Source organism: Methyloversatilis discipulorum, from assembly GCF_000385375.1.
Classification (GTDB): domain Bacteria; phylum Pseudomonadota; class Gammaproteobacteria; order Burkholderiales; family Rhodocyclaceae; genus Methyloversatilis; species Methyloversatilis discipulorum_A.
On record NZ_ARVV01000001.1, the window covers coordinates 2,465,934 to 2,579,388 of the forward strand.

The 113,455-nt window shown below is 66.0% G+C and carries 105 protein-coding genes, 4 tRNA genes and 1 riboswitch (2 of these 110 only partly in view); of the genes, 42 read left to right on the plus strand and 67 right to left on the minus strand.

All coding sequences use genetic code 11. The annotated features are described in order from the left end of the window. Window positions 1-4, plus strand: the final stretch of a protein-coding gene (locus METRZ18153_RS0111625; RefSeq protein ID WP_020164898.1) for an arylesterase. 620 nt of this gene lie to the left of the window's left edge; 4 of the gene's 624 nt are visible here — the last part of the coding sequence; the start codon falls outside the window, past its left edge; the stop codon is at window positions 2-4. Between the two features lie 43 nt (window positions 5-47). Further along, entirely contained in the window at window positions 48-1,166 is a 1,119-nt protein-coding gene (gene mnmH, locus METRZ18153_RS0111630) for a tRNA 2-selenouridine(34) synthase MnmH (RefSeq protein ID WP_020164899.1), read from the plus strand. Here mnmH and METRZ18153_RS0111635 read toward each other — a convergent pair. Next, window positions 1,118-1,645 carry a class I SAM-dependent methyltransferase gene (locus METRZ18153_RS0111635; RefSeq protein ID WP_020164900.1) on the minus strand — a complete coding sequence of 176 codons (528 nt, stop codon included), beginning with the start codon at window positions 1,643-1,645 and terminating at the stop codon, window positions 1,118-1,120. The genes mnmH and METRZ18153_RS0111635 overlap by 49 nt on opposite strands. Window positions 1,646-1,738: 93 nt before the next feature. Between METRZ18153_RS0111635 and METRZ18153_RS20420 the strand changes: the two genes are divergently transcribed. The 3 genes from METRZ18153_RS20420 to METRZ18153_RS0111650 all read left to right on the plus strand — a co-directional run bounded on the left by METRZ18153_RS20420 (window position 1,739) and on the right by METRZ18153_RS0111650 (window position 6,902). Next, window positions 1,739-3,445 (plus strand): sensor histidine kinase, encoded by a 1,707-nt coding sequence (locus METRZ18153_RS20420; RefSeq protein WP_029143714.1) that lies wholly within the window; start codon window positions 1,739-1,741, stop codon window positions 3,443-3,445. 185 nt (window positions 3,446-3,630) lie between these two features. Next, window positions 3,631-6,321, plus strand: coding sequence for a bifunctional acetate--CoA ligase family protein/GNAT family N-acetyltransferase (locus tag METRZ18153_RS0111645; RefSeq protein ID WP_029143715.1), 2,691 nt, complete (start codon window positions 3,631-3,633; stop codon window positions 6,319-6,321). After that, entirely contained in the window at window positions 6,318-6,902 is a 585-nt protein-coding gene (locus METRZ18153_RS0111650) for a DNA-3-methyladenine glycosylase I (protein WP_020164903.1), read from the plus strand. Before METRZ18153_RS0111645 ends, METRZ18153_RS0111650 begins: the two co-directional genes overlap by 4 nt. Before the next feature lie 15 nt (window positions 6,903-6,917). Here the strand turns inward: METRZ18153_RS0111650 and METRZ18153_RS0111655 are convergent, their stop codons facing one another. Next, entirely contained in the window at window positions 6,918-9,332 is a 2,415-nt protein-coding gene (locus METRZ18153_RS0111655; RefSeq protein ID WP_020164904.1) for a putative bifunctional diguanylate cyclase/phosphodiesterase, read from the minus strand. Between the two features lie 300 nt (window positions 9,333-9,632). On the opposite strand from METRZ18153_RS0111655, the gene METRZ18153_RS0111660 reads away from it, so the two are divergent. After that, window positions 9,633-11,174 carry a bifunctional ADP-dependent NAD(P)H-hydrate dehydratase/NAD(P)H-hydrate epimerase gene (locus tag METRZ18153_RS0111660; protein WP_020164905.1) on the plus strand — a complete coding sequence of 514 codons (1,542 nt, stop codon included), beginning with the start codon at window positions 9,633-9,635 and terminating at the stop codon, window positions 11,172-11,174. Next, window positions 11,137-12,033 carry a DMT family transporter gene (locus METRZ18153_RS0111665; RefSeq protein WP_020164906.1) on the plus strand — a complete coding sequence of 299 codons (897 nt, stop codon included), beginning with the start codon at window positions 11,137-11,139 and terminating at the stop codon, window positions 12,031-12,033. Before METRZ18153_RS0111660 ends, METRZ18153_RS0111665 begins: the two co-directional genes overlap by 38 nt. A gap of 3 nt (window positions 12,034-12,036) precedes the next feature. Here METRZ18153_RS0111665 and METRZ18153_RS0111670 read toward each other — a convergent pair whose 3' ends face one another. Further along, window positions 12,037-14,190 (minus strand): putative bifunctional diguanylate cyclase/phosphodiesterase, encoded by a 2,154-nt coding sequence (locus METRZ18153_RS0111670; RefSeq protein WP_020164907.1) that lies wholly within the window; start codon window positions 14,188-14,190, stop codon window positions 12,037-12,039. Between the two features lie 302 nt (window positions 14,191-14,492). On the opposite strand from METRZ18153_RS0111670, the gene nadC reads away from it, so the two are divergent. From nadC to METRZ18153_RS0111695, 5 genes are all read left to right on the plus strand, one after another. Continuing rightward, a complete protein-coding gene (gene nadC / locus METRZ18153_RS0111675) occupies window positions 14,493-15,341 on the plus strand; it encodes a carboxylating nicotinate-nucleotide diphosphorylase (RefSeq protein WP_020164908.1) in 849 nt (282 codons plus the stop codon). A gap of 49 nt (window positions 15,342-15,390) precedes the next feature. After that, window positions 15,391-15,528 (plus strand): hypothetical protein, encoded by a 138-nt coding sequence (locus METRZ18153_RS20995; protein ID WP_008059032.1) that lies wholly within the window; start codon window positions 15,391-15,393, stop codon window positions 15,526-15,528. 310 nt (window positions 15,529-15,838) lie between these two features. After that, on the plus strand, window positions 15,839-18,085 hold the full coding sequence (locus METRZ18153_RS0111685; RefSeq protein ID WP_020164909.1) for a TonB-dependent receptor: 2,247 nt from the start codon (window positions 15,839-15,841) through the stop codon (window positions 18,083-18,085). Next, entirely contained in the window at window positions 18,085-18,768 is a 684-nt protein-coding gene (locus tag METRZ18153_RS0111690; protein WP_020164910.1) for a Fe2+-dependent dioxygenase, read from the plus strand. The genes METRZ18153_RS0111685 and METRZ18153_RS0111690 overlap by 1 nt, the downstream gene beginning before the upstream one ends. A 71-nt stretch (window positions 18,769-18,839) precedes the next feature. Next, window positions 18,840-19,811 carry an alpha-hydroxy acid oxidase gene (locus METRZ18153_RS0111695; protein WP_232416113.1) on the plus strand — a complete coding sequence of 324 codons (972 nt, stop codon included), beginning with the start codon at window positions 18,840-18,842 and terminating at the stop codon, window positions 19,809-19,811. Here METRZ18153_RS0111695 and METRZ18153_RS0111700 read toward each other — a convergent pair. The 4 genes from METRZ18153_RS0111700 to METRZ18153_RS0111715 all read right to left on the minus strand — a co-directional run bounded on the left by METRZ18153_RS0111700 (window position 19,789) and on the right by METRZ18153_RS0111715 (window position 21,695). Continuing rightward, window positions 19,789-20,331 (minus strand): hydrolase, encoded by a 543-nt coding sequence (locus METRZ18153_RS0111700; RefSeq protein WP_020164912.1) that lies wholly within the window; start codon window positions 20,329-20,331, stop codon window positions 19,789-19,791. The two genes, METRZ18153_RS0111695 and METRZ18153_RS0111700, sit on opposite strands and share 23 nt — an antisense overlap. Before the next feature lie 69 nt (window positions 20,332-20,400). Next, on the minus strand, window positions 20,401-20,667 hold the full coding sequence (locus tag METRZ18153_RS0111705; protein ID WP_020164913.1) for a hypothetical protein: 267 nt from the start codon (window positions 20,665-20,667) through the stop codon (window positions 20,401-20,403). Continuing rightward, window positions 20,660-21,259, minus strand: coding sequence for an RNA polymerase sigma factor (locus METRZ18153_RS0111710; RefSeq protein WP_020164914.1), 600 nt, complete (start codon window positions 21,257-21,259; stop codon window positions 20,660-20,662). Before METRZ18153_RS0111710 ends, METRZ18153_RS0111705 begins: the two co-directional genes overlap by 8 nt. Beyond that, window positions 21,243-21,695, minus strand: a complete 453-nt coding sequence (locus tag METRZ18153_RS0111715) for a DUF3106 domain-containing protein (protein WP_232416031.1) — start codon at window positions 21,693-21,695, stop codon at window positions 21,243-21,245. The genes METRZ18153_RS0111710 and METRZ18153_RS0111715 overlap by 17 nt, the downstream gene beginning before the upstream one ends. A 150-nt stretch (window positions 21,696-21,845) precedes the next feature. Here METRZ18153_RS0111715 and METRZ18153_RS0111720 point away from each other — a divergent pair, with 150 nt between their 5' ends. Next, entirely contained in the window at window positions 21,846-22,178 is a 333-nt protein-coding gene (locus tag METRZ18153_RS0111720) for a hypothetical protein (protein ID WP_020164916.1), read from the plus strand. A gap of 23 nt (window positions 22,179-22,201) precedes the next feature. On the opposite strand, the gene METRZ18153_RS0111725 is transcribed toward METRZ18153_RS0111720, so the two are convergent. The 3 genes from METRZ18153_RS0111725 to thrC all read right to left on the minus strand — a co-directional run bounded on the left by METRZ18153_RS0111725 (window position 22,202) and on the right by thrC (window position 27,179). Next, on the minus strand, window positions 22,202-24,550 hold the full coding sequence (locus METRZ18153_RS0111725; protein ID WP_232416032.1) for a DUF1631 family protein: 2,349 nt from the start codon (window positions 24,548-24,550) through the stop codon (window positions 22,202-22,204). An 87-nt stretch (window positions 24,551-24,637) separates the two neighbouring features. After that, window positions 24,638-24,726, minus strand: a riboswitch (cyclic di-GMP riboswitch). A 72-nt stretch (window positions 24,727-24,798) separates the two neighbouring features. Further along, window positions 24,799-25,644, minus strand: coding sequence for an HDOD domain-containing protein (locus METRZ18153_RS0111730; protein WP_232416033.1), 846 nt, complete (start codon window positions 25,642-25,644; stop codon window positions 24,799-24,801). 101 nt (window positions 25,645-25,745) lie between these two features. Further along, window positions 25,746-27,179 (minus strand): threonine synthase, encoded by a 1,434-nt coding sequence (gene thrC, locus METRZ18153_RS0111735; protein WP_198291250.1) that lies wholly within the window; start codon window positions 27,177-27,179, stop codon window positions 25,746-25,748. A 175-nt stretch (window positions 27,180-27,354) separates the two neighbouring features. Between thrC and METRZ18153_RS0111740 the strand changes: the two genes are divergently transcribed. Further along, complete coding sequence (locus tag METRZ18153_RS0111740; RefSeq protein WP_020164920.1) at window positions 27,355-28,542, plus strand: HPP family protein; 1,188 nt, start codon at window positions 27,355-27,357, stop codon at window positions 28,540-28,542. 21 nt (window positions 28,543-28,563) lie between these two features. On the opposite strand, the gene METRZ18153_RS0111745 is transcribed toward METRZ18153_RS0111740, so the two are convergent. From METRZ18153_RS0111745 to METRZ18153_RS0111755, 3 genes are read right to left on the minus strand one after another with little or no spacing between them, the layout of a single operon-like run. Beyond that, complete coding sequence (locus METRZ18153_RS0111745) at window positions 28,564-29,877, minus strand: homoserine dehydrogenase (RefSeq protein ID WP_020164921.1); 1,314 nt, start codon at window positions 29,875-29,877, stop codon at window positions 28,564-28,566. 36 nt (window positions 29,878-29,913) lie between these two features. Continuing rightward, entirely contained in the window at window positions 29,914-30,372 is a 459-nt protein-coding gene (locus METRZ18153_RS0111750; protein ID WP_020164922.1) for a GNAT family N-acetyltransferase, read from the minus strand. After that, on the minus strand, window positions 30,362-31,633 hold the full coding sequence (locus tag METRZ18153_RS0111755) for a pyridoxal phosphate-dependent aminotransferase (RefSeq protein WP_020164923.1): 1,272 nt from the start codon (window positions 31,631-31,633) through the stop codon (window positions 30,362-30,364). The genes METRZ18153_RS0111750 and METRZ18153_RS0111755 overlap by 11 nt, the downstream gene beginning before the upstream one ends. Window positions 31,634-31,765: 132 nt before the next feature. Here METRZ18153_RS0111755 and METRZ18153_RS0111760 point away from each other — a divergent pair, with 132 nt between their 5' ends. Genes METRZ18153_RS0111760 through METRZ18153_RS0111775 form a run of 4 tightly spaced genes read left to right on the plus strand, consistent with a single transcriptional unit; the run spans window position 31,766 to window position 34,657 of the window. Beyond that, the gene (locus METRZ18153_RS0111760; RefSeq protein ID WP_232416034.1) at window positions 31,766-32,182 is read left to right on the plus strand and encodes an Mth938-like domain-containing protein; all 417 of its coding nucleotides are present in this window, start codon (window positions 31,766-31,768) and stop codon (window positions 32,180-32,182) included. Window positions 32,183-32,218: 36 nt separating this feature from the next. Next, window positions 32,219-32,671, plus strand: coding sequence for a peroxiredoxin (locus tag METRZ18153_RS0111765; protein ID WP_020164925.1), 453 nt, complete (start codon window positions 32,219-32,221; stop codon window positions 32,669-32,671). Between the two features lie 48 nt (window positions 32,672-32,719). Further along, entirely contained in the window at window positions 32,720-34,174 is a 1,455-nt protein-coding gene (locus METRZ18153_RS0111770) for a PhoH family protein (RefSeq protein WP_020164926.1), read from the plus strand. Between the two features lie 21 nt (window positions 34,175-34,195). Then, window positions 34,196-34,657, plus strand: a complete 462-nt coding sequence (locus METRZ18153_RS0111775) for a MarR family winged helix-turn-helix transcriptional regulator (protein ID WP_019917998.1) — start codon at window positions 34,196-34,198, stop codon at window positions 34,655-34,657. A gap of 35 nt (window positions 34,658-34,692) precedes the next feature. On the opposite strand, the gene METRZ18153_RS0111780 is transcribed toward METRZ18153_RS0111775, so the two are convergent. The 8 genes from METRZ18153_RS0111780 to rnr form a co-directional block, all read right to left on the minus strand. Further along, complete coding sequence (locus METRZ18153_RS0111780; protein WP_020164927.1) at window positions 34,693-35,787, minus strand: DUF748 domain-containing protein; 1,095 nt, start codon at window positions 35,785-35,787, stop codon at window positions 34,693-34,695. Window positions 35,788-35,794: 7 nt separating this feature from the next. After that, window positions 35,795-37,210 carry a replicative DNA helicase gene (gene dnaB, locus METRZ18153_RS0111785; RefSeq protein ID WP_020164928.1) on the minus strand — a complete coding sequence of 472 codons (1,416 nt, stop codon included), beginning with the start codon at window positions 37,208-37,210 and terminating at the stop codon, window positions 35,795-35,797. A gap of 189 nt (window positions 37,211-37,399) precedes the next feature. Beyond that, window positions 37,400-37,849, minus strand: a complete 450-nt coding sequence (rplI, locus tag METRZ18153_RS0111790) for a 50S ribosomal protein L9 (RefSeq protein ID WP_029143718.1) — start codon at window positions 37,847-37,849, stop codon at window positions 37,400-37,402. A gap of 15 nt (window positions 37,850-37,864) precedes the next feature. Next, window positions 37,865-38,137, minus strand: a complete 273-nt coding sequence (rpsR, locus tag METRZ18153_RS0111795; protein WP_008058994.1) for a 30S ribosomal protein S18 — start codon at window positions 38,135-38,137, stop codon at window positions 37,865-37,867. A gap of 32 nt (window positions 38,138-38,169) precedes the next feature. Next, window positions 38,170-38,505, minus strand: coding sequence for a primosomal replication protein N (gene priB, locus METRZ18153_RS0111800; protein ID WP_020164930.1), 336 nt, complete (start codon window positions 38,503-38,505; stop codon window positions 38,170-38,172). Then, the gene (gene rpsF, locus METRZ18153_RS0111805; RefSeq protein ID WP_008058992.1) at window positions 38,502-38,888 is read right to left on the minus strand and encodes a 30S ribosomal protein S6; all 387 of its coding nucleotides are present in this window, start codon (window positions 38,886-38,888) and stop codon (window positions 38,502-38,504) included. The genes priB and rpsF overlap by 4 nt, the downstream gene beginning before the upstream one ends. Window positions 38,889-39,007: 119 nt before the next feature. Further along, on the minus strand, window positions 39,008-39,760 hold the full coding sequence (gene rlmB, locus METRZ18153_RS0111810) for a 23S rRNA (guanosine(2251)-2'-O)-methyltransferase RlmB (protein WP_020164931.1): 753 nt from the start codon (window positions 39,758-39,760) through the stop codon (window positions 39,008-39,010). Then, a complete protein-coding gene (gene rnr / locus METRZ18153_RS0111815) occupies window positions 39,757-42,360 on the minus strand; it encodes a ribonuclease R (RefSeq protein ID WP_020164932.1) in 2,604 nt (867 codons plus the stop codon). Before rnr ends, rlmB begins: the two co-directional genes overlap by 4 nt. A gap of 57 nt (window positions 42,361-42,417) precedes the next feature. On the opposite strand from rnr, the gene METRZ18153_RS0111820 reads away from it, so the two are divergent. After that, a tRNA-Leu gene (locus METRZ18153_RS0111820) sits at window positions 42,418-42,502 on the plus strand. A 115-nt stretch (window positions 42,503-42,617) separates the two neighbouring features. Here METRZ18153_RS0111820 and METRZ18153_RS0111825 read toward each other — a convergent pair. The 16 genes from METRZ18153_RS0111825 to ndk all read right to left on the minus strand — a co-directional run bounded on the left by METRZ18153_RS0111825 (window position 42,618) and on the right by ndk (window position 58,137). Continuing rightward, the gene (locus METRZ18153_RS0111825) at window positions 42,618-43,922 is read right to left on the minus strand and encodes an adenylosuccinate synthase (RefSeq protein ID WP_020164933.1); all 1,305 of its coding nucleotides are present in this window, start codon (window positions 43,920-43,922) and stop codon (window positions 42,618-42,620) included. A gap of 2 nt (window positions 43,923-43,924) precedes the next feature. After that, the gene (locus METRZ18153_RS0111830; RefSeq protein WP_020164934.1) at window positions 43,925-45,097 is read right to left on the minus strand and encodes an ATP phosphoribosyltransferase regulatory subunit; all 1,173 of its coding nucleotides are present in this window, start codon (window positions 45,095-45,097) and stop codon (window positions 43,925-43,927) included. Further along, window positions 45,097-45,282, minus strand: coding sequence for a DUF2065 domain-containing protein (locus tag METRZ18153_RS0111835; RefSeq protein WP_019917986.1), 186 nt, complete (start codon window positions 45,280-45,282; stop codon window positions 45,097-45,099). Before METRZ18153_RS0111835 ends, METRZ18153_RS0111830 begins: the two co-directional genes overlap by 1 nt. Before the next feature lie 107 nt (window positions 45,283-45,389). Further along, complete coding sequence (gene hflC, locus METRZ18153_RS0111840; RefSeq protein ID WP_019917985.1) at window positions 45,390-46,271, minus strand: protease modulator HflC; 882 nt, start codon at window positions 46,269-46,271, stop codon at window positions 45,390-45,392. Next, window positions 46,271-47,482: an FtsH protease activity modulator HflK gene (gene hflK / locus METRZ18153_RS0111845; RefSeq protein WP_020164935.1), complete on the minus strand. Its 1,212-nt coding sequence runs from the start codon at window positions 47,480-47,482 to the stop codon at window positions 46,271-46,273. Before hflK ends, hflC begins: the two co-directional genes overlap by 1 nt. Window positions 47,483-47,502: 20 nt before the next feature. Next, window positions 47,503-48,768 carry a GTPase HflX gene (hflX, locus tag METRZ18153_RS0111850; RefSeq protein WP_020164936.1) on the minus strand — a complete coding sequence of 422 codons (1,266 nt, stop codon included), beginning with the start codon at window positions 48,766-48,768 and terminating at the stop codon, window positions 47,503-47,505. A 36-nt stretch (window positions 48,769-48,804) separates the two neighbouring features. Continuing rightward, complete coding sequence (gene hfq / locus METRZ18153_RS0111855) at window positions 48,805-49,044, minus strand: RNA chaperone Hfq (protein ID WP_019917982.1); 240 nt, start codon at window positions 49,042-49,044, stop codon at window positions 48,805-48,807. Window positions 49,045-49,144: 100 nt separating this feature from the next. Further along, window positions 49,145-50,473 carry a ribosome biogenesis GTPase Der gene (der, locus tag METRZ18153_RS0111860; protein WP_019917980.1) on the minus strand — a complete coding sequence of 443 codons (1,329 nt, stop codon included), beginning with the start codon at window positions 50,471-50,473 and terminating at the stop codon, window positions 49,145-49,147. A 9-nt stretch (window positions 50,474-50,482) separates the two neighbouring features. Then, window positions 50,483-51,625 carry an outer membrane protein assembly factor BamB gene (gene bamB, locus METRZ18153_RS0111865; protein WP_020164937.1) on the minus strand — a complete coding sequence of 381 codons (1,143 nt, stop codon included), beginning with the start codon at window positions 51,623-51,625 and terminating at the stop codon, window positions 50,483-50,485. Continuing rightward, window positions 51,622-52,296: a YfgM family protein gene (locus METRZ18153_RS0111870; RefSeq protein ID WP_020164938.1), complete on the minus strand. Its 675-nt coding sequence runs from the start codon at window positions 52,294-52,296 to the stop codon at window positions 51,622-51,624. Before METRZ18153_RS0111870 ends, bamB begins: the two co-directional genes overlap by 4 nt. A gap of 41 nt (window positions 52,297-52,337) precedes the next feature. Next, window positions 52,338-53,636, minus strand: coding sequence for a histidine--tRNA ligase (gene hisS, locus METRZ18153_RS0111875; protein WP_020164939.1), 1,299 nt, complete (start codon window positions 53,634-53,636; stop codon window positions 52,338-52,340). Window positions 53,637-53,646: 10 nt separating this feature from the next. Beyond that, window positions 53,647-54,900, minus strand: a complete 1,254-nt coding sequence (gene ispG, locus METRZ18153_RS0111880) for a flavodoxin-dependent (E)-4-hydroxy-3-methylbut-2-enyl-diphosphate synthase (RefSeq protein ID WP_020164940.1) — start codon at window positions 54,898-54,900, stop codon at window positions 53,647-53,649. Next, entirely contained in the window at window positions 54,900-55,763 is an 864-nt protein-coding gene (locus tag METRZ18153_RS0111885; RefSeq protein WP_029143720.1) for a RodZ domain-containing protein, read from the minus strand. Before METRZ18153_RS0111885 ends, ispG begins: the two co-directional genes overlap by 1 nt. After that, window positions 55,763-56,593 carry a type IV pilus biogenesis/stability protein PilW gene (gene pilW, locus METRZ18153_RS0111890; RefSeq protein ID WP_029143721.1) on the minus strand — a complete coding sequence of 277 codons (831 nt, stop codon included), beginning with the start codon at window positions 56,591-56,593 and terminating at the stop codon, window positions 55,763-55,765. The genes METRZ18153_RS0111885 and pilW overlap by 1 nt, the downstream gene beginning before the upstream one ends. Further along, window positions 56,590-57,699, minus strand: a complete 1,110-nt coding sequence (gene rlmN, locus METRZ18153_RS0111895) for a dual-specificity RNA methyltransferase RlmN (protein WP_020164943.1) — start codon at window positions 57,697-57,699, stop codon at window positions 56,590-56,592. The genes pilW and rlmN overlap by 4 nt, the downstream gene beginning before the upstream one ends. A 12-nt stretch (window positions 57,700-57,711) precedes the next feature. Further along, on the minus strand, window positions 57,712-58,137 hold the full coding sequence (gene ndk, locus METRZ18153_RS0111900) for a nucleoside-diphosphate kinase (protein ID WP_008058959.1): 426 nt from the start codon (window positions 58,135-58,137) through the stop codon (window positions 57,712-57,714). 253 nt (window positions 58,138-58,390) lie between these two features. Between ndk and METRZ18153_RS0111905 the strand changes: the two genes are divergently transcribed. Genes METRZ18153_RS0111905 through METRZ18153_RS0111915 form a run of 3 tightly spaced genes read left to right on the plus strand, consistent with a single transcriptional unit; the run spans window position 58,391 to window position 61,341 of the window. Then, window positions 58,391-58,954, plus strand: coding sequence for a GbsR/MarR family transcriptional regulator (locus tag METRZ18153_RS0111905; RefSeq protein WP_232416035.1), 564 nt, complete (start codon window positions 58,391-58,393; stop codon window positions 58,952-58,954). A 9-nt stretch (window positions 58,955-58,963) separates the two neighbouring features. Further along, on the plus strand, window positions 58,964-60,349 hold the full coding sequence (locus METRZ18153_RS0111910; RefSeq protein ID WP_020164945.1) for a cytochrome ubiquinol oxidase subunit I: 1,386 nt from the start codon (window positions 58,964-58,966) through the stop codon (window positions 60,347-60,349). Further along, window positions 60,346-61,341 (plus strand): cytochrome d ubiquinol oxidase subunit II, encoded by a 996-nt coding sequence (locus METRZ18153_RS0111915; RefSeq protein WP_020164946.1) that lies wholly within the window; start codon window positions 60,346-60,348, stop codon window positions 61,339-61,341. The genes METRZ18153_RS0111910 and METRZ18153_RS0111915 overlap by 4 nt, the downstream gene beginning before the upstream one ends. A 47-nt stretch (window positions 61,342-61,388) precedes the next feature. Here METRZ18153_RS0111915 and METRZ18153_RS0111920 read toward each other — a convergent pair whose 3' ends face one another. From METRZ18153_RS0111920 to METRZ18153_RS0111935, 4 genes are all read right to left on the minus strand, one after another. Then, complete coding sequence (locus METRZ18153_RS0111920; RefSeq protein ID WP_157257241.1) at window positions 61,389-61,733, minus strand: hypothetical protein; 345 nt, start codon at window positions 61,731-61,733, stop codon at window positions 61,389-61,391. A 233-nt stretch (window positions 61,734-61,966) separates the two neighbouring features. Continuing rightward, a tRNA-Arg gene (locus METRZ18153_RS0111925) sits at window positions 61,967-62,043 on the minus strand. A gap of 68 nt (window positions 62,044-62,111) precedes the next feature. Then, a tRNA-Ser gene (locus METRZ18153_RS0111930) sits at window positions 62,112-62,205 on the minus strand. 75 nt (window positions 62,206-62,280) lie between these two features. Next, the gene (locus tag METRZ18153_RS0111935; protein WP_019917963.1) at window positions 62,281-63,519 is read right to left on the minus strand and encodes an aspartate kinase; all 1,239 of its coding nucleotides are present in this window, start codon (window positions 63,517-63,519) and stop codon (window positions 62,281-62,283) included. Between the two features lie 330 nt (window positions 63,520-63,849). Here METRZ18153_RS0111935 and METRZ18153_RS0111940 point away from each other — a divergent pair, with 330 nt between their 5' ends. Next, a complete protein-coding gene (locus tag METRZ18153_RS0111940) occupies window positions 63,850-64,143 on the plus strand; it encodes a helix-turn-helix domain-containing protein (protein WP_019917961.1) in 294 nt (97 codons plus the stop codon). 96 nt (window positions 64,144-64,239) lie between these two features. On the opposite strand, the gene METRZ18153_RS0111945 is transcribed toward METRZ18153_RS0111940, so the two are convergent. Genes METRZ18153_RS0111945 through gspG form a run of 8 tightly spaced genes read right to left on the minus strand, consistent with a single transcriptional unit; the run spans window position 64,240 to window position 72,084 of the window. Continuing rightward, complete coding sequence (locus METRZ18153_RS0111945) at window positions 64,240-66,561, minus strand: secretin N-terminal domain-containing protein (protein ID WP_020164948.1); 2,322 nt, start codon at window positions 66,559-66,561, stop codon at window positions 64,240-64,242. Continuing rightward, window positions 66,558-67,061, minus strand: a complete 504-nt coding sequence (locus METRZ18153_RS0111950; RefSeq protein ID WP_020164949.1) for a hypothetical protein — start codon at window positions 67,059-67,061, stop codon at window positions 66,558-66,560. Before METRZ18153_RS0111950 ends, METRZ18153_RS0111945 begins: the two co-directional genes overlap by 4 nt. Continuing rightward, window positions 67,058-67,594, minus strand: a complete 537-nt coding sequence (pilO, locus tag METRZ18153_RS0111955; protein ID WP_020164950.1) for a type 4a pilus biogenesis protein PilO — start codon at window positions 67,592-67,594, stop codon at window positions 67,058-67,060. Before pilO ends, METRZ18153_RS0111950 begins: the two co-directional genes overlap by 4 nt. After that, complete coding sequence (locus METRZ18153_RS0111960; protein ID WP_020164951.1) at window positions 67,591-68,139, minus strand: hypothetical protein; 549 nt, start codon at window positions 68,137-68,139, stop codon at window positions 67,591-67,593. Before METRZ18153_RS0111960 ends, pilO begins: the two co-directional genes overlap by 4 nt. Beyond that, window positions 68,136-68,828 (minus strand): hypothetical protein, encoded by a 693-nt coding sequence (locus METRZ18153_RS0111965; protein WP_232416036.1) that lies wholly within the window; start codon window positions 68,826-68,828, stop codon window positions 68,136-68,138. The genes METRZ18153_RS0111960 and METRZ18153_RS0111965 overlap by 4 nt, the downstream gene beginning before the upstream one ends. Further along, complete coding sequence (locus METRZ18153_RS0111970; protein ID WP_020164953.1) at window positions 68,809-70,494, minus strand: GspE/PulE family protein; 1,686 nt, start codon at window positions 70,492-70,494, stop codon at window positions 68,809-68,811. Before METRZ18153_RS0111970 ends, METRZ18153_RS0111965 begins: the two co-directional genes overlap by 20 nt. Then, on the minus strand, window positions 70,491-71,669 hold the full coding sequence (locus tag METRZ18153_RS0111975; RefSeq protein ID WP_020164954.1) for a type II secretion system F family protein: 1,179 nt from the start codon (window positions 71,667-71,669) through the stop codon (window positions 70,491-70,493). Before METRZ18153_RS0111975 ends, METRZ18153_RS0111970 begins: the two co-directional genes overlap by 4 nt. Before the next feature lies 1 nt (window position 71,670). Then, on the minus strand, window positions 71,671-72,084 hold the full coding sequence (gspG, locus tag METRZ18153_RS0111980; RefSeq protein WP_020164955.1) for a type II secretion system major pseudopilin GspG: 414 nt from the start codon (window positions 72,082-72,084) through the stop codon (window positions 71,671-71,673). 163 nt (window positions 72,085-72,247) lie between these two features. On the opposite strand from gspG, the gene METRZ18153_RS0111985 reads away from it, so the two are divergent. Further along, window positions 72,248-72,841: a lytic transglycosylase domain-containing protein gene (locus METRZ18153_RS0111985; protein WP_020164956.1), complete on the plus strand. Its 594-nt coding sequence runs from the start codon at window positions 72,248-72,250 to the stop codon at window positions 72,839-72,841. A gap of 67 nt (window positions 72,842-72,908) precedes the next feature. Here the strand turns inward: METRZ18153_RS0111985 and METRZ18153_RS0111990 are convergent, their stop codons facing one another. Further along, window positions 72,909-73,907: a PEP-CTERM sorting domain-containing protein gene (locus METRZ18153_RS0111990; protein WP_232416037.1), complete on the minus strand. Its 999-nt coding sequence runs from the start codon at window positions 73,905-73,907 to the stop codon at window positions 72,909-72,911. Between the two features lie 415 nt (window positions 73,908-74,322). On the opposite strand from METRZ18153_RS0111990, the gene METRZ18153_RS0111995 reads away from it, so the two are divergent. The 5 genes from METRZ18153_RS0111995 (at window position 74,323) to METRZ18153_RS0112015 (ending at window position 81,346) form a co-directional block, all read left to right on the plus strand. Next, complete coding sequence (locus tag METRZ18153_RS0111995; RefSeq protein WP_020164958.1) at window positions 74,323-77,232, plus strand: TonB-dependent receptor; 2,910 nt, start codon at window positions 74,323-74,325, stop codon at window positions 77,230-77,232. 295 nt (window positions 77,233-77,527) lie between these two features. Beyond that, on the plus strand, window positions 77,528-78,283 hold the full coding sequence (locus METRZ18153_RS0112000; protein ID WP_232416038.1) for a hypothetical protein: 756 nt from the start codon (window positions 77,528-77,530) through the stop codon (window positions 78,281-78,283). Between the two features lie 110 nt (window positions 78,284-78,393). Beyond that, a complete protein-coding gene (locus METRZ18153_RS0112005; RefSeq protein ID WP_020164960.1) occupies window positions 78,394-79,215 on the plus strand; it encodes an FxDxF family PEP-CTERM protein in 822 nt (273 codons plus the stop codon). A 91-nt stretch (window positions 79,216-79,306) separates the two neighbouring features. Further along, window positions 79,307-80,098 carry a trypsin-like serine protease gene (locus tag METRZ18153_RS0112010; RefSeq protein ID WP_020164961.1) on the plus strand — a complete coding sequence of 264 codons (792 nt, stop codon included), beginning with the start codon at window positions 79,307-79,309 and terminating at the stop codon, window positions 80,096-80,098. Window positions 80,099-80,335: 237 nt separating this feature from the next. Beyond that, window positions 80,336-81,346: a PEP-CTERM sorting domain-containing protein gene (locus tag METRZ18153_RS0112015; RefSeq protein ID WP_020164962.1), complete on the plus strand. Its 1,011-nt coding sequence runs from the start codon at window positions 80,336-80,338 to the stop codon at window positions 81,344-81,346. 72 nt (window positions 81,347-81,418) lie between these two features. On the opposite strand, the gene METRZ18153_RS0112020 is transcribed toward METRZ18153_RS0112015, so the two are convergent. The 7 genes from METRZ18153_RS0112020 to acs form a co-directional block, all read right to left on the minus strand. Further along, window positions 81,419-82,870, minus strand: coding sequence for a sigma-54-dependent transcriptional regulator (locus METRZ18153_RS0112020; RefSeq protein WP_020164963.1), 1,452 nt, complete (start codon window positions 82,868-82,870; stop codon window positions 81,419-81,421). Beyond that, window positions 82,845-84,347 (minus strand): sensor histidine kinase, encoded by a 1,503-nt coding sequence (locus METRZ18153_RS0112025; protein ID WP_232416039.1) that lies wholly within the window; start codon window positions 84,345-84,347, stop codon window positions 82,845-82,847. The genes METRZ18153_RS0112020 and METRZ18153_RS0112025 overlap by 26 nt, the downstream gene beginning before the upstream one ends. 509 nt (window positions 84,348-84,856) lie before the next feature. Further along, a tRNA-Ser gene (locus tag METRZ18153_RS0112030) sits at window positions 84,857-84,946 on the minus strand. 171 nt (window positions 84,947-85,117) lie between these two features. Continuing rightward, window positions 85,118-87,187, minus strand: a complete 2,070-nt coding sequence (locus METRZ18153_RS0112035; protein WP_020164965.1) for a VC_2705 family sodium/solute symporter — start codon at window positions 87,185-87,187, stop codon at window positions 85,118-85,120. Window positions 87,188-87,189: 2 nt separating this feature from the next. Further along, on the minus strand, window positions 87,190-87,450 hold the full coding sequence (locus METRZ18153_RS0112040) for a DUF4212 domain-containing protein (RefSeq protein ID WP_019917939.1): 261 nt from the start codon (window positions 87,448-87,450) through the stop codon (window positions 87,190-87,192). Between the two features lie 172 nt (window positions 87,451-87,622). Continuing rightward, a complete protein-coding gene (locus METRZ18153_RS0112045; protein WP_081629101.1) occupies window positions 87,623-89,101 on the minus strand; it encodes a DUF294 nucleotidyltransferase-like domain-containing protein in 1,479 nt (492 codons plus the stop codon). A gap of 57 nt (window positions 89,102-89,158) precedes the next feature. Continuing rightward, window positions 89,159-91,129, minus strand: coding sequence for an acetate--CoA ligase (gene acs, locus METRZ18153_RS0112050; RefSeq protein WP_029143723.1), 1,971 nt, complete (start codon window positions 91,127-91,129; stop codon window positions 89,159-89,161). A gap of 218 nt (window positions 91,130-91,347) precedes the next feature. Between acs and METRZ18153_RS0112055 the strand changes: the two genes are divergently transcribed. From METRZ18153_RS0112055 to METRZ18153_RS0112075, 5 genes are all read left to right on the plus strand, one after another. Next, window positions 91,348-91,872: a TIGR00645 family protein gene (locus METRZ18153_RS0112055; RefSeq protein WP_029143724.1), complete on the plus strand. Its 525-nt coding sequence runs from the start codon at window positions 91,348-91,350 to the stop codon at window positions 91,870-91,872. Window positions 91,873-91,924: 52 nt separating this feature from the next. After that, window positions 91,925-93,460, plus strand: a complete 1,536-nt coding sequence (locus METRZ18153_RS0112060) for a fumarate hydratase (RefSeq protein ID WP_020164969.1) — start codon at window positions 91,925-91,927, stop codon at window positions 93,458-93,460. A 189-nt stretch (window positions 93,461-93,649) separates the two neighbouring features. Continuing rightward, window positions 93,650-94,843, plus strand: a complete 1,194-nt coding sequence (locus METRZ18153_RS0112065; RefSeq protein ID WP_020164970.1) for a cation:proton antiporter — start codon at window positions 93,650-93,652, stop codon at window positions 94,841-94,843. After that, window positions 94,843-95,961 carry a YbdK family carboxylate-amine ligase gene (locus METRZ18153_RS0112070; RefSeq protein ID WP_019917933.1) on the plus strand — a complete coding sequence of 373 codons (1,119 nt, stop codon included), beginning with the start codon at window positions 94,843-94,845 and terminating at the stop codon, window positions 95,959-95,961. The genes METRZ18153_RS0112065 and METRZ18153_RS0112070 overlap by 1 nt, the downstream gene beginning before the upstream one ends. 5 nt (window positions 95,962-95,966) lie before the next feature. Further along, entirely contained in the window at window positions 95,967-96,446 is a 480-nt protein-coding gene (locus METRZ18153_RS0112075) for a DUF456 domain-containing protein (RefSeq protein ID WP_020164971.1), read from the plus strand. Window positions 96,447-96,454: 8 nt separating this feature from the next. Here METRZ18153_RS0112075 and METRZ18153_RS0112080 read toward each other — a convergent pair whose 3' ends face one another. The 7 genes from METRZ18153_RS0112080 to METRZ18153_RS0112110 form a co-directional block, all read right to left on the minus strand. After that, window positions 96,455-97,177, minus strand: a complete 723-nt coding sequence (locus METRZ18153_RS0112080) for a hypothetical protein (protein ID WP_020164972.1) — start codon at window positions 97,175-97,177, stop codon at window positions 96,455-96,457. 4 nt (window positions 97,178-97,181) lie between these two features. Next, window positions 97,182-97,568 (minus strand): type II secretion system protein, encoded by a 387-nt coding sequence (locus METRZ18153_RS0112085; protein WP_020164973.1) that lies wholly within the window; start codon window positions 97,566-97,568, stop codon window positions 97,182-97,184. Next, window positions 97,568-98,053 (minus strand): type II secretion system protein, encoded by a 486-nt coding sequence (locus METRZ18153_RS0112090; protein WP_020164974.1) that lies wholly within the window; start codon window positions 98,051-98,053, stop codon window positions 97,568-97,570. Before METRZ18153_RS0112090 ends, METRZ18153_RS0112085 begins: the two co-directional genes overlap by 1 nt. 161 nt (window positions 98,054-98,214) lie before the next feature. Beyond that, on the minus strand, window positions 98,215-98,457 hold the full coding sequence (locus tag METRZ18153_RS0112095; RefSeq protein ID WP_020164975.1) for a hypothetical protein: 243 nt from the start codon (window positions 98,455-98,457) through the stop codon (window positions 98,215-98,217). A 114-nt stretch (window positions 98,458-98,571) separates the two neighbouring features. Then, window positions 98,572-99,588 carry a UDP-glucose 4-epimerase GalE gene (gene galE, locus METRZ18153_RS0112100; RefSeq protein ID WP_020164976.1) on the minus strand — a complete coding sequence of 339 codons (1,017 nt, stop codon included), beginning with the start codon at window positions 99,586-99,588 and terminating at the stop codon, window positions 98,572-98,574. A gap of 87 nt (window positions 99,589-99,675) precedes the next feature. Further along, complete coding sequence (locus METRZ18153_RS0112105; protein ID WP_019917925.1) at window positions 99,676-100,155, minus strand: FKBP-type peptidyl-prolyl cis-trans isomerase; 480 nt, start codon at window positions 100,153-100,155, stop codon at window positions 99,676-99,678. After that, a complete protein-coding gene (locus tag METRZ18153_RS0112110) occupies window positions 100,121-100,636 on the minus strand; it encodes a peroxiredoxin (RefSeq protein ID WP_019917924.1) in 516 nt (171 codons plus the stop codon). Before METRZ18153_RS0112110 ends, METRZ18153_RS0112105 begins: the two co-directional genes overlap by 35 nt. Before the next feature lie 415 nt (window positions 100,637-101,051). Between METRZ18153_RS0112110 and METRZ18153_RS0112115 the strand changes: the two genes are divergently transcribed. From METRZ18153_RS0112115 to METRZ18153_RS0112140, 6 genes are all read left to right on the plus strand, one after another. Continuing rightward, the gene (locus METRZ18153_RS0112115) at window positions 101,052-101,546 is read left to right on the plus strand and encodes an FxDxF family PEP-CTERM protein (RefSeq protein ID WP_019917923.1); all 495 of its coding nucleotides are present in this window, start codon (window positions 101,052-101,054) and stop codon (window positions 101,544-101,546) included. 344 nt (window positions 101,547-101,890) lie between these two features. Beyond that, a complete protein-coding gene (gene lexA, locus METRZ18153_RS0112120) occupies window positions 101,891-102,499 on the plus strand; it encodes a transcriptional repressor LexA (protein WP_029143725.1) in 609 nt (202 codons plus the stop codon). Window positions 102,500-102,503: 4 nt separating this feature from the next. Then, window positions 102,504-103,190 carry a translesion DNA synthesis-associated protein ImuA gene (gene imuA / locus METRZ18153_RS0112125; RefSeq protein ID WP_020164977.1) on the plus strand — a complete coding sequence of 229 codons (687 nt, stop codon included), beginning with the start codon at window positions 102,504-102,506 and terminating at the stop codon, window positions 103,188-103,190. Between the two features lie 29 nt (window positions 103,191-103,219). Next, window positions 103,220-104,674: a Y-family DNA polymerase gene (locus METRZ18153_RS0112130; RefSeq protein WP_020164978.1), complete on the plus strand. Its 1,455-nt coding sequence runs from the start codon at window positions 103,220-103,222 to the stop codon at window positions 104,672-104,674. A gap of 44 nt (window positions 104,675-104,718) precedes the next feature. Continuing rightward, window positions 104,719-105,201 carry an MOSC domain-containing protein gene (locus tag METRZ18153_RS0112135; protein WP_020164979.1) on the plus strand — a complete coding sequence of 161 codons (483 nt, stop codon included), beginning with the start codon at window positions 104,719-104,721 and terminating at the stop codon, window positions 105,199-105,201. A 58-nt stretch (window positions 105,202-105,259) separates the two neighbouring features. After that, window positions 105,260-105,922, plus strand: a complete 663-nt coding sequence (locus METRZ18153_RS0112140) for a FecR family protein (protein ID WP_020164980.1) — start codon at window positions 105,260-105,262, stop codon at window positions 105,920-105,922. A gap of 14 nt (window positions 105,923-105,936) precedes the next feature. Here METRZ18153_RS0112140 and tfpB read toward each other — a convergent pair whose 3' ends face one another. After that, entirely contained in the window at window positions 105,937-107,727 is a 1,791-nt protein-coding gene (tfpB, locus tag METRZ18153_RS0112145; protein ID WP_020164981.1) for a type IV pilus assembly ATPase TfpB, read from the minus strand. Between the two features lie 538 nt (window positions 107,728-108,265). On the opposite strand from tfpB, the gene METRZ18153_RS0112155 reads away from it, so the two are divergent. Further along, window positions 108,266-109,183, plus strand: a complete 918-nt coding sequence (locus METRZ18153_RS0112155; RefSeq protein WP_020164982.1) for a crotonase/enoyl-CoA hydratase family protein — start codon at window positions 108,266-108,268, stop codon at window positions 109,181-109,183. Between the two features lie 54 nt (window positions 109,184-109,237). Here the strand turns inward: METRZ18153_RS0112155 and METRZ18153_RS0112160 are convergent, their stop codons facing one another. After that, window positions 109,238-109,849 carry a thioredoxin family protein gene (locus tag METRZ18153_RS0112160; RefSeq protein ID WP_020164983.1) on the minus strand — a complete coding sequence of 204 codons (612 nt, stop codon included), beginning with the start codon at window positions 109,847-109,849 and terminating at the stop codon, window positions 109,238-109,240. A gap of 13 nt (window positions 109,850-109,862) precedes the next feature. Continuing rightward, a complete protein-coding gene (locus tag METRZ18153_RS0112165) occupies window positions 109,863-111,959 on the minus strand; it encodes a protein-disulfide reductase DsbD family protein (protein ID WP_020164984.1) in 2,097 nt (698 codons plus the stop codon). A gap of 295 nt (window positions 111,960-112,254) precedes the next feature. Here METRZ18153_RS0112165 and METRZ18153_RS0112170 point away from each other — a divergent pair, with 295 nt between their 5' ends. After that, window positions 112,255-113,455, plus strand: the start of a protein-coding gene (locus METRZ18153_RS0112170) for a chemotaxis protein CheW (RefSeq protein ID WP_020164985.1). The gene runs 1,451 nt beyond the window's last position; 1,201 of the gene's 2,652 nt are visible here — the first part of the coding sequence; it begins with the start codon at window positions 112,255-112,257; the stop codon falls past the right edge of the window.

A 113,455-nucleotide genomic window follows, 5' to 3' on the forward strand; every position in this document is an offset into this window, starting at 1 on the left:
CTGAGCGCGCCGCCGCGCACACCACGAACAGACAGGACATCCGCTGCATGAACGCCCCTTCCGGCCAGCGCCGCCCGGCCGGCATCGCCCAGGTCGACCAGCTGTACGGCTTCGACGCCATCATCGACACCCGTTCGCCCGCCGAATTCGCACTCGACCATGTACCGGGCGCCATCAACTGCCCGGCGCTCGACAACGAACAGCGGGCGGAGATCGGCACGCTCTACAAGCAGGTGTCGCCCTTTGTCGCGAGGCGTCGCGGCGCGGCGCTGGTGGCGATCAACATCGGCCGTCACCTGCTCGAACGCTTCCAGGACAAGGGGCCGGACTGGCGGCCGCTGATCTACTGCTGGCGCGGCGGCAAGCGCAGCGGCGCCTTCGTCACCATATTCCGTCAGGTCGGCTGGGACGCCCACCAGCTCGACGGCGGCTACAAGGCCTACCGGCGCGAAGTGCTGGCACGGCTGGCGGCACTGCCGGCCGCCTTCGACTTCCGCGTCGTCAGCGGCCCGACCGGCAGCGCGAAGAGCCGCGTGCTCGAACGCCTTGCCGCACGCGGCGAACAGGTGCTGGATCTGGAAGCGCTGGCGGCGCACAAGGGCTCGGTGCTCGGTCGCCAGCCCGGCGTCGACCAGCCACCGCAGAAACTGTTCGAGTCGCGCCTGCTGCACGCGCTGTCGGCGCTCGACCCGGCGCGCCCGGTGTTCGCCGAGGCGGAAAGCCGCCGCATCGGTCTGGTCACTGTGCCGGACGCGCTGATCGAGCGGTTACGCGCCGCACCCTGCATCCGCATCGACGTGCCGGCTACGGCGCGCACCGAATTCCTGCTGCGCGACTACGACTACATGACGCAGGACGCCGAGTCGCTGATCGAGCGGCTGGAGCGCCTGACCGAGCTGCGCGGCCGCGACACCGTGGCGGCGTGGTCCGCACTCGCGCGTTCGGGGCAGTGGGCCGAGCTGGTTGCGAGCCTGCTCGGACAGCACTACGACCCGCTGTACCGCCGCTCGCAGTCGAACAACTTCAGCCGCCACACCGATGCCCCGACCGTCGCCGCCGAGCGGCTGGACGATGCCGGCATCGATAGTCTGGCCGGGCAGATCGCAGTCGCCTCGGGTCAGTTCAGCACCGGCAGCACGTCCGAGCGCACCGCGCAGATGCGCTGAATCATCGCCGGCGCCGGACGGGCGATCTCGCCCTGTTCGAAAGCGATCACGCTGCCCCAGCTGCGCACCCAGTCCAGCAGCTCATGCGGCCGCAGCAGGAAATCCGGGTTCGACGGCTTGCCGAAACGCGCGTTGCCGTCCATGAAAGTTTCGTAGATCAGCAGGCCGCCCGGCTTGAGCAGCGCGGCGACACGATCCAGCCGCGGCCGGAACAGGTAGCGGGTCACCACCACCGCATCGAAGCAGGCTTCGCCCCAGGGCCAGTCGCCGCCCTCAAGGTCGGCGCACAGCGTGCGGATGCTCGGCTGCCCGTCCAGCGTTGCCAGCGCCGCGGCGTCACGGTCGGCCGCCAGCACGTTCAGGTCGCGTCCCGCCAGCCAGCGCGCGTGGCGACCACCGCCGCAGGCAAGATCGAGCACGTCGGCGCCGCGCGGGATCAGTGCGCCGAAACGCACCACCCAGTCCGACGCGTCCTGCATTGAAAAATGAGGATGAGATGCCATCTGCGGGCCCTTATTCGGGTTTTCGTGTCGAGGGGTCGCATTATCATCCCGGGGATACCAAGGACAATAATGTTCCGCTCTCCGGACCTTCCGCCGCCCACCCGTGGCGCGCGGACATTCTTTCTGTGGCGCGCATTGCCGCTCGCCCTGCTCGCCGCAGCGCTCGCCGCCACCGAGTCGCTGCCGGTCGGGCTCGCGGTGCTGGCCGCCAGCCTCGGCATCGGCGTGCTCGCGCTGCGCGAACAGGACCGGCTGGCGCGGGAGGTCGAACAGCACCGGCTCGACGCCGCCCGCCTGCGCGACTACACCGACCTTGCCACCGACTGGCACTGGGAAACCGATGCCGCACTCCGGCTGCAGTACTCGCGCGCCGAAGGTCACCTGGCCAGCGCACTCGACCAGCGCGCCGTGCGCAACCGTCGCCTGTGGGAGATCAACGCCCTGTCGCCGGTGCACGGCGACTGGGAGGAATGTCATCGCCAGTTCCAGAGCGGCAAATCGCTGCAGCTTCATCTGGTGCTGCACCGGCCGGACGGCGTAGTGCGCCACATCGAGCTGCGCGGGCGCCCGATCACCGACGGCAGCGGCCAGCTGTGCGGCTATCGCGGCACCGGCCGCGACGAGACCGCCTTCGTGCAGTCGACCCGGGCACTGCGCGAGGTCGAGACGCGACACCGCGAAATGGTGAATCACCTGCGCGAAGTCATCTTCCGCATCGACGCACGCGGCCGCTTCACCTACCTTAACCGCGCCTGGGAAACCTTGACCGGCCAGCCGGTGAATCAGGCCATCGGCCAGCGCATCCTGCGCTGGCTCAGCAAGGACGAGGCGCGCTATCTGCTCGCGCGGCTGGAGCCCATGCTCGACGGCCGCCGCGACTCGATGCAGATCGAGGTGCGTACCGGTACCGGCAGCGCGTCGGCGCGCTGGCTGGAAATCGCCATCGGTGCCCGTTTCGACGGCAATGGCAAGCTCGAAAGCCTGTCCGGCAGCATCGAGGACATCACCCAGCGCAAACAGGCCGAAGCGACGCTGTACGACATGAATGCGGAGCTGGAGCGCCGCGTGAAGCGCCGAACCGCCGAGCTGGAGGCGTCCAACCGCGAACTGGAGGCCTTCTCGTACTCGGTGTCGCACGACCTGCGCAACCCGCTGCGCGCCATCGACGGCTTTTCACAGATCATCATGGAAGACTATGGCGACCAGCTGGATGCGCAGGCGCACAGCCATCTCGCGCGCATCCGCGCCGCCTCGCAGAAGCTGTCGACGCTGATCGACGACCTGCTCGAACTGGGCCGGCTCACGCGCACGCCGATCAGCCGCGCCGAGGTCGACCTGTCGGCGCTGGCGCGCGCCATCATGCGCGACCTGCGTGCGGAATCGCCGGAACGCGAGGGCAAGCTGGCCATCGGCATGCACCTGATGGCGCGCGTCGACCCGATGCTGGCGCGCGTGCTGCTGGAACACCTGCTGCGCAACGCCTGGACCTTCACCGCCGGCCGCGAAACCGCGGAAATCGAGTTCGACGCCCGCCTGCGCAACCGTGAAGTGGTGTTCCACATCCGCGACAACGGCATCGGCTTCGACATGGCGCACGCGGCACAGCTGTTCAAGCCTTTCAACCGGCTGCACGACCAATCGGACCGCAGCGGCACCGGCATCGGTCTGGCCACCGTGCAGCGCATCGTCAACCGCCACGGCGGCCGCATCTGGGCCGAAGGCGCCCCGGACAAGGGCGCCTGCTTCTACTTCACGCTGCCCGATCCGACACACTGACGGCTGCCGGCGCAAGGATGTAGGCTGCGCACCACACTCGCCGCGAAGTGTGGATTTCCACAAGCGGCATTTATGTTGCAATGCAATATACTGGGGTCCAACGTGCACGGGCGCACTGCTCACGGAAGCGCACAAGGCGGACACCCCACACTGCCTGAAAGCCTTCCCAGACACGGGAGTTCATGATGCAGTACGAGCACTATCTCAAATCCATGTTCGAGCCGCAGTCGGTGGCCATCATCGGCGCCAGCGAGCGGCCGGACTCGATCGGCGCGGTCATCGTCCGCAACATGCTGGACGCGCAGTTCAGTGGCGAACTGCATGCCATCAATCCGAAACACAAGGCGGTCTTCGGCGTGCCCTGCGTGGCGCGCATCGACGACCTGCGCAAGCGGCCCGACCTCGTCATCATCTGCACGCCGGCGCGCACGGTGCCCGGCCTGATCGACGAATGCGGTCGCGCCGGCATCAAGGCGGCCATCGTTATCAGCGCCGGTTTCGCCGAAACCGGCCCGGCCGGCGCCGAACTGGTGCGCCGCACCCGCTCCGCCGCCAAGCGCAACGGCGTGCGCATCATCGGGCCCAACTGCTTGGGCCTGATGCGCCCGTCTCTGGGTCTCAACGCCACTTTTGCGCGCTCGCCCGGCAAGGCGGGCAGCATCGGCCTCATTTCGCAGTCGGGCGCCGTGTGCACCGCACTGCTCGACTGGGCGCAATCGAACGGCGTCGGCTTCTCGACCGTCGTGTCGCTGGGCGCCTCGATCGACCTCGATTTCGGTGAAATCCTCGACTACATGATTGCCGACCCGAAGACGGAAAGCATCTTCATGTACATCGAGGGCATACGCGACGCGCGCCGCTTCATGAGCGCGGTGCGCGCGGCCGCCCGCGTCAAGCCGGTGCTGGCGATCAAGGTCGGCCGTCATCCGGCCGGCACCAAGGCGGTCGCTTCGCACACGGGCGCCATGGTGGGCGCCGACGACGTGTTCGACGCCGCGCTGCGCCGCGCCGGCGTCGTGCGGCTGTCCACGCTGGGCCAGATGTTCTCGGCCGCCAATGCGCTGTTCACCGGCTTCAAGCCGGCCGGCAAGCGGCTGGCGGTCGTCACCAACGGCGGCGGGCCGGGCGTGATGGCCGCCGACCGTGCAGCCGACCTCGGCATTCCGCTCGCCCAGCTGGCGCCGGAAACGCTGGAAGTGCTCAACCGTACGCTGCCGCCGACCTGGTCGCACGCCAACCCGATCGACCTGATCGGCGACGCCGACGATGCGCGCTACCGCGCGGCGCTCGAAGCGGTTCTGGCCGACCCCGGCGTCGATGGCGTGCTGACGCTGCTGACGCCGCAGGCGATGACGCATCCGACCGCGGTGGCGGAAGCGGTGATCGACATCGCCAAGACCGCCAACAAGCCGCTGATGACCTGCTGGATGGGTTGCGACCAGGTACGCGCCGCGCGCTCGCTGTTCGAGGCCGCACACATTCCGACCTTCCGCTCGCCGGAGCCGGCGGTCGAGCTGTTCCATCACATCTCCTCCTACTACCGCAACCAGCAGCTGCTGCGCCACGCGCCGGCGTCGCTGGCGCAGGACCTCGATCCGCCGTCGGTGGAATCGGCCCGGCTGGTGATCGAAACCGCGCTGTCCGAGCGGCGCACCGTGCTGACCGAGATGGAATCGAAGGCGCTGCTCGCCGCCTTCCGGATACCGATCGCGCAAACCGTGGTTGCGCGGAGCGCCACCGAGGCCATGGTGTACGCCGAAGAGATGGGGCTGCCGGTGGCGATGAAGATCGATTCGCCGGACATCACGCACAAGAGCGACGTCGGCGGCGTGCGCCTGCATGTCGACAACCTGCGTTCGGTACGCGACTGCTGGCAGGAACTGATGGCCGAAGTCGGCCGCCGCAAGCCGGACGCCCGCCTGCGCGGCGTGTCGATCGAGCCGATGGTGAACAAGCGCAATGCGCGCGAGCTGTTCGTCGGCGTGGTGCACGACGACGTGTTCGGCCCGGTGATCAGCTTCGGGCATGGCGGTACGCGGGTCGAGGTGCTGCGCGACCGTGCGGTCACTTTGCCGCCGATCAACGTCGAACTGGCGCGCGACGCCATCCAGCGCACCCGCGTGTCGGCCATGCTGGGCGAGTTCCGCGGCATGCCCGCGATCGACATGGAAGCGCTCGAACGGGTGCTGATCCGCGTGTCGGAAATGGTGTGCGAGCTGCCGTGGATACGCGAGATGGACATCAATCCGCTGCTGGTCGACGAAAGCGGCTGCGTGGCGGTGGACGCCCGCATCATCCTCGCCGACGTGCAGCCGACGGCCACGCCCTACTCGCACATGGCCATCCACCCGTACCCGGCACGGCTGGAGCACGTGGTGAACCTGCCCAACGGCACGCGCGCCATCATCCGCCCGATCCGGCCGGAAGACGCCGACCGTGAAGCCAAGTTCGTACGCGAGCTGTCGGCGGAAACCCGCTACCTGCGCTTCATGAGCACGATCAAGGAACTGCCGCCGCAGTTGCTGGCGCGTCTGACGCAGATCGACTACGACCGCGAAATGGCGCTGGTCGCGGTCAGCGAGGGCGAAACCGAGGAACAGCTGGGGGTCTGTCGCTACGTGGTGAATCCCGATGGCGAAACCTGCGAATTCGCCATCGTGATCGCCGACGCCTGGCAGCGTCAGGGCCTGGCCCGCATCATGATGAATCTGCTGATCGAAGCGGCGCGCGAGCGCGGCCTCAAGGTGATGGAAGGCGTCTTCCTCGCCAACAACGAACGCATGCTGCGTTTCGTGCAGAGCCTGGGCTTCCACATCAACCGCGATCCCGAGGACAGTTCGCTGGTGAATGGCGAACTGCTGCTGCGCCCGGCATGAGTGCGGCGCCCGCCCGTTGCACGTGGTGCGGGCAGGATCCGCTCTACGTCGAGTACCACGACAGCGAGTGGGGCGTGCCGGTGCGCGACGAACGCGAGCTGTTCGAGCGCCTGATACTGGAAGGTGCGCAGGCCGGACTGGCCTGGATCACGATACTGCGCAAGCGCGACGGCTACCGCCGCGCCTTCGCCGGCTTCGACGCACAGCGCATCGCCCGCTATGACGAAGACGACCGCGCGCGGCTGATGGCTGACGCCGGCATCGTGCGCAACCGGCTCAAGATCGACGCCACCATAGGCAATGCGCGCGCGCTGCTCGCGCTGCACGAGCGCGGCGGATCGCTGAGCGATCTGCTGTGGGACGCCGTCGGCGGACAACCGATGGTGAATCACTGGCGGCGCCTCGGCGACTGCCCGTCGAGCACACCGCTGTCCGACCAGCTGTCGAAGGAACTGGCGCGGCTGGGCTTCCGCTTCGTCGGCAGCACCATCGTCTATGCCTGGATGCAATCGGTGGGCGTCGTGAACGACCACCTGGTCGACTGCTTCCGCCATCGCGAACTGATCCGTCCGCTGGACTGAAACCGCCGGCGGTGTTCAGCCGACCGCGCGCAGCGGCCGGCTCTCCTCCCCCTGGACGGCGTCCAGCCCGCGCCAGCCATCGATGAAGGCGGCAATCTGCGGTTCCGGCAGCGGTCGCGACATCAGATAGCCCTGCGCATAGGTGCACTCCTTGCCGGCCAGCGCCGCCCACTCGGCTGCGGTTTCGACCCCTTCGGCCGTGGTATCCAGACGCAAGGCGTCGGCGAGATTGATGATGGCGCGCACGATGGCGCCACCGCCCTCCTCGCTGTTCAGGCTGGTGACGAAGGAGCGGTCTATCTTCAGCTTGGTCATCGGGAAGCTGCGCAGATAGGCGAGCGATGAATAACCGGTGCCGAAATCGTCGAGCGCGATACCGATGCCCAGTGCGCGCAGCGTGCTCAGCGTGTCGCGCGCCGCGGCGCTGTCGTGGATCAGCAGCGACTCGGTCACCTCGATCTCCAGCCGGTCGGGCGCCAGGCCGCTGTGTGCCAGCGCGTCGCGCACCACATCGACCACCGCGCCGCGCGCGAACTGGACGGCGGACACGTTTACTGCCACGTGCATGTCGTCCGGCCAGCGCGCTGCTGCCAGGCAAGCCTGTTCCAGCGCCCAGCGGCCGATCGGCACGATGAGGCCTGTTTCCTCGGCCAGCGGGATGAATTCGCCCGGCGACACCAGACCGCGCTGCGGATGGCGCCAGCGGATCAGCGCCTCGAAGCCGGCGACGCGGCCGCTGCGCATGTGGATCTGCGGCTGGTAGTGCAGTTCGAACTCGTCGCGGTCCAGTGCGCCGAGCAGGTCGCTGTGCATGCTCAGCCGACGGCGCGCGCGCTCGTCCATGTCCTGCTCGAAGAAGCGCCAGGTATTGCGCCCGGCGGCCTTGGCCGCATACAGCGCCATGTCGGCGTTCTTCAGCAGCGCGTCCGGATCGCTGCCGTGCTGCGGCGCCAGCGCGATGCCTATGCTGCTGCCGATCTGCACGCTGACGCCGTCAATCAACACCGGCGACGCGAAGGTGTCGAGCAGGCGCTGGGCAAGCTCGGCTGCGCCTTCCGGCGTGCGGCAGCCCCAGCAGATCAGTGCGAACTCGTCGCCGCCCAGCCGCGACAGCACGTCGCCCGCGCGGATGCGCTCCTGCAGACGCTGCGACACGAGCTGCAGCACACGATCGCCAGCCGCGTGGCCGAGCGAATCGTTCACGTTCTTGAAGTCGTCGAGGTCGAAGAAATACAGCGCGCATGGCCGCGCCTCGTCCGACCCGGCCGGACGGATGGCCGCCAGCTGATTGCGGAAGTGGTGCCGGTTGGCCAGCCCGGTCAGCGAATCGAAATTCGCCAGCGTCGACATTTCCAGTGCTGCGCGTCGGCTGTCCGTGATGTCCGAACACACGCCGCGCCAGCCGGCGTGGTGACCGCCCTCGTCGAACAGCGGCTTGGCGGTGAGCGCCCACCAGCGCCGTTCGCCATCCACCACCAGCGCCACCTGCACGTCGCGGAAAGGCACCGGCTGCATCAGGTGCGCCGCCAGCGTGCTCAACGCATCACGCTCGGCCTCGTTCATGTCGCGGCCGCCCTGGGCGAACAGCTCGATGAAGGGCTGCGCGCGCAGTTCGTCCAGCGAGCGACCGAAGGTTTCGGCCAGCCGCGCCGACACGTGCTGCAGGAAGCCGTTGCGGTCGGTGTCCCACAGCCAGTCACTCGAATGCGCCTCGAAATCGTGCAACAGCAGGCCGACCAGCTGCTTCTGCCGCTCCGCCTCCGCTTCGGCCAGCAGACGGGCGCCGAAGGTGCGCGCGCTGGCAATGGCGCAGGCCAGCGCCAGCGCAGCATAGAAATTCATCAGCACCACGAGATCCAGGTTGCGCACCGGGTGGTCGATGACGAAGGCGAGTGAACTGGAGGCGCACAGCAGCAGCACATAGAGCACGGCTGCGCGCGGAATGTTGGCCAGTACGAAGCTGCCGGCGCACATCATGCCGCCCGAAATCAGCGTGACCAGCAGTGCGCTGTCGGGCTCGGCGCGGGTGAAGAACAGCAGCGACGGCACCGACCACAGCAGGGCCAGCACGCCGGCATGCAGCGCGGCACGGCGTATGGCGCGCTCGGACGCCCGCGCGGGCGGCGAGGCCTGATCGCGGCGCCAGGCGCGCAGCGTCGAGCGCATCGCGGCGGTCAGTGCGGCCAGCCACAGCAGCAGTACCCAGGGCGGCTCGCTGTCCCAGAACACGACCACGATGAGCAGCGCATTGAACAGATTCGCGGTCAGTGTGAGCGGTGCAAACCGGAGGACCGAGCGCAGTTGCTGCGCTCGGATGCGGGCGGCCAGATGCGCATCGGCATTGCGTGTGCCGATGACGTCGTCCAGCCAGCGGTTCAGCCGCGAGGCGATTCCCGCGGAGCTCGGCGAGGCGGTTCCGGTTGTGCGCATGATCTGCAGACTCTTCTTTCCGGGACATGGCCGGCTGCGGCCCATCCCTGCTTGAACATCGATCCGACGCGTTGCTTCGCTCATATCGGCGCGGTGGCGCGCAGACTTGAACGCGCCGCTACACGCATCGCTGCTGCAGCGCAACAGATCGATGGTCGTTGCGACTGAGTCGGGCCGGGCAGCGCGCACGCCAAGCCTGCGCTTGAAGTGCCGCATTCCTCGGCACGATGACGCCGCCGGGCATAGAATGCGCGCCTGTGCTCGCCGGACCCGTCGGTCCGGCGACAGTCCGGTCCGAGCATGCCCACCCCGCGAACCCTAAACACCTCATCGCTGACGGCGCTGTACGACGCCGAGGCGCTGCGACGCATCGAGCGCCATTACGCGCCCGCCAGTTCGCCGCGCCTGATGGAGCGCGCCGGTGCCACCGGTGCGGCCAAGGTGATGCAGATCCTCGGCGGGCGCCACGGTCGCGTGCTGGTCATGTGCGGCCCCGGCAACAACGGCGGCGACGGCTTCGTGCTGGCGCGCCAGCTGCGGCAGACCGGCTTCGACGTCGTCGTCGCCTACCAGGGCGACGAGCACCCGCAGGCCAGCGACGCGGTGTCGGCCTGGGCGTCGTGGCGCGCCACCGGCGGCGTCACCGTGCCGCGTCTGCCACGCGGCGACTTTTCCATCGTCGTCGATGCGCTGTACGGCATCGGCCTGACGCGCCCGATCGAGGGCGAACACGCGGCCTGGATAGACGCGGTCAACGACATGGACTGCCCGGTACTCGCGATCGACGTACCCAGCGGCCTCAATGCCGACACCGGCACCGTGCTCGGCCGCGCGATTCGTGCCTCGCACACCGCGACGATGATTGCGCTCAAGCCCGGGCTGCTGACGCTGGACGGCCCCGACCATTGCGGTGAACTGTCGGTGCACGACCTCGGGCTCGACTGCGCCGCCGTGGTGCAGCCCTCCGGCTGGCAGGTCGGTCGCGGCCTGTTCGACCACCTGCTGCGGCCACGTGCGCGCAACAGCCACAAGGGGACGAACGGCAATGCGGTACTGGTCGGCGGCGCGCGCGGCATGGCCGGCGCCGCGCTGCTGGCCGGTCGCGCCGCACTGAAGGTGGGGGCCGGACGCGTCTATGTCGGCATGCTCGACCACGCCGCACTGCCGCTCGACCCGGAACAGCCGGAACTGATGATACGCACGCCGGCCGAAGTGCTGGCGGGCGATCTGGCCACCTGCGTGGCCATCGGCCCCGGCCTGGGTCAGAGCCCGGCCGCTCTTGACCTGATGCGCGACGCGGTGCTGTCGCCGGCCACGCTGGTGCTCGACGCCGACGCACTGAACCTGCTGTCGCAGCACGCCGACCTGGAGAAGGCGCTGGTCGACCGCGGCGCCGCCACGCTACTGACGCCGCATCCGATGGAAGCCGCCCGCCTGCTCGGCAGCACGACGGCCAAGGTGCAGCACGACCGCATCGCCGCCGCGCGCGAGATGGCACGCCGCTTCCGCGCCTCGGTCGTGCTGAAGGGCTGCGGCAGCGTGCTGGCGCTGCCGGACGGACGCTGGTTCATCAACACCACCGGCAATCCGGGCATGGCCTCAGCCGGCATGGGCGACGTGCTGACCGGCCTGATCGCCGGCCTGCTGGCCCAGGGCTGGCCGGCCGACCTCGCGCTGATCGGCGGCGTGCACCTGCACGGACTGGCCGGCGACCGCCTGGTCGCACTGGGCAAGGGTCCGAACGGCCTGACCGCCGGCGAGGTGATCGAATCGGCGCGAGCCGCCTTCAACGCACTGATCGCCGGTGCCGATCTGCAGGAAGTCGGCCATATCCACCTCTGAACGCGGGCATCCGCTGATCGGCGTGGCCTTCATGCTGGCCGCGCTGTTCTGTTTCGCCGTGCTGGACACCACCGGCAAGTACCTGTCGCAGCGCTACCCGGTCGGCGTGCTGGTGTGGGCGCGCTATCTGGTGCCGGCCATCGTGCTCGGCGCGGTGCTGTGGCCGCGCATGCGGCGCAACCTGCTGGTGACGCCGCGCTGGCGGCTGCAGATACTGCGGGCCGCACTGCTGGCCGGCGTGTCCTTCCTGATCATGGGCGGGCTGAAGACGATACCGATGGCCGAGGGCACCTCGCTGTTCTTCGTCACGCCGCTGATCGTGACGCTGCTCGCAGGGCCGGTGCTGGGCGAACGGGTGACGGTCGCCAACTGGCTGCTGGCACTGTTCGGCTTCTCCGGCGTGCTGCTGATCGCTCGCCCGGACGGACATCTGCCGCTGCTGCCGGTATTGATGCTGCTCGGCGGCTCGCTGCTGTATGCCCTGTACCAGCTGGCCACGCGCAAGCTGGCGCCGACCGAGCGGCCGCTGACCACGCTCTACTACACCGCACTGGTCGGCGCGGCGCTGTCCACGCTGGCGCTGCCGGCGGCCGCGCACAGCGAATTGCCGGGGCCGGTCGACGCGCTGCTGGTGGTGTCGCTGGGCGTGTCCGGCATGGCCGGCCACTTCCTGCTGATACGCGCGATGGCCTTCGCACCGGCATCGGTGCTCAGCCCGCTCATATACGTGCAGCTGGTGTGGGCGACGCTGATGGGCTGGCTGGTGTTCGGCGACCTGCCGGGTGCCAGCGCTGTCGGCGGCGCCGGCCTCATCGTCGTCTGCGGGCTGGCCAGCGCCTGGCTGGCCCACCGGCGCTGAAACTCAACCGGCGGCCAGTTCGAGTGGCTGCGGCGTGTTGGCCGCGTCGGCCTGCAAGCCCTCGCCGAGGCTGCGTGCCCGGTTCGACAGGTCGCCCAGCTGCCGGCTGTGCAGCAGGGCCTCGATCTCGCCCGCCGGTACCGGTCGCGAGAAGTAATAGCCCTGTATCAGATCGCAGCCGAGCGCACGCAATGCAACCACCTGTTCCGAACGCTCGACGCCTTCGGCCACCACCTCCATGCGCAGCGAGTGCGCGAGACGGATGACGGCCTCGACCACGTGGCGCGCCTCGGTGACGTGGTCCATGTCGATGACGAAGGTGCGGTCGATCTTGAGCTGGCGCGCCGGCAGCCGGCACAGATAGGCAAGGCAGGAATAGCCGGTACCGAAGTCGTCGATCGACAGCGTGACGCCCATCGCCTTCAGCTCTTCGAGTACGCGACGCACGCTGGTCGAGCTTTCCATCACCACCGACTCGGTGATCTCCAGCGCCAGCAGGCCAGGATCGATGTCGAACTCGTCGATGCAGGCGCGCACGCGCTCGACCAGATCAGGTTGGCGGAACTGCTGCGGCGACAGATTCACTGCCACCGGTATGCGCCGGCCGGCGTGCATCCAGCTGCGGATCTGACCGCAGGCCTCGCGCAACGTCCAGAAGCCGATCGCGTTGATCAGCCCGAAGCGCTCGGCCACCGGGATGAACTCGACCGGCGGCACCATGCCGCGCTCCGGGTCCTGCCAGCGGATCAGCGCCTCGACGCCGCGCAATTCGCCATCGACCGCACTCACCTTGGGCTGGTAGTGCAGCACGAATTCGTCGTTGTCGAGCGCACGGCGGATCGCCCGCTGCATGCCGAGAATGTCGGCGCCGCCGCCGTCCATGTCCTCGCAGTACAGGCGCCAGGTGTTGCGCCCCGCATGCTTGGCGGCGTACATCGCGGTATCGGCGCAGACGAGCACGCGATTCTCGTCGCCGTCGTCCGGAAACAGCGCGACACCGACCGACGCCGACACCTGAATCTCGTGAGTGCCGATCAGCATCGGCTGGCTGGCGGCATCGACCAGGCGCTGCGCCAGCCGGCCGGCACCTTCAGCATCGATCGCACCTTCGGACAGCATGACGAACTCGTCGCCGCCAATGCGGGCCACCATATCGCCCTCGCGCAGACCGTTGCGCAACCGGCGCGCCACGCACTTGAGCACCTCGTCGCCGACGTGGTGACCGAGCACGTCGTTGACCGGCTTGAAGCCATCGAGATCGACGAACAGCACCGCCAGCCGCGCCCCTCGCCCCTGCACGCGCTCGGCGGCCTCGGCCAGCGCAGCATCGAAATTGACGCGGTTCGGCAGATCGGTCAGCGGGTCGTGCAGCGCCGCATGCATCAGTTCGCTGTTGGCCGCCTTCAGACGCATCGCGAGTTGTCGCGTGCGGTGTTCCATGCGGGCATCGAACAGCGCGGCAACGCTGCCTATCCAGGTGAAGCCGATGGCCGCGACGGCGATGGTCAGCCCCAGCCAGGTCGGATCGATCTCGTGCTTGGCCAGGCTGACCGCATTCGCGTCGAAGCGGGCGGCCGCCATGCAGAGGTAGTGCACGGCGCACAGCACGAGCCCCATCGCCATCGAGGCCAGCACCTTGAACAGATAGAGCGGGCGGCCATCGAGTGCGCGCATCCTGAGCAGCGCGCGGGCAGTCGCCACCGCCAGCGCCCAGGCGAGCAGCACTGCCAGCGCCAGCAGGCCCGGGCTGTATCCGACCGCCGGTTCGATGCGCATCGCCGACAACGCAAGATGGAACACCATGACGACACCCGCGCCGACGACCAGGGCCAGCGGCGCGCGCAGCCGCTCAGCTGGTGCAAGCCGACTGGCGCACAGCAGCGCGAGCAGCGATACGCCGACCGATGTCAGCCATGACTGCACGGTGATGATCAGGTCAAAGCCGGTCTGCATCGGCAGCGCATAGGCGAGCATGCCGACGAAGTTCACCGACCAGATGCCGGTTCCGAGCACCAGTGCACCGGAAAAGAGCCAGATGCGCGCGGCGCGCCTGTCGGTGCTCTGGATGCGTTGCGACAGATCGAGTGCTGACCAGGCGGCCATCACCGCCACCAGCAGTGACAGCGCGACCAGAAGCGGGTGGTATTGCCCCGTCATGACAGCAGCGCCCCGCATCGACAGAGCGATGCCGGGCCGCGCGCCAGCGGCGCGTCCACGTGGATGAACATTTCCTTCTCCCCAAAAGGACGATGCGAGCGGAGCCTGTTCGAGTCGGCTCTCGTATTGATCCCCCTGCTACGGCAGCGGGCAGCGCAACTTTAAGCACGGCGGCGCACGCGTGAAGCGGATTCGTGACGAACTTGGGAGGAAGGCCGGATTGCCTGTGCCAGCCTTGCGGCTCGCATGGGCCGGGGCAGGCCGATGCTAGAATGCGCCGCGACAAATACAGAAGACGAGCCATGCGGGAAAACGATCAGCTGTCCATCGAAATACAACGCAATGTGTCGCAGGCGCTGGCCGAGGATGTCGGCACCGGCGACCTGACCGCACGGCTGATCCCGGCCGGACGCGCCGCCACCGGCATGGTGACGGCGCGCGAGGAAGCGGTGCTGTGCGGCCGCGACTGGTTCGAAGCCTGCCTGCGTGCGCTCGACCCGAAAGCGACCGTCGCCTGGCATGTGGCCGAAGGCGAGTGGGTCGAGCCGGACCAGCGGCTGTGCGAAATCCTGTCGGAAACCCGCGCCCTGCTGACCGCCGAGCGTGCGGCGCTGAATTTCGTCCAGCTGCTGTCGGCCACCGCTACCATCACGCGTCGCTTCGTCGACGCCATCGCCGGCACCTCGGCACGCATCGTCGACACCCGCAAGACCCTGCCCGGCCTGCGCCTGGCGCAGAAGTACGCGGTCACCGTCGGCGGCGGCCTGAATCACCGCATGGGTCTGTACGACGGCATCCTGATCAAGGAAAACCACATCATGGCCGCCGGCGGCATCCGTCCGGTACTGGCGCGCGCGCGCGGCATCGCGCCGTCGAATGCCTTCATCCAGATCGAGGTCGAGACGCTGGCCCAGCTGGGCGAGGCGCTCGACGCCGGCGCCACCATGGTGCTGCTCGACAACATGTCGATCGAACAGATGCGCGAGGCGGTCGCCATCAACGCCGGCCGTGCCGAACTCGAAGCGTCCGGCGGCGTGAACCTCGACCGCGTGCGGGCCATCGCCGAAACCGGCGTCGACCGCATCTCCATCGGCGTCCTGACCAAGAACGTCCGCGCCATCGACCTTTCACTTCGCCACGTCGAACGCTGAGCGCCCGGCGCCAGCCTCGTCCAGCCCCTATCCGCGGAGATTCCGTCTGATGTGGTTCATCCTGTACTACGTTGTGGCGATCACGGTGCTCATCCTGCACTTCACTGGCTTTCTCGCCCGCAACAACCTCGAATGGCTGGTGTTCGTGCTGGCCGTCACCGTCTTCCCGGCCGTGCTCTATCTCTGAGCGACACCAGCCCCTCCCTCGCCTGAACCGGGCGCGCGACGCTGCGCGCCCTCCCCCGCTTCCGTCTCAAGCAGCCTGCTCGCCCCGGGCGGCGTAGCGCCCGCACGTCCGACGGCCGCCCCGCCGTCAGCGCCCCGTCCGCCACGGATCCGTCACCGCCTTCATTCTTGTTGCGAAACATTCTTTTAAGCATTTGAGAAATATTTGCATTTCGTTTACATTGCGCGCGAATTGATTCCGGGCCGGTGCGCGCTGCGCCACAGGAGCCCGACACAACAACGGCAAGACGTCACCACGGAGAGGAAACCCGATGTCCGCACACGTTCGCACCCAGCGCTTCCGCAGTTCGGCATCTCGCCGCAGCATCGATCGCACACTGCTGCCTCTGGGCGCCGCCCTGATGGCCGCCAGCTTTGGCACCAGCGCACAGGCGGAGGAAGCGAACGTCGTCACGCTGCCCGCCGTGCAGGTCGAAGGCCAGGCACCTGCGCCTTACAAGGCCGAGGCGCTGAGTTCGCCGAAGCGGCCGCAGGCCATCCAGGACATTCCGCAGACGGTGCACGTGGTGACCGAACAACTGCTCGAAGAACAGGGCACGAAAACGCTGCGCGACGCGCTGCGCAACGTGACCGGCATCAGCTTCCAGGCCGGTGAGGGCAATCCGCCCTCCGGCGACCAGCTGAAGATTCGCGGATTTTCGGCGCGTGACGACATCCTGGTCGATGGCGTGCGCGACGCCGGTGTCTTCTTCCGCGATCCGTTCAACACTGAGCGCATCGAAGTCACCAAGGGCCCGGCTTCGGCCTTCGCCGGCCGCGGCTCGACCGGCGGCACGATCAATCAGGTGTCCAAGCTGCCGTCGCTGAAGCAGAAACGCGAAGTCGAGGCAGGCATCGGCACCGACAGCCTCTACCGCGTCACCGCCGACATCAATCAGCCAATCGAAGGCCTGAACGGCGCCGCCTTCCGCCTCAACCTGATGTCGCACCAGAACGACCAGCCCGGGCGCGATCACGTCGAGAACAAGCGCTTCGGCATCGCACCGTCGCTGTCCTTCGGTCTGGGCACGCCGACCCGTGTCACGCTCAGCTATCTGTACACGCGCCAGGACAATCGCCCCGATTCCGGCCTGCCGAATGCACGCAACTTCAGCCTGCGCGATTCCGGCTTCGGCGGTGGCGTCGCCCCGGTCAAGTACTCGAACTTCTACGGTCACTCGACCGACTATCAGGACCTCGAAGCGCATCAGGCCAGCTTCCGCTTCGAGCACGACTTCAACGACAAGGTGAGCATCCGTAACCAGCTGCGCTACGGTTATACCCACAACGATTCCATCTTCTCGTCGCCGCGCTTCTCGCCCGGCAACATCACGACCATCACCGGCGCGACCAATGTCGTCGGCAACCAGAAGCCGCGCGACCAGAAGACCGATCTGCTGATCAACCAGACGGACCTCATCTTCAAGTTCGCCACCGGCAGCATCAAGCACCACCTGGTGACCGGTCTCGAACTGGCGCGCGAGGACAACGAAAACAAGCGCCGCCTCGACGCCAACGGCCCGGTGACCAATCTGCTCGATCCGCAATTGCGCCCGGCCTCGCCCATCCAGTACAACGGCACCCGCGCACAGCTCGACCTCGAAACGACGGCGATCTATGTCAGCGACATCATTTCACTGACCCCGCAGTGGGACATCAACGCCGGCCTGCGCTGGGATCACGTGAAGACGACGGTGCGCGCCTTGAACGACGGCACGGTGCCGGCCTACAGCCAGCACCTGTCCCGTACCGACAAGGAAATGTCCGGCAACCTCGGTCTGATCTATCGCCCGGTTCCGACGCTCAGCCTCTACGCCGGCTACGGCAGTTCCTTCGATCCTAGCGGCCGCGCCGACATCGTCCAGCTGGCGGGCGGCAACAACAACCTGCCGGTCACGCCCGAAACCTTCAACCTGAAGCCGGAACGCACCCGCAGTTACGAAGTGGGCGCCAAGTGGAACGCTCTCGGCGACGCGCTGCTGATCCAGACGGCTCTGTTCCGCACCGAAAAGTTCAACGGACGCACGCCGGGTCTGCCGGGCGAACCGCCGGTGGTGCTGCAGGGCGTGCAGGAGGTGCAGGGTTTCGAGCTGTCGGCCAGCGGCCGCGTGACCAATCGCCTTAACCTGTTCGCGGGCTACACCTTCCAGGACAGCCAGGTGCGCAAGTCGAATAACACGATCGAGGAAGGCCAGACGCTGGACAACACGCCGCGCCACAGCTTCAGCGGCTGGGCAACCTACCAGCTCACCGAGGCACTGAGCGTAGGCGGCGGCGCGCAGTACGTCGATACGCGCAATGCCATCATCCGCAGCAGCCTGACCGGCGATCTGGTCACCACGGTGGACGACTACTGGGTGTTCGATGCGGTTGCGCTGTATCAAGTCAGCAAGGATCTCAAGCTGCGCCTGAACGTGTATAACCTGCTGGACAAGAAGTACATCTTCGAACTTGCCAGCGGCCAGAGCATCCCGGGTGCAAGCCGCGCGGCCGTACTGTCCGCCATATATTCCTTCTGATGCTGCTGACGATTGACGACCTGCTTTCCGGCGACGAAGTCGCCGCCCTTCGCGACCTGCTCGACCGCTCCGAGTGGGCCAGCGGTGCCCTGACCGCCGGATCGCAGGCGACGGTCGTGAAGAACAACCAGCAGGTGCCGGAAGGCGCCCCCACGCTGCCGGAGCTGAGGCAACGGGTGCTTGCCGCGCTGAACCGCGAGCCACTGTTCTTCAGCGCCGCACTGCCGGCGAAGATACTGCCGCCCTTCTTCAACCGCTACGCGGGCGGCAGCAACCGTTACGGCCAGCACATCGACAACGCGATGCGCGCGATGCCGGACGGCAGCGGCTATGTGCGCGCCGACCTGTCGGCTACCCTCTTCCTCGCCGATCCGGACGAGTATGACGGCGGCGAACTGGTGATCGACGACACCTTCGGCCGGCACAGCGTCAAGCTGCCGGCCGGCAGCCTGGTGCTCTACCCGTCGTCGTCGGTGCACGAGGTGACGCCGGTGACGCGCGGCGCGCGCATCGCCTGCTTCATGTTCATCCAGAGCATGGTGCGCGACGCCGAGCAGCGCCGTCTGCTGTTCGACCTCGACATGGAACTGGTGACGCTGCGCCAGCAACTGGGCGAAACGCCGTCCATGGTCAAGCTCACCGGCATCTATCACAACCTGCTGCGCCGCTGGGGTTCGGCCTGAACGCGCCGCTGAACCTGCCGCAGTCGATCGCCGGCTACCGCGAACGGGCGCGCGAGCTGCTGCATCCGGACATCTGGACCTACCTCGACGGCGGCCGCGATACTGTATGCGGTCGCGCCAACCGCGCTGCGCTCGACGCCATGCCGCTGCGACCGCGACCACTGACCGACGTTCGCGGCGGCCACACGCGGATCGAACTGTTCGGCGAAACACTGGGCCACCCGCTGCTGCTGGCGCCGATCGCCTACCAGTGCCTGCAGCATCCGGACGGCGAATGCGCCAGCGCGATGGCGGCCGCGGCGCAGGACGGGCAGATGATCGTCAGCACGCTCGCCAGCCAGCCGCTCGAACAGATTGCCGGAGCCGCCGAGAAGCCGCTGTGGTTCCAGCTCTACTGGCAGGGCGACCGCGAGCGCACGGCACGTCTGCTCGATCGCGCGCTCGCCGCCGGCTATCGCTGCGTGGTGTTCACCGTCGACGCACCGATCAAGCTTGCCGCCTCACCGCTGCCCGCCGACGTGCGCGCGGTCAATATCGAGCCGCCAGGCGGGCGTCAGTTGCGGCCGGGACAGAGCGAAGTGTTCGACGGCTGGATGGCCGACGCACCCGGCTGGGACGACCTCGCCTGGCTGCGCGCGCGCGCACCGGTTCCATTGCTGATCAAGGGTGTGCTGAACGCGCCGGACGCCGTGCGCGCCGTCGATCTGGGTTGCGACGGGGTCGTCGTATCGAACCACGGTGGACGTGTGCTGGACTGCGCGCCACCTGCGCTGACATGCCTGACGGAGGTGATCGCCGCGGTCGGCGACGACGTGCCGGTACTGTTCGACAGCGGCATCGACAGCGGCAGCGACGCGCTGCGCGCGCTGATGCTGGGCGCCCGCGCGGTGCTGGTCGGACGCCCTTATCTGTGGGGCCTTGCCATCGGCGGCGCGCTCGGTGTCGCGCACGTGATCCGGCTGCTGCGCGACGAACTGGAAATGAGCATGGCGCTGTGCGGCTGCGCCACGCTGGCCGACGTCAGCGCAGATAGGTGCGGCTGATCTCGCGGAATTCTTCGGACCCCGCCGCACCCAGCCATTCGAAGGCGACCATTTCACGCGACACGATGACCACGCCGTGCTGGCGCAGACGCTCCAGCGCGAGACCGCGGTTGGACGGGTCACGCGAAGCGACGCAGTCGGCAACGACGAACACCTGACGGCCACTCGACTGAAGATCCATCGAAGTCTGCAGCACGCAGATGTGCGACTCGATGCCGCACACGATGACCTGCGGCCGTGATTCGTCCAGCAGGGGCTTCAGGCAGCCGTCGGATACGCAGGAAAAATGCATCTTGGGCACGATGGATTCCGCCGGGATCAGATCGCGCAAGGTCTGCACCGTCGGCCCCAGGCCCTTCGGATACTGCTCGCTGACCAGCACCGGCACCGACAGCCGCTGCGCGATCTTCACCATCCACACCACGTTGTCGAGCAGGCGGTCGGCGTCGTCCATCGCCGGCAGCAGGCGCTCCTGCATGTCGATCAGCAGCAGCGAGGAACGTTGGCGGTCAATCAGCATTTGATGCACTCCATCGGCAAGGCAGCGGCGCAGCGTAGCAGGCCGGCCCGACGGTGAAAACCCGTTGCGTCAAAGAACCAGCATGGTGGTGATCGACAGCTCGTCGAGCTGCGCCAGCTCTTCGGTTTCCTGCCACGCACGGTACTCGAACACGCCGGCCGCCACGGCGAGCACCAGCGCGGCGAGCGCAACGCCGGTCACCCAGCGCGGGCGGTGCGACACGGGACGACGCGGCCCGCCGTCCCGCACGCGCGCCGCCAGTGCTGCAGGCACCGGCGGTGGCGGCAGCGAACGCAGTGCGCTGCGCAGCGCCTCATCGGAAAATCGTTCAGTCATCGTCAGTCTCCCCGGCAAGCAGGACCTTCAGACGCGTGCGCGCCCGGAACAGCAGCTGATGCGCTGCATTGTCGGCAATGCCAAGTTCGCGCGCGATCGCCGCCACATCGTACTCCTGCCAGGCCCACATCATCAGCGCCGCACGCTGGCGCTCTGGCAGGCGCACCAGGGCGGCACGCAGTGCGCCGCTGCGCGCCGCCGCCTGCCACTGCTCGTCCGGCGTGGGCTGCGGGTCGGCCAGCGATTCGAGCTCCGCCTCGTCCGCTCGTGGCCGGCTGCGCCTGAAACGGTCCATGCACAGATTGCGCACGATGCTCAGGAACCACGTGGACAGCTGCGCCCTTCCCTCGAATCGCCCGGCGTGCTGCCACAGGCGGCAGAACGCCTCCTGCACGACGTCGTCGCATTCGGCCGCGTCGCCGGTCAGTTTCCAGGCCAGCGCATGGGCCGGCGGCAGCAGGCGCTTAACCAGTTCGTCACTGGCCGCGCGCTCACCCGCCCTCGCCTGCTGCAGCAACAGCGCGTCGCTGCGCCAGCCGGTCGGCAGCAGCACACCGAAGCCGGACAGCGCCCCCTCAGCGTTCAAGTTCACGTTTGAGCCGCCGGCGTTCTTCGGGCGTCATCCGTTCGAGCATTTCGCGGCGCTCGCGCAACAGCGCACGCCGCTCATCCGGCGACAGCGACTGAATGTAGGCGCGCCGTTCGGCGCGCAGGCGCTCGCGCTCGGTTTCGCTCATGGATTTCCAGTCCTCGCGCAGCCGCTCGCTCATTTCCCGACGCTGCTCCGGCGGCAGGGAAGACAGTCGCTCGCGCAGGCGGGCGCGAAACTCGCGCCGCTCTTCGGGTGTCGCGGCCTTCAGCTTCTGCCGCAGCTCATGCGCCTGCGCTTCCCGACGGTCGGCGGGCAAGGCACTCCAGGCACCCGGGTCCGGCACCGCCGGCACTTCGGCCTGCACGACACCTGCCCACAGCAGGCCACACAGCAGGGTCAGACGGAAAATCATCATCGCAGGCAGAAAGATGGACACGACAGTTTGACGTCGCAGCGCGGCGTGTCTTACGCAGGTGGCCGGACATTACATCCGCTTACAGCGGCGGCGCGTAAGGGCCGGCCGGGGCGACGCGTCTCACGGTCACAGCGGACGCATCCCGCCGACGCTGAACCTGCGGAGAACACGATGAAACTCATTCCCGGCCTGCTCGCCATCACCACGCTGCTCGTCGCCGGCGGCGCGCTCGCGCAGACGCCCTCAGACCACATGGAGCAGCGCATCGACACGCGACAGGCACGACAGGAACAGCGCATCGACCACGGCGTCGAAAGTGGCAAGCTCACCCAGCGCGAGGCAACGCGGCTCGAACACCAGCAGGCGCACATCGATCACGCCGAAAACCGGGCACTGGCCGACGGCTCGCTGAACAGGAAGGAGGCGCTGCGCATGGAAAAGATGCAGGACCGCGCCAAGCGCAGCATCCGCCACCAGAAGCACGATCGCCAGCACGCGCGCTGAATGCGCTGCCGCGCGCGGGACACTCAGCCGGCGGCAACCTCGTCGCGCGGCTGTGCCAGCGCCTGACTGACCGCGCGTTCGAACATCGGCGCGGCATCGACGATACGCGCTTCGCCCCGCGCCAGTTGCAACGCCAGCGCGTCGGGCGCAATCGAGGTGGCGCGCGGCGAACCCGGATTGGTGAACAGATAGATGCCGCGCTGCGGACTGACCCAGTTCAGGCGCATGCGCGAAAAACTGCCGTCGGGCTGCTTGAACTCGACCCAGTCGCCACGCTTCAGCTCGGCCACCCGACCTTCGTCGGCAATGTCGAGGTGCGCCGGCAGATTGAGCGAAATGTCCTCGTACTCGAGGCCATCCTGCTCGACATGCTCGGTCACCACCTCGGGCGCAGGTACCGCATCGTTCGCCGAGCCCTCGCCCGGCACCCACTGCTTCACCGGCGGCGGCGCGCCGGGCGTCGCACCCGGCTTGATCCACTGCGCGTGCAGATCGAACAGGCCGTTGAGCAGCAGCAACTTGTCGGCCGGGTGCGCTTCGGCCGTGTCGAAACCCTGATTCAGCCTGCGCAGCAGGCCGGGCAACGCCTGCACCAGCTTGCGCCGCTCTTCCGGATCGCTCTTCGGCTGCACGCTCCAGATCAGTTCGTCCGCGGTTACCAGTGCCTGCCGATAATCGACCTCGGTATCGGCGCCGCGCTCGGCCAACGTGCGCAGCAGGCGACGCCAGACGCCGTCCAACAGGTTCTGCACCACCGCAGGCAGCGGCGTGCGCAGACGGTCGTCGACGGCGTCGTCGGCGGCGCGACGCGCATCGTCGCGGCGCAGACGTTCCTGTTCGCGCTCTTCGGCCAGACGGGCGGCCGTTTCGGCACGCTGCGACTCCTCGGACTCGAGCGCCTCGATGAAGCTTTCGAGGTCGCTGTTGCAGGCCTCGAACAGGCTCATGTCGCGTTCGAAGTCGCGCAGGATGCGATCGACGATTTCCGCCAGCTTCACATACAGCGGATCGTCGTGGCCGACATCGCGGCCCCAGCGCAGCATGGCCTGAGAAATGAGATCGAGCAGGCGGCGCGCCGGGTGGGCCTTGCTGGAAAAGAAGCTGCGATCCAGCATGGCCACCTTGACCAGCGGGATCTGCAGCCGGCCGACCAGCGCCTTGATCGGATCGGCGATGTTCGCGTCGTCGAAGATGAGGTCGAACAGCATCGCGACGATGTCGACCGTGATCGCGTCAAACTGCCCCAGATGCCGGCCGAGATCGGAACTGCGGAAATCGCGCAGTACATTCACCGGAACGGGAAGGCCGACACCCGGGCTCACCGGCAGATGATCGGCCTCGGCCTGCAGCGCGCTCAGCGCCTCGAACACGAAGGGCGAGGCCGGCGTGAAGCCGGCGGCGGGCCCGGAGCCGCCGGCAGCAGGCACCGGAATGCCCTGGGCGGCCATCTGCCCCTGTACCAGCTGGGCCAGCATCGCATAGATGTCGCCCTCGCCATCGAAACCGCCGACGCCGGACATCGACGGATCGCCGAAGCCCTGATGCATCGATGTGGTGCCAAAACCCTGCGTCATCGAGGCGCTGCCGAAGCCCTGTACCGATGACACGGTGCCGAAGTCCGGCCGCGGCATCGCCGCCTGTTCGCCACCCGCTGCCGCCCCGGCGCCGCGCGGCCGCGTCCCGGCCATCGGTGCGCGCCGGAACCCGCGGCGCAGCCCGGGCAGCACGTTCTGGCGCACCAGCCGGGTATTCAGTTCCTGATAGAGACGGGCCAGTTCGTTGGAAATCTGCTGCTCGAGCGATTGCAGCAGCACCAGACGCATCTGCACGCCCGGATCGACCTCCTCCGACGCCGCGCGCAGCGCGTTGGCAATGGCTTCGGTACCGATCGGATTGTCAGCATCGGTCGGATCCTGCTTGCCGAGCAGACTGCCCAGGCGCTGTTCGACCGCGTACAGATCCTCGTCGCAGTGTTCCTTCAGCTTGCGGGTGATTTCGCTGACCGCCAGATCCTGGGTCAGCACGTCCTCCTCGACCAGGCTCAGCTCGTCGAGCGATTTCGGCGCGGCGTCGGCCGAAGCCTTCAGCGGCTCACCGCGCACGCGGGCATCGAAATAGCGCGAAAGATTGTCGATGAAGGCCTGCTCGATACCGGCCCAGTTCTCGCGGGCCTTACCGCAGGTGAACATGTAGAGGTTGCGCTGGTCGCGGTCGAGCTCGGCTTCTGCACGCGCAACCAGATCTTCCTCGATCTTGGTCAGCATGCCGTGCAGCGATTCGCGCAGACGACGCAGCGTGAAATCGCGGCAGTCGTTGATCACGCGTCCGCGTTCGGGCGGCAGATTGGGAGGCATCGGTGAAGCGGCGCTCATTGTTTACCTTTGCGGTCGCTCAAAGCGACCTGAAAAGGCCGAAACCCGGGCAAGGTTCAGGTCGGAGCGCAACCTGTGGCGCAGTATAGCGGCGGCCCCGCTGTCATGGGGTGTCGTCACCCTGTAGACCGGAAACTTTGCGTCGCCGTCTTTCGACGGGTTTGCCCTGGTTCAGCTGTTATCAGATTTCACCGAAATTAACGGTCCGCGGGGCGCGGACTTGAGGGTCTCCCCGGCGGTCGAGCCGATCACACCTGCAGCGTCGCGATGATGGAGTCGATTTCCTCCTGCGATTCGGCCACCACCGCGTCGAGCGTTTCGTTGTCGATGTCGGCGGTGACGGTCTCGGCGATCGCCGCGTCGTGCACTGCCGTCGCACTGCAGAACGGGTTGGGGAAGGCCGCCATGCTCTCGGCCAGGAAAAGCACGTCGGCCAGCGAACGCGGCGGCACGACCGGGCCGGTGATCGACGGATCGTCGACCGCATCGATGATCTGGGTCGGCACCTTCAGCGATTCGAGCACTGCCCGGCCGACACTGCGGCTGAAACTGAACATCAGGCCGCTCAATTCTTCCTCGCGCTGCAGCAGCGCCGGGAAGGCGGAGGCGCGGGCCAACAGGTAGAACTGGCCGATCTCGTGCACCACACCGGCGAACATGGCCGCATCGGCGTTCAGTCGCGACAGCCTGCGCGCGATCACATAGCTCAGCGCCGACACGTGGATGGTGTGCTGCCACAGATCGTGCGTCATCACGCGCAGTCGCTCGTCGGCACGCGCATCGACCATCTGGCGGACGATGAGCGACATCGTGAGCATGCGGATCGGCTCGGTGCCGACCCGGTTGACCGCGGTGCGCACGTCGGTGATTTCGTTGCCGCTGCGGTTGTAGGCGACCGAGTTGGCCAGACGCAGCGCCTTCGCGCTGAGCACCGGTTCGGCGCCGACCAGGCGCGCGACCTCGTTGATGTTGATGTCCGGGTTTTCGAGCGCCTGGCGGATGCGCAGCGAAACGTCGATGCTGGTCGGGAACACGATGTCCCCCGATTCCAGTTCGGCCGAAAGTCGTTGCAGTGCTTCAAGCGATGCGTTCACCGGCTCACCCATGAGTTGTCCCCGTACATACACAGTTCGATGTACGGGTCTACGGCAGGCCGGCGAATGTCTTGAATCCGTGGGGCGAGCGCCCCCTGCGCTCAGCCGGCGTGGCGCGCGATGTAATTCTTCATGGCCGCCACGTCGGCATCCATCACCTCGAAGCGCTGCGGCAGCGATTCCAGGTTTTCCATGCCGGCCGGGCGTACCGGTTCGCGGCCCAGCGCCTCGACCACGGTTTCCGAGAACTTTGCCGGCAACGCGGTTTCCAGCACGATCATCGGCACGCCGGCTTCGCGCAGCTCCAGCGCGACCTTGAGGCCGTCAGCCGTGTGCGTATCGATGGCGCGCCCCCAGCGTTCGCTGGCCAGCCGCATCGTGGCGACGCGGTGCGCGTGATTGCTCGCGCCGGACTGGAATCCGTATTCGGAAGCCACCTTGCCGAACAGCGACGACGCCGACAGATCGAACGGACGGCCGCGATCGACCTCGCCCCACATCGCCCGAACCTGGGCGGCGTCGTGGCCGACCAGGTCGTAGATGAAGCGCTCGAAATTGCTGGCCTTGGAAATGTCCATCGACGGGCTGGTCGTGTGCAGCGTTTCGGCGGTGGCGCGCGGACGATAGACGCCGGTACGGAAGAACTCGTCGAGCACGTCGTTCTCGTTGGTCGCCACGACCAGGTGACGGATGGGCAGGCCCATCATGCGAGCGATGTGGCCGGCGCATACATTGCCGAAGTTGCCGGACGGCACGGTGAAGCTCACCTGTTCGCCGTTGTGCTTGGTCGCCGCGAAATAGCCCTTGAAGTAGTACACGACCTGGGCCGACACGCGCGCCCAGTTGATCGAATTGACCGTGCCGATGCAGTACTTCGACTTGAAGTCGAGATCGTTGGACACCGCCTTGACCATGTCCTGGCAATCGTCGAACACGCCGCGGACCGCGATGTTGAAAATGTTCGGATCCTGCAGGCTGAACATCTGCGCCGTCTGGAAACGGCTCATCTTGCCGTGCGGGCTCAGCATGAACACGCGCACGCCGTGCTTGCCGCGCATCGCGTATTCGGCGCTGGAGCCGGTGTCGCCCGACGTGGCACCGAAGATGTTCAGCTGCTGGCCGCTCTTCTCCAGCGCGTACTCGAACAGATTGCCGAGCAGCTGCATCGCCATGTCCTTGAATGCCAGCGTCGGGCCGTTGGACAGTTCGAGCAGGTGCAGGCCGGGCTCCAGCGTGTACAGCGGCGTGATGTCGCGCGCATCCGAGCCGGACACCGTGTTGCGATACACCTCCGGCGTATAGGTGCGGTCGATCAGCGCCTTCAGGTCGGCGGCCGGAATGTCGTCGGCGAAGCGCGACAGGATGGCGAAGGCGAGCTGGCGGTAATCCATGCCGCGCATCGCTTCGAGATCGGTCGCCGTGAACCGCGGGTACTGCACGGGCATGGCGAGACCGCCATCTTCCATCAGGCCGCCCAGCAGGATTTCGGTGAAGCGCTTCTGCGGCGCCTGGCCGCGGGTGGATACGTAGTACATCGCGTCGTGCATCGGATTCGTGGTCGAAAAGCGGCGCGCGGAGCGCGCGCAAGGGGCATTAATCTAGCACAGCGTACCGCCAGCCCCCGGCCGGCGTTCGCCGTAGTTATGGGCACATGTTCGCACCACAATGGGGCGTACAGGTAGACTGCCGGGTTTTGTCCGGACCGTATCGATGACCGGCCTGACCGAACTGCTGCGGCGCCACCTGGTGTCCGACGCACCGCCGCTGTCCCGCGCGGAACGCTGGCGCAGCACGCTCGCCGGCTTCTTCGGCCTGCTGCTGTTCGAGGGCGTGCTCTTCGTGCTGCCGCTCGGTGCGGCGGAAAAACGCATCCTGGCGCCGCTGGGCGCGACCTCCGTCATCCTTTTCGCGCTGCCGCACAGCCCGCTGGCCCAGCCGTGGTCAGTGATCGGCGGCCTGCTGCTGTCTGCACCACTGGGCTACGCCTGTGGTCACTGGCTGCCGGCCGGACCGTGGGTGATGGCGGTCGCGCTGGCGGCGTCGATCTGGCTCACCGCATGGGCGCGCTGCATCCACCCGCCCGCTGGCGCGATGGCGCTGACCATGGCCATGGCCGCCGCCCAGGGCGCGACCATCGAGCCTGCCTTGATGGCGACGGCGGCAAACACGATCGCCATCATGGTGGCGGTGGTGGTGGTGAACAACCTCGTTCCCGGCCGCCATTACCCGCAGGGCACGCCGCCTGCCGCCCAGCAGCAGATGCATCAGGCGCCGCCCGTCATCGCCCACCGCGATCTGGAGGCAGCGCTGAGCGAGATCGACAGCTTCCTCGACATTCGCGAGGACGATCTGGTCGATCTCTACGAGCGCACGTTGCGGCATGCCTTCAAGCGCGTGCATCGCATGCGCTGCGGCGATCTGATCGATGGCGCCGTCACGGCGCCCGCCGTCGAATTCGCGACGCCGCTGGCGGACGCCTGGCTGCTGATGCGCAAGCTGCGGGTCGATACGCTACCGGTGGTCGACCGCAGCCGACGGGTGATCGGCCTGCTGTCGCTGGAGGACTTCCTGCGCGAGGTGTCGCCCGAGGCGAACCGATCGATGGGCGAAGCCGTGCGCCATCTGCTGGCGCGCTCGCCGCACACGCATTCGGACAAGGCGGAAGTGGTCGGACAGATGATGCGCGAGGTGCGCGACGGCGTGCTGGTGCTGCGCCAGAACGACAGCGTGGCCGACGCGGCGGAGGCGCTGGCCTCCGGTCGTCAGCCGGCGGTACCGGTGATCAATGGCGCCGACCGCCTGGTCGGCATGCTGGATCGCACCGACATGGTGGCGGCGCTGTATCACCGGATCGAACTGGCCGACGCGATGAGCGCCGAGCCGGCGCCGGCCGGCTGAGCGCCGGCCCGCCCTGCCCGCTCAGCCGTTCAGTTCTTCCAGACGCAGGCGCGTCACCGCGCCCACTGTGCTGTCCAGCGCCTCGATGCGGACGATGGCCGCGTCGACCTGCTTCTCGCGGGTGACGTGGGTAAGCATGATGATGTTGGCCTGCTGCTCGCCCTCCGACGGCTCCTTCTGCAGCATCGCGTCGATGCTGATGCCCTGGTCGGCGAGGATGCGGGTGATGTCGGCCAGCACACCGGGTTTGTCCTGCACCCGGAGACGCAAGTAGTAGGCGCTCTCGACCTCGCTGATCGGCAGGATCGGGGTATCGGACAGCTGATCGGCGCGGAAGGCGAGGTGAGGCACGCGGTGTTCCGGGTCGGCGGTGTGCAGACGGGTCACGTCGACCAGATCGGCGATGACTGCGCTGGCCGTCGGTTCGGCGCCGGCGCCGCGGCCGTAGTACAGCGTCGCGCCCACCGCGTCGCCCTTCACCACGACGGCGTTCATCACGCCTTCGACGTTGGCGATCAGGCGCTTGGCCGGAATCAACGTCGGATGCACGCGCAGCTCGAAGCCGTCGGCCTTGCGCTTGGTGATGCCCAGCAGCTTGATGCGGTAGCCCAGTTCTTCGGCGTAGCGGATGTCGTCGGCGGTCAGCTTGGTGATGCCCTCGATGTGGGCGCGCTCGAACTGCACCGGGATGCCGAAGGCCAGCGCCGACAGCAGCGTGATCTTGTGGGCGGCATCGACGCCTTCGATGTCGAAGGTCGGGTCGGCTTCGGCATAGCCCAGGCGCTGCGCGTCGGCCAGCGCGTCGGCAAAGGTAAGGCCCTTGTCGCGCATCTCCGACAGGATGTAATTGGTGGTGCCGTTGATGATGCCGGCGATCCAGTCGATGCGGTTGGCGGTCAGGCCTTCGCGTACCGCCTTGATGATGGGAATGCCGCCCGCCACGGCCGCCTCGAACGCCACCATGACGCCCTTGGCCTGTGCCGCGGCGAAGATTTCCTGGCCGTGCACGGCGAGCAGCGCCTTGTTGGCGGTCACCACGTGCTTGCCGTTGGCGATCGCCTCCAGTACCAGCTGCTTGGCCACGGTGTAGCCGCCGATCAGCTCGACCACGATATCGATGCTGGGGTCACGCACCACCTCGAAGGCGTCGCCGGTCACGCGGGCGGCACCACCGGTCATCGACTTCGCGCGCTCGACGTCGCGATCGGCGACGGCGGTGATCTGGATCGGGCGACCGGCGCGACGGGTGATTTCTTCCTGGTTGCGCGTAAGCACCGTCCAGGTGCCGCCGCCGACGGTGCCGATGCCGAGCAGGCCTACGTTGATGGGTTTCATGCTGTCCCTCGTCTTGTAATGGGTGCCGCGGACCGGTCAGGCCAGGTCACGCGAAAAATGAAAACAGGCGATGTGCATGCCTTCGCGATGGTAGAAGCGGTGCGCATCGACGCGATGGGTGCCGGAATCCAGCCGCAGCCGGGTCGCGCCGCGCGACTTCGCCTCGGCCGCCAGCCAGTCGAGCAGCCGCTTGCCGACACCGCGCGAGCGCGCCGCCGGATCGGTCACCAGATCATCGACGTAGAAGAACACACCGCAGGACGTGTTGCGATAGCTGCGGAAGACCGTGACACCGACGACCTCACCGTCAGCGACGGCAACCGCGATCTCGCCGCCGTCGGCCACGATGCCCTGCATCGTGCCGGCGTAGTCAGCCGGCAGATCCGGCCGCAGCGCGCGATGCACGGTTTCGGCCCTGGCGAGCCAGCCCGGTTCCGTTACCGCGCGAGCAACAGCCACGCGCACCACGTCGAGCGCCGGCGACTCAGGTGCCATGACGTTTGCGGTAGCCGTCGAGGAAGCGTGCGATGCGGCCGATGGCGTCGCGCAGGTCGTCCTCGTGCGGCAGGAAGACGACGCGGAAGTGGTCAGGGCGCGGCCAGTTGAAGCCAGTGCCCTGCACCAGCAGCACGCGCTGCTCCTCCAGCAGTTCGAGGATGAAGCGCTGGTCGTCCTCGATCGGGTAGATCTTCGGATCGAGCTTCGGAAAGAGGTAGAGCGAAGCGCGCGGCTTGACGCAGCTCACGCCCGGTATGTCGGTCAGCAGTTCCCACGCCACGTCGCGCTGACGCGCCAGACGGCCGCCCGGCTTGATCAGGTCATTGATGCTCTGGTAGCCGCCAAGCGCGGTCTGGATTGCGAACTGGCCCGGCACGTTCGAACACAGGCGCATCGACGCCAGCATGTTCAGGCCGTCGATGTAATCGCGCGCGTGGCGCTTGTCGCCGGACACCACCATCCAGCCGGCGCGGTAGCCGCAGGCGCGGTAGTTTTTCGACAGACCGTTGAAGGTGACGAACAGCAGATCGTCGGCCAGCGAGGCGATCGAGGTGTGGGTGGCGCCGTCGTACAGCGTCTTGTCGTAGATCTCGTCGGCGAACACGATGAGCTTGTGCTCGCGCGCGATCTGCACCAGGTCGCGCAGCAGATCATCGGAATACAGTGCGCCGGTCGGGTTGTTCGGGTTGATGATGACGATGGCGCGAGTGCTCGACGTGATCTTCGAACGGATGTCGTTGAGGTCGGGCATCCAGTCGGCGCCCTCGTCGCAGATGTAATGGCGGGCAGTACCGCCGGCCAGCGTCACTGCGGCGGTCCACAGCGGATAGTCGGGCGCCGGTACCAGCACCTCGTCACCGGTGTTGAGCAGGCCCTGCATCGCCATCACGATCAGTTCGGACGCGCCGTTGCCGATGAAGATGTCGTCCACGCCGACGCCGGGAATCCTCTTCTCCTGGCAGTACTGCATGATGGCCTTGCGCGGCGCGAACAGGCCGCGCGAGTCGGTGTAGCCGGCGGCATCGGGCAGATTGCGGATTACGTCCTGGACGATCTCTTCCGGCGCATCGAAGCCAAACGGTGCGAGGTTCCCGATGTTGAGCTTGATGATGCGGTGGCCGTCCTCCTCCATCTGGCGGGCACGGGCGAGGACGGGGCCGCGGATGTCGTAACAGACGTTGGCGAGCTTGGACGACTTAGTGACCGGCGGATGCACGATGGCGGACTCGGATGACTCTTTGGGCGTATGGCGGGACATGTGGATTACCTATGCGGCGGCGCGCGCGCACTTGCCGCTGCCCTGGCAACATTGCCGACAGGCGAAAAAGGTATGATTGTAAGCGACCGCCGAAAGCAGGGCAAAACCGTTCTGGCGGCCACGACGATACAGTTGCGAACCACCCCGGACATCACCCCACGCGACGTGAAGCTGCACCAGACTCCCCGCCCCACCATTCCGCTGGTCACCGGCTTCGGCGACGGCTATCTGCAGATCGGCGAACGCCGGGTCACGCGCACCATCCTGATCGCGCCGGAGCAGTTGCGCGAAGACTGGGGCGCCGACGACCTCGACCGTCTGAAGCCGGAAGACTTCACCGAACTCGCGGCCCTGCCGGTGCAGATCCTGCTGCTCGGCACCGGCCCGACCCAGCGCTTCCCGCATCCTTCGCTGCTGCGGCCGATGATCGAGGCCGGCATCGGTGTCGAGGTGATGGACACCCTCGCCGCCGCCCGCACCTACAACATTCTCGTGGCCGAAGGGCGAGCGGTGGCCGCCGCGCTGCTGCTGCCCGACGCGACATCCTGACCCCATCTTTCTGCAAGCACTGGAGACCGAGACACGATGAGCGAAATCCGGGCTGACGACTTCACCCTGCCCTCCACCTCCGGCGCCGACTTCCTGCTGTCCGCTGCCGGCAAGCCGCTGGTGATCTACTTCTACCCGAAGGACAGCACGCCGGGCTGCACCACGGAAAGTGCGGACTTCCGCGACCGCTACGGCGATTTCAAGGCGCTCGGCGCCGACGTGGTCGGCATTTCGCGCGACAGCATCAAGTCGCACCAGAACTTCAAGGCCAAGCTCGAACTGCCTTTCGAACTGCTGTCCGACCCGGACGAGACGGCATGCACGCTGTTCGGCGTGATGAAGATGAAGAACATGTACGGAAAACAGGTGCGCGGTGTGGAACGCAGCACTTTCGTCATCGGTCCGGACAACCTTATCCTGCGCGAGTGGCGCGGTGTGAAGGTGCCGGGCCACGCGGAAGAGGTGCTCGCCTTCGTCCGCTCGCTCTGAAACGCCGCACCCACGACACCACCCGAGACTTCACGCCCACAGGATCACATGGCCACCCGACGCCCCGCAGCAGCCCCTGCCCGCCGTTCCCGCAAGTCGCCCCCGGCCACCAAGCTCTTCGTTCTCGACACCAATGTGCTGATGCACGATCCGACGTCGCTGTTCCGCTTCGAGGAACACGACATATTCGTGCCCATCATGACGCTCGAAGAACTGGACAACAACAAGAAGGGCATGACCGAAGTGGCGCGCAACGCGCGCCAGGTGAGCCGTCTGCTCGACGAGATCGTCAGCGGTGCCGAGGACAAGATCGCCGAAGGCATACCGCTGGCGGCCGCATCGAGTGAGCTCGCCAGCGGTCATCTGCTGCTGCAGACCGAAGCAATCAACGGCGTGCTGCCGACCGCGCTGCCCACCGCCAAGGCGGACAACCAGATCATCGCGGTGGTGATGCACCTGTCCGAACGTCACCCGGGTCGTCAGGTCATCCTGGTGTCGAAGGACATCAATATGCGCATCAAGGCCCGCGCGCTCGGGCTGCATGCGCAGGATTACTTCAACGACAAGGTGCTCGAAGACACCGACATGCTCTACACCGGCACGCGCGAGCTGCCGGAGAAGTTCTGGGACGAGCACGGCGGCAACCTCGAGTCGTGGAAAGAAAACGGCCGCACGATGTACCGGGTCAAGGGCCCGCTGTGCCCGGATCTGCTGATCAACGAATTCGTCTACAAGGAAGCCGGCGCCAAGCAGGACAAGCCCTTCCATGCGCTGGTGCGGGAACGCGCCGGCAAGACGGCGGTGCTGGAAACGCTGGTCGACTACAGCCATCACAAGAATTCGGTCTGGGGCATCCTGGCGCGCAACCGCGAACAGAATTTCGCGCTGAACCTGCTGATGAACCCCGAGGTGGACTTCATCACGCTGCTCGGTCAGGCCGGCACCGGCAAGACACTGCTCACACTGGCGGCCGGACTCACCCAGGTTCTTGAAACCAAGCTTTACAGCGAAATCATCATGACCCGGGTTACCGTGCCGGTCGGCGAGGACATCGGCTTCCTGCCCGGTACCGAGGAAGAGAAGATGACGCCGTGGATGGGCGCGCTCGAAGACAATCTGGACGTGCTGAACAAGACGGACGATCCGAATGGCTCAGGCGAATGGGGCCGTGCCGCGACGATGGATCTGATCCGCAGCCGCATCAAGGTGAAGTCGCTGAACTTCATGCGCGGGCGCACCTTCCTGAACAAATTCCTCATCATCGACGAAGCGCAGAACCTGACGCCGAAGCAGATGAAGACGCTGATCACGCGCGCGGGCCCCGGCACCAAGGTCGTATGCCTGGGCAACATCGCGCAGATCGACACCCCCTACCTGACTGAAGGCAGCTCCGGCCTGACCTATGTCGTCGACCGCTTCAAGGGCTGGCCGCACAGCGGCCACGTCACCTTGCAGCGCGGCGAGCGTTCGCGTCTGGCCGACCACGCTGCCGAAGTGCTCTGATCCCTCACGGAGGACATCGCCATGACCTTCATCGACCCGATGCTGCTGGACCAGCAGCTGTGTTTCGCCCTGTACGCCGCCGCCCACGCGATCACGCGCTGTTACACGCCGGGTCTTAAGGCGCTCGGGCTGACCTATCCGCAGTATCTGGTGATGCTGGTGCTGTGGCAGGAAGATGCACTGACGCTGAAGGCACTGGCCGAACGGCTGGATCTCGATTCGCCGACGCTGACGCCGCTGCTCAAGCGGCTCGAAGCCAACGGCTACCTCACGCGCGCGCGCAATCGCACCGACGAACGGGCACTCGAGATACGACTGACCGAGGCCGGCCACGCGCTGCGGGAAAGAGCGGAGGAGGTACACGCAGAGGTCGCCCGTCAGTCCGGCCTGCCGCCGGACGCGATGGCGCGCATGCGGGCCGAACTGCAGCGCCTCAGCGCACAGCTCAAGGGCGCGGAACAGGCGCGGACACAGGCGGGCTGATCCACGCCCGGCAAGCGTGGCGGATCGGGCAGCAATCAGTCGCCGAACAGCTTGCCGACGGCCTCGCCCACACCCTTCACCACCGAACTGCCCGCATTGCCGACGCCGCGCACCAGGCCCCCAAGACTGACGCCGAGCGACTCGGCCATGGCGCTGGTGACGCGCGTTGCGAAGCCTTCGTTCAGCGAGAATTTCGGATCGTCGATGCGACCTTCCAGCGTGAAATCGACGCTGATGCGCTCGTTCCTGTCCTTCATCAGCCCGACCACCGCCGCCCGCGGCATGCCCATGAAGGTGTTGCCGGACGCCAGTTCGAGACCGGTCAACGTGAGCGTGCCCGGCGCCTTCAGGCGCTTGTCGGCGACGACAGGACGGATGTCCAGATCCATCGTGCCGCGCTTGACGCCGGTTTCCGCGGCCTGGATCAGATAGGGCTGGAAGGCGACCAGATCGACGCCGCGCAGCGAGAACTCCAGCTTCGCGTCGCGCGTGGCCAGCACGACCTCGCCATTCAGCGCCAGCCGACCGTCCTGTCGTGGCCCCTTGACGGTCCCGTCGACGGCCAGCGTGGTCGCGCTGTCGAGCGCTGGCAGGTCGATCGGGCCGATGTCCGCATTGAGCGCCGTCAGCGCCAGCCGGTGTGGCGTGCGTCGCACGCTGGCGTCGAAGAAATCGAGTGCGCCGTCGCGCAGTTCGATGCGCGCGACATGTACCGGCGGCATGCTGCCGTCCGTGTCGGCAGCCGAGCCCGTTTCGAGCAGGGCGGGCAGCACGCGCAGGCCACCTTGCCGGGTACGCAGCATGGACAGATAGGCGCCCTCGACGGTAATCCGAGCGATGCGTACGCGTGCCGACAGCAGGTCGCGCAGTTGCGGCACCACCTCGACGCGCTGCGCGCGCAGTTCGTCGTCGGCCGGCCATGGTGCATCGCCGTCCCGCTGCGCGCGGATGCGCACCTCGTGAAGCACCACCGCATCCAGCCGGACCTCGACGCTGGCCACCTCACCACGCGGCCCCAGCGCTGCCTCGACCTGGCTGCGCAACATGTGCAGCGCGAGCTGGAAGGCGCCGACACCGAGCACCGCCAGAACGACGATGACGATGGCGAGGCGACGCAGCCAGACCGTCACGCGCGCCTCAGTAGGAACCGGGCCGCGCGGCGTTGACGAACTTCGTGTGCTCGCCCTGGAAGCCGAGCACGACGGTACCGGTCGGGCCGTTACGGTGCTTGCCGATGATGATTTCTGCCAGCCCCTTGTCCTGGGTATCGGGGTTGTAGACCTCGTCCCGATAGATGAACATGATGATGTCGGCGTCCTGTTCGATGGCGCCGGATTCGCGCAGATCGCTCATCACCGGTCGCTTGTTCGGACGCTGTTCCAGCGCGCGGTTCAGCTGCGACAGCGCGATGATGGGCACGTGCAGCTCCTTGGCCAGCGACTTGATCGCGCGTGAGATTTCCGAAATCTCGGCCGTGCGGTTCTCGCCGTCGCGGGTGCCGGACATCAGCTGCAGGTAGTCGATTACGATCAGGCCGAGCTTGCCGCACTGGCGATAGAGCCGGCGCGCGCGGGCCCGCAGGTCGGTCGGGTTGATGCCGCCTGTCTCGTCGATATGGATGGGCGCCTCGTGCAGCTTGCCCAGCGCCATCGTCAGCCGACCCCAGTCATCGTCGGTCAGGCGGCCGGTGCGCAGACGCCCCTGGTCGATCTTCGCTACCGACGAAACGAAACGCATGGCCAGTTGGGTGCCCGGCATTTCGAGCGAGAAGATGGCAACCGGCAGGCCGAGCTCGACCGCGACGTGTTCGCAGATGTTGAGCGCGAAGGTGGTCTTGCCCATGGCCGGACGGCCGGCGACGATGATCATGTCTCCGGGCTGCAGGCCGGCGGTCTTGTCGTCGAGATCGACGTAGCCGGTCGGCACCCCCGTCACTTCCGACGGATCGTCGCGGTCGTACAGTTCCTGGATGCGATTGACCACCTGCACCAGGATGGGCTGAATGGCGACGAATCCCGTACTGGCCGAAGCGCCCGCCTCGGCGATCTCGAATATCTTCGATTCCGCCTCGTCGAGCAGCGTCTTGGCATCGCGTCCGCGCGGCGTCAGCGCATTGGCGGCGATCTCATCGCCGACGCTGACCAGCTTGCGCAGGATGGCGCGCTCACGGACGATTTCCGCATAGCGGCGGATATTGGCGGCCGACGGCGTGTTGTTGGCGATTTCGCCCAGATAGGCCAGCCCGCCGGTCTGCTGCGCCTCGTCGCCCTTCTCGATCGATTCATAGACGGTCACGACATCGGCCGGCTTGCCCTGCTCGATCAGCTTGGCGATGTGGCGGAAGATGCGGCGGTGATCGTCGCGGTAGAAGTCGGATTCGTTGACCTGGTCGCCAACACGGTCCCAGGTACTGTTGTCCAGCAGCAGACCACCGATCAGCGACTGCTCGGCCTCGATCGAATGCGGCGGCAGCTTCAGCGCCGCCACCTGTCTGTCCTGCGCGGCCTGGGCCGCCTGGGCGTCCGGACCGGGTGCGTTGCGCACGCTGCTCATGATGTCTTTTTCATTCTGGAGAACTTGCCGGGGCAATCCTGCAATCTAGCCGCGCAGCGTCTGCACGACAACTGCACAAGCTGTGGAAAAGCTGTGGGCTTTGCTGTGGATGACATGTCGGTTCGTCTGCGCGTCAACGAAAAAGGCCACCCGCAGGTGGCCTTTCCGTCGCAGCCCGAAGGCCGGCGATCAATGCTCGCCGAGCACCGACACCGTCACGGTGGCGATCACGTCCGAGTGCAGCGCGATCTCGAACTGAGCATCGCCCACAGCCTTCAGCGGGCCGTCCGGCATGCGCACCATCGACTTGTCCACCGGGAAGGACTGAGCAGCCAGCGCTTCGGCGATGTCGGCCGTCGACACCGAGCCGAACAGGCGGCCGTCGACACCGGCCTTGCGGGTGATCTGCACCATGAAGCCTTCGAGCTTCTCGGCGACAGCCTTGGCAGCGGCCAGACGTTCGGCAGCGGCCTTTTCCAGTTCGGCACGGCGGGCTTCGAAAGCAGCCAGGTTTTCCGGCGTCACGCGCTTGGCGCGGCCGGTCGGGATCAGGAAGTTGCGGGCGTAACCGTCACGCACCTTCACCACATCGCCCAGATCGCCGAGCTTGGCGACCTTGTCCATCAGGATTACTTGCATGGTCGTCTCCCTCGATTACTGGTGCAGGTCGGTGTAAGGCATCAGCGCCAGGAAGCGTGCGCGCTTGATGGCGGTCGACAGCTGGCGCTGGTAGCCAGCGCGGGTGCCGGTCAGGCGTGCCGGCATGATCTTGCCGTTCTCGGAGATGAAGTCCTTCAGGATTTCAACGTCCTTGTAATCGATCTCTTCGATCTTCTCTGCACTGAAGCGGCAGAACTTGCGGCGCTTGAACATGCTGCGCGAGCCGCGATCGTCCTTCTTCTTGCCGTTCTTCGGTCTGAAAGCCATGGTGGTTTCCTTCCACTGTTGCGACGCCGGGCTCAGTTGCCCGAGGTCACGAATTCGATACGGGTTATGTGCATGACGCCCTGCCTGCTTTTAGCACTGCGGGCTGCCATGAATCCTTCTGCGATCAACGACGTTCCGAGCGGGGCTTGAGCGAGCATCCTTGCCAGGTCTCCCAGCAGCACGAAATCGGTTTCAAACCTGACTTCGCGTGGCGCACCGTTTTCGATCTGCTGCGAGAAGTGCTCAAGGCATCCACGCAGGATCGGCACGCCGGCCGGGGTCTGTCTCAGTGCATCGCGTTCGATCAGCGTGGCGGACAAGGTGAAGCTGTTTGCCGCCGGGCCGACCGCGCCCTGCCCTTCGGTCAAGCCGCCGGCTGTTCCGCAGCCGGGGCAGCGGCTTCAGCAGCCGGTGCCAGCAGCGAACGCGACTTCTCTTCCTTCATCATCGGCGACGGCGTGACGACAGCCTTGCGCATCTTGATGGTGAGGTGGCGGAGAACGGCGTCGTTGAACTTGAAGGCGTGCTCGAGTTCGGCCAGCGTTTCGCCGTCGCACTCGATGTTCATCAGCACGTAGTGAGCCTTGTGCACCTTCTGGATCGGGTAGGCCAGCTGGCGGCGACCCCAGTCTTCCAGGCGGTGGATGCTGCCGTTGCGGCCGGTGACCAGCGTACGGTAGCGCTCGACCATGGCGGGCACCTGCTCGCTCTGGTCCGGATGGACGATGAAAACCACTTCGTAATGTCGCATGTAATCTCCTTGCGGTTCAGTGCCGGGCAAACACGAGCCTGTCCGGCGGTTACACCTCCCGGCATGCGAATCCGGTGAGGCAAGGTAAGCCCGCGAGTATAGCGCGCGGGCCGTGATTCTTACAAGCTGCCCTTTGCCGTGCGCTGGCGCCGCGCCTCGAACAGGCACACGCCGCTGGCCACCGACACATTCAGGCTTTCGACCGTGCCGTGCATCGGAATCGACGCCAGCACGTCGACGGTTTCGCGGGTGAGCCGGCGCATGCCGTCGCCCTCGGCGCCGAGCACCCACGCCACCGCGCCCGACTGGTCGACCGCGTACATCGACTTGTCGGCCTCACCGGCCGCACCGATGGTCAGGATGTCGCGCTCCTTCATCTCGCGCAGGCTGCGCGCCAGATTGGTCACCGTCACGTACGGCACGGTGTCGGCCGCACCACTGGCCACCTTGATCGCCGTTGCGTTCAGGCCGACCGCCCGGTCGCGCGGGGCGACCACGGCGTGCGCACCGGCCGCGTCCGCCACGCGCAGGCAGGCACCGAGGTTGTGCGGGTCCTGGATGCCGTCGAGCACCAGCAGCAGCGGCGGCTCGGACAGCGTATCGAGCACGTCGTCGAGCGAGCGGTAGGGAATCTGCGCCAGCACACGCGCCACCACGCCTTGATGACGCGCGGCGCCTCCGGCCAGGCCGTCGAGGCGTGCCGGCTCCATCTGTACCCACTTGACGCCTGACGCCTCTGCGGCACGGATCAGATCGCGCATGCGACCGTCCTGACGCGCGGTGGATACGAACAGCTCCTTCACCGCATCCGGGGCGTGGCGGATCTTCGCGGTGACCGCGTGGAAACCGAAGATGTAGCGGGTATCGCTCATTCGCGCACCCTCCGCTTCGGCACAGCCGACTTTGGCGCGCGGGAACCGCTCTTCTTGGCGGTGGACGGCTTCTTCGCCGGGGTTTTGCTCACTGCGCTCTTCTTTCCTGTCGTTTTCTTCGTTGCGCTCTTCGCCGTCTTCTTCGCTGCCGGCTTCGGTGCTGCAGCCTTGCCAGTCTTGGGCTTGGCCGTCCGCGTGGGCGGTTCAGTGCGCGGCGCGGGCGCTGCCGTTTCCGGTGCGGCAGGCTTCGCCTTCGCTTTTTCCTTCGCCTTGGCGTGCGATGCCTGCTTCGCCTCCTGCGCGGACGCATCGCCCTCGACACGCCGGCGCGACGCGGCACCGGTCGGCCCCGGCTTGGGCGTCAGCTTCGCCTGCTGCGGCACACGACCGAAGTCCCGCTCGGCACCGCCGGCAAGTCGGAAATCGATACGCGTGTTATCGAGATCGACCCGCACGACCTGGATGCGCACGCGATCGGCCAGGCGATAGATGCGGCCGCTGCGCTCGCCGACCAGGCGATGCTTACCTTCGTCGTAATGGAAGTAGTCGGCACCCAAGTCGGAAATGTGCACCAGACCCTCGATGAACACGTCGTCGAGCGCGACGAACAGGCCGAACGGCACGACCGCCGACACGCTGCCCTCGAACTCCTCGCCGACGCGGTCCTGCATGAAGTAGCACTTGAGCCAGTTGGTCACGTCGCGGCTGGCTTCGTCGGCGCGCCGCTCGGTGGTCGAGCAGTGCAGACCGATGTCGGACCAGTCGCCCGGCGCGTATTTCTTCTTCGCCAGCGCGGCCTTGATCGCACGATGCACGAGCAGATCGGGATAGCGGCGGATCGGCGAGGTGAAGTGGGTATAGGCCTCGTAGGCCAGACCGAAGTGGCCGACATTGTCCGGGCTGTAGATGGCCTGGCGCAGCGAGCGCAGCATCACCGTCTGCAGCAGCTGGCGGTCGGGGCGGTCGCCGATGCGTTCGAGCAGCGCGGCGTAGTCCTTCGCGTGCGGCTTGTCTCCGCCACCCAACTGGAAGCCGAACTCACCGAGGAAGGCGCGCAGCTTCTGCAGGCGGTCTTCGCTCGGACCTTCATGCACGCGGTACAGCGTGTCCTGCCCGCTCTCTTCGAGGAAACGCGAGGCGCAGACGTTGGCCGCCAGCATGCATTCCTCGATCAGCCGGTGCGCGTCGTTGCGCGCGTACGGCACGATGCGCTCGATCTTGCCAGCATCGTTGAACAGCATCTGCGTCTCGACCGTTTCGAAGTCGATGGCGCCGCGCTTCGCACGCGCCTTGCCAAAGACACGGAACACCGCGTCCAGCGCTTCGAGGCGCGGCAGCAGCGGCTTGAGCCGCTTGCGGGCGTCGGCATCCTTGTCGTACAGCGCGGCCGCAACCTCGGTGTAGGTCAGGCGTGCCTTGGAATTCATCACTGCGGCGTAGAAGCGGAAACGCTGGATCGCGCCGGCGGCCGACACATCCATGTCGCACACCATGCACAGGCGGTCCACCTGCGGATTGAGCGAGCACAGCCCGTTGGACAGCTTCTCCGGCAGCATCGGAATGACCCGGCGCGGGAAGTAGACCGAATTGCCGCGCTCGAACGCTTCGGCATCGAGCGCCGTGCCCGGCTTCACGTAATGACTCACGTCGGCGATTGCCACGACGAGGCGAAAGCCCCGCCCCTGCTTCTCGCAATACACGGCGTCGTCGAAGTCCTTCGCCGTTTCACCGTCGATGGTGACCAGCTCCAGGTCTCGCAGATCAACCCGGCCGGCGCAGTCCTTCTCGCGCACCTCGTCCGGCAGACGCTTGGTTGCTGCCAGTACCTTGGCTGAGAACTCGTGCGGCATGTCGTGCTTGCGCAGCGCGATCTCGATCTCCATGCCGGAGTCGCCGTAGTTGCCCAGCACCTCGACCACGCGACCGATGGGCGGCGTGTAGCGCGTCGGCTGTTCGATCAGTTCGACCTCGACCACGGCACCGGCCGCGGCCTTCAGCGCGCGCTTGCCCTTCTCGGGGGCGGCCAGCACGATCTGCTGACGGATGCGGCGGTTCTCGGCGATGCAGAACTGCACGCCGTGCTCCTCGACCACACGGGCGATCAGGCGCGAATTCGCGCGCTCGGTCACCTCGACCACCTTGCCCTCGGGCCGACCGCGACGGTCGGTGCCGCTGATGCGTACCAGCACGCGGTCACCGTGCAGCACGCTGCGCATTTCCTGCGCGCTCAGGAAGATGTCCTTGCGTTCCGCCTTGGCCCCGGGCGGCGTCTTGTCGTCGCCGACGATGACGAAGCCGAAACCATCGGGATGCCCCTCCACGCGACCGGCGATCAGATCGGCCTTGTCGGGGATGATGTAGGCGTCGCGACGATTGCGCATCAGCTGCGCCTCGCGCTCCATCGCGCCGAGGCGACGCACGAAGTAATCGCGCTCGTGCGGCTGTATGTCGAGTGCCTGGACCAGTTCGTCGGCACTCATCGGAACCGCTGCCTGCTCAAGCACTTGAACGATGTACTCGCGGCTCGGCAACGGGTTTTCGTAGCGAGCGGTTTCACGCTCGAAGAAGGGATCCGCGCGGCGGATCTTGCTCAGTTTCACTTTTTTCTCTTTTTCTCTTGACAACGTAGATGCCTAGTATAAAATGCGCAGCCTCTTGCCCAGGTGGCGAAATTGGTAGACGCGCTAGTTTCAGGTACTAGTGCCGCAAGGTGTGGAGGTTCGAGTCCTCTCCTGGGCACCAAACAAGCCAGCAGAAAAGCCGACAGAAATGTCGGCTTTTTTGTTTTCTGCTGCCGCCAAAAACAAAAAACCCGCACACCCCTTCCGGAGCATGCGGTTCGTCGCACCCGTCACCCTCACTCGAAGGGATGACGCAGCACGATGGTCTCTTCACGATCGGGGCCGGTCGAAATCATGTCGACCGGCACGTCGCACAAGGCCTCGATGCGCGCGATGTAGGCGCGTGCGTTGGCTGGTAGATCTTCCACCCGTTTCGCCCCCACCGTCGTCCCATCCCAGCCGGGCAACGTTTCGTAGATGGGCTCGCAAGCACCGACGCGCTCCGACCCCAGAGGCAGCAGGTCGGACACCTCACCGTTGACGCGATAGCCGGTACAGACCTGCAGTTCCTCGATGCCGTCGAGCACGTCGAGCTTGGTCAGACACAGGCCGGTCACGCCATTGATCTGGATCGAGCGGCGCAGCGCAGCGGCATCGAACCAGCCGCAGCGGCGCACGCGGCCGGTCACCGTGCCACGCTCGTGACCGATGGTCGACAGGTGATGGCCCACGGTGCCCTCTTCCTCGATTGGCAGTTCGCTCGGGAAGGGGCCGGAACCGACGCGGGTGGTGTAGGCCTTGGTGATGCCCAGCACGTAATGAAGCATGCCCGGACCGACACCGGCGCCGGCGCTGGCCGCACCGGCCACGCAATTGCTCGACGTGACGTAGGGATAGGTGCCGTGATCGACATCCAGCAGCGTACCTTGCGCGCCTTCGAACAGCAGGTTGTCGCCGCGCTTGTGCGCCGCGTGCAGCAGCGCCGACACGTCAGCCACCATGGGCAGGAGCCTCGGCGCGAGCGCCAGAACGTCATCGAGCGTCTGCTGATAATCAACCGGCTTGGCGCCCAGCTGCTTTTCCAGCAGGAAGTTGTGGAATTCCATCACCTCGCGCAGCTTCTCGGCGAAGCGCTCGGGATTGAACAGATCAAGCACGCGCAACGCGCGGCGCGCGACCTTGTCTTCGTAGGCCGGGCCGATGCCCTTGCCGGTGGTACCGATCTTGGCACCGCCACGCGCGTCTTCACGCGCGATATCGACCGCGCTGTGGAAAGGCAGGATGAGCGGGCAGGCCTCGCTCACCTTCAGGCGCGAACGCACCTCGATGCCACCCGCTTCCAGCTTGTCGATTTCCGACAGCAGATGGGAAGCCGACAGCACGACGCCATTGCCGATGTAGCAGGCGACACCGTCGCGCATGATGCCGGACGGGATCAGGTTCAGCGCGTACTTCTGCCCCTTGATGACCAGCGTGTGGCCCGCGTTGTGGCCGCCCTGGAAGCGCACGACGCCCTGCGCGTGATCGGTCAGCCAATCGACGACCTTGCCTTTGCCCTCGTCGCCCCACTGGCTGCCGATGACCACTACGTTCTTTGCCATGCTCAAACCTTTCTTTCGAGCGGCTTCACCTGCCACTCACCTTCAACAAATACCAGCTGGCGAGTGCACGCCAGTTCCTGCACATCGTCGTCGTGACCGGGCAGTGCCGCAATCACCGTTTCACCTTGAGCCCGCAGCGTACTCACACGGGCACGCAGCGCGGCGTCAGAGACGGCCGGCGCAAGAATGGCTGACTTCGCCTCGACCGTCGGCGCAAGCTGTGCCAACTGACGCAGATCGAGGCTGAACCCGCTTGCCGGCCGCGACCGGCCGAAGGCCTTGCCCACTTCATCGTAGCGCCCGCCCAGCGCGATTGCCTGCGCCTGACCGGCGCAATAGACCGCGAAGCTCACTCCGCTGTGATAGTGGTAGCCGCGCAGATCGGCAAGATCCACACCCGCTACGGCCGGATCGATCGCCGCCGCAAGCTGCGCCAGCGAGTCCAGCGCCTGGCCGATGTCCGGCCAGTCCGGCAGTTCCGCACGTGCCCTCGTCAGTACATCGATCTTGCCGTACAGCCCGGGCAGCGCCATGAAGGCGTCGCGCACCTGGGCCGGTTCGTCGACGAGCAACTGGCGCAGCGCCGGCAGATCCTTGCACTGCAGCGCGGCGAACAGCTCCTGCTCGCCGTCCTCGCTCCGCAGCGCGGTGGATTGCAGGCGCGAAGCCAGTGCCCGGAACACGCCGACGTGGCCGAGATCGACGCGCGCCGGCTGCACACCCGCCACCTCGAGCGCACGCAGCAGCAGGCCGATCAGCTCAACGTCGGCCTCGATACCTGCGTGGCCGTAAAGCTCGGCGCCGAGCTGTATCGGCTCACGCGTCGCATTGAAGCCTGACGGCAGCGCATGCACGACCGGGCCGCAGTAGCACAGACGCACGACACCGTTTCGATTGAGCAGGTGCGAGTCGATGCGCGCCACCTGCGGCGTGATGTCGGCACGCAATCCCATGGTGCGGCCCGACAGCTGATCGACCAGCTTGAAGGTGCGCAGATCCATGTCGCGGCCACTGCCGGTCAGCAGTGACTCGATGTACTCGATCAGCGGGGGGGAAACCAGCTCATAGCCGTGCAGCGCGAATTCGTCGAGCAATCCGCGGCGCAGACGCTCGACCTGCCGTGCTTCATCAGGGAGCAGGTCTTCTATGGATTCAGGAAGCAGCCAGCGACGCATCACTTGAACAGCGCGATCAGCGCGATACCGATAATCATTGAAGTCAGGCCGACGAAGCGCAACTGGCCGTCTGCCAGTTCGGTCGCCCGTCGGAAGGTGTCGCGCCACAGACGGGGCGCGACAAAGGGGAGCACACCCTCGATGACGAGCATGAGCCCCACAGCGATCAACAGGATTGATTCCATCAGCAAAAAAGGCACAGCCCGCAATGCGGGCTGTCGCCTTCGATCCGGTTCCCTCTTGGAACAACCCGTGGACTATACAGCACGCCCACCGGCTTCAACCGCTGTGTTTACTTCCCGGGCGCCTTCGAACCATTCTTCAGATAGCGGAAGAAATCCGAATTCGGCTCGATCACCAGCACGTCGCTCTTGCTGCGGAAACTCTTCTGGTAAGCGTCCATGCTGCGGTAGAAGGCGTAGAACTCGGGATTGGAGCCGAACGCACTGCCGTAGATCGCGGCCGCCTGGGCATCGCCCTCGCCTTTGATCTTCTGCGCTTCGCGGTAGGCCTCGGCGACGATGATTTCACGCTGGCGATCGGCATCGGCGCGGATCTTCTCGGCCTCGGCTGAACCACGCGAACGCAGTTCGTTGGCCACCCGCTTGCGCTCTGCTTCCATCCGGCGATAGACCGATTCCGACACCTCGCTCGGCAGGTCGACGCGCTTGAGACGCACATCGACGATTTCGACGCCGATCTTGACCGCATCGACGTTGGCCTTGCTGCGCATGTCTTCCATGATCTTGTCGCGCTCGCCGGACACGACCTCGTGCACGGTGCGGCGACCGAACTCCTCGCGCAGGCCGGCATTCACCGTCTGCAGCAGGCGCGTTTCCGCCAGGCGCTCGTTGCCGCCCACCGAAATGTAGTACTGCTTTACATCGGTGATGCGCCACTTCACGAACAGGTCCACCAGCACGTTCTTCTTCTCGGACGTGATGAAGCGCTCGGGATCGGCACTGTCCAGCGTCAGGATGCGACGGTCGAAGACGCGTACGTTCTGCACCAGCGGCCACTTGAAATGCAGGCCCGGCTGTTCGATCACGTTACGGACTTCACCGAGCTGGAAGACGATCGCGTACTGACGCTGATCCACCGTGAACAGCGAGGTCGACGCGAGCACGATGGCGAGGATGATGCTGCCCAGCAGCAGCGGAAGCTTTTCCTTCATCAACGCTCTCCCCGCTCACGCGAACGCAGCGCCTCGCGGTTGCGCGCGTCGTTCGCCGTCTGATCGCTCATCAGCGGCGGCAAGGTCATCGGCTCGGCCGGACGGGCGGTGCCATCGGCCGACGCGCCGGACTGCTGCATCAGCTTGTCCAGTGGCAGATACAGCAGGTTGCCACTGCCCTTGGCATCAATCATCAGCTTGCTGGTATTGGTCATTATCTGCTGCATGGTGTCGATGTACATGCGCTGGCGCGTCACTTCAGGCGCCTTCACGTACTCGGAAAGAACCTGCTTGAAGCGACTGGCGTCACCTTCGGCGGTGGCGATGATGCGCTGCTTGTAGCCGTTGGCTTCTTCCATCAGGCGCGAAGCGGTACCGCGCGCCTTCGGAATCACGTCGTTCGCGTAGGCCTGACCCTCGTTCTTCTGCCGTTCGAGATCCTGACCCGCCTTCACCGCGTCGTCGAACGCGGCCTGAACCTGCTCGGGCGGCTGGGCGTTCTGCAGCGTCAGCTTGCTGATCTGGATGCCGGTCTGATAGCGGTCGAGGATCTGCTGCATGATGCGCTGTGCATCGACGGCGATCTGCTCGCGACCTTCGTACAGCACGAAATCCATCTTGCTCTTGCCGACGATCTCGCGCATCGCGGTCTCGGCCGCATGCACCACCGTGTCTTCCGGCAGGCGGTTCTGGAACAGATAGGCGACCGGATCCTTCAGGATGTACTGCACCGCGAACTGAATGTTGATGATGTTCTCGTCGTCGGTGAGCATCAGTGCTTCGTTCAGCACCTTGTTGCGCTCGCTGCCGCGGTAGCCGATTTCGACCGTGCGCACGCCGGTCAGATTGACCAGCTCGTGCGAATCGATCGGGAAGGGCAGGCGCCACTGCAGGCCCGGCTCGGTCGTTTCGTGCAGCTTGCCGAAGCGCAGCACGACGCCGCGCTGGCTGGCGTCCACGATGTACAGACCGCTGGCCAGCCAGACGATGAGCACCAGGCCGAGAATGATGCCGATGCCGCCGCCGAACTGGCGCGGGCCGACCGGCGGGCGCGCCTCGTTGCCACCATCGCCCGAGGACTTGCCGCCGAACATGCCGGACAGTCGACGATTGAAGTCACGCCAGAGATCTTCCAGATCGGGCGGTCCCTGGTTGCCGCCCTTGTTGCCGTTGCCGCCCTGATTGCCCCAGCGGGGGTCATTGAGCGACATCAAGATCGCATTGAGCACGTTCAGACTGGATAAGTAAGGATGGATGAGTCGGGTGACGCGTTCGCTCCGTCGGCTGACGAAGCTTCATCACCCGCCGACGGTGAGATGACTGGGAGTGCAGACCTCGACGAGGGTTCCAGATTCAGCCCACGCGGATCGTCATTCGGTGACTTCCGGTTGGCGGCAGCTATTCGTTCGTCAATCAGGCGCTGCGTAACCGCCGCCCTCAGGTCGGCGAGTCCGGCGCCCGTGCGAGCGCTTACACGCGCCGTTTGAATGGTATCACAGCCCCCCGAATCGGCTCCGGGCGCCAGAGCCGGCACCAGATCGATCTTGTTCAGCACGCGGATCTGCGGTACCGCATCGGCACCGATTTCCGCCAGCACCTTGTCCACTGCCGCGATCTGCGCGTCACGATCGGGGGCCGACGCATCGATCACGTGCAACAGCAGATCGGCGCCCGCGGTCTCCTCCAGCGTTGCATGGAAGGCAGCGACCAGCGTATGAGGCAGATCGCGAATGAAACCCACGGTATCGGAAAGCACCACCTGGCCGAAGTCGCCGAGGTAAAGCTGGCGCGACGTCGTGTCCAGCGTCGCGAACAACTGGTCCGCGGCATAGGTGCCGGCTTTGGTCAGGGCATTGAACAGCGTGGACTTGCCGGCGTTGGTGTAGCCGACCAGCGCGACGACCGGGGTTTCACGGCGCTCGCGCGACTTGCGCCGCACGCCACGCTGGCGCTCGACGCGCTCAAGCTTCTCTTTCAGCGCCTTGACGCGCTCCCCAAGCAGACGGCGGTCGGTTTCGAGCTGGGTTTCACCCGGGCCGCGCAGGCCGATACCGCCCTTCTGCCGTTCCAGGTGAGTCCAGCCGCGCACTAGGCGGGTGGCCAGATGTTCGAGCTGTGCCAGTTCGACCTGCAGCTTGCCCTCGTGACTGCGCGCACGCAGCGCGAAAATGTCGAGGATGAGCGCATTGCGGTCGACCACACGGCGCGACAGCGCGCGCTCGAGGTTGCGCTGTTGCCCCGGCGACAGTTCGTGGTTGAACAGGACGATGTCGGCCTCGTTGGCGTTGGCCAGATCGAGGATTTCAGCGACCTTGCCCTTGCCGGCGAAGGTGGCCGGGTCCGGCGACTGCCGGCGCCCGCCGACGCGAGCGACCGGCTCGGCACCGGCACTGCGCACCAGCAGAGTGAATTCGTCGAGACGGTCTTCGTAGTCCCTCGCACCCAGATCGAGCTGGACAATGACCGCACGCTCCCCACCTGACGGACGATCAAACATCCGCGCAGGCTTTCATGGAAGAGATCTGGAACGGAATCAACTGCCCTCGCCCTGGTCGTGCTGGATATTGACCGGACGGGCCGGCACGACGGTGGAAATCGCGTGCTTGTAAACCATCTGGGTGACCGTGTTCTTCAGCAGCACGACGTACTGGTCGAAAGATTCGATCTGGCCCTGCAGCTTGATGCCATTGACCAGGTAAATCGCGACCGGAACGTGCTCACGGCGCAGGGTGTTGAGGAAGGGGTCTTGTAGCATTTGCCCTTTGTTGCTCATGGGAACACCTCTTGTATATTTGAAATTCAACTGTACTGGATTTTTTGATGCACCGCAGCCTTGGACGCGGCGTCAGCCGATTTGATCCCGGAGCGGCCGATCATTTTTCCCGTGCGGCAAAAGGGTTGTGCGCAGTGCGGAACTGAACCCGCAACGGTGTGCCCTGAAGCTTGAAGGTTTCGAGGAAACTGCGTTCGAGGAAACGCCGGTAGCTGTCGGCAATGTGTTCGAGCGCACTGCCGTGAATCACGATGACCGGCGGATTCATGCCGCCCTGGTGCGCGTAACGCATTTTCGGGCGGAAAAGGCCGTGCTTGGGCGGCGCCTGTTTTTCGACCGCGGCCTGCAGCGCCCGCGTCAGGCGCGGCGTTGGCAGCTTGATCATCGCCGCGGCGTAAGCGGCGTCCACGGCGCCGAAAATGCCGCTGACGCCCTGCCCCTCCAGCGCCGAAATATAGAGCTGGCGCGCGAAGCCGAGGAAACCCAGCTTGCGCGCGATCTCCCGCTTGAAGATTTCGCGGCGGTAGCTGTCCACCGCATCCCACTTGTTAACCACCAGCACCAGCGCACGACCGCTCTCGACGATGAAGCCACCGATGTGGGCATCCTGATCAGACACTTCCTGGGTCGCGTCGAGCACCAGCACGCATACGTTTGACTGCTCGATCGCCTGCACCGTCTTGATCACCGAGAACTTCTCGATCGACTCGAACACCCGGCCCTTGCGCCGCAGGCCCGCCGTGTCGATCAGCGTGTACTCCTTGCCACCACGCTGGAACGGAATGCTGATCGCGTCGCGCGTCGTGCCGGCCTGATCGAAGGCGATCACGCGTTCCTCGCCGAGCAGCGCATTGATCAGCGTCGACTTGCCCACGTTCGGACGGCCGGCCACGGCAATCTTCGGGCCGCGGACATCGTCTTCGTCCTGCGGATCCTGCGGGAAAGGTTCGAGGCAATGATCGACCAGATTGCGCACGCCCTCGCCATGAGCCGACGAAATGACGTGAATGTCGCCCAGACCCAGTTCGTGGAACTCGGCCGCGACGATCTCGCGTCGCATGCCCTCGGCCTTGTTCACGGCCAGCACCAGCGGTTTGCCGACCCGGCGCAGCCGGGCCGCGATCTCACGGTCGTGCGCGGTCAGCCCGGCACGGCCATCGACGATGAACACCAGCACGTCGGCTTCGGCGATCGCCTGTTCGGCCTGCTGCGCCATCTCGACCATGATGCCGTCGCGCGCGGTCGGCTCGAAGCCGCCGGTGTCGACCACCAGAAAGGGGCGGTCGCCCATGCGGCCGTTGCCATAGTGGCGATCGCGGGTCAGCCCGGGAAAATCGGCGACCAGCGCATCACGCGTCTTGGTGAGGCGGTTGAACAGTGTCGACTTGCCCACATTGGGGCGGCCGACCAGTACCAGTACGGGTTTCAAATCAATTCCTCAGCGTGCCGACAGCGCGCGCACGCTGCCGGCGCGGCTCTGGGCGATGAATGCGCGTCCGTAGGGCTGCATCGCCGCGTTGATGGCACTGCCGTCACCGTTCAGGCGGGCAGCAAAGGCACCGTTCTCGCGCTGCAGCAGGTGCACGATACCTTCGACATCGCTGACCGCAACAAATCCCTCCAGAGCAAGCGGCTTGCCCGGGAAGCGGCCGGCCAGCTTGTCCTGCTTCCACAGGCTGGCGCCGGTGGCGCGATCGAGCGCATGCACCGCGCCCTTGTCGTCGCTGATGTAGAGATTCTGCGTATCGATGTCGATACCGGCGCTGCTCGAAATATCCCGCGTCCAGACGGCATTGCCGCTGCTCAGTTCGAAGCAGGCGACGCGCCCCTGGAAGGCGGCAGCACAGACCTCGCGACCGGCGATCACCGGCGGGCTCGTCACGTCAGCGATTCGCTCCAGCTCGGTCGAGCCCTTGGGCAGCGCAACGTTGGATTCCCACACCGCGGAACCGTTGGTGCGATTGATCGCCACCAGCTTGCCGCCGGGGAATCCGGCCAGCACCAGCGACGGCGTCGTGATCAGCCCGGCGTGCGTGCGCAGTGTCAGGGCCGGGTTGGCGCGCTGGTAGTTCCACTTGCGGGCACCGTCGGCGGCGGCAAAAGCCTGGATGCGGCTGTCGGCGCTGCGCACGAACACCATGTCATCCGACACTTCAGGCGCGCTGAGCACTTCCGACGTGACGCTGCCTTGCCACATCGGCTTGCCGTCGGTGGAAAACGCGAGCACTTCGCCCTTTTCCGTACCGACCACCAGCATGCGCTCATTGGCGCCGACACCACCCGACAGCTTCTTTCCGGCGTCGATCTTCCAGATCTGGCGTCCGTCGTCGATGCGTGCGACCGAACCTTCACGCGAGGCGACATAGACGGTACCGCCGATCACCGCCGGTTCGAATACGAAATTGTCCGACTTGCCGGCGCCGAAACGCCACACCTCGGCCAGCTGCGCCGTCGGCTGGATCACGCCCAGCGGCGGGACCTTGGGTTTGGACGGGCCGCTGAACGGATTCAGGCTGTCCAGCGACAGCGACGAACACCCGGTCAGCGCCGCGACGAGCAGCAGGGCCGAAGCACGTTTCACTGCTTGCCTCCCACGGCGTCCAGCTTGATTTCGATCACGTTGCGATAGCCCTGCTGGGCGAGCGACGCCGCCTCACCTTCAGCCTTGATCATGTCGTCCAGCTTGGTCAGCGCCGACTGATAGGCGGCACGCGCCTCGTCACGCTGGTCGCGCATCAGGTGCAGATCGCCACGCGCTTCGAGGAAGCGGGCCTCCAGCGACGCCTCGGCCTTGCCGTCGAGCAGCTTCGCGGCGTCGTCGAACGCCTGCTCCTCGATCATGACGTAGGCCAGACGCAGGCGGGCCAGGTCGCGCAGAACGTCCTCCGATGCCTTGTCCTTCACCCATTCGAGCTGCGCGCGGGCCGTCTTGGTGTCGCTGTTCTCGACATGCACCTTGGCCGACAGCAGTGCGCCCAGCGCCGCATACGGGCTGCTGGCGTAGTGTTCGGTCAGTTCTCCCGCCGCCTCGCGGGTCTTCTTCAGGTCACCGGCCAGGGCCGCTTCCTGCAGCGTGTCGAACACGGCGCTCGCCTTGACCGACTGGTCGCGGTTGTACCAGCCCCACGCCTGCTGGCCGATGATGGCGGCCGAAATGGCGATCACCACCCAGGTGATCGCGTTGCCCCACTGGTTCCACCACGCCTTGATGGCGGAGAGCTGTTCCTGTTCTTCCAGATCGAGTGCTGCCATGGTGTCGGCTCCTGCCCGGTAATCCGGTTATTGAAAGTTCGTTATTGGAAAATGTCGTCGCGGTCGCTGACGAAGTCGTCCAGCAGCATGGCGGCCAGATGCTCGCCAACGTCGTCGAGACTGACGCGCATCTGCTCGCCACCGCGCAGCGGCTTGAAGGTCACTTCGCCGGCCGCGACCTCGTCCTCGCCGAGGATGAGCGCCACCATGGCACCGGACGCATCGGCGCGCTTCATCTGCGACTTGAAGCTGCCACCGCCGCAGTGCATCAGCGTCGCGAAACCGCCGTCGCGCAGACGCTCGGCCAGCGTGAAGGCGGCCGCCTGGGTGCCGGCGCCGGAATGCACGATGTACACCTCGACCCGGTCGACCAGCGCGTCGGCCTGCTTCGCGTCCCACAGCGCCATCAGGCGCTCGATGCCCATGGCGAAACCGGCGGCCGGCGCCGGCTTGCCACCTAGCTGGGCGATCAGTCCGTCGTAACGACCGCCTGCACACACCGTGCCCTGGGCACCGAGCTGATCGGTCACCCACTCGAACACGGTGAGGTTGTAGTAATCCAGCCCGCGCACCAGACGCGGGTTGATGCGGAACGGGATGTTGGCCGCGCGCAGCGTGTCCTGGATCGCGGTGAAATGCGCCAGCGATTCCTCACCGAGATAATCGGACAGCTTGGGCGCCGCTTCGACCAGCGCCTGCATGGCCGGGTTCTTGGTATCGAGGATGCGCAGCGGATTACTGTGCAGCCGGCGCTTCGCGTCTTCGTCGAGCTGGGCCTGGTGCGTCTCGAAGTAGGCGATCAGTTCGGCGCGGTGCTTCAGGCGCTCTTCCGGCGAACCGAGCGAGTTGATTTCGAGCTTGATGCCCATCAGGTCCAGGTCGTCCCAAAGGCGCTGGCACATGATGATCAGTTCGGCGTCGATGTCCGGCCCGGCGTAGCCCAGCGCCTCGACACCGACCTGATGGAACTGGCGGTAGCGCCCCTTCTGCGGACGCTCGTGGCGGAACATCGGGCCCATGTACCAGAGCTTGCGCGGGCTGTCGTACAGCAGGTTGTGCTCGGTCACCGCGCGCACGCAGGAAGCGGTGCCTTCCGGGCGCAGCGTCAGGTTCTCGCCATTGAGCGCGTCCTCGAAGGAATACATTTCCTTCTCGACGATATCGGTCACTTCACCGATGGCGCGCTTGAACAGCGGCGTGTGCTCGAGCAGCGGCATGCGGATAGGCCGGTAGCCGTAGCCGCGCAGCCAGTCGCGCACGATGGTTTCGAATGCTTCCCAGCGTTCCGCCTCGTCCGGCAGGATGTCGTTCATGCCGCGAACGGCTTGCAGTTTGCTCATTGTTCTTCGTTCAGGCGCCGGTGCTGCCGGCGATTTTCTTGGTGTAGGTGCGAGCGACGTAGGCGTCGACGATGCCGCGGAATTCAGCGGCGATGTTGTCGCCCTTCAGCGTGACGGTCTTCTCTCCGTCCTCGAACACGGGTGCCACCGGCGTTTCCCCTGTGCCCGGCAGCGAAATGCCGATGTTGGCGTGCTTGCTCTCGCCCGGGCCGTTCACGACACAGCCCATGACGGCCAGCGTCATGCGTTCGACGCCGTCGTACTGCGTCTTCCATTCCGGCATCTTGTCGCGCACATAGGTCTGGATGTCGGCGGCCAGTTCCTGGAAGAAGGTCGAGGTCGTGCGACCGCAGCCGGGACAGGCCGCGACCATGGGCGTGAAGGCACGCAGCCCCATGGTCTGCAGCATTTCCTGGGCAACGATCACTTCCTTCGTGCGGTCGCCGTTCGGCTCCGGCGTCAGCGACACGCGTATGGTGTCGCCGATGCCCTGCTGCAGCAGCACCGACATCGCCGCGGTCGACGCGACAATGCCCTTGGAACCCATGCCGGCTTCGGTCAGGCCCAGGTGCAGCGGGTAGTCGCAGCGCTTGGCCAGTTCGGAATAGATGGCGATCAGGTCCTGCACACCGCTCACCTTGCAGGACAGGATGATCTTCTCCGGCGACAGCCCCCACTCGACCGCCTGCGCCGCACTTTCGAGCGCCGACGTGACCATGGCTTCGCGCATCACCTCGACCGCATCCTTGGGCTGAGGGCGCCGCGCGTTCTCGTCCATCACGCGGGCGAGCAGCGCCTGATCCAGGCTGCCCCAGTTCACGCCGATGCGCACCGGCTTGTCGTAGCGGCAGGCGATGTCGATCAGTGCGGCATACTGCTCGTCGCGCTTGCTGCCCTTGCCGACATTGCCGGGGTTGATGCGCAGCTTGTCGAGCACCTCGGCGCAGGCCGGGTGTTCGCGCAGCAGCTTGTGGCCGTTGAAGTGAAAGTCGCCGACCAGCGGGACGTCGACATTCATCTTCAACAGCTGCTCGCGCACCTTGGGCACAGCGGCAGCGGCTTCCATCGTGTTCACGGTGATGCGCACGATTTCCGAGCCGGCGCGCGCCAGTTGAGCGACCTGGATCGCGGTCGAGATGTGATCTTCGGTATCGGTGTTGGTCATCGACTGCACCACCACCGGCGCAGCCGATCCGATCACGACACCGCCGACGCGCACGGTGCGCGTAGCACGACGGGAAATGGCAGAGGACAGATCACTCATCATTCGAGCCTCAGACGGGCGACATCGACCTTGGTCGCCGGGGCCAGATCATGCGGCGTGCCGTCGATGCTCAGACGGACCGACTTCGCATTGCCGATCACCAGCGACACCGGGAACACGGCGCCAACGCTGCGCGCGCTGCCGGCGCGATTGAGTTCGGACAGGATGATGCGGTCCTGCGCGTCGCGGATTTCTACCCAGGAATCGGCCGCGAAGGTGAATGCAAGCTGCCGCTGCCCGGTCACCGGCGGCGCACTGGCGGTTTCGGCCGTCGACGGCGGCGAGGCCTCGGGCAACGCTGCCGCGAGCGTCGCTTCTGTCGCGACCGCATCGGCCACCTGCGCATCCACGCTCGGCGTCGCCGGTTCGGTCTCGGGCTCGGCCACAGCGTCCGGCGGCGGCATCACCGCCTCCTGCTCCACCTGCACCGACTCACCGGGCGGAGCGGTCCAGAACTCGGACCACACATAGAGCGCGATGGCGACGACGACCGGCACACTGAGCGCGAGCAGCGGCAACAACCACTTGCGGCGGGACGACTGCACCGGCATCGCGACGCCGACGTCGGCCTGCTCGACCAGTTGCGGCGTTGCACGCACCTGCTGTTGATCCAATTGCGCCAGCAATGCCTTCGGATCGAGACCGATCAGGGCGGCGTAGTTGCGGATGAAGCCACGGGCGTAGGTCGGATTCATCAGCTCTGCATAGGCGTCGGCTTCGATGGCCTCAACCTGGCGCGCAGCCAGCTTGATGGCGGCGCCGACCCCTTCGACCGTCATGCCGCGCGCTTCGCGCGCACGGCGCAGTTGCGCACCGACCGATTGCTGCAACGATGACTCCTGTACTGCGTTATCGACCGTCATCAGTCGTAGTTCCCCTGCATCAGCGCCTGGTGCTGCGGCGTACCGGCAAAGCGGCGACGCAACTGACCTGCAAAACCCGATTCCGAAGCCTTGTCGCCGAGCTTGCGCTCGATGCGCACGGCCAGCCACAGACTTTCCGCCACCGGGTCGGTCTTGGCGTGGAAGTCGCTCAGATACTTGCGCGCCTCGTAGTAGTTCGCCCGGCGATAGAACAGGGCAGCGAGGTTGTAGAGGGCTTGCAGGTTGTCCGGATCGGCGTTGATCGCGCGCAGGAAATTCACCTCGGCCCCGGCCAGATCGCCCGCCTCCATCGCACACAGGCCGGCATTGGTGTAGGGGCGGGTCGGATGTGCGTAAAGCGGGTTCTTGATCGCCGTATTGAACAGCTCCATCGCACGCGCGTGCTCACCGCTCTGGCAAAGGAACCAGCCGAAATTGTTGTTGATGTCCGGGTCGCTCGGCGACAGGCGCAGTGCCTTCTCAAAATTCTCGCGCGCCTGCTGACGTTCCTGCAGGTACATGTGGGCGAGACCCATCAGATTGTAGGCAGGCCCGTAAGACGAATCGTCGCGCAGGGCCTGGCGGCCTTCGTCGAGCGCCACCGCGACATTGCCCGCCTCCAGATAGGCCAGACCGAGCTCGGTGTGCGATTTGGCGCGGGTGCGGGCGGCGCCGGTAACAATGTTCTCGACCGGCCGGTAGTCGGAAGCCGGCGTAGACGGGGCGTTCGATGCGGCAGTGCCCGGGCGGCCGGTCTGGCCGCCGGCGCATCCCGCCAACAGCCATGCCGCGGACAGCGCGGCGGCCGCGCCTGCAATCAATCTTTTCACCGTGCGGGAACCTCCTGGATCGGAATGGTCTTGCGGGTGCGCCGGGTGCGGTCGAGCACCTGGCCGGCGAGCTGGCCGCAGGCGGCATCGACGTCGTCGCCGCGCGTCTTGCGCGTCGTCGTGACGATGCCTTCGGCCATCAGGATTTCGGAGAAGCGGCGAATGCGCTCCTTCGACGAACGCCCGAAAGGCGCCTGCGGGAAGGGGTTGAACGGAATCAGGTTGTACTTGCACGGCACCTGGCGGGCAATATCGACCAGTTGTCGCGCATGCTCGTCGCTGTCGTTCACGCCGTCGAGCATGACGTACTCGAAGGTGATGAAGTCGCGCGGCGCACGATCGAGGTAGCGCACGCAGGCAGCCAGCAGCTCGCGCAGCGGGTACTTCTTGTTGATCGGCACCAGCTCGTCGCGCAGCGCGTCGTTCGGCGCGTGCAGCGACACCGCCAGCGCGACCGGGCAGGCGTCGCGCAGGCGATCCATCGCCGGCACGATGCCCGAGGTCGACACCGTCACCCGACGGCGTGACAGACCGTATGCGTTGTCGTCCAGCATCAGCTTGAGCGCGGCCACCGTGGCGTCGAAATTGGCCAGCGGCTCGCCCATGCCCATCATGACGACGTTGGAAATCACGCGCTCGCCGTCATTCTCGCCACCACGCACCGCGCCGAGCGCACGGTTGGCAAGCCAGAGCTGACCGATGATTTCCGATACTTCGAGATTGCGGTTGAAACCCTGCTTGCCGGTCGAGCAGAAGGCGCAGTCCAGCGCACAGCCCGCCTGCGTCGAAATGCACAGCGTGCCGCGACGCTCTTCCGGAATGAACACGGTTTCCACCGCATTGCCGGCACCGACGTCGATCAGCCATTTGCGCGTGCCGTCGGTACTGGTGCTGTCTCGCACCGGCACCGGGGCCTCGACGCAGGCGATGTCCGCCAGCTTGGCACGCAAGGACTTGGCGACGTCGCTCATCGCGTCGAAATCGCCTTCGCCATTGCGGTGTATCCACCGCATCACCTGCCGCGCGCGGAAGGGCTTCTCGCCCAGACTCGTAAAGAAGTCGGCGAAGCCCTCGGCGTCGAATTGCAGCAGGTTGGTGCGGGTCACGCGTTTACTCTCTCAGCGCGAATAGACGTTCAGCGCCGGGAAGAAATAGGCGATCTCGACGGCGGCGGTTTCCGGCGCGTCCGAACCGTGGACGGCGTTAGCGTCGATCGAGTCGGCGAAATCGGCGCGGATGGTACCCGGCGCAGCCTTCTTCGGATCGGTGGCGCCCATCAGGTCGCGGTTCTTCAGGATGGCGCCCTCGCCTTCCAGCACCTGGATCATGACCGGGCCGGAAATCATGAAATCGACCAGATCCTTGAAGAAGGGACGCTCGCGATGCACGGCGTAGAAGCCTTCGGCTTCGGCGCGCGACAGCTGGGTCATGCGGGAAGCGACGATCTTCAGGCCGGCGTCTTCGAAACGCTGGTAGATCTTGCCGATCACGTTCTTGGCGACGGCGTCGGGCTTGATGATCGAAAGGGTACGTTCTGCGGCCATGGGTATCTCCGGTAAAGGCGGCTAGGGAAACGGAAGGACAACCTGAGATTGTACCAATACCGACGCGCCCCGTCTGCCTGCATGCTGCACCGCAACGCCGACGCGCGGGCGGAGCCGATACCGCCCACGATCACGGATCGACACGAGCAGCCTCCACGCGCGACGGGTCCGTGGTCAGAGTCACGATCAGATCTTTCCGAAATTTCAGTATTTTCTGAAATTTGATTTATATTAACGACCATTCAGATAGCGCTTGAAAAGTCCGAAGATCATGACACCGCTGGTACATAGCTTCGTTGCGCACTTCGGCGAAATGGGCAGCCGCTGGGGCATCAACCGCACGGTTGGCCAGATCTACGCGCTCATCTTCGTGTCACCGAAGCCGCTCTGCGCCGACGAGATCGCCGAGACGCTGTCGTACTCGCGCTCCAACGTCAGCATGGGGTTGAAGGAGCTGCAGTCGTGGCGCCTGGTGAAACTGAGGCACGTGGCAGGCGACCGTCGCGAGTATTTCGAAGCACCGAGCGACGCCTGGGAAATCTTCCGCACGCTGGCGGAAGAGCGCCGCCGGCGCGAGATGGAACCGACCCTGTCGATGCTGCGCAGCGCATTGCTCGAAACACCGAGCTGCGACGAGGACAAGGTCGCCCAGGAGCGCATGAAAGGCATGCACGACCTGATCGAACTGATGAGCAACTGGTTCGACGACGTACAGAGACTCGACGCCCAGACATTGGCCAAGCTGATGCGCATGGGCGCAAGAGTCCAGAAACTGCTGGAACTGACCGGCCAGCTCAAATCCGGCAGCAAGGAGTGAGATACACCGATGGATCTTGATCCCGTCCTGCTGGCGCGCATCCAGTTTGCCGCCAACATCACCTTCCACATCCTATTCCCGACCATTTCGATCTCGCTCGGGTGGATGCTGCTGTTCATGCGCTGGCGCTGGCTGAAGACCAGCCACCGGCCCTGGCTGACCGCCTACCGCTTCTGGACCAAGGTGTTCGCGCTTACCTTCGCGCTCGGCGTGGTCAGCGGCATCACGATGAGTTTCCAGTTCGGCACCAACTGGCCCGGCTTCATGGAGAAGGTGGGCAACATCGCCGGACCACTGCTCGGCTTCGAGGTGCTGACAGCCTTCTTCCTCGAAGCCACCTTCCTCGGCGTGATGCTGTTCGGTCACGGCCGGGTGAGCGAGCGAGTGCACCTGCTTGCCACCTTCCTGGTCGCCTTCGGCACGACGATGAGCGCGTTCTGGATCCTCGTACTCAATTCCTGGATGCAGACGCCGGTCGGCTACGAAATCATCAACGGTGAATTCCACGTCACGAGCTGGATGGAAATCATCTTCAATCCGTCCTTCCCCTACCGCTTCTCCCACATGCTGCTGGCCTCCTTCCTGACCATGGCTTTCCTGGTCGCCGGCGTGTCGGCATGGCAGGTGCTGCGCGGCAAGGCCAACGCATCGACACCGCTGGCGCTGCGCGCCGCGATCACGCTGGCGGCGGTACTGATTCCGGTACAAATCCTGGTCGGAGACATGCACGGCCTGAACACGCTGCACCATCAGCCGCAGAAGATCGCCGCAATTGAAGGCGTATGGGAGACCGAGAAGGGCGCACCGCTGCTGCTGTTCGCGCTGCCCAACGAGACCGAGCGACGCAATGACATGGCCATCGGGATTCCGAAGATGGCGTCCTTCATCCTGACCCATGAATGGGATGGCGAACTGAAGGGTCTGAACGAATTCGAGGCACATCCGCCGGTAAAGCCGCTGTTCTTCGGCTTCCGCGTCATGGTCGCCGTGGGCACGTTGATGCTGCTGGTGAGTTGGGCAGGCTGGTGGCTGCTGCGACGTCGAGGCTGGCAGCCCGAAAACGCGCCGCGATGGCTCATGGTCGGCATCGCCGCGATGACCTTTTCCGGCTGGATCGCCACGGTCGCCGGCTGGTATGTGACCGAAATCGGTCGCCAACCCTGGATCGTGCAAGGTCTGATCAGGACAGCCGACGTCGCTTCGACGACGCCGGCGCCGCACATCGCGATCACGCTGGCCGGCTACCTGATCACCTACATCCTGCTGATCGCTGCATATATAAGTGTGCTGCGCTACATGGCCGAGAAACCGTCCGACAGCTATGACCCTGCGCCCACCGGCGGCGCGGCGACACTGCTCGGCACCCAACCCGCAAAGAAGGAAGGTGGCGCATGAGCTGGGCCGAAATCCTGCCGGTGATCTTCATGGGCCTGATGGGCCTGGCGATGTTCCTCTACGTCGTGCTCGACGGCTTCGATCTGGGCGTCGGCATGCTGCTGCATCGCGCCGACGACGGTCAGAAGGACATGATGATCGCGTCCATCGGCCCTTTCTGGGACGCCAACGAAACCTGGCTGGTGCTGGGCGTAGGCATCCTGCTGATCGCCTTCCCGAAAGCGCACGGCGTCGTCATGACCGCGCTCTACCTGCCGATCGCACTGATGCTGCTGGGCCTCATCCTGCGCGGCGTGGCCTTCGACTTCCGGGTCAAGGCGCAGGACAAGCACAAGCCGCTGTGGAATTTTGTCTTCTTCGCCGGCTCGACCGTCACCTCGGTCGCACAGGGCTGGATGCTCGGCCGCTTCATCACCGGCTTTGCCGACGGCGGTGCCTACGACCTGTTCGCTCTGGCGATCGCCATCGCGCTGCCCTGCGCCTATGTGCTGATGGGCGCCACTTGGCTGGTGCTTAAGACTGAAGGCGAACTTCAATCACGGGCAGCACACTGGGGACGGCTTGCGTTGATACCGGTCGTCGTGGGCATGGGCCTCATTTCGCTTGCCACACCCTGGGTCAGCGATACGGTCAGCGCGCGCTGGTTCAGTCTGCCGCAATTCATCGGCCTGCTGCCGATACCGTTCGCCACCTTCGCCTGCTTCGTCGCACTGTGGTGGACACTGAACGGCAAACGCTCATTGGGCACGCTTTGCTGGCTGCCCTTCGTCCTGACCGTCGGGGTATTCCTGATGGGGGGCCTGGGCCTCGCCTACAGCCTCTACCCCTTCGTCGTGATGGATCGCATCACGATCTGGCAGGCGGCGAGCTCCACCGCTGCGCTCAATCTCATACTCGCCGGCTGCGCCATCACGGTGCCAGCCATCCTCGCCTACACCTTCTTTGCACACCGTGTGTTCTGGGGCAAGGCAACGGAACTGCGCTACGGATGAACAAAGCGGTCCCGCCCCACGGGCGGGACCGCTGCCACGCCGACGGACTAGCGCGCCGGAAACACCCAGATTTCCTCGCCATAGTCGAAGTACAGCACGACGCCGCTGCCCGCACAGCGTTCAGACGCATCGACCGCTTCGCGCCAGCCGACGAACTTCCGCGCCTGCTCGACCGAGGGGGTCCAGCCCCAGTCCGAGGGCGCACCGGCGGGATCACAGACGGCGAGGAAGAGCGCCCCACCCTCCTTCTGCACGCCGAAACCAAGATACGTCGCATGCTCGGGCACACCGAGCTTCGCCTTCAGCCAGGCCACCGGCGTGACCCGCTCCTCCTCGAACCCCGCACTCTTTTTTCTTATGACCACCCGCTTCCCCTCCCTGAACGAAGTCATGAAACGACTTTGTCATATTACCAAGGTCACTTGGCGCCGCCGCTGCGAAGAACACCGACGGAATGTGACGAATGGATACACGGTGGTCGATGTCGCCCACGTCGCACGCATACGGCGAAGTGAGGAATGAAGAACGGAAGCCAGTCGCCGCAGAATGCGGCCACGGAGGGGAAGGACAAAAGAAAAAGGCCAGTCAATCGACTGGCCTATCTCTTTTTTTCTCTGCGGTAAAGTGGCGCGCCCGGAGCGATTCGAACGCCCGACCCCTTGGTTCGTAGCCAAGTACTCTATCCAGCTGAGCTACGGGCGCGCTGCAGAGAGGCAGAACTATAGCACATCTTTTCAATACTGCAACCATTTCATGAATCAATGGTTGCTTGGCGGAGAGGGAGGGATTCGAACCCTCGATACAGGTTTTGGCCCGTATGCTCCCTTAGCAGGGGAGTGCCTTCGACCTCTCGGCCACCTCTCCGGTACTGCAAAAGCGCGCGAATCATACCGGTAAGACCTGCTCCGGTCAAACCTGCGCGCGATTTATTCCGGCTGATTACTGCGCCGGCTGATCGAGTTCGAACGCGCGGTGCAGAACGCGCACGGCGAGTTCGAGGTACTTCTCGTCGAGCACCACCGACACCTTGATTTCGGACGTCGAAATCATCTGGATGTTGATGCCCTCTTCCGCCAGCGTGCGGAACATCTTGCTGGCCACACCCGGGTGCGAGCGCATGCCGACGCCGACGGCCGACACCTTGCAGATCTTGTTGTCGCCCTTGATCTCGCGAGCACCGATGTGCTGGCGAACGCTCTCAAGAATTTCCATCGCCCGCGCGAACTCGCCGCGATTCACCGTAAACGAGAAATCGGTCGAGCCGTCGTGGCCGACGTTCTGGATGATCATGTCGACGTCGATGTTGGCGTCGGCGATCGGGCCCAGGATCTGATAGGCGATGCCCGGACGGTCCGGCACGCCGAGCACGGTCAGTTTGGCCTCGTCGCGGTTGAAGGCGATGCCGGAGATGATGGGTTGTTCCATATTGACGTCTTCCTCGACAGTAATCAGCGTGCCCGGGCCTTCGTGACCCTCGTCCTCGAAACTGGACAGCACGCGCAGCTTGACCTTGTACTTGCCTGCGAACTCGACCGAGCGGATCTGCAGCACCTTCGAGCCCAGACTCGCCATCTCGAGCATTTCCTCGAAGGTGATGCGGTCGAGGCGGCGGGCTTCCGGCACGATGCGCGGGTCGGTGGTGTACACACCATCGACGTCGGTGTAGATCTGGCACTCGTCGGCGCCGAGCGCGGCGGCCAGCGCGACGCCGGTGGTGTCGGAACCACCGCGACCGAGGGTCGTGATGTTGCCCTTCTCGTCCACGCCCTGGAAACCGGCGACGACGACGACGTGACCTTCATCGAGGTCGCGACGGATATTGTGTTCGTCGATCGACAGGATGCGCGCCTTGGTGTGCGCATCATCGGTCAGGATGCGCACCTGGCCGCCGGTATAGCTGCGCGCCTTCAGACCGAGATCCTTCAGCGCCATCGACAGCAGGCCGATGGTGACCTGCTCGCCGGTGGAGGCGATCACGTCGAGCTCGCGCGGATCGGGCGTCGGCGAAATCTCCTTGGCAAGGCCCAGCAGACGATTGGTTTCGCCGCTCATGGCCGACACCACGATGACCATCTTGTGGCCGCGGGCGACGTAGCCGGCGACCCGGCGGGCAACGCTCTTGATGCGGTCGGGCTTGCCGACCGAGGTGCCGCCGTATTTCTGGACGATGAGAGCCATCTGAACTTCCGGGACGTTGTACGAAAACCCGCGATTGTAACTGATCCGCCCCCGGCAAAATGGCGCGTCGGATTTTCCGGTTCAGGGCACCTAAAGTCGGCGCGAAACGTCTGGCGAAAAACGATGTCCACGACAATACCAAGCGACTTGCAAACATATGCAAAGCTGTTTGGTGCAGGACGTTGTGATCATTTATACTGGGTTTTGTCTATGACTTTAGTTATAGGCACGGGAGTAAGCAGCTATGCGAAGCGGCAGGCAGCCAGGCACCGGATTTTCAAGGATCCCGGCACCGAAGTTTCGATGTTCAACTCATCAAGGACAACGAGCATGAAAGCAACCGATACCATCGACGCACGTGAAATCCGCAAGAAGCTGGGCATGAACCAGTCGCAGTTCTGGTCGCGCCTCGGCGTGACGCAAAGCGGCGGCTCCCGCTACGAAAGCGGCCGCAATATGCCGAAGCCCGTGCAAGCGCTGCTGCGTCTGGTGCACGTCGAGCAGATCGACATCAGCAAGATCCGTCGCGAAGACGTCGAAGTCGTCGAATACCTGCGCGCAACCGATCCGGATACGTTCAAGCGTCTGAAAAAGGAAGCCCGCGCGCACCGCAAGGCTGGCTGATACAGCCTTCGCGGAGCGCGATACGGACAAGGGGAAGGCAGACCGCCTTCCCCTTTTCTTTTGCGCGCACGTCGCAGTGTCAGCGACGCGTTCGGCTTACGGGCGGATCACGATATCGACTGGCGACGGTGCGTTGATCTGCAGCGGATTGCCGTCCGCACCCAGCGCCACCACATTGCCCACCTGCACGCTGCTGGCGCCTGCCGGCGCGTTCGGTGCCGCGCGGAAGCGCAGTTCGGCGCGCGCCTCCTGCCCCGCACCTGCAGCCGACAAGGTCACCGCCGCACGCCCTGGGGCGGTCACCGTTCCGAGCGCGGTCAGCACGTTCGGGTCATAGACAATCTCTATCGTCGCGTTGCTCACACCGGCGCCTGCGGTCATCGATACGATCACCCCTGCCTCACCGCCCGCCGCCACCTCGCCCGACGACTGCATGCGCAGTTCGGCACCGCCCGCCGCTTCCTCAGGTTCAGGTGCCGGGGCCGGTTCCGGCTGAACCGCGCGCGACGGCGACGCGAACTGCACCGCGCCGGCAGCCGGCGCAACACCGCCGCCCGAACTCGACAGGCGCATGCCCTGGTCCTTGCCCGACTGGCGGATCGACAGCGACGCGGCGCCGACCGCCGCTTCGGTACCGGCCGGCAGCGCCGGCGCGATATGGGCCGGCCGGCTCAGGTTGCGCACGATGCGCGGCGTGATCAGCAGAACGATTTCGGTCTTGTTGTTGCTGCCGCGCTCGCTGGAGAACAGCTTGCCGATCAGCGGCAGGTGACCCAGGCCCGGCAGGCGCGACGCGCTGGTGCGCTCTTCGTCCGAAATCAGGCCGGCCAGAATCTGCGTCTCGCCGTCCTTCAGTCGCAGCGCGGTCGCGGTCGAGCGGGTGCCGACCTGATAGGCGAGTGAACTCTGCGGGCCAGTCACTTCCTTGACGATGCTCGACACCTCCATCGTCATCTTGATGTCAACGTCGTCCTCCGGGTGGATCAGCGGCTCGACGTCGAGCTTCAGACCGACGTCGAGGTAGGTGACCGAGGCCGACACGCCGACGTTGGCGGTCGAGGTCGTCGTGAACACCGGCAGCTTCTCGCCGATATGCACCTTGGCCTTTTCCTTGTTCTTGACGCGGATGCGCGGGTTGGCGAGCAGGTTGGCCGCTCCATCGGTCGCCTTCAGATTCAGGATCAGACCGGGATTGCTGACATAGGGCACCACCAGCCCGTTGGTGTCCTTCAGATTGATATTGCCTTGCAGCAACTGGCCACCCAGCGTCGTCGTCGTCGTGATGCCCGCCGCCGTACTGACCGAATTGCTGATGTTCGGCGTCAGGATGCCGTAGCCGATCTGGTCCGGGAAATCGATGCCCAGTTCCTTCATCTTGTTGCTGCTGACCTCCAGCACCTCGACTTCCAGCATCACCTCGGGCTCGGCCACGTCGACCGACTCGACCAGCTGTTCGGCCAGTCGTACCGCATCGACGGTGTCCTTCATCACGATCACGTTCAGCCGCTCGTCGATGTAGATGTCCTTGGTCTTGATCACCGTCTTGATCAGGTTCTGCACCTGTTTCGCCTCGGCGTTGACCAGGAAGAAGGTGCGGGTGACCAGCTCCTTGTACTCGCGCACCTTGGCAGCGGTGTTCGGATAGATGAGAACGGTGTTCTCCGACAGCACGCTGCGTTCGAGCTGGTTGGTGATCAGGATGAGGCGCATCACCTCGGCCACCGTCGTGTTGCGCACGAACAGCGTCACCTTGATGTCTGGGCGCACGTCCTTGTCGAACACGAAGTTGATGCCGGTCGAACGGGCGATCGCCTCGAATACGTTGCGCATCGAGGTGTCGCGGAACTCCAGCGTCACCGTCTTCTGGAACATGTCGCCAAGTGCGGCCGGCGTCTGCTGCTTCGGCCGCGCCTCTTCGATCTGGCGCAGCAGCTCGCGCGCGCCGGCGTGCGAGCCGTCCTGCCCGAGCACGTTGCGCACGCGCGCTTCGGCACCGGACACGTCCTTGCGCACGAACATCGCGTTCGCCTCGGTCACCATCGCATCGTGGCGCACGCCGCGCAGCAGCTGGTCGCGCATCGAAATCGCGCGCGGGTTGCGTGCATCCATCGCCAGCACGCGGTCGAGTGCGGCGGCAGCGGCTTCGCGGTTGCCGGCGATGCGCGCGGCCTCGGCCTGCGCCAGATGGCGCGCGATCGCCACCTCTCGTTGCCGGTACAGCGTGGCGCGGATCTCGGCGTTGTCCGGCGACTGCTTCGCCGCCTGTTCGAACAGCCCGAGCGCGCGATCCTGCTCGCCGGCCATCAGCGCCAGCTTGCCGTCCTCGAACGCCTTGTTGGTGGCACAGCCCGCAAGTGCAAGCACCGCAGCGAAAAGCAGGAAGGCCGCGCGCACGCGGGGCGGGAAGAATGCAGTCATTTGGCGTTTCCGATGGACAAGGTCTGCCGCTGCTTGAGCGGTTCGAACACGAAGGTGACGGCGCTGGCGCTCACCGATTCGACGCGGTACTGGTTGTTCAGCAGATCGCCCTGGCGCGCGACAAGCATGCGCTCACCCTGGGCGAGGAAGACGACGGTGGACGTGCCTTCGGTCATCCGGCCCTGGTAACGGAAGGGCAAGGGGGGCGCGACCGGCGCCGGTGGCGGTCCGGCCTGCACGCTCACCTTGGGCGGTGGCGGCAGGAAGCTGTGCGCGGCGAACAGGTCATGCCCGACCTCGGCTGCGGTCCGCACCGGCAGCGCGGCGATCGCGCTGCCCTGCTCCACCGCCGCCGTGCGGGCAGTCGCCACCGCCGTGCTGCGCGAGGCGCGCGGTTCCGCGACCAGGCCAGCCGCGTCGCCGGCGTCGTCCTCGATGCCGGCCGCGTACCACACCGCAAGCAGCGTCGCGATCAGCGCAATGACGAGGCCGCGGTTCATGAAGCCTCCTTCATCAGTATCGACACGCGTACCGTGGCGTCGACCGTATCGCGCGCGATGTCCTCGCGGCGCAGCACGACATCGTCCACCAGCACCGCCGGCGACAGACGCTGGATGTCGGCCAGCCAGGCGCGCAGCGCCGGGTAGCTGCCGCGCAGCGGGAACACGTATTCCTGACGCGCATAGCCCGAACCCAGCGGCTGTGACTCGCGGCTTTCGACGCGCGCCAGCGCAAGCTTGCCGGCGGTCGCCGTCTTCGACAGATCGGCCAGCAGCGACGGCAGGCGCTTGCGCTCGACCAGCGCCGCGTCGAAACGCGCCAGCTGTTCGCGCGGCGACTCGACCTTGACGCCCTGCGCCACCCGCTCGGCCAGCGACTCGTGCTCTGCTTCGAGTGATTCCAGTTCGGCCTGCAGCGGTGCTGCCGCGCCGAAATGGATGGCCAGCGCGAACGCCAGCAGCGCCACGCCGACGGCGCCTGCCCAGCCCGCGCGCGCCAGCGCATAAGCCAGATGTGCCTGCAGCCGCTTCATGCGCGCCTCCAGTTCAGACGCAGCGAAAAGGCGACCACCTGCATGCCCTCGCGCTGCTTGAACTCGAACACCTCGATGCGCGGCGCCATCAGCGACGACGCGTCGGCAAAGGACTCGGCGTAGGCGAACAGCGCATTCAGATCCTTCGCCTCGCCGGTCACGCGCAGCAGTCCGCGCGCAGCGTCCGGTTCGACCGACAGCAGCGCGACATCGGCGTGCTTGCCGGCGAGAGCTTCGAGGTCGGCGAACAGTGGCTGCCAGTCGCGCGCCATCTGCAGCGACAGCGTGCGCGCGACGTCGAGACGGGCGCGCAGGCCGGCGTCCTCCTGGTCGCGTCGCGCCAGTACGCGCGCCTGTTCGGCAGCACGCGCGGCGCGGCGGTTGTCGGCGCGCTGCGCCTCGACCTGCCCCCCCAGCGTGTCGTAACGCTCGGCGGCGAAGGCGGCCGCGGCGCAACCGAGCGCGAGGGCCAGCCAGCCCAGCCAGCCGGGCGCACGCCGACGGGCAACGAAGTCGATTTCGGGAACGGCCGGGCGCCTGCTCATGCGCCACCTCCGGCCACGCAGCGCCAGCCGCGCGGCAGCGTCACCGACGGCGAACCATGCAGGAAGAGCTGGCCGGCCGACAGTTCGCCGTCGAACAGGCTGAGCCTGCGCTCGAGCACGGCGCCAATTCCGGCCGGATCGGCCAGCGCCTCGCCGCGCACGTGCAGCCAGCGACCACCTGCCCACAGGCCCATGCACAGCCAGCCATGGCGCAGCTGTGCGAATCCGCCGGTCGCCGCGTCACCGCGCAATCCGGCGTAGGCACGCAGCCAGGCCGGCTGCATGCTCTTCAGCTTCACGCTGCGCGCGGCACACCAGGCCTGCAGGCGCTGCACCAGCGCGGCATCGAGCGCGCAGGCGAGCACGCTGGCCGCCGGCCGTGCATCCCAGCTGAACACCCAGCCCTGGGCGGCGCTGCCGAACACCTCGATCATGCGGGCACGCACCAGCGCGTGCTGTTCATCGTGGCCGACGACGCCGGGCGGCACCTCGATCACCTGCCAGCGCGCCCAGGCGTTGTCCACCGTTACCTGCAGCGCAGCGCGACGCGGTGTCGCCTCGGCCGGCAAGGCGTCGAGCGCGGCGGCCAGATTGTCCAGCGACAGCATCTGCGCCACGCCGTGCCGACCCAGCGACACGCCGTGCGGACCGACTTCGAGCGTCAGCACCTCAGACGACAAAAGTGACACGGTTCAATTCCGCCAGACTGGTTTCGCCGCTGGCCACCAGGGCCAGACCGGCTTCGCGCAGGGTGCGCGTGCCGCGCGCTCGCGCGGCCTCCTTCAGTTGTCGCATCGGGGCGCGGGTGACGATGAGCTCGCGCAGTTCGTCGTCCAGCACCAGCAGTTCGGCGATCGCTCGCCGGCCCTTGTAGCCGGTGCCCCGGCAATGGCCGCAACCGGTGCCGGCGCGAAAGTCGTAGCCGCCCGCGCCGATCAGACCAGCCAGGCCGGATTCCTCCAGCTGCGCCGCTTCCGGCACCTGCGGAGCCGCGCAGTGGCGACAGTTCAGCCGCAGCAGGCGCTGGGCGACGATGCCGTTCAGGGCGGACACCAGGTTGTAGGGGTCCACGCCCATGTGCAGGAAGCGGCCGATCACGTCGAACACGTTGTTGGCGTGCACCGTGGTCAGCACCAGGTGACCGGTCAGCGCTGCCTGCACCGCGATCTCCGCGGTTTCGCCGTCGCGGATTTCGCCCACCATGATCTTGTCCGGGTCGTGTCGCAGCACCGAGCGCAGGCCACGGGCGAAAGTGAGGCCCTTCTTCTCGTTCACCGGAATCTGCAGCACACCGGGCAACTGGTACTCGACCGGGTCCTCGATGGTGATGATCTTGTCCAGGCCGTGGTTGATCTCGCCGATGGTGGCGTACAGCGTGGTGGTCTTGCCGGAGCCGGTCGGGCCGGTCACCAGCAGCATGCCGTAGGGCTCGGCCGCCAGCTTGCGCAGCGCAGCGCGCGCGATGTCGTCGAAGCCCAGGCTTTCCAGCGTCAGCGCCTTCAGCTCTTCGGTCAGGTGTTCCTTGTCGAGCACCCGCAGCACCGCGTCCTCGCCATGCACGCTGGGCATGATGGACACGCGCAGGTCGATGTCGCGGCCGGCGTAGGCCACTTTGAAGCGGCCGTCCTGAGGCACGCGCCGCTCGGCGATGTCCAGCTCGGCCAGCACCTTGATGCGCGACACGACCTGCTCGGCGGTGTCGGCGCCGGCGATCTGACCGACCCGCACCATCACGCCGTCGACCCGGTATTTCACCTGCATGCCGGCCGGCACCGATTCGAGGTGGATGTCGGAGGCGCCCTGCTTCAGCGCGTCGTACAGCGTCGAGTTGACCACCCGTACGACCGGGCTGGCGTCGTCGGCGATGCGCGCCAGCGACAACACCTCGGCCGAACTGCTGCTCACCTGCTCGCCTTCGTCGAGCAGGCCGGCGGAGGCGCGCTGACTTTCCTCGAAGCGCGCCAGCGCGGCGGTGATGTCGTCGCGCGTGGCGACGCGCAGCTCGAAGCTGTCGTGCAGCGTGACCGCCAGCCAGTCCTGCAGCGCCGCGTCGTAAGGGTCAGCGACCACCGCGACGCGGGCGCCGGCGTCGTCGGTCGCCACCACAACCGAGCGCGCCAGCGCTTCGGAGAAGCGGATGCTGCCCAAGGTCATCGTCAGCGCGTTGAGATCGGCGCTGTGCATCACGGGCAGACCCAGCTGGGCAGCGACCCGGGCGCACATGTCGTCCGGCGTACTGCCGGACAGCTCGATCAGCGCCTGCATGACCGAGCCGCGCCCGGCCTGGGCACGGGCGCGCGCCAGCAGATCGCCTGCAATCGGGGACGGCACGGCGGTCGTCGGCAGCGCGCTCATTGCAGGCTCTCCGCCAGCTGGAAGATGGGCAGGTACATCAGCACCACGACGCCGCCGATGGCCAGACCGATCACCAGCATCAGCAGCGGACCGAACAGCCGGGTCGCGCGGTCGAGCCAGCGCGTCATTTCCTCGTCGTGGAAGGCGGCGATGCGTTCCATCATGTCGCCCAGGTTGCCTGCCCGTTCGCCGACGCGCAGCATGCGCGACGCCACGGCGGTGCTCAGACCGACTTCGGTGAAGGCGTCCGACGCCGCGCGGCCCTCGCGTATCGACAGCAGCGCGCGCGTCAGACTCTGCTGCATCGGCAGCGGCAGCAGTTCGCGCACCAGTTCGAGCGACTGCACGACCGGAATGCCACCGCGCAGCAGCATGCCCACCGTGCGGAAGAAGCGCGCAAGGCGGAACACCCGCATCCGGCTGCCGATGCCGGGGACGCGCTCGAACTGCGCCATCAGCCCCTGACGGAACGCCGGCTGACGCACCGTCCACACGACACCGATCACCACGACGAGCAGGCCCAGCCCGAGCGAGGCCGAATTCGCCTTGACGAAATGGCCCCAGGCGAGCAGCCACTGCGACGCCAGCGGCAGTTCGGTGGAAATATCTTCATACACTTTGGAGAACTCCGGCACCACGAACACCAGCAGGAAGAGCACCACCAGCATGCCCACCACCAGCAGGATGACCGGGTAGGTGGCTGCCGCGACCAGCTTGCCGCGCAGGCTGTCGAGCTGTTCGCTGTAGGCGACATAGCGTTCGAGCGCCTGGTCGAGGTCGCTGGTGCGTTCGGACGCACGGATCATCGCCACCAGCAGGTCGGGAAAGATGGCGGTCTGGGCGGACATCGCCATCGACAGCGTCTTGCCCTGGCGCAGCGCGTCGATCAACGCGGTCAGCACGGTGCGCGACAGTGTGCGGCCCTCCTTCTCGGCCATCACCTCGAGACCTTCGACCAGCGACAGGCCCGAACGCAGCAGCGCCAGCAGCTCCTGACAGAACAGCAGCACCGGAAAGCGCTGCCGGTTGAAGGACAGCGTGTGCGCACGCGCCGCCGACAGCACGGTCAGGCCGTCGGCCTGAACCTGTGCGCGTGCCGACGCTTCGTCGGACGCTTCGACCTGCAGCTGCGTGATGCGATTGGTGACGTCGAGTGCGCGAATGCGGAAAAGCATGTCACCAGTTCGTGATGTCGGCGGCTTCTTCGGTGCCGCCCGCCTGGCCGTCCTTGCCGAGCGAGCTCAGGTCGTACTCACCGTGTTCGCCAGGTGCCTTATATATATAGGGACGCTCCCACGGGTCGAGCGGAACCGCCTTCTTCAGATAGGGGCCGGACCACTTGCTGGTCGTCGACGGACGCTCGACCAGTGCCTTCAGGCCCTCCTCGGTGGTCGGGTAGCGCCCGTTGTCGAGGCGGAACTGGTCGAGCGCCTTTTCCAGCGCGTCGATCTGCGCGCGCGCAGCCTTGACCTCGGACTTGCCGATCTGGCTGAAGAAGCGCGGGCCGACGTATCCGGCAAGCAGACCGATGATGACCATCACCACCAGCAGTTCGAGCAGGGTAAAGCCGCGTTGAGAAATCCGGTTCATAGCCGTAATGTGACGTGTCATGATCGTATCGAGTCTAGTCGCCGTGCATCGACCGCATCAAGCAAACAAGGCCGATGCTTTCCGCTTTATTTCAATATCGCTGAAAACATTCCGCAGCATGCTTGCAATACCCGCAACTTTATCGCCCGCGTATTTCCTGCAGATGAATTCAACGACCGCCCGCTCCGTTTTCCTGCTGCTCGCGCTGCTGTGGGCCGCCGCCGCGCAGGCCGACGTCTATGTGAAGGAGGAAGCCGACGGCGCGCTGGTGCTGACCGACGCGCCCGGCGGTGAAGGCTTCGAGCTGCTGCTGCACAGCGAGCGCGACGCTGCAGCCGCACCGGTGGCGGCGCGCGCCGAGCACCCGTCGGCCCGGCTGCACGCGCCGCGCATCGAACGCGCCGCACGCGCTGCCGGCGTCGACGCCAGCCTGCTGCACGCGGTCATCCGTGCCGAATCGGCCTACAACCCGAAGGCGGTATCGCCCAAAGGCGCGGCCGGCCTGATGCAGCTGATGCCGGCCACCGCCCGCCGCTATGGCGTGGCCGACCGCTTCGACCCTGACCAGAACGTGCTGGGCGGCGCGCTCTACCTGCGCGACCTGCTGGCCCGTTTCGACGGCCAGCTCGAACTGGCGCTGGCCGCCTACAACGCTGGCGAAGGCGCGGTGCAGAAGTACGGCGGGCGCGTTCCGCCGTATGCCGAAACGCAGCGCTACGTGCCGCAGGTGATGCACAACTACCGCTCGCTGCAGTAGATAGCCGACCGCTTGCGGACAAAAAAATGGCCTGCGCAAGCAGGCCATTTTCATTCCGGCGGGTGTCTCAGGCCCTGCGCCTGCGCGCTACCGCTGCCAGCACGCCCAGCCCGGCGAGGAACATCGCGTACTCAGCCGGTTCCGGAACCGGTGCAGCCTGCCAGCCGATGTCGCGCAGGATGGCGTAATCGAGCGCGGTAAGCGCACGGCGCTCGCCGGTATTCAGCGTTTGCGTCATCAGCGCGGTCTGCGCCACGCCATTGACCGTGCTGACCACGCTGTCGTCGAGGAAACGCTCGTCGACGATTTCCTGATCGTTCTCCGCGTCGTAGTAGTAGTACACCGGCACGCCCTCGCCATACTCGGCCAGTGCGTTGGCGCCGACGAAGGTGAGGTTCTCGCTGTCGACATTGGCGTGGTAGGACGCCACGGGGGTGCCCGCACCGCCGACGCCGTAACCCAGGATGCCCAGCAGGCCGCGCAGCGCGACCGTGTAGAAGTCGTACTGGCCCTCGAAGGACTCCAGCGTCGAGATGTCGTCGTCGACGTAGAAGCTGGCTTCGCTGTCGAAGGCGAGCGAGCCGCCCCAGGGCGAATAGTCGGTCGGCGTCGAGGCGATGGCGCCGGGTTGGCCGCGGCTACGCAGTTCGTCGCGGTAAGCGAGGAAGGCCGGATCGTTCGCCGGCACCGAAGCCGGCCGCGTCGCGTTGCGCACGGCGCCGCTGAGCGCCAGGTGCGGCGCGCCGAGCGCCGCGCGCCCGCCGACATACACATAGATCTGGTTGGCGCCGATGGTATCGACCGCCCGCGACGACGTGCCGGTGTCCGGCGGCGTGAAGAAGATGCTGGGCGCGAAGTCGCCCTGCGGTGAAATCGCGCTCAGCTGGTCGGAAATGCTCGCCTCGATCGTGCCGGCCGCCTGTTCGAGCAGCGCCTTCATTTCGTTCGTCATGACGCCGTTGCCGTCATGGCTGTAGTCGAACACGAATTCGATATTGGCCTGCGCGCCACCAGCCAGCGTCATCGACGCCAGCACACCGGCCAGCGCCTTGAATACGGGTCGCATGTCCATCCTCCTGTCTGTGAATGTTGTGCGGCGATGCAGCCGCCGTGGTCTGCCCTTCTGCAGGAAGCGTGCCGACCACCCGGGCATTGATCCCGCCGCGCGACCTTCCCCAGAAACCGGCGACGCACTCCCGGCCGACCGGTGCGACATGCCCGATGAGTCGCCGGCCATGACGAAGGCAAACAACCACCCTGGTGCATATCAACCACCACGATCAGAGCCGGTACGACGTTCCGCACGCGTGCGGCGGCCGGGCCCGGTCGCCCGCACGTCTGGCCCCGCCCTTGCTTCTGGCCTCCAGCCTCGGCAGTCCCGCCCGCACGCGGACGCTGCCGGGCAGCACACAAGGAAAACGTCCCGCCGGCTGGCGAGGGCGTTCGCAGCAGGTCACCGCGCCTGCCAGGAGGAGGAGCCGTTGCAATTCAATCTGCGTATCGCGGCGTACTGCCTGGCCGCGCTCTGCATCGACGCCGCTCAGGCACAGGCGCCGACCGAGAGCCCCGACGAAGTCGCAGGGCCGCCGGCGCCGGCCACTGAAACCGAACCCGGGGCGGACGCCATCATCCTCGACCCCATCCTGATCCGTGAACGGCGGCCGCAGGACATCGGCCCGATGCCCGGTCTCGGACTGACGCGGGAGGAAATCCCGTCCAATGTCCAGAGCATCACGGCAAAGGACATCCGCGACAGCAACAGTCTGTCGCTGACCGATCTGATGAATTCGCAGATGCAGTCGGTCACCGTCAACGACTACCAAGGCAACCCCTTCCAGGTCGACGTGCAGTTCCGCGGCTTCACCGCCGGCCCGCAGGTCGGTACGCCGCAGGGGCTGTCGGTCTTCCTCGATGGCATACGCATGAACGAGCCCTTCGGCGACGTCGTGAACTGGGACATGATCCCGATGAACGCGCTGTCGCGCTTCGACGTGTTCCCGGGTTCGAATCCGCTGTTCGGTCTCAACACGCTGGGCGGCGCGCTGTCGATGCGTACCAAGAGCGGCTTCACCGATCCCGGCGTCGAGGCGAAGTATCTCGGCGGCTCGTGGGGGCGCAACCAGGTGCAGCTGTCGGCCGGCGGCAGCAAGGGGCCGGTCGCCGGCTTTGTCGCGCTGCACGGCTTCGCCGAGGACGGCTGGCGCGACAACTCGCCGAGCGCGCTGCGCCAGCTCTTCGTCAAGAACGAGATCGCCATCGACCGTCTGCTGCTGGGTTTCTCCATGCTCAAGGTCGACACCGACCTCGTCGGCAACGGCCTCATCCCGCTGGAGGACTACCAGCGCCGGCCGGAATCGGTGTTCAGCTCGCCCGACGAAACGAAGAACGAGCTGAACCAGTACCAGTGGTCGGCCATGTTCGAGGTTTCGGAAAGCTTCAACATCACCGCGATGAGCTACCGGCGCAACAGCGAGCGCTCGGGCTTCAATGGCGACATCGACGAGGAAGGTTTCGAGGAACTGGACGACCGGCGCTCGGTGACCGCGCAGTACAACCGCTACTGCGCCTATGCCGATCTGGACGAGGACTACTTCGCCGACAACAACATTCCGCTGAACGCGCCGTGTGACGCAGCACCCGTCAATTCCAATTTCGGGCAGGTGCGCAACGGCGCCAACGGTGCCGCCAACAATACAACCGGGCCGGGCGTAGTGGACGGCACGCCGATCGCACGCGGTACGCGCACCGCGCTCGACCAGGCCGGCCAGGGCATGTCTCTGCAGCTGAACTGGAACTTCGAGCGCCACAAGTTCATGGTGGGCGCATCGCTCGACCGCAGCGACACCACCTACTACAGCAGCCAGCGCCTCGGCCTGCTCGACGCCGACCGCCACTTCTACTACGGCAGTGTCGGCTACGGGCCGGGTCAGATCGATCCGCGCTTCTACGCCGCGCACAACGAGGTCGAGGTGAACGACTTCGGCGGCAGCTCGAAAACGCGCAGTTTCTACCTGAGCGAGACGTGGACGCCGCGCGACGACCTGCATCTGTCGTTTGCCGCCCGCTACAACGTGACCAAGGTGAACAACTGGCTGCGCGGCCGTTCATCGACCGGAGAACTGACCGAGCTGAACAACGCGCCGCCAGCACAGAGCTCCATCCTGTGCTGGGGCAACTACCCGGACGAGTGCCACTACTTCCCGGAGTGGATTTCCTACGACCCGGCCGACGTCGCCCGCGCGGAAAAGCGGGAGAAGCACATCTATCGCTCGTTCAACCCGTCCGCCGGTGTGAGCTGGCTGCCGAGCGAGAACGTGAACCTGTTCGCCAACTACAGCCGCGGGGCACGCGTGCCGTCGGTGATCGAACTCGGCTGCGCCATCGACCGCTCGACCGTGATCCGCGGTGGCTTCGAAATACCGGCGGCCACCGTGGCGCCGGTCTGCCATCTGCCGAACACGATGTCGGGCGACCCCTTCCTGCCGCAGATCCGTTCGCACTCCTACGAGATCGGCGCCCGCGGCACGCTGGACAATGGCATAGGCTGGAACATCACCGCCTTCCGCACCGATCTGAGCAACGACATCTACATGATCGGCGTGTCGCCCAGCCGCAGCTACTTCGACACGATAGGCAACACGCGCCGACAGGGTCTGGAAATGGGCGTGAATGGCAAGCTCGACAAGTTCGACTTTCGCGTCAATTACGCCTACACCGAAGCGACCTTCGAGTCCGACTTCTACATGAACAGCCCGCACAACAGCAGCGCGGACTTCGACCGGAACTCGCGGCCCAACGCCCCCCTCCCCGGCCCCGGTGCGTCGCTGAACAGCGGATACGGCACCTACCGGATGATCCATGTCGAACCGGGCGACACGCTGCCCGGTGTGTCGAAGCACAACATGAACTTCACGCTGGGCTACCAGGCGACCGAAAAGCTGCATTTCAAGCTGGGCATGGTCGCGCACTCGCCGTCCTTCCTGCGCGGCAACGAGAACAACGACCATGAAACCGGCGGCACCGACAAGGAAATCGGCACCTTCAACTGCGGCAACCCACCTGCTTGCACCGTCCTCACGCAGGGACTTACGCCACCCGGCCGCGCCTTCCGCTACGGCGGCAAGCTGCCGGGCTACGCCATCTTCAACCTGACGACCACCTACAAGATCGATCGTCGATGGACGGCGCTGCTGCAGATCAACAACCTGCTCGACAAGGACTACTTCACCGCCGGCCGCCTCGGCGTCACGCCCTTCGCGCCCAGCGTGAACGGCGCCATCGGTGAAAGCGGCTGGAACTACAACTCGGCCGACTGGCTGAACACCACCATGGTCGCACCGGGCGCACCGCGCGCGGTGTGGCTGGGCATGAGCTATCGACTGGACCTTTAGGGGCACTCCTTTCGCGCGTGACGAAGTCACACGGACAGCATCCCTTCCTACCGGGGAGGATTTTGCACGCCCGTCCAAGACCAGCTCCAAGTCATTGTTTTGCAATATTTTTCAAAGTGAAAACATCCCAAGCACCAGAGGGCACATTTCCCTGAAGGAATCGCATTTCACCTCCTAGGCTGCATAAGTCCATGCCAACGGGAAGGGCGGAGCCGGTCACGGTTCCGGCTGGCGGCGGACACCGATCCGGCGGGCAGACCGCGCGCCGGCCCATGTCTAGTCAGGAGGAATAACGATGCGAAGAACCTTGCTGTCCGGTGCACTGCTGGTCGCCTGCGGTGCGCTGTCCGCACCGGCGATGGCCGATTTCGTCACGCTGAACATGTCCGGCGCACTGGTCATGACCTCGTGCAACCCGACGCCCACCTGCCGCACCAGCGCATGGCCCGGCTCCAATCCCGGCGGCTATCTGCTGCTGAATGCCCGGCGCACCAACATCGTCGTGAACGCGGTGACGGTGGGCAAGGTGCTCGACCGGGTGTGGAAGAAGCCTTTCTCCAACACCTACGTATTCGCCACCCGCGTCATCCTGAACGACAGCGACTGGGGCACCGGCTACCCGTTCGAAGTCGATGACATCTTCCGCTACGGCTTCTCCGGCAGCGCGTCGCTGGCGGCGGGCTGGCGCAACGCCCGGGTCAGCGACCAGGCGATCGACCAGGTCGGCCGCACCAGCGTCGGCCTGAACGAAGGCGAAAAGACCTTCGACCTCGGCGTGGTCGACTTCTTCTCGCCGCTCTTCGTCCAGATACCGGAAGAAGGCGGCGGCGATGACGACGACGACGAGGAAGAGGTCGCCGGCGGCGAGGACGAGGACGAAACCCTCGACACCGGCTCGCCCGGCAAGGTGCGCACCGCCTGGTACTACGTCCGCACCACCGCCAGCGGCTACCAGCTGAGCGCCAACGCGATCCGGCTGTGGAACGCCGGCGAGAGCGAGGGCCAGGAACAGACCTCGCTGTGGTTCAGCGGCTTCGTTCCGACCCACTGAGCGCAGATCGCGGCCGGCGGCATCTCTGTCGGCCTCCGTCACAACAGAAATCAGCGTATCGGGGCCATCCGGTTCCCGTTTCAACAGCCTGTCCACCCAAGGAGAGCATCATGAAACATCGCCTGATCTGCGCCGCCGGCGCACTCGCCCTGGCCGGCGTCGCCGCCCCCTCGCACGCCGCCTTCGTATCGCTGCCATCGACCGGCACCATCATGCAGGTGTGCGGCGACAGCGGCACCGGCAATTCGACCAGCGTCGCCTGCGGCGCCGGCTCGGTGTCCACCGCAACCTCCGGCTTCAGTCTGCTCACCAGCACCACGCGCACGCTGACCGCCGGCACGACAACGGTCGGCAGCCTGTCCGACCGTGTGTACGGCGACGGCGCCGGCACCTACATCTTCGGCATGCGGCTCGACATGAACGCCAATGTGTGGGATTCGACCGGTCTCGCCTTCGAGGTGAACGACGCCTTCCGCAGCGGTTTCGCCGGAGCTGCCAGCGTGCAGGGCGGCTATTCCAAGGTCGACATCACCGGGCCGGTCACCGACGAGTACGCACGCTCGATCGGCCGCTCGGCCGAAGGTATGAACGAGCCCGGCATCGGCACCTATGACGCTGACTGGGTGCGCTTCGAAACCGACGTGAATGTCGATGATCCGGACGGCAGCAGCCCGGGCACCTCGGCCTGGTACTGGGTCAAGATCACCGGCGCCAACGGCTGGACGACCGCTGAAGAGGCCATCCGCCTGTGGGAAGGCGGCGAGGAAGACCAGACTGAGTACTCGATCTACGTGTCGGGCTATGTGCCCACCTATGCCAGCGCCCGCCTCGCGGCATCGACCCTGGCACCGGTGCCCGAGCCGTCGGAGTACGCGATGTTCCTGGCCGGTCTCGGCGTCCTCGGCTTCGCCGCCCGCCGCCGCATGCGCTGAGCGCAACGTCCGGTCGCCGCGCCCGCAGCGGCGGCGGCCGGTTTTTTGCTTTGCAGCCGCACGCCCTTCGCACGCTCACCCCGAGGCCACGATGCACCGATCCCTGCTGCACGCACTCGCTCTCTCCGCCGCCCTGTTGCTGGCGGCGCCTTCGCACGCCCTCAACGGCGGCAGCCCTACGAATGCCTTCGGCCACCTCGGCACGGTCGGCAGCAACGGCCTGGACGGCATCCTGATCGCGCCGAACTGGGTGCTGACCGCGGCCCATGTCGCGCACAGCGGCAGCACCTTCCAGTCAGCCTACGGCAGCGCCGCCATCGACGCCGCCTACGTCGCGCCCGGCGCCGCCTTCCCGAGCCATGACATCGCCCTGCTCCACCTCGCGACACCGCTCGACGCCGCGCTCTTCCCGACACTCAACGCGACCGTGATCGACTTCGCCGCCGCAACGGCCGGTGCCGAGGCGACGGCGGTGGTTGCGGCGCGCAGCGGACAGAACAGCCTTGCCTACACCACGCTGGTCGATGCCTTCGAAACTGCTGTCGACGACGACGGTGCGCGATTGACCGTCTGGTATATCGCAGTCGGCCCCGCCTCCAACGGCAACGCGCTGCTGCAGGGCGGCGACAGCGGCGGTTCGCTGTTCGCCGGCCAAGCCGACGACAGCAGCGGCCTGCTGATCGGCATCGCCTCGGCCAGCGACGGGCAGCATTCCTATTTCGTGCAGCCCGGCGCCTATCGCGCATGGCTGGACAGCACGATGGCGACCTCCGGCCAGAGCGCCGTCTGGAGCGCCAGTCCGGTGCCCGAACCGGCGCCCGCACTGCTCTGGCTGGGCGCCCTGCCGCTGCTGATCGCCCGCGCGCGACGACATCGGCGCTGAGTACGCCACGTCCAGCACAGGTGGTTGTGATCAACCACCCTGCATGACATCAACCACCGCCAACAAGGCTCGATACGAGCGGAGCATTCGGCCACTGCGCGCCGGGCCGCCTCGCACGGCGCAACGGTGATTCGCTCCCGCGGAAGGAACGGAATTTGCGTTGTGCCGCATGAAGTCATGACTGCGCGCAGTCATCCCATGCGCGGCACACGTATCCAACAAACAGGAGGACAGACCTTGAACAACTTCCGCAGACTGGCACTTGCGCTCGCACTCGGATCGACCTTCGGCAGCGCCCACGCCTACGTGAACATCGTGTTCGACTACAGCTACGACAGCAGCGGCTTCTTCACCGCCGAGCGCAGGGCAACGCTGGAGCAGGCCGCACAGGCCTTCGAGACGCGGGTGTTCGACGACCTGACAGCCATCACCTCGACCCCGGGTGGCAATGGCGTCGTTCTGAATCTGGGTCCCCTCGGAAGCTCGAACGTCGGACAGCAGGTCACGAACGCCAACATCGCCGCGAAGGAGCTCCGCATCTATGTCGGCAGCAACAGCAATGGCGGTCTGAACTACGAAGAGAAGATTCCTGTATCGGCCATATCAGGTGGCATGGGCCTCACGCCGACGACCACCGACATGGGCTATGGCAACGCCGCCTTCTCGCGCGGCCAGACGGGCTGGCCGGACAGCGAATCCGGTACCTGGGGCGGCACGCTGAACTTCAGCAGCAATGTGAGCTGGTACGCCGACACAGACGTCAGCACGACCGAATCCTTCGCCGGGCAATGGGATCTCTACACGGTGACGCTGAAAGGGCTGGTCGGCATCCTCGGCGCCGCCGACGACGGCATCGACACCGGCTGGCTTTCGCTGATCAATGGCGTCGGCAACTTCAACGGTGCAAAGGCAAAGGCCGAATACGACGTGCGCAACAGTCGCGGCATTCTGCAAGCCGTCCCGCTGGAGGAGGACTTCTCGGCCAACACCCGCCTCGAGGCCAATATCCAGGGCAAGCTGGAAGACGGCAGCATGCAGCTGGCGCTGCTGGCCTGGGGGCTGTCCATGGGCGAGCGACGCCATATGACGGAACTGGACTACGCCATTCTCGACGACATCGGCTGGGACGTCACCGGCTTCACCGAAATGCCCAACACGCCACCCATCCCGGAACCGCAGACCTGGGCCATGCTGGCCGCCGGTCTCGGCCTGATCGGCCTGCAGGCACGGAAGAAGATGCGCCGCTGATCGCGGTCGCAAGCTGCGAAGGGCTCCGCTGTGCGGCGGGGCCCTTTTCGTTTCCGCCGGTGCGGGCCGCGTTCAGTCCTCGACCGCGCCGCGCAGACCGTGCTTCTCGATGCGGTAGCGCAAGGTCATGCGGCTTACGCCGAGCCGGCGCGCGGCCTCCGACACATTGCCGCGCACGCGGTCCAGCGTGCGTTCGATCAGCCAGCGCTCGGCCTCGTCCAGCGTCATCGACGCGAAGGGCACCGCGGCGGCGTCGGCACCGGCAGTGGCCGCCGACGGCAGGCCTAGGTCGGCCGCGCCGATATCCCGCCCCTGGCACAGCAGCACGGCACGCTCGATCAGGTGCTTCAGTTCGCGCACATTGCCCGGCCAGTGATAGCGCTGCAGCGCCGACAGCGCGACCGGGTCGAAGCCGGGTTCGTCGAGCGCATAGCGGCGCGCCGTCTGCGCCGCGAAGTGGCGGGCCAGCAGGGTCACGTCGTTGCCGCGTTCGCGCAGCGGCGGCATGGTCAGCGTAACCACGTTGAGCCGATAGTAGAGGTCGGCGCGGAACTGCCCGGCGGCGATCATCGCCGGCAGGTCGCGATTGGTGCCGGCGACGAAGCGCGCGGCAATCGGCCGCTCGCGCACCGAACCGACGCGCCGCACGACGCGTCGCTCGATCACGTTGAGCAGCTTGGCCTGCATGTCCAGCGGCAGTTCGCCGATCTCGTCGAGGAAGGCGGTGCCGCCCTCGGCCGCTTCGAGCAGACCCGCGCGCGCGCCCTGGGCACCGGTGTAGGCGCCCTTCTCGTGGCCGAACAATTCGGCTTCGATCAGTTCGCGTGGCAGCGAAGCGCAGTCGATCTGCACGAAAGGACGGTCCTGCAGCGGCCCGGCGCGATGCAGCAGGCGCGCCGCGACGTCCTTGCCGGTACCGGTTTCGCCGACGATGAGCACGGTGGGCGGCGGCGCAAGGCTGCTGCCGGTCAGCCCCGCCAGCGCGACCACCTGTTCGCGCGCCGCCCGCATGGCCGGACTGTCGCCGAGCAGCAGCGCGTTCTCGCTGACCTGGCTGTGATGGCTTTCGCGGCTGCGCGAGTAATCGACCTTCTGCCTGAGGCCGGCGGTGCGCAGCACGCGCTCGACCACCAGTTGCAGCTCTTCCAGATCGACCGGCTTCTTCAGGTAGTCGGCGGCCCCCAGTTTCATCGCCCGCACCGCGTCCTCGACCTCGCCGTAGGCGGTCAGCACGACCACCGGCGCGGCACGATTGTCGCCATTCAGCTCAGCCAGTAGGTCGAGGCCGTGGCCGTCCGGCAGACGCAGATCGAGCAGCACCACGTCGGGCGCAAAACCACCCAGCGCCTCGCGCGCCTGCAGCAGCGTCGTCGCGTGCTGGCAGGCATAGCCGGCGCTGCCCAGCCGGCGCGTCACCGCGCGCGCGAACAGCGCCTCGTCCTCGACCAGCAGCAGGCGCGCCGCGGTGGATGGCGCCGGCGGCAAGGTTTCGTCGACGTCAATCGTTCCAGGGTTCGACAACATGCGCTTCCTTCGATGGCAGCACCATGACTGCTTCGGTGCCAGGGTCGTGGTGGATGAATTCGAGCCGGCCACCGTGCACGTCGCACACCTTTGCGGCGAACGGAATACCCAGGCCGCTGCCCTGCAACTTGGTGGTGGCGACCGGCCGCAACCCACGCAGCGCCGGACTGCCGTTCATGCCGCTGCCGTGGTCGCGTACCGACAGCGACACCTGGCCGCCAACGCTGGCGTGCCGCAGCACGATCTCGCCGCCCGGCGATGACGCCTCGATGGCATTGATCAGCAGGCCGAGCAGCGCCTGCTCCATCAATTGGGCATCCAGCTCGACCATGCCGCCTTCGCCCCAGCCGATGCGCCGCAGCCGGATGTCGCGTGCCTCCATACGGTCGCGCGCCAGCTGGGCGACGGTGTCGAACAGCGCTGTCACCTGCAGCGGCACGCGCTGCGGCTGCAGCGGATGCAGGTAGGACAGCAGTGAATAGGTCCACCCATCCAGGCGGTCGGCGGCGGCGATGATGCCGGCCAGTCCCTCCCGCACGTCGGCCGGCAGCGCGGCGTCATCGATCACCTGCGCGGTGGCCCGTATGCTGGCCAGCGGATTGCGGATGTTGTGCGCCACCACTGGCACCAGCGCGCCCAGCGTGGCCTGTTTCTCGGCACACAGCAGCGCTTCGCGGCTGGCAGCCAGATCGGCCGCCATCGAATTGATCGCGTGCGACAGCCTGACCAGTTCGGCTGCACCGCGCTCCGGCACGCGGTGCTGCAGTTGTCCGCGGCTGATGTTGCGGGTGGCGTCCATGATGGCGGCGAGCGGCTCGGCCACGGCGCTGCGCAGATAGCGCCGGAACACGATGAAGATGACAGTGGCCAGCAGCAGCGGCAAGGCGAGCAGCCAGGGCACCACCGCGTGCAGCACACCGAGCCGGCGATCGACCGCGCGACGCTGTTGCTGCAGCTGGCTTTCGAACTCGCCGAGCCGCAGTTCGAAATCGTGGAATGCACCGCGCTCCAGTTGAAGGTCGAGCCGGCTGCCCTCGGCACGCGCCGCGTCGGGCGATGCGCGCAGCAGCACTTCGCCATAGCCGCGCACGCCTTCGTAGGCCAGACGCAGCGCGTCGACGACTGTCCGCTCCTCGGGCTGTCGCACTTGTTGATAGACGAGGTCGAAGTGGCGATCGATGTCGTCGGCGTAATGCGCGAACTCGAGCGCCGCGCCGACATCGCCGAGAAAGGCGTGGTCGAACACCTCCTTGATCTGACGGTAGAGGCTGCCGCGCATCTCCAGTACCTCCGCGCTCATTCCGGCCAACCGGTCGCGTTCGCCGGCGGCCTCCTGCCACAGCTGCAGCCCGCCCCACCCCATCGCGCCGGAAAACAGCAGCAGACCGAGATAGAACGCTGCGTAACGCAGCTGCAGTCTTTTAAGGGAATGCGCTTCACCGACGAAATGGCTGGCCAAGGCCCGGACACGCCTCATGGTTGATCGGCGAAGACAGTGCAAGAAACACGCCCGGAACAAGGCGGCATGCGGCGACCGACGACGACCGGCGCCGCCGTCACCCGCGGCGGCAGCGCGCGGACACCACATGACGATGGCGAGACCTCGCTGATGCGGTCGCCAGACGCATCGAGGACGACGTCACACGCGGAGAAACCACCCGAGGCGCACCGCCGGGTGGCTGACTGAAACCATGTCGTGTCATATCAACCACCATGAGAAACCGTCTGTCATGGTGGACCGACACCTCCCGACGCGCCCGGGAAACACACCTGCATTACCGGTGAGCTACACCTTGAGCAGGTGACGTCGGCATGTGCGATGGCAAGGGATGTGTCGGCGACGACCGGGCAAACGCACGCGCGAACTCGCGCATGACCGGTCAAGGCGGCGCTGGCGCCCGACGCAGGTCTTCGGAATCGGAGGCCGTGAACGAAAAAAAGCGCCCGGGAGAACAACCAGACGCTTGATTCGAAAGGATTTTTCAGTGGCGGAGAGGGCGGGATTCGAACCCGCGTTAGGTTTTCACCTAAACACGCTTTCCAGGCGTGCGACTTAAACCACTCATCCACCTCTCCGCGAAGACGCGAGACTATATCAGAAACCCTGCCGCTTGTTTGCGCTCGGACGCGCCGCAAATGCGGTGGCCCAGAAAGCAGAAGGCCCGCTTTTGGCGGGCCTCTTGCCTTACAGGTGCCGACTTTCGCGCGGGTTGCGCGGCCGGTCTAGGGATAGGCGGGGTCGTGCCTTCAGTGATCTACGCCTCCGCCGGTCGGCGCGCTGCGCGCCGTGGTGCCGAGATTGGGGTAACGGACATGTTCGACCAGATCTTGTGTTTCGGCGTCGGGTGCCGGCGTCAGCAGGCTGACGACGATGAGCACGACAAAGCCGGTCGGTATGCCGAAGAAGCCGCATGAAATCGATTCGATGCCGAACCAGGCGTTGCTGATGTCGCCGCCGAAGAAGGGATGAGTGATGGCCGCGTAATAGAGGCACATGCCGAGCCCTGCCACCATGCCGGTAACGGCGCCTGCCATGTTCGCCCGCTTCCAGAACACGCCGCACACCAGCGCCGGGAAGAAGGCCGACGCGGCAATCGAGAACGCCAGCCCGACCATGAAGAGAATGTTGTCCGGCTTCAACGATGCGGTGTAAGCGGCGATCAGCGCCACCACCAGCAGCAGCGTCTTCGAAATGACCAGCCGGCGCTGGGTCGAGGCGTTCGGGTCGATCACCTTGTAATAGACGTCGTGCGACATCGCGTTGGCGATGGTCAGCAGCAGACCGTCGGCCGTGGACAGTGCCGCCGCCAGACCGCCGGCGGCGACGAGGCCCGAGATCACGTAGGGCAAGCCGGCGATCTCCGGTGTCGCCAGCACGATCACGTCGGTGTTCAGCGTCAGCTCGGCCAGCTGCAGGATGCCGTCGGCGTTGATGTCGTCTATCTTCACCAGCCCGACCTTGCCCCATGAGGCAACCCAGCCCGGCAAGGTGGAAATGGTCGAGCCGACCAGGTTGTTGTACACCTCCCACTTGGCGAACACCGCGTAGGCGGGTGCCGTGAAGTAGAGCAGGAAGATGAAGAACAGCGACCAGAAAACCGATTCGCGCGCTTCCTTGACGCTGGGCGTCGTGTAGTAACGCATCAGGATGTGCGGCAGCGAGGCGGTGCCTATCATCAGGCAGATCACCAGCGCGATGAAGTTCAGACGCTTGCTGTCCGAGTCCGCCTGGTCCTTGCCGGCATGCGCCTCGGTGTGCGCGAGTGGCGGCTTGGCCTTTGCCTCGGCCAGCTTGCGCGCCTCGCCCCATTTGCGTCGCGCTTCGGCCTCGGTCTTCGGGATGTTGCGCAGCGCCATTTCGGCGGCGGCGATCTGCTTGGCCGGCGCGTTGGCCGACTTCAGCTGGTCGAGCTTTGCGGTCAGTTGCGCGCGCTCGGCGTCGAGCGAGCCCGGCAGGCCCTGGATCTTACGGTCGAAATCGTCGGCCCTGGCCTTGTACAGCGCATTGACCTCGACCTCCTTCGGTGCCGCGAACAGTTCGGTCTCCTTGGCCGTCAATTTCTGCAGCACCTGACCGTACATCGCCTGCGGCACCGGCACGCCGGTCACCTTGGTCGACAAGATGACCACCGGAATCAGGTAGGCGACGATGAGGATGATGTACTGCGCGACCTGGGTCCAGGTCACCGCGCGCATGCCGCCGAGGAAGGAACACACCAGGATGCCGGCCAGGCCGACGAATACGCCGACCTCGAACTCCAGGCCGACGAAGCGGCTGGTGATCAGCCCGACGCCGTAGATCTGCGCCACGACATAGGTGAAGGACGCGAGGATGGCGGCGACGACGCCGATCAGGCGCGCCAGATTGCCGCCGTAGCGGGCGCCGAGGAAATCGGGAATCGTGAATTCGCCGAACTTGCGCAGATACGGGGCGAGAAAGAGCGCGACCAGACAGTAGCCGCCGGTCCAGCCCATCACGAAAGCCAGACCCTGGTAGCCGCTGAAGTACAGCGTGCCCGCCATGCCGATGAAGGACGCGGCGGACATCCAGTCGGCGCCGGTCGCCATGCCGTTGAACAGCGCCGGCACCCGCCGGCCGGCGACGTAGTACTCGGCCACGTCGGCGGTGCGGCTCATGACGCCGATGCCGGCGTACAGCGCGATGGTCGAAAACATGAAGATGTAGCCGATCCACTGCGACGACATGCCCAGCTGCTCGGCGACTGCCAGGAAGGCGACAAAGATGAAGAAGCCGCCGGCGTACCAGCTGTACATCTTCTTCAACTGCTGATTGAAGGTGGCCTGCGTGTGAGGCATGGTCAGCGGTCCTCGCTCACGCCGTACTCACGATCGAGCCGGTTCATCACGCGTGCGTAGTAGCCGATGATGATCACATAGACGATGAGCGCACCCTGCGCCCCCATGTAGAAGGCGAGCGGCCAGCCGAGGAAGGTGATCTCGTTCAGCGAGCGCGCGAAATAGACCGGCACGAAGGTGACCAGGAACCAGATCGCCAGCAGAACCGCGGTGATGCGAAGATTCCGGCGCCAGTATTCGCGGTGCCGTTCTGACAACTGCATACAGGTCTCCTCCTGTGGCGTCATGTCGGCGAAGTCATCGCGACGCCTTGTATTCGTCATGCAAGCGCAGCGGCGAATCGCCGCGACACAAACACCCATGACGTGACGCACATGATGCAGTCCAATCTTACTGCCCGCTTACACCGCCTCGATATGGCGGTGCAGCATGCGTTCAGGGCAGCTGCCAGTCGATGCGTATGCGGTCGAGCAGGCGCTGCGCCTGGACCATAGCCTGCTTCAGTACCACCCGGTCGAGCGCATTGAGCAGTCGTGGATCGATGCGGTTTGCCGTCGCCAGAATGTTTGTCGTCTCGCCCTGGCGCTGCAGCCTCAGCTGCTGGATGACGAAGAAGGCGCGAATCATCGCCTCGACGTCGTCGCCGGCCAGCCCGCCCTGGCGCGCAAGCGCCCGCAGGCGCGCACTGGTCGAGCGGGCCGCGACGCCGTCGCGCAGGGCCAGCAGCCGAGCGCAGTCGGCGAAGATGCGCGCGCCGCCTGCCTTCAGATCCAGCGTGTGCGGTGCGTCGCGCACGTCATCGACGCGCAGGCGTCCCAACAGGCCCAGCGGTACGCGTGCGCGCAAGGCGTTCTGTGCCATCAGGCGCAGGAAGCGGGAGCCGGCAGAAGCCTGTGTCACCTGCTCCGTCAGCAGCGCGTCGGCCAGTGCGACGTCACCGTGCAGCGCCCGCAGATCGAAGAAGATGTTGGCCGCCAGCAGCGCCTCGGGCTGCGGTTCGGCGATCCAGTCGACGAAGGCCTTGCGCCATTCGTCGAGCGACAGGCAGCAGCGCGGCTGACCGGCCATCACCCCGCCCTCGCACAGCGGAAAGCCGAGTTGCGCCAGCGCGCGGTTGATGTCGCCGGCAATACGCAGCAGCGCCGGTCGTACGCTGGCGGCGGTCAGGCCAAGCGGCGCCTCGAACACCAGTCCATTGTCCTGATCGGTGCAGAAGGTCTGTTCCATCCGCCCTTCCGAGCCGAAGGCCAGCCAGCACCAGCGCACGCGGTCGAACACCGCACCGTCAGGGTGAGTGGCGCGCACGAGGTCGATGGCGCGTGCGGTCAGCGCGTCGTTCAGCGCGGACAGGTGCAGCGTCAGCGCCTCGGCCGAACTGCCGTCCTGCAACTGGGCAACACCGAAGCGGCGCACCGCAAGCGCGGCGTCGGCCAGCGCGTCCAGGTCGCCCGCAGAATGAATGCGACCGGCGAGCGAGCGGATGTCGCTGCGCAGCCTCGCGTAAAGATCGTTCTGCGCAATCACGCCGAGCAGCCGCTGGTCGTGATCGACCACGGCGATGTGGCGTACGTCGTGGCGGGCCATCAGCCGCGCCGCGTCCTCGCCGCTGCAGTCGGCGTCGAGTACGTGCAGCGGGCTGCTCATCACCCGCGCCACCGGGGTATCGAGCGACAGGCCGGGCAGCAGCACACGCCCCGGCAGATCGGGCAACGTCAGGATGCCGACCGCGCGGCCGGCCTCCGTCACCAGCACCGAACCGACACGCTCGTCGTTCATGCGCGTCAGCGCTTCGCGCAGTGATGCATCCGCGGACACGCAGACGGCTGCGCGGCGGATCAGGCGATGCAGGGGAAGATGGAGATCCGGCCCGCCATGCGGCGGGCCGGAGATCGGTGTGGCGTCAGCTGAGCTCATCGGCACCACACCGGAACAGGCAGAGCCGCGGCGCGGAAGACGCGCCGCGGGCCCCGATCAGAGGGTTTGCGCCAGCTGGTCGAGGATGGCCGGGTTTTCCAGCGTCGAGGTGTCCTGCGTGATCTGCTCGCCCTTGGCGATCGAGCGCAGCAGGCGGCGCATGATCTTGCCCGAGCGGGTCTTCGGCAGGTTGTCACCGAAACGCAGATCCTTCGGCTTGGCGATCGGACCGATCTCCTTGCCCACCCAGTTGCGCAGCTCGTTGGCGATCTGCTTGGCTTCGTCGCCGGTCGGGCGCGAACGCTTCAGCACCACGAAGGCGCAGATGGCCTCGCCGGTCAGATCGTCCGGACGGCCCACCACAGCGGCTTCTGCCACCAGCGGATGCGCCACCAGCGCCGACTCGATTTCCATCGTGCCCATGCGGTGGCCCGACACGTTAAGCACATCGTCGATACGGCCGGTGATGGTGAAGTAACCGGTCTTCGCGTCGCGGATCGCACCGTCGCCCGCCAGGTAGTAACGACCCTGGAAGTCGGCCGGGTAGTAGCTCTTCACGAAGCGGTCCGGATCGCCGTAGATGGTGCGGATCATCGACGGCCACGGCTTCTTGACGACCAGGATGCCGCCCTGACCCCAGGGCACGTCATTGCCGGTTTCGTCGACGATGGCGGCCTGGATGCCCGGGAAGGGCAGCGTGCACGAACCCGGCACCATCGGCGTGGCACCCGGCAGCGGCGTGATCATGTGGCCGCCGGTTTCGGTCTGCCAGAAGGTATCGACGATGGGGCAACGGCTGCCGCCGACGTTCTGGTAGTACCACTCCCAGGCTGCCGGGTTGATCGGCTCGCCGACCGAACCAAGGATGCGCAGCGACGACAGGTCGTAGCTCTTCGGGTGCACAGCGTCGTTCGCATCGGCCGCCTTGATCAGCGAGCGGATGGCGGTCGGCGCGGTGTAGAACACGGTCACCTTGTGGTCCTGGATCATCTTCCAGAAGCGGCCGGCGTCCGGGTAGGTCGGCACGCCTTCAAACACGATTTCGGTCGAACCGCAGGCCAACGGGCCGTAGGTGATGTAGGTGTGGCCGGTGACCCAGCCGATGTCGGCGGTACACCAGAAGACATCGGAGGGCTTGATGTCGAAGGTCCACTTCATCGTCAGGATGGCGTGCAGCAGGTAGCCGCCGGACGAATGCTGGACACCCTTCGGCTTGCCGGTCGAACCCGAGGTGTAGAGCAGGAACAGCGGGTGTTCCGCCTCGACCCATTCCGGTTCGCAGGTGTCGGCCTGACCTTCGAGTGCCTCGTGCAGCCACACGTCGCGACCGGCAACCATGTTGCAGGCGCCACCGGTGCGCTTGTACACGATGACGGTCTTGCAGGACTCGCAGCCGCCCATGCCGAAGGCTTCATCGACGATGGGCTTGAGCGGGATGTTCTTGCCGCCGCGGCACTGTTCGTCGGCGGTGATCAGCATGACGGCGCCGGCGTCGCTGATGCGGTCGCGCAGCGACTGGGCGGAGAAACCGCCGAACACCACCGAGTGGGTGGCGCCGATGCGGGCGCAGGCCTGCATCGCGACGATGCCTTCGATCGACATCGGCAGGTAGATGACGACGCGGTCACCCTTCTTGACGCCCTTCGAACGCAGTGCGTTGGCCAGGCGGCTGACGCGCACCAGCAGGTCGCTGTAGCTGACGCGGGTGACGGTACCGTCGTCCGCTTCGAAGATGATCGCGGTCTTGTCGCCGAGACCGGCCTGGATGTTGCGATCCAGGCAGTTGTAGGACACGTTCAGCTTGCCGTCTTCGAACCACTTGAAGAACGGGCGATTGTCTTCATTCAGGGTACGCGTGAACGGCGTCTGCCAAGTCACATGCTCGCGAGCCAGACGAGCCCAGTACCCCTCATAGTCGCGTTCCGCCTCGGCGCACAGAGCCTTGTAGGCATCCATGCCGGACACGGCGGCATTGCTCACCATGTCTTGCGAGGGCTGGTACACGCGAACTTCCGTAGCTTCAGACATACAACCTCCTCCGTCATCTCAAATCTGCAAGCAGGCGGATGGAAACCGCCGTGCAACGTACGGCCTTGTGGGCCGCCGACAGGCGCAGAACTACGCGCTCGTTTTTCTTCCATCGATTACAGCCTTTGCGGCTTACAGACCGCTTACGCTCGCGGACCGAAGCTGCAAGAACCGGATGGTAATATCGGCGCCGTCTTTTGTCTTATATTCGACTGCGCATGACTAATCTTGGACGTGTTCTAAAAAGCTGCATCTTTGCCAGTCGCTGGCTGCAAGCCCCGCTCTACTTCGGACTGATCGTCGCCCAGGCGGTGTATGTCTATCTGTTCATGGTCGAGCTGTCGCACCTGATCCACAAGATCGGCAACCTGACCGAAACCGACATCATGCTCATCGTTCTGGGCCTGATCGACGTGGTGATGATCGCCAACCTGCTCATCATGGTCATCGTCGGTGGCTACGAAACCTTCGTGTCGCGACTGAACCTGGAGGATCATCCGGATCAGCCGGAATGGCTGTCGCACGTCAACGCCGGCGTGCTGAAGGTGAAGCTGGCCACCGCCCTGATCGGCATTTCGGCCATCCACCTGCTGAAAACCTTCATCAACGCCGGCCAGCTCGACGACCGCATCGTGCTGTGGCAGGTGGTGATCCACATGGTGTTCGTCGTGTCGGCCATGGCCATGGCCTACACCGACAAGCTGATGACGCAGACGCTGGTGCTCAACAAGACGCACCACTGAGCGCAGCCCGGGCCGCCACGAGCGGCCCCCTTCAATACCCGAGGACCTTTCCATGAGCCAGCCCATCCGCCAGGACGACTTCATCCAGTCCATCGCCGACGCCTTCCAGTTCATTTCCTGTTATCACCCGCTCGACTTCATCCAGGCGCTGGGTGCGGCCTACGAGCGGGAACAGTCGCCTGCGGCACGCGACGCGATCGCGCAGATCCTGACCAACTCGCGCATGTGCGCGGAAGGCAAGCGCCCGATCTGCCAGGACACGGGTATCGCCGTGGTCTTCCTGAAGGTGGGCATGAACGTGCGCTGGGACGCCACGATGAGCGTCACCGACATGGTCAACGAAGGCGTGCGCCGCGCCTACATGCACCCGGACAACACGCTGCGCGCGTCGGTGCTGCTCGACCCGGCCGGCGCCCGCAAGAACTCGAAGGACAACACGCCGGCGGTCATCCACTACGAAATCGTGCCGGGTGACCACGTCGAAGTGATCTGCGCGGCCAAGGGCGGCGGCTCGGAGAACAAGTCCAAGATGGTCATGCTGAACCCGTCCGATTCCATCGTGGACTGGGTGCTGAAGACGGTGCCGACCATGGGCGCCGGCTGGTGCCCGCCGGGCATGCTGGGCATCGGCATCGGCGGCACGCCGGAAAAGGCCATGCTGCTGGCCAAGGAATCGCTGATGGAGCCGGTGAACATCCAGATCGTCGCCGACAAGGCGGCGCGTGGCGAAAAGCTCACGCGCATCGAGGAACTGCGGCTGGAACTGATGGAGAAGGTGAACGCGCTGGGCATCGGCGCCCAGGGCCTGGGCGGCCTGTCCACCGTGCTCGACGTGAAGATCCTCGACTACCCGACGCACGCCGCCTCGCTGCCGGTGGCGATGATTCCGAACTGCGCGGCGACCCGTCACGTGCACTTCCACCTCGACGGCTCCGGCCCGGCCAAGCTCGAACCGCCGCGCCTCGAAGACTGGCCGGCGGTGACCTGGCAGGCCGATACCAAGACCTCGAAGCGGGTCGATCTGAACACGCTCACGCCGGAAGAAGTGGCCTCGTGGAAGCCTGGCCAGACACTGCTGCTGAACGGCCGGATGCTCACCGGCCGCGACGCCGCACACAAGCGCATCGCCGACATGCTGGCCAAGGGCGAAAAGCTGCCGGTCGATTTCACCAACCGTGTCATCTACTACGTCGGTCCGGTCGATCCGGTGCGCGACGAAGTGGTCGGCCCGGCCGGCCCCACCACCGCCACCCGCATGGACAAGTTCACCGAAATGATGCTGGCGCAGACCGGCCTCATCTCGATGGTGGGCAAGTCCGAGCGCGGCCCGGCGGCGATCGAGGCCATCCGCAAGCACAAGAGTGCCTACCTGATGGCGGTCGGCGGTGCCGCCTACCTGGTGTCGAAAGCGATCAAGGCGGCCAAGGTGGTCGGCTTCGAGGATCTCGGCATGGAAGCGATCTACGAATTCGACGTAGTCGACATGCCGGTCACCGTCGCCGTCGACTCCGGCGGCACCTCGGTGCACGAGACCGGTCCGAAGGAATGGCAGGCGAAGATCGGGAAGATTCCTGTCGCCACAGCGTGATAGTCTCCAGCGCTACCTGAAGCCGGCACCGCCGGCCCGACACGCGGACCGGCGCCAGCCGGTCCGCGCAGCAACAGCAGAGACCGCCTGAAAGCGGTCCGTATTCCCCGCAGAAAAATCCGCCGTCGTGCCGCACAGGCACGGCTTCTGTCTTCCCGCGCGCAGTGCGTGCAGAACGGAGGCGACGCGATGATCTTCGAAGCAGGTCGCATATTCACCTTGGTCGGCTGGCCGGCCGTTCTTCTGCTCGCCTGGCTGGCCGGCGAGATCTTCCATCGCGGGCTGGCGATACCGCGCGTCTGCGTCTATTCGCTCGCCGGCATCGTCTACAGCGCCTGGGGCGGCGCGCCGCACGACGCCGAAACCCGGGCAGCCATGTCCTTCCTGGCCAATTTCTCGCTCGCGCTGTTCCTGTTCGAGCTGGGTCACCGCATCAATCTGCGCTGGCTGGTGACCAATTACTGGCTCACGCTGACCGGGATTGCCGAATCGCTGCTCACCTTCGTCGTGGTGCGCGCCATCGCCATTGCGATGGGCCAGCCACCGGACATCGCGATGGTGCTCGGCGCACTGTCGGTGGCCACCTCGCCTGCAGCTCTGGTACGCGTCGTGAACGATCTGCGCGGCTCCGGCCAGGTAACCGAACGGGCGCTGCATCTGTGCGCCATCAACTGCCTGCTGTCGGTGCTGCTGATGAAGGGTGCGATCGGCTACTGGCAATTGCTGGCGTCCGGCAGCGTGGTCAGCGCGGTGTGGAACAGCGCCGCCATCCTCGCCGTGTCGGTCGGCTGCGGCATCCTGGTCGGCGTGCCACTGCCCTGGCTGCTGCGCCGGCTGCGCGCCGACGAACGCGGTGTCACCATCGTATTCGCGCTGGCGGTGATGCTGGTCACCCTGCTCACCCAGGGCGTCAACGTGTCGCCCTTGCTGGCCGCGCTGACGCTGGGCGTGCTGATGCGGCGCAAGCGGCTGGTGCTGACGCCGGCGCAGCGCAACTTCGGGGTGCTGGGCGAACTGCTGACGCTGTTCCTGTTCGTGTTCGTTGCCGGCATGGCGACCTGGCCGACCACCGCTGCCGGACTGGCGCTGGCCGTGCTGCTGTCGCTCGGCCGCATCGCAGCGAAGATGAGCGCGACCGCCGCCTTTGCCCATGTAAGCGGAACCAGCACACGCAAGGGCGCGCTGACCGGGCTGGCGCTCGCACCACTGTCGACCTTCGCGCTGCTGCTGCTCGAATACAGTCGCACCGCCGGCTTCGGACTCGCCGACAGCGCGCTGTCGGCCATCGCCGGCATGGTGATCGTGATGGAATTCGTCGGGCCGGTGTTCGCCCAGTGGGCGCTGGTGCTGGCCGGCGAAGCACAGAGGACGGAGGACGCCTGATGCCGCTCGAAACCTTCCACGCCTCGTCGGCGCTCAGCATGGGCGTCGAACTCGAACTGCAGCTGGTCGGCGAACACGACCGCGACCTCGCGTCGGCGGCGGCCGACCTGCTGGAATTGGCGCAGCGTCAGACCTTTCCCGGCGACATCAAGCCGGAAATGACCGACAGCATGATAGAGGTGGCGACCGGCATCCATGACAGCCACGCCACGCTGCTTGCACAATTGCGCCTGATGCGCGATGCGCTGGTCAAGGATGCGACGCGGCTCAATGTATCGCTGTGCGGCGGTGGCACCCACCCGTTCCAGCAGTGGTCGGAACGGCGCATCTTCTCGGCACCACGCTTCCAGCAGCTGTCCGGCCTCTACGGTTATCTGGCCAAGCAGTTCACGGTGTTCGGTCAGCACGTGCATATCGGCATGCCGGATCCGGACAGCGCACTGCGCGTGCTGCACGCGCTCGGACGCTATGTGCCGCACTTCATCGCACTGTCCGCGTCGTCGCCGTTCTCACAGGGCAGCGACACGCTGTTCGATTCCGCTCGGCTGAATTCGGTATTCGCCTTCCCGCTCAGCGGCCGCGCGCCCTTCGTGCTCGAATGGTCGCGCTTCGAGCGCGACTACTTCGCACGGATGGAGGACACCGGCATCGTGCGCAGCATGAAGGATTTCTACTGGGACATCCGGCCCAAGCCCGAGTACGGCACGATAGAGCTGCGCGTCTGCGATACGCCGCTCGGCGTCGATCGGGCAGCACAGATCGCGGTTTACCTGCAGGCACTGTGCCGGCTTATCCTGTCCGGCGAGGATCCGGAGCCGGTGGAGGACGACTATCTCGTGTACACCTACAACCGCTTCCAGGCCTGCCGCTTCGGTCTCGACGGGCTGATCGTGCATCCGCGCAGCCACGCCGCGCTGCCGCTGCGCGACGACATCGCCGCCACGCTCGAACGGCTGGCACCGCACGCCGATGCACTGCGTTCGTCGGACGCACTGGACGCGCTGCATCGCATGGTCCGCGGCGGCGGTAACGACGCCACGCGACTGCGCGCGGTGCACGCCCGCACGCGCAACCTGCTGGCGGTGGTCGACGACGCGGTCGCCGCCTTCGCCCAATGAGCGGCATGGACATCCTGCTGTGGGCGATCGCGGCACTGCTGGTGCTGATCGGACTGGCCGGCGTCGTGCTGCCCGCCCTGCCCGGCATTCCGCTGATGTTCGGCGGCTTCCTGATGATGGCCTGGCTGGACGACTTCACCCACATCGGCAGCGTCACACTGTCGCTGCTGGGCGCACTCACCGTGCTCGCCTGGCTGATCGATTTCGCGTCGGGCGTGATCGGTGCTCAGCGAGTGGGCGCCAGCACGCTGGCGCTGGTCGGCGCAGCAATCGGCACCGTGCTCGGTCTGTTCGCCGGCCTGATCGGCCTGCTGTTCGCACCGTTGGCAGGCGCGGCGATCGGCGAATTCATCGCGCGACGCGACGCACTGCAAGCCGCACGCGTCGGCGTGGCGACCTGGCTCGGCATGCTGATCGCCGCCGTCGCCAAGGTGGCCATCGCCTTCATGATGCTGGGCATCGCACTGGCCGCCTGGCTGATCTGACAGCCGCTTCAGCGCTTGCCGGTGTATTGCTCCTGCAGCGATCCCGCCGAACCGTCGGGTTGCGGAACATCACCGCCCTCGCCGACCACGACCGGAGTACTGCCCGCCGCCGATCCGGGCGCAGACGGCGACGAACCCGGTGTGTCCTGCTGCGCAGGCGTGTCGGCAACCGGCACGAACAGCCAGTCGGCATGACGCAGATCGCCCGCCGGACGGGCAGCGGACGGCGCCGTCGGACCGAGCTGTCCGGGCACGGCCTGCGGCTGACCCGGGATGGGCGCGGACGGCTGCGCGAGCGGCGTCTTGAGGCTGGTCGCCACTTTGTCGCCGGTCGCATCGACCCAGCGCGGCAGCACGTGGATGCGCGCCACCTTTTCCGATCGGCTGTGTACTGCGCGGATCTGCCCCTGCGACATGACCAGTCCCCAGTCACGGTTGTTGGTCATCGGGTCGACATAGATCTTGCGCAGATGACGCATCGGCACCTGATGCCGCTTGTCTTCGAGCAGATCCTCCAGCCGTGCCGGAAAGGTTTTCGGCTCGGCCGGGGACGCGTCGTAGTAGCGCTGCAGCGCCCGCGAGAACTCACCGCCGATGAACAGCAGTTCGCGTTCGCGTTCGGTCTGCGACAGCGTGGTCCACATCAGCGCGCTGCCGGCTGCAGCAATGCCCAGCGCGGCAACTGCGAACAGCAGCAGCAGATAGGAAAAGCCGCGCTGGTCCGCCCGCATCGCGTCAGAGGTCGGAATAGGCGACGCCGTCGCGCGACGTGCCTTCGGCACCGCTCTTCAGATCGGCCACACCGCTCTCGGTCGCCGAATCGCGCGGCGGCACGACGATCCAGGTTTCGCTGCTGTCGGTAACCGGGTCAAAGGGCAGCTTGCGCAGGTACTGCTTGTCGACCAGGTCCTGCAGGCTCTGCGGCCAGGCACCACGATCGCCGCGGAACTTGTCGATCGCATCGCGGGTGACCGCCAGCGTCTGCTTCAGCGTCGCCTCCTTCGAGCGGTCGAGATGTTCGAAGTAGCGCGGTGCGGCAATGGTCAGCAGCACAGCGATGATGGCCATGACCACCAGCAGCTCGATCAGCGTGAAACCGCGTTTGCGGACGAAAGTGAACATCACCAGTTCCGGTACGGAATGCCGTTCAGGCCGGTGCGGCCGGACAGCGAATAGACATCGAACACATCGGCGCCGGGTACCGGCTCGTCCGGCGGGCTGGCGTAGCTGCGCAGGCCCCAGGTCTGTTCGGGCGGCGTCGATGTATCGGGGTGGAAGGGGTCGCGCGGCAGCCGGCGCAGGAAGTAGATCTTCACGTCGTTCGGCTGCTTGACGTCGCGCACGCCATTGACGAGCACGTCGAGGCTGGGCGGGTAGCCGCTCGCACCGACCTTCTTCTCGATGCGCCCCTCGTCCCAGGCCTTCTTGTAATCGTCGAGCGCGGTGCGGATCTGCCGCAGCGAGGTGCGCAGTTCGGCCTCGTTCGCGCGCACGCGCGCCAGTTCCATCATGGGCATGGCCATGGTGGCGAGAACGCCGACGATGGCGATCACCACCATCAGCTCGATCAGCGTGAAACCGCGGGAAAGACTCGTATGACGCAGCATGTGCTGCAGGTTAACACAGCACCATCACGGCACCGTGACAGCAGACTCCGGGTTCTGCCGGCGCCGGATCCGGTCCCACTCGTGCAGCCGGTGCGCCGCACTGCGAGGCGCAGCTCGCGGTTCAGCCCCGGCTGAGGTGATGCGAGCGTCACAGACGGCTTCTAACTCAGATGGCTGCGCCAGGGCTGAGGCCCCTCGTGTTCGCGCAGCCACACGTAACGCTGCGAACGCCATTCGCGCAAGGCATTGAGTGCGGTGTCGAAGTCGGCATAGGGCAGCTGATAAAGCAGTTGCAGGTCGAATGGCGCATCGTGCTCGAGCGCGTCGAGCAACTGCCGGAAGATGGATGCGCTGTTTCCGCTGTCCGCGGCGTGCGCCTTTTCAAACACGACTTGCAGGTGCATGGGCAATCTCCCGGGCTGGTTCCGACCGACGGCGAGCTGCTGATTTAGCACGAAGCGGCGGTCGTCATCTATCGCGGCGCGCCGAGACTTTCTGCCCTCCGCCCGCGACGCGCGTCAGGCATAGCCCTGCGGGTTGCTGCGCTGCCAGTTCCACGCATCGGCGCACATCTGCGCGAGGTCGCGCCGCGCAACCCAGCCCAGAAGCCGGTTTGCGTGTGCCGGGTCGGCGTAGCACTGGGCGATGTCCCCCGGCCGCCGATCGACGATACGGTACGGCACGGCGCGTCCGCTCGCCTGCTCGAAGGCGCGCACGACCTCAAGCACGCTGTAGCCACGACCGGTACCCAGATTCACCGTCAGCAGACCGGCATGCTCTGCAAGGTAGTCGATGGCGCGCACGTGACCTTGAGCGAGGTCAAGCACGTGGATGTAGTCGCGCACGCCGGTGCCGTCCGGCGTCGGCCAGTCACCGCCGAATACGCGCAACTCGGCCAGCTTGCCGACCGCCACCTGGCTGACGAAGGGCATCAGATTGTTCGGCAGACCGTTGGGGTCTTCGCCGATCAGGCCGGATTCGTGTGCGCCGACCGGATTGAAATAGCGCAGCAGTGCGATGCGCCAGGACGGATCGGCCACGACGAGGTCCTGCAGCAGGTACTCGACCATCCATTTCGAGCGGCCGTAAGGATTGGTCGGCCCGGTCGGGAAATCCTCGCGGATGGGCACCGACGCCGGATCACCGTAAACCGTGGCCGAGGACGAGAAGGCCAGCGTCTTCACCCCGGCTTCGGCCATCACCTCGCACAGCGCCACCGTGCCGCTGACGTTGTTGTCGTAGTACTCGAGCGGCTTAGCAACCGATTCGCCAACCGCCTTCAGGCCGGCGAAGTGGATCACCGCGTCGATGCCGTGCGCCGCAAACACCGCGCGCATCGCAGCGCGGTCGCGGACATCGGCCTGCACGAAGGCCTGCAGACCCTGCCCGGCGATGCGTTCGACGCGCGTCAGAGATTCGCGCTTGCTGTTGCACAGGTTATCTACAACCACCACCTGGTGGCCCGCAGCCATCAGTTCGATGCAGGTGTGCGAGCCGATATAGCCCGCGCCACCGGTGACCAGCACACGCGACATGGATATTCCCTGACAGGATTTCGATGCAGCGCCCGACAGCGGGCGTAGAACGCCGGGGCCTTCGTCGGCGCCCGGCGGGGGACGACCTCAGTGGTGGTGGCCGTGGTCGCCGTGCACGTGACCGTGCGACAGCTCTTCCGCCGACGCCTGACGCACTGCCGACACCGAGCACGAGAACACCAGGGCGGTGCCAGCCAGCGGGTGATTGCCGTCGATCACAACGCGGTCGTCGGCAATGTCGGTCACGGTGTACAGGCCCTCTTCCTCGCCATCTTCGCTGACGCGCTCGAACTGCATGCCGACTTCGATATTGTCCGGGAAGTTCGCGCGCGATTCGATCTCGACCAGTTCTTCGTCGTACTCGCCGAAGGCATCTTCCGGCTGCAGCTTCACGACCACTTCGTCGCCGACGGTCTTGCCTTCAAGTGCTTCCTCGATCGGCTGGAAAATACCGCCGTAACCGCCGTGCAGATAGGCCAGCGGGGCTTCGCCCGGATCGACCATATTGCCGTCCGGATCCGTCACGCTGTACTTAAGGGTGACGACCGAGTTCTTGCTGATGAGCATTCCTGATTCCTTTCATGTGCAGTGCGCGCACGCGTTCGAGGACTTCCCCGGCGTGCCCGCGCGGATTCACGCCATATTGCGCGTAACGTATGACACCCTTCCGATCGATGATGAATGTCGAGCGGGTCATGCAGAACCGCAGCTTTCCGTCGACCTCGCGCTCGCGCCAGACGCCGTAGCGCCGACTGACCTCGCCATCGATGTCCGACAGCAGCCTGACCGTCAGGCCGTGCTTGTCGCGGAAATCTGCGTGTGTGAAACATTCGTCGCGGCTGACACCGAGCACGGTGCAGTCACAACGCCGGAAATCGTCGTCCAGATCGCTGAACTCGATGGCCTGGGCCGTACAGCCCGGCGTGTCGTCCTTGGCGTAGAAGTAGAGCACCATCAGGTGCTGCCCGAGCTGGTCGCCCAGATTGAACAGTTCCAGATCGGCATCCGGCAGTTCGAACAGCGGAGCGGGTTGTCCTGCATTCAACATGCGCACCTCCCATCCACACGACGCGACCACGAAACATCGCACGCTCTGGAGTCCGGCGGATTCTAGCAGGCAGGCTTGCTGCGCCGTTGTAAAAAAAGCCGTCGCCGCATTGCACAAATGTGGCCCTGACGCACCAAAGAGCATCACACCCCAGCTGAGTCGAACGTCCGTCAACAATCAACTTTATTTAATAAATTCAAATAGTTGAAAATTTTTCTTCAGAAAGAGCAATGACAAACAGAAAGTGGCCTGAGTCTTGCATTCCTGTTTCACCAGAACGCTGAGCTGCTCGCAGTGTGCGGAATGACCCCCTTACTTGTCGTTGCAAATGAGGGCGTCATCCCGGATTGTGGGGGGCTGATGTTCTTGCAAAAATCTGGGTTCCACTTTGTCACTTTTTGTGAAAGGACAGGATATGAAGAAAACCTTGGTCGCAGCTGTTGTATGCGGTCTGTTTGCAGTGGGAAGCGCGAATGCCGCGACGACCAGCTGGGACGACCACGCCACGATCGAAACCGGCATCGCCTCGCTGTCCGGCTCCTTCTCGGAAATTTTCACCTTCACGTTGACCGCACCGACCACCTCGTTGTCCACGCTGGCCGTATCGGCAGAAGCATCGCCGTTCTTCGGTCTGAGCGAGGACAGCATGGTGTGGCTGTACAAGGAAACCGGAGCGGTGGACAAGTTTCTGTCTGCCTACAGCTTTGGCACCCTGTTCACCGCCAACGGCCTGCTCGCCGGCGACTACTACTACAAGGTAACCGGTTCCACGACCGGCAGCCTGGGTGGTGTGCTCGCACTGACCTCGACGACCGCTCCGGTCGCCGTGGTGCCGGAAGCAGACACCTACGCGATGATGCTGGCTGGCTTGGGCATGATCGGCCTGATGGCAAAGCGTCGCATGGGCTGAGCTTCACCTGCCTGAAAACAAAAAAGCACCTTCGGGTGCTTTTTTGTTGCCTGGTCGAAGCCTCCGGACCTGCTGCGCCGCAACACTGTCAATAATATCGACAGCCGGAACCTAGTACTTCGGTATTAGATGCCCCGCCCGAACATCCTGTCATCCGGGCGCCACGGCAAAAATCCATTTCTTTTCATCGCACTGCACAAACCACACGGACCGGCGTTGGCTGGCAGGGTGCACGCGAACAAATACCACCCTGTAACAATTGTCGACAATCGACACCCGGCCTGCTTGCGCCTTTACGAATAACTGTATAAAAATACAGTTCTCGTACAGCAAGCACCTGCCCCATGTCGAACGACAGCCTGACGCCCCGCCAGCAGGAAATCCTGCAACTGATTCGTGACGCCGTCAGCGAACGTGGCAGCCCGCCCACGCGGGCCGAGATCGCGCAGGCCTTCGGCTTCCGTTCGCCGAACGCCGCCGAAAGCCATCTGCGCGCACTGGCACGCAAGGGCGTCATCAGTCTCGACGAAGGCCGCGCACGCGGCATCCGGCTGTCCGAGCCGGCAGGCATTCCACTCATAGGCCGGGTCGCGGCCGGCAATCCCATTCTTGCCGACGCCCACGTGCAGGGACGCTATCAGGTAGACCCGTCGATGTTCTCGCCACGCGCCGACTATCTGTTGCGGGTGCGGGGCTTGAGCATGCGCGACGCTGGAATCCTCGACGGCGACCTGATCGCCGTCCATGCCACCTCCGAAGCACACAACGGCCAGATCATCGTCGCCCGGCTGCACGATGAAGTGACCGTGAAGCGGCTACGCCGCAGTGGCGCACAGGTCGAGCTGCTGCCGGAAAATCCCGAGTTCAGCCCCATCGTCGTCGACACCCGGCGCGACCCGCTGGTGATCGAGGGCGTCATGGTGGGGCTGATCCGCAACGGCAACGCGGTCTGACGCGATGAGCGCCTCCAGCCTGCATACCCTGTTGCACCGTCCGGATGTCTGGCGTGCCAACGACACGGCGGCGGACGCGTGCCCCACCGTGTCCACCGGTCATCCGGCGCTCGACGCCGAACTGCCCGGCGGAGGCTGGCCGATTGGCGACATGAGCGAAGTGCTGACCGACTGCTGCGGGCACGGTGAAGTCTCCCTGCTGCTGCCCATGCTGGCGCAAGCCAGTCTGGCCGATGGCTGGGTGGCCTGGGTGGCGCCGCCTTGGTATCCGAATGTTTCGGCGCTCGCCGCCGCGGGCCTGTGCACGCCTCGCATGCTGATGATTCAGGCGGGTAGTGCCGGCGAGCGTGTCTGGGCGCTGCGTCACGCACTCAACTCGGGTGCGTGCAGCGCAGTCGCCGGCTGGCTCGACCGGGTGGACACGGCCCTGCTGCGCCGGCTGCAGCTGGCGGTGCGTGAAGCCGCGCTGCCGCTGGTGCTGTTCCGCCCCGCCTCCGACGCACATATGGCCTCGCCAGCCGCCTTGCGCCTGCAGGTATCCGGCGCTGCGGAAGGCGAGGTGCGCATCGACATCCTGAAACGACGCGGTCCCCCAGCCAACCGAGCGGTTCACCTCGGCACCCGTCCGGGCCTCCCGGTACGGCGTGCCGACATCGCGCGCCAGCGCCCTGTCCTGGCGCTGGTCGGCTGACAGGCCTGCACCATGGATCTGCGTACAACATGCTCTGGCTGGCACTGGTCTTTCCCGAGTGGCCGCTGCAGGCGCGCTTCCGTGCTCAGGCCCACACACAGCCGCTGGCGGTGGCGGAGAAGCAGCGTGTGGTCGCGCTGGATGCGACAGCGCTGGCTCAGGGCGTGCGCTCCGGCCAGCGGGTGGCCGACGCACTGGCACTAGCGCCCGACCTGCTGATCAGCCCGCGCGACAGCCGGGTGGAAGATGCGGCTCTGAAGGACGCCGCCGGCTGCGCTCTGCATTTCACCCCTCATGTCGCCCTGGCAACCGACGGACTGCTGCTGGAAATCGCCGGCAGCATCCGTCTGTTCGGCGGCCTCGACGGTCTGCTGCGTGCCTTGCGCAGTGCGCTGGCTGCCGCCGGCTTTCATGCACTCAGCGCCTGTGCCCCGACACCGCGTGCTGCACGCTGGCTGGCTCTCGGCACACCCGGGCGAACGATACGCGGCCCAGCAGCCTTGCCGGCAGTGCTGGCCGCATTGCCGCTCGACGTGACCGAAGCTGGCGAGACACGACTGGCCACCTTGCGCGAAGCCGGTCTGCGCAGCGTGGGAGACGCGATGAAGCTGCCGCGCGACGCACTGGCGCTGCGCGATGCACAGGCCCTGCGTCGCCTGATCGATCAGGCGCTCGGGCAGACCGCCGATCCGCGCATGTTCTTCTCGCCGCCTCCGGAAATCGACAGCCGGATCGAACTGCCGGTACCGCGTCACGATGCCGATGTACTGCTGTTCGCCGCCAGTCGGCTGTTCAACAGTGCATGCACCCAGCTGGCCGCGGCACACGCCGGCATCGCCGAGTGCCTGCTCGAACTGCAGCACGAGCATGAAGCACCCACCCGGCTGGAGTTGCGCACCGGTACCCCCACCCACGACGCCCGCCTGCTTGCATCGCTGACGCGCGAGCATCTGGCGCGCATCACCCTGCCGGAAGCGGTCACCGCGCTGAGACTGCGGGCACCCGACTGGATCGAGCAGCCCGGCCGCAGCCGCGACCTGTTCGGCACCCAGGCGCCCTCGCCACAGGACAGGCAGGAAGCCCGCGACGTGCTGGTCGAACGGCTGCGCGCCCGCCTCGGTCGCGATGCGGTCTACAGCCTGTCGGCCAGCGGCGATCATCGTCCGGAACGGGCGCAGCAGCGGGATGAACCGGGTCATGCGCAGCCGGCTGCCGGCAAGCCGCAGCGTCCCCTGTGGCTGCTGCCGGAACCCGAACTGCTGGCCGAACGCGACGGTCAGCCCTGGCGCAACGGGCCGCTGCATTGCCTCGGCCGCGCCGAACGGATCGAGGCCGGCTGGTGGGACGACGCTGGCGACAACGACCATCCGGCCGAAGCACTGCGCGATTACTACATCGCCGTCGGACCACGTCAGGAACGGTTGTGGATCTATCGAGAACACAGGGCACCGCATCGCTGGTATCTGCAGGGACTGTTCGCCTGAAGTAGCATCCGTCCCGACATATTGCGCACGATGAAACGACGACCATGGACATCCTGCAGACACTCACTTCCACCTTCGCACACGCCGGACAGGTCACCTGGATAGGCGTCCGTCCGGCGCGGATGCAGCCGCTGCGCGTCGTCGACACGGTGCAGGCCATCGAATCGCTCGGCCTCGAAGGTGACCGCTACGCCAGCCCGGACGGCAAGCGGCAGGTCACATTGATCCAGGCCGAACACCTGCAGACGGTGGCCGACCTGCTCGGTCTGGGCGAGGTCGATCCCGGCCTGGTCCGGCGCAATATCGTGGTCAGCGGTCTGAATCTGCTGGCACTCAAGGGCAAGCGCTTTCGCGTCGGCGATGCGCTGCTGGAATACACCGGCACCTGCGACCCGTGCTCGCGCATGGAAACCAATCTGGGCAAGGGCGGCTACAACGTGATGCGCGGCCACGGCGGCATCACCGCGCGCGTGCTGCGCAGCGGTCTGATCCGTCAGGGCGATGCGGTGACGCCCGAGAACGAATGAACGGGTCTGTTCTCCTGCCCGCGCGATAATCGCTGCATCAGAAGAAGGAAAAAACGACATGGATCGAAGACGCGTACTGACCACCCTGCTTGCCGGCGGTGCCGCCGCCCCGCTGGCCTTCGACGCACTGGTGCGCGAAGCGCTCGCCCGTGACAGCCGTACCGGCTTGCGCGGCTTCCGTGGCGACGTCAGCGTCAATGGCGCGCCAGCGAACTTTCACATGGAAATCCGTCCAGGCGACACGATACGTACCGGCCCGGGCGCCGAAGCGATCTATGTGCTCGGTCGCGACGCCTTCCTGCAGCGCGGCGAATCGCATGTCGCCTTCGGCAGCGGTGCCGCCGCCGACCTGATGCGGGTGATCACCGGCAAGCTGCTGTCGGTGTTCGATCGCGGCCAGAAACGCATCGCCACGCCGGCAGCGACGATAGGCATACGCGGCACCGGCTGTTACATCGAAGCGGCCGAGGAACGGACCTACTTCTGCCTGTGCTACGGCGAAGCGGAACTGGCGCGCAACAGCGATCCGGACCAGCGTGAAACCGTGCGCACCCGGCACCACGACAAGCCGATGTGGCTCAGCGACAAACCCGGCACCGACATGATGTCGGCCGCCAGCGTCATCAATCACACCGACGCCGAACTGACGCTGCTCGAAGGTCTGGTCGGCCGCAAGCCACCCTTCGCCGGCATCGGCTGGCCGCCATCCACCGGCTATTGATCCACGCTGCCGGCTCAGGCCGGCGGCGCCACCTTCATCACCTCTTCCATCGTCGTCACGCCCTGCGCGATCTTCAGCGCACCGGACACACGCAGCGGGTACATGCCTTCGCGATAGGCCTGGTCGCGCAGCGCGCCGATGTCTGCACCAGCCGACACCAGCGATTTGATTTCCGGCGACATCAGCAGGATTTCGTAGATGCCGATGCGGCCCGAATAGCCGGTCATGCGGCAGTCCAGACAGCCGACAGCCTGCGTGAAACGCTCCGGCCGGGTGGCCTTCCATGGCGCCACCAGATCCTTCCATGCCTGTGGATCGGTGTCCTGCGGGGACGCCGGCTTGCGGCAGTGCGGGCACAGTGTGCGCACCAGCCGCTGCGCCATCACGCCGAGCACGGTCGCGTTCAGCAGATAGCTGGGCACGCCCAGATCGAGCAGACGGGTGATGGCCGACGGCGCATCGTTCGTGTGCAGCGTGGACAGCACGAGGTGACCGGTCAGCGCCGCCTGGATCGCCATTTCGGCGGTTTCCAGATCGCGGATCTCGCCCACCATGATGATGTCCGGGTCCTGCCGCATCAATGAGCGGATGCCGGCCGAAAAGGTGACGCCGATGTCCGCCGACACCTGCACCTGGTTGAAGGCCGGCTCGATCATTTCGATCGGATCTTCCAGCGTGCACACGTTCACCTCGGGCGTGGCGAGGTTCTTCAGCGTCGAGTACAGCGTGGTGGTCTTGCCGGAACCGGTGGGGCCGGTCACCAGCACGATGCCGTTCGGCTGCGTGGTCATCTGCTTCCAGCGCCGCGCGTCCTCGTCGGAAAAACCGAGATCGCGGAAATCGCGCACCAGCACTTCCGGGTCGAACACCCGCATCACCAGCTTTTCGCCGAAGGCGGTGGGCAATGTGGACAGCCGCAGTTCGATCTCCTGGCCGTCGGGTGCGCGCGTCTTGATCCGGCCGTCCTGGGGACGGCGCTTTTCCACCACGTCCATGCGGCCCAGTATCTTGATGCGCGAGGTCATCGCGCCCAGCACCGGCATCGGGATCTGGTAGACCTGATGCAGCACGCCGTCGATACGGAAGCGCACGACACCGAAATCGCGCCGCGGCTCGATGTGGATATCGCTGGCGCGCTGCTCGAAAGCGTATTGCCACAGCCAGTCGACGATGGTGACGATGTGCTGGTCGTTGGCATCGAGCGGCCGGTTGCTGCGCCCCAGTTCGACCAGCTGCTCGAAATTCGAGGCGCCCGCACCGCTGACGTCGCCCCGCTTGGCAGCGCCCTTGACCGACTTGGCCAGGCTGTAGAACTCGACCACGTAGCGGGCGATGTCGTCCGGGTTGGCGATGACGCGCCGGATCGGCCGGCGCAGTATCGGCGCCAGTTCCTTCTCCCACTCGGTCATGAAAGGTTCGGCGGTGGCAATCACCACCTCACGCGCCGACGCCTGCACCGGCAGGATGCGGAAACGGTTGGCGTAGGCGCTCGACACCACCTCGGTCACCGCCGCGAAATCGACCTTCAGCGGATCGATGTGGTAGTAGTCGTGACCGCTCCAGCCGGCCATCCACTCGGTCAGCGCATCGAGATTGAGCACCCGGTGCGGCGGGTGCAGCGATTTCCACTTCTGGCCGGCCAGCACGACCAGCGGATGATCACCGCCGCGCCAGTAGCGGCGGTCGTGCAGGAACACGCGCGCCACCGACTCGCCGAGCAGGCCGTCGGCCACCATGCCCTCCACCAGTTCCTGCAGCGTGACCTTGTGTTCCCGCGTGTCCTTGCCGGACGAAGCCTGTTTCATCAATGTCTCCGTGGATCGGGCCCGCATGCTCTGTGCCCGGCACACGCCGGGGGCGGACACCCCATCCTGTGCTCCCGACTATAGCCGAGCGGGCGCTGCCCGACGGCGGGCCGGCCGCGGCGGATCGTGCACCGCATCACCCGGGAGCCCTCATCAGGCAAGGCAAGCGGCAGCCGCAGCCGGGGCCGTTCCAGCGAGGTGCTCGACACCCTGCACGGGCCATCCACGAGCCCGGCGCAGGGTGCAATCAAATTTTCAAGCAAAACTGTTCCGCCTTGTCGTAACATGCACTTACAGGGTCAGACTCTGTCTGGATTCGTGCACCAGACAGCAGGAAAAAAAGGCAGGAAAACTGCCTCTCCAATTCGCCTCAAGAGGCGATTGTTTTCAGCATGCTTAAAGTCGGACATGCCGACGGAGGCTGAAATGGATCTGTTGACCCCGCGCCATGGAGCAGGACGGCACCTGCCGTATCGCTCCGGAAAGAGTATCGACGCTGCCGCGCCTGCCCGCGATGTATTTCGTATGGAGGCGTGCAATGCAGATCATTGATCGCACCCGTGCTCATCTGCACACGGTGCCGCTGCCCGGCATGGCCGCTAATGCGCCACGCCTGTTGTCCACTCCTATCCTGACTTCACGCTACGAGGCGGAAACGCGCGCCTTGTGGATGTATGCCCACCCGACCGGACGCCCCTGCTTCACGCCGGAGCTGCTGGCCGACGTCGTGGCGCAGCAGCAGGAGGTGGAACTGGCGCCGGGCACGGTGGATTTCTTCCTCAACTGCTCGGGCGTACCCGGCGTCTATAACCTGGGCGGCGATCTCGACCTGTTCCAGAAGCTGGTCGAGGCAGGCGACGAGGCCGGACTGATGCGCTACGCCGAAGCCTGCATCCGCGCCATCAACAACAACGTCGCCGGTCTGCATGCCGATGCGGTGTCGATGGCCGTGGTCCAGGGCGACGCGCTGGGTGGCGGTTTCGAGGCAGCGCTGTCCTGCCACGTGGTGATCGCCGAACGCGGCGCCAAGCTGGGCTTCCCGGAAATGATGTTCAACCTGTTCCCGGGCATGGGCGCCTACAGCCTGGTCGCACGCAAGGCGGGCCCGCGCGTGGCGGAAGACCTGATCCTGAACGCGAAGGTGCTGCCGGCCGAGAAGATGCACGAACTGGGTCTGGTCGACCACCTGGCCGAGCCGGGCCGCGGCGAATGGGTCGCGCGCGACGTGATGCGCTCGATGTCGTCCCAGCTCAAGGGGTTCCGCGCCTTCCAGCGCGCCAAGATGCACGCCTACGTGCGTCTGACCTACCAGGAACTGGAAGACGTGACCCGCGAATGGGTACGCGGCGCGATGAAGCTCGACCGCAAGGACCTGCGCACGATGGAACGCCTGGTCAAGGCGCAGAACCGCATGCACGCAGCGAATCACCCGGGCACCGGCAGCGTCAGCGCCTGAGTGTTCCGACCGCCGGCCGGTGCGATGCACGCACCGGCCGGATCACCTTACGCCTCAGTTCGCGTACTTCACCGAGCAGCCATACGGGCGCGTCTGCGCCTTGGCCACCGGTTTCCCCGCCAGTACCGCATCGATGGCCAGCCGCGCCAGCGGCTCGGCCTTCGGAATGTCGTTCACGTCCGGCGAGGCGATGCTGTCGATACCACCCATATAGGCCAGCCGGCCGTCGGGCGCGATGACGTACATGTGCGGCGTCACCTGTGCAGCGTAGGCGCGACCGACCTTTCCCTCGTGGTCAAGCAGGTAATGGGTCGGCACTGCCCCCTGCTCTTTCATCATACGGTTCGCCGTCGGGCCGTCGACGTGGCCCTGAGTGCCGGGTGCCGAGCTGAGCACGGTGAGCCACACCGCACCCTTCCCGGTCGCGTCCTTCTGCAGCGCCTGCATGCCGCCGCTGTACCACTTCTGCACGTAGGGGCAACCGTGATTGGTCCATTCCATCACCACCGTCCTGCCGGCGAAATCGGACAGCTTCACGGTACGGCCATTGGAATCGACGGCGGTGAAGGCCGGCGCCGGCTCGCCGATACGCGGCGCGGCATGGACGGCGGCGGCAAGCAGCGTGCTGGCCAGCAGGCCTGAGCGAAGCATGGCTTTGATGGTCATCGACAAGGTCTCCTCATGAAGCGATGTGATCGAGCACGATCTGCGGCGTCAGTATCTGCGGCAGCACGACGCCCTCCCGGCCGGGCGCGTAATACACGTAGAGCGGCACGCCGTCGCGACCGTGCGACTGCAGGAAACGGGTGATGTCCGGGTCGGCGCGCGTCCAGTCACCCTTCAGGTAGACGACGCCCCGGTCGACGAAGGCGCGCTGCACGACATCGGTCGACAGCGCCACCTTTTCGTTCATCAGACAGGTGACGCACCAGGCGGCCGTCATGTTCACGAACACCGGTCGGCCAGCGGCGCGCAGATCGGCCAGGCGCTGCGCCGAGTAGGCGCTTTCGGCCTGCTGCGCGACGGCCGTCGTCGCCACCGGCTCCGGTGTGCGCCCGAGCGCCAGCAGGCCGGCCAGCAGCGCCAGTGCCGCCGCGCCGCGCCAGCTCCAGGCGCGCGCTGCACCGCGCTGCGCCACTCCGAACAGCCAGGCCGCCAGCGCCACCAGCAGCAGCGCGACCAGCACGTGCAGCACGCCATCGGCCCCGCTCTGCTGGCTCAGCACCCAGACCAGCCAGGCGGCCGCGCCGTACATCGGGAAGGCCAGCGCCTGCTTCAGTCGGTCCATCCAGGCGCCGGGTCTGGGCATGTGCGCAGCCGTCGCCGGAAAGAAGGCGAACAGCAGATAGGGCAGCGCCATGCCCAGTCCGAGCGCGACGAAGATACACACGGTCACCGGCGCCGGCGCGCCCAGAGCGGCCGCGATCGCCCCCCCCATGAAGGGCGCGGTGCAGGGCGTCGCGACCACTACCGCCAGCACGCCGGTGAAGAAGCTGCCCGCCAGCCCACCGCGCGAAGCCAGCGACTCGCCAGCCGATGCCAGCCGGACACCGATGTCGAACACGCCGGACAGGTTCAGCCCGATGCCGAACAGCAAGGTGGCCATGGCGGCGACGAATACCGGCGACTGGAACTGGAAACCCCACCCTGCCTGACTGCCGGCGGCGCGCAAGGCAAGCAGCAGTGCGGCCAGCAGCAGGAAGCTGGCGACCACCCCGGCGCAATAGGCGAGCGACTGAAGGCGCACGGCCGCAGCGCGGTCACCGCCCATCCTCGCGAACGACAAGGCCTTGATCGCCAGCACCGGAAACACGCAGGGCATCAGGTTCAGCAGCAGGCCGCCGGCGAAGGCGAACAGCAGCGGCCACAGCAGCCCCTCGTCGGCGGGCGCAGCGACCGGGCTCGCCGGTGCCGCAGGCGGCAAGGCATCCGCCGCCGCCAGGCTGAGCACCGGCGTACGTACCGGCGGCTCACCCGGCGTCGCCACCCACAGCGCCCGTTCGATGCCGTCGCCACCGCGGACGCGCAGCACGCCTTCAAGCGCCTTCGCCGGATCGAAGTCAGGGCCGGGCTTCAACACGATGCGCGCCGCATCGCCTGCCGTGTTCAGGGTCTGGGCAGCGCCGTGCTCGACGCGCCCCCAGTCGGCCGGGAAGAAATCGGCCGCCTGCAGACTGCCGGCGCCCGTCCCCTCCAGCGTCAGCACGCCCTGTGCATCGACCGTCGCCCGCCACTCGCTGCGCGTCGGCAGCGCCGCGCGCGCCGCCTCGAACAGCGCCGCATCGGGGCTGTCCTGCGAGGTGCCCGCGGGCAGTTCGAGTCTGAACACCCCTTCTTCCGGGATGCAGATGTCCTTGCATACCAGCCAGTTCGCCTTCACCGACAGCGCGGCTGTGCCGGCAAGGGCAGGCGACAGCGTCACCGTGAAAGGCAGCAGCACCTCGCCCTGATGGACGAAGGTGGTGATCGGTCCATCGACGTGGCGTTCCGGTGCCGGCCAGCTCACTTCGCCGAGCACGGAGCCCGCAGGCGCGAACACCTCGATGCGCGGTGCCTGGCCGGCATCGCCCGGATTCATCCAGTAGATGTGCCAGCCGGGCTGGAAGCGGAAGTGCAGACCGAGGTCGAGCGTCTGCCCGGGCGCCGCGACGTCGGTCGCCGACAGCAGCGCGACGGTTGCGCGCGGGCTGACCTGTGCTTCGCTGCGCGCGGCGTGCAGCGCCGGCGCGGCGCTGGTCAGCGCAAGTACACAACAGAGATGGCGAATGAAGGACATCGTGCGGAACGTATGAATATCGTGCGAGCGCCGGGCGCCCGTTTGCTTGTCGCTCAGTCGACCACGATAGACGATGCCGGTTCGCGGCCATCGGCTGGCGTATGGAAGCGGCGACAACGCAGGCGCACTCCGCCCGGCAATAGGGAACTGCGTCACGGAAGAACGGGAGTTACGGCACTAACGATGCTCATGAATCCGCGCCCGGCGATCGTTATGTCCCGGGATGCAGAGCGAAAACAAGAAGCGGCGCCCCACGGGTGCGTCAGCACACATCGCACATGAGGAGAGCCGAGCCATGGCCCAGTACAAGAACATCGAAGTCGATGCCGAGCTGGCGGGTGTCATCCGCCACATGGACAACGTCGAGGAGTACCGCGAACTGCTGCGCAACCTGCAGTCGGTCTGGGACAACCTCACCATGCTGGGCCAGCTGTCCGGGACCGGCACCGACATGAGCGGGACCCGGCACGCTTTCGCCGAACTGACCGGCACGCTGCTCAACCAGCTCGGCCACGAGGAATTGCGCACCTGCCGGCAGGAAATGTCGGCCAAGGCGCAGGTCGCGATCGATATCCTGGTACGCAATCTGTTCGAGCGCACCGCCGACATCGGATTCCTCGCCTGCGACGCCGACATCCGGCAGTTCATCGGCAAGGTCCACGAATGCGCGGGCAATGTGCTGCTGGCCCGCGACCTGGCCGCCGCCCGGACGCAACTGCGCACGCGTTTCGCCGAATACGCGGCGAAGTACACCGTGTACTCGGACATCGTGCTGACCGACACCGAAGGCCACATCCTGCTGCGGCTGGACGACACGACGGCACCGGCACAGTCGCACGACGCGCTGATCGCCGACGCACTGGCGACCGACGCCGGCTACGTGGAAACCTTCCGTGCCGTCGACTTCCTTCCGGCACAGACACAGTCGCTGGTCTATTCCTGCCGCGTCTGCGACGACGCGGGCAAGGCGATCGGCGTGCTGAGCCTGGTGTTCCGCTTCGACGACGAAATGCAGCGCATCTTCGACGGCCTGCTGACGGCCGACGACTGGGCCGTCATCCTGGTCGTTGACGCCGACCACCGGGTGATCGCCAGTTCGGACCGCTTCCACGTTCCGCTCGGTGCCCGTCTGCCCTGCCCCGACGGTCCGGAGGTCCAGCGACTTCGCTTTGCCGCACGCGAATACCTCGCCATGCGCTGCCCGAGCCGTGGCTATCAGGGCTACGCCGGCCCCGGCTGGTGCGGGCTGGTGATGCTGCCGGTCGAGCACGCCTTCGCTCGCGAAGCGGCCGCACCGCTGCGCGCGCTGGGCGACGAGGTACGCAGCGCCATCATGTCCAGCCCGACACTGTTCTCCGAACAGCTGCGGCGCATCCCGGAACAGGCCGACCGCATCCAGCGCACGCTGAACCGCTCGGTGTGGAACGGCAACGTCCGGCAGAGCAGTTCGCAGCGCGCACTGAACCCGGCCTTCTCGAAAATCCTGCTGTGGGAAA

Coding starts and splice junctions, on each gene's coding strand:
- METRZ18153_RS0111775 (WP_019917998.1), top strand. CDS start 34,196: ATGACCTTCATCGACCCGATGCTGCTGGACCAGCAGCTGTGTTTCGCC.
- METRZ18153_RS0112025 (WP_232416039.1), bottom strand. CDS start 84,347: ATGAGGCGTGTCCGGGCCTTGGCCAGCCATTTCGTCGGTGAAGCGCAT.
- METRZ18153_RS0111835 (WP_019917986.1), bottom strand. CDS start 45,282: ATGGAATCAATCCTGTTGATCGCTGTGGGGCTCATGCTCGTCATCGAG.
- METRZ18153_RS0111885 (WP_029143720.1), bottom strand. CDS start 55,763: ATGACGGTCGATAACGCAGTACAGGAGTCATCGTTGCAGCAATCGGTC.
- rpsR (WP_008058994.1), bottom strand. CDS start 38,137: ATGGCTTTCAGACCGAAGAACGGCAAGAAGAAGGACGATCGCGGCTCG.
- METRZ18153_RS0112160 (WP_020164983.1), bottom strand. CDS start 109,849: ATGACCATCAAAGCCATGCTTCGCTCAGGCCTGCTGGCCAGCACGCTG.
- hflC (WP_019917985.1), bottom strand. CDS start 46,271: ATGAAGGAAAAGCTTCCGCTGCTGCTGGGCAGCATCATCCTCGCCATC.
- METRZ18153_RS0111765 (WP_020164925.1), top strand. CDS start 32,219: ATGAGCGAAATCCGGGCTGACGACTTCACCCTGCCCTCCACCTCCGGC.
- METRZ18153_RS0111935 (WP_019917963.1), bottom strand. CDS start 63,519: ATGGCTCTCATCGTCCAGAAATACGGCGGCACCTCGGTCGGCAAGCCC.
- METRZ18153_RS0112005 (WP_020164960.1), top strand. CDS start 78,394: ATGAAACATCGCCTGATCTGCGCCGCCGGCGCACTCGCCCTGGCCGGC.
- METRZ18153_RS0112115 (WP_019917923.1), top strand. CDS start 101,052: ATGAAGAAAACCTTGGTCGCAGCTGTTGTATGCGGTCTGTTTGCAGTG.
- METRZ18153_RS0111740 (WP_020164920.1), top strand. CDS start 27,355: ATGACCGGCCTGACCGAACTGCTGCGGCGCCACCTGGTGTCCGACGCA.
- METRZ18153_RS0112105 (WP_019917925.1), bottom strand. CDS start 100,155: ATGCTCATCAGCAAGAACTCGGTCGTCACCCTTAAGTACAGCGTGACG.
- METRZ18153_RS0111830 (WP_020164934.1), bottom strand. CDS start 45,097: ATGCGTCGCTGGCTGCTTCCTGAATCCATAGAAGACCTGCTCCCTGAT.
- METRZ18153_RS0111960 (WP_020164951.1), bottom strand. CDS start 68,139: ATGAGCAGGCGCCCGGCCGTTCCCGAAATCGACTTCGTTGCCCGTCGG.
- rpsF (WP_008058992.1), bottom strand. CDS start 38,888: ATGCGACATTACGAAGTGGTTTTCATCGTCCATCCGGACCAGAGCGAG.
- ispG (WP_020164940.1), bottom strand. CDS start 54,900: ATGAGTGATCTGTCCTCTGCCATTTCCCGTCGTGCTACGCGCACCGTG.
- METRZ18153_RS0111660 (WP_020164905.1), top strand. CDS start 9,633: ATGCCCACCCCGCGAACCCTAAACACCTCATCGCTGACGGCGCTGTAC.
- METRZ18153_RS20420 (WP_029143714.1), top strand. CDS start 1,739: ATGTTCCGCTCTCCGGACCTTCCGCCGCCCACCCGTGGCGCGCGGACA.
- lexA (WP_029143725.1), top strand. CDS start 101,891: ATGTCGAACGACAGCCTGACGCCCCGCCAGCAGGAAATCCTGCAACTG.
- nadC (WP_020164908.1), top strand. CDS start 14,493: ATGCGGGAAAACGATCAGCTGTCCATCGAAATACAACGCAATGTGTCG.
- METRZ18153_RS0111870 (WP_020164938.1), bottom strand. CDS start 52,296: ATGGCAGCACTCGATCTGGAAGAACAGGAACAGCTCTCCGCCATCAAG.
- METRZ18153_RS0111655 (WP_020164904.1), bottom strand. CDS start 9,332: ATGCGCACAACCGGAACCGCCTCGCCGAGCTCCGCGGGAATCGCCTCG.
- METRZ18153_RS0112090 (WP_020164974.1), bottom strand. CDS start 98,053: ATGCTGCGTCATACGAGTCTTTCCCGCGGTTTCACGCTGATCGAGCTG.
- METRZ18153_RS0112060 (WP_020164969.1), top strand. CDS start 91,925: ATGAGCCAGCCCATCCGCCAGGACGACTTCATCCAGTCCATCGCCGAC.
- METRZ18153_RS0112095 (WP_020164975.1), bottom strand. CDS start 98,457: ATGCACCTGCAAGTCGTGTTTGAAAAGGCGCACGCCGCGGACAGCGGA.
- hfq (WP_019917982.1), bottom strand. CDS start 49,044: ATGAGCAACAAAGGGCAAATGCTACAAGACCCCTTCCTCAACACCCTG.
- METRZ18153_RS0111940 (WP_019917961.1), top strand. CDS start 63,850: ATGAAAGCAACCGATACCATCGACGCACGTGAAATCCGCAAGAAGCTG.
- pilO (WP_020164950.1), bottom strand. CDS start 67,594: ATGAAGCGGCTGCAGGCACATCTGGCTTATGCGCTGGCGCGCGCGGGC.
- METRZ18153_RS0111745 (WP_020164921.1), bottom strand. CDS start 29,877: ATGAAACCCATCAACGTAGGCCTGCTCGGCATCGGCACCGTCGGCGGC.
- METRZ18153_RS0111990 (WP_232416037.1), bottom strand. CDS start 73,907: ATGCGACCCGTATTCAAGGCGCTGGCCGGTGTGCTGGCGTCGATGACG.
- METRZ18153_RS0111725 (WP_232416032.1), bottom strand. CDS start 24,550: ATGAGCGCCGCTTCACCGATGCCTCCCAATCTGCCGCCCGAACGCGGA.
- rlmB (WP_020164931.1), bottom strand. CDS start 39,760: ATGAGCGATACCCGCTACATCTTCGGTTTCCACGCGGTCACCGCGAAG.
- mnmH (WP_020164899.1), top strand. CDS start 48: ATGAACGCCCCTTCCGGCCAGCGCCGCCCGGCCGGCATCGCCCAGGTC.
- METRZ18153_RS0111985 (WP_020164956.1), top strand. CDS start 72,248: ATGAATTCAACGACCGCCCGCTCCGTTTTCCTGCTGCTCGCGCTGCTG.
- METRZ18153_RS0112110 (WP_019917924.1), bottom strand. CDS start 100,636: ATGTTGAATGCAGGACAACCCGCTCCGCTGTTCGAACTGCCGGATGCC.
- acs (WP_029143723.1), bottom strand. CDS start 91,129: ATGTCTGAAGCTACGGAAGTTCGCGTGTACCAGCCCTCGCAAGACATG.
- METRZ18153_RS0111720 (WP_020164916.1), top strand. CDS start 21,846: ATGAAACTCATTCCCGGCCTGCTCGCCATCACCACGCTGCTCGTCGCC.
- METRZ18153_RS0112140 (WP_020164980.1), top strand. CDS start 105,260: ATGGATCGAAGACGCGTACTGACCACCCTGCTTGCCGGCGGTGCCGCC.
- METRZ18153_RS0111650 (WP_020164903.1), top strand. CDS start 6,318: ATGAGTGCGGCGCCCGCCCGTTGCACGTGGTGCGGGCAGGATCCGCTC.
- METRZ18153_RS0111635 (WP_020164900.1), bottom strand. CDS start 1,645: ATGCAGGACGCGTCGGACTGGGTGGTGCGTTTCGGCGCACTGATCCCG.
- METRZ18153_RS0111970 (WP_020164953.1), bottom strand. CDS start 70,494: ATGAGCGCGCTGCCGACGACCGCCGTGCCGTCCCCGATTGCAGGCGAT.
- METRZ18153_RS0112130 (WP_020164978.1), top strand. CDS start 103,220: ATGCTCTGGCTGGCACTGGTCTTTCCCGAGTGGCCGCTGCAGGCGCGC.
- METRZ18153_RS0112040 (WP_019917939.1), bottom strand. CDS start 87,450: ATGCAGTTGTCAGAACGGCACCGCGAATACTGGCGCCGGAATCTTCGC.
- METRZ18153_RS0111915 (WP_020164946.1), top strand. CDS start 60,346: ATGAGCTGGGCCGAAATCCTGCCGGTGATCTTCATGGGCCTGATGGGC.
- METRZ18153_RS20995 (WP_008059032.1), top strand. CDS start 15,391: ATGTGGTTCATCCTGTACTACGTTGTGGCGATCACGGTGCTCATCCTG.
- METRZ18153_RS0111950 (WP_020164949.1), bottom strand. CDS start 67,061: ATGAACCGCGGCCTCGTCATTGCGCTGATCGCGACGCTGCTTGCGGTG.
- hflK (WP_020164935.1), bottom strand. CDS start 47,482: ATGTCGCTCAATGACCCCCGCTGGGGCAATCAGGGCGGCAACGGCAAC.
- METRZ18153_RS0111920 (WP_157257241.1), bottom strand. CDS start 61,733: ATGACTTCGTTCAGGGAGGGGAAGCGGGTGGTCATAAGAAAAAAGAGT.
- METRZ18153_RS0111700 (WP_020164912.1), bottom strand. CDS start 20,331: ATGCTGATTGACCGCCAACGTTCCTCGCTGCTGCTGATCGACATGCAG.
- METRZ18153_RS0111670 (WP_020164907.1), bottom strand. CDS start 14,190: ATGACGGGGCAATACCACCCGCTTCTGGTCGCGCTGTCACTGCTGGTG.
- METRZ18153_RS0112075 (WP_020164971.1), top strand. CDS start 95,967: ATGGACATCCTGCTGTGGGCGATCGCGGCACTGCTGGTGCTGATCGGA.
- imuA (WP_020164977.1), top strand. CDS start 102,504: ATGAGCGCCTCCAGCCTGCATACCCTGTTGCACCGTCCGGATGTCTGG.
- METRZ18153_RS0111755 (WP_020164923.1), bottom strand. CDS start 31,633: ATGTCCCGCCATACGCCCAAAGAGTCATCCGAGTCCGCCATCGTGCAT.
- METRZ18153_RS0112010 (WP_020164961.1), top strand. CDS start 79,307: ATGCACCGATCCCTGCTGCACGCACTCGCTCTCTCCGCCGCCCTGTTG.
- METRZ18153_RS0111685 (WP_020164909.1), top strand. CDS start 15,839: ATGTCCGCACACGTTCGCACCCAGCGCTTCCGCAGTTCGGCATCTCGC.
- METRZ18153_RS0111945 (WP_020164948.1), bottom strand. CDS start 66,561: ATGACTGCATTCTTCCCGCCCCGCGTGCGCGCGGCCTTCCTGCTTTTC.
- hisS (WP_020164939.1), bottom strand. CDS start 53,636: ATGAGCAAACTGCAAGCCGTTCGCGGCATGAACGACATCCTGCCGGAC.
- rplI (WP_029143718.1), bottom strand. CDS start 37,849: ATGCAAGTAATCCTGATGGACAAGGTCGCCAAGCTCGGCGATCTGGGC.
- METRZ18153_RS0111825 (WP_020164933.1), bottom strand. CDS start 43,922: ATGGCAAAGAACGTAGTGGTCATCGGCAGCCAGTGGGGCGACGAGGGC.
- METRZ18153_RS0111690 (WP_020164910.1), top strand. CDS start 18,085: ATGCTGCTGACGATTGACGACCTGCTTTCCGGCGACGAAGTCGCCGCC.
- METRZ18153_RS0112035 (WP_020164965.1), bottom strand. CDS start 87,187: ATGCCTCACACGCAGGCCACCTTCAATCAGCAGTTGAAGAAGATGTAC.
- METRZ18153_RS0112085 (WP_020164973.1), bottom strand. CDS start 97,568: ATGTTCACTTTCGTCCGCAAACGCGGTTTCACGCTGATCGAGCTGCTG.
- METRZ18153_RS0112080 (WP_020164972.1), bottom strand. CDS start 97,177: ATGCGGGCGGACCAGCGCGGCTTTTCCTATCTGCTGCTGCTGTTCGCA.
- METRZ18153_RS0112055 (WP_029143724.1), top strand. CDS start 91,348: ATGACTAATCTTGGACGTGTTCTAAAAAGCTGCATCTTTGCCAGTCGC.
- METRZ18153_RS0111705 (WP_020164913.1), bottom strand. CDS start 20,667: ATGACTGAACGATTTTCCGATGAGGCGCTGCGCAGCGCACTGCGTTCG.
- tfpB (WP_020164981.1), bottom strand. CDS start 107,727: ATGAAACAGGCTTCGTCCGGCAAGGACACGCGGGAACACAAGGTCACG.
- ndk (WP_008058959.1), bottom strand. CDS start 58,137: ATGGCCGCAGAACGTACCCTTTCGATCATCAAGCCCGACGCCGTCGCC.
- METRZ18153_RS0111750 (WP_020164922.1), bottom strand. CDS start 30,372: ATGGCACCTGAGTCGCCGGCGCTCGACGTGGTGCGCGTGGCTGTTGCT.
- METRZ18153_RS0112165 (WP_020164984.1), bottom strand. CDS start 111,959: ATGTCCTTCATTCGCCATCTCTGTTGTGTACTTGCGCTGACCAGCGCC.
- dnaB (WP_020164928.1), bottom strand. CDS start 37,210: ATGAGCAGCGTGCGCAACGCACCCGGTCCGGACGCCCAGGCGGCCCAG.
- METRZ18153_RS0112020 (WP_020164963.1), bottom strand. CDS start 82,870: ATGTTGTCGAACCCTGGAACGATTGACGTCGACGAAACCTTGCCGCCG.
- METRZ18153_RS0112000 (WP_232416038.1), top strand. CDS start 77,528: ATGCGAAGAACCTTGCTGTCCGGTGCACTGCTGGTCGCCTGCGGTGCG.
- METRZ18153_RS0111975 (WP_020164954.1), bottom strand. CDS start 71,669: ATGCTTTTCCGCATTCGCGCACTCGACGTCACCAATCGCATCACGCAG.
- galE (WP_020164976.1), bottom strand. CDS start 99,588: ATGTCGCGTGTGCTGGTCACCGGTGGCGCGGGCTATATCGGCTCGCAC.
- METRZ18153_RS0112045 (WP_081629101.1), bottom strand. CDS start 89,101: ATGAGCTCAGCTGACGCCACACCGATCTCCGGCCCGCCGCATGGCGGG.
- METRZ18153_RS0111770 (WP_020164926.1), top strand. CDS start 32,720: ATGGCCACCCGACGCCCCGCAGCAGCCCCTGCCCGCCGTTCCCGCAAG.
- thrC (WP_198291250.1), bottom strand. CDS start 27,179: ATGTACTACGTATCCACCCGCGGCCAGGCGCCGCAGAAGCGCTTCACC.
- hflX (WP_020164936.1), bottom strand. CDS start 48,768: ATGTTTGATCGTCCGTCAGGTGGGGAGCGTGCGGTCATTGTCCAGCTC.
- METRZ18153_RS0111645 (WP_029143715.1), top strand. CDS start 3,631: ATGCAGTACGAGCACTATCTCAAATCCATGTTCGAGCCGCAGTCGGTG.
- METRZ18153_RS0112070 (WP_019917933.1), top strand. CDS start 94,843: ATGCCGCTCGAAACCTTCCACGCCTCGTCGGCGCTCAGCATGGGCGTC.
- METRZ18153_RS0112065 (WP_020164970.1), top strand. CDS start 93,650: ATGATCTTCGAAGCAGGTCGCATATTCACCTTGGTCGGCTGGCCGGCC.
- METRZ18153_RS0112135 (WP_020164979.1), top strand. CDS start 104,719: ATGGACATCCTGCAGACACTCACTTCCACCTTCGCACACGCCGGACAG.
- gspG (WP_020164955.1), bottom strand. CDS start 72,084: ATGAACCGGATTTCTCAACGCGGCTTTACCCTGCTCGAACTGCTGGTG.
- METRZ18153_RS0112155 (WP_020164982.1), top strand. CDS start 108,266: ATGCAGATCATTGATCGCACCCGTGCTCATCTGCACACGGTGCCGCTG.
- METRZ18153_RS0111910 (WP_020164945.1), top strand. CDS start 58,964: ATGGATCTTGATCCCGTCCTGCTGGCGCGCATCCAGTTTGCCGCCAAC.